Below are 115,343 nucleotides of genomic sequence, written 5' to 3'. Positions count from 1 at the left end.
GTATAATATGATGTTTCATTATGACTAACTTGAATTGTTTGAGCTTAATTACTTACAGCCTCTTGTATCCCAACCATTCTTTTTTAAGAGGAGTTAATTTCATTTCAGCATATGTCCCAGTATTCCATCGAGTTGATTTAGTTATTCTGTGATAACAATAAAAATCACCTTTTGTAATTGTAAAACTGTCAACAGATTCTTTGCCGACATCAGTAAATCCTGTTCCTTGATAAGTGTCTAATTTATTTGATAGTGCAAAGACAATGTTGGTCATTAATGGTAAGCAAAATATTGCAGTTAAAGTAAGAATAATAAGATATACTTGTTTCTTGTTATACATTGGCAATCACACACCTTTCTATTTTTAGTTATTATAAAAAATTTTTGTTGCTATTATTATATACTCTAATATTGATGAAGTCAACAATATATACCAGTAACCTGGCAACAATGCTGTAAGAATGTATAAATGTATATCTAAGTATATTAAACTAAATCAATACATTGTGTAAAAAATATTATTCTGTTAGGTTATAACAGGAATTTGGAAATAAAATACAGTTTTAATGATAAACCATTTACAATTGAATTTTCAAAATTTCAAATGTGATAAACTAACAAATAATTATAGATTGCTCTATAAAAAATAATTATTTTTATCTTTCAGTTAGGAGAAAGCTAATTTATTATGTTTCAACAACAGAAATGAGTGTTAATAGCAAACGACAAAGTAGTAGAATGGTATTTAATGTAAAGATTTTAAGAAACAAAAAATATTAAATTAGTTTTTTCAGAAAAAATTAAAACAAGAAAAAACTAATAATACAAAATTAAAAGTTAAATTTGCAACTATTAATAAAATTTTCTGTACATACGGGGAAGATGCAAGAATAGTTAAAAAGTAACCTTATCTTTAACCTATTTGAGTATTTTCTGAGAAAGCCGTTACAGAAGATGAAGCGGTGGCTACTTTTGATGTAGTTGTTTCAGATATTGAATATTAATAAAGGGACTTCCACAAACGATAAGTTTGATATGCTCTACTTTTAGTAAGCAATAAAGAGACAAAACTTTTGATTAAAAGGGAGCATATTTTTTTAGTAAAAGTATTTAAATTAATTTTTAATTTTAAAAATCGAGAAAATCGAAGAGATTTAAAGTTAATTAAAGAAATATGTATTTTTTGCTCAAAATTTAGCTAAAAATTGGCTAAAAAAAGAAAAAACGGGATTGACAAAGAGAAAATATATAAGATATGATTTACATAAAAATTCCAAGAAGAGATTTACAGAAGAAATAATTTAAGCATAGAATAGTCTTAAAAAAAAATAAAAGAATGAATATATAAAAAATCAAGTTGATTGAAAAGATAAAAAGAAGATGCTATTATGTAAGGCACAAGATATAACAGACTGTGCTCAAGAAGGCTTATCAACAATTTGTTTGCAGTGTAGGGGAAATAGATGAGCTAAGAAATGTATGAGATGCAGATAGAGTTTTAAATAGGCCTCGTGTGATATTTGAAAAATCTTTAGAATAAAAAAAATTAGAATTTTTTAAATCTAAGCCCTAACCTTTTATCAGCCGGCTGAAAAAGGTTGAGATAAATATCAAAACAAAAAAGAGGGGGTTATTCGTTAATTGAAAAAAACTTATTTGTGCAATATTTTAGTAATTATTTTTTTAGCATATTTAATTTTGAGCGTGTTTATAGGAGGCTTTTTGTTTAGTAGAATAAACAAATTGGAAGTGTTTAAAGTCAATTATAATGCAAAAATTATTAATATATTTTTTGTCGAATATTCTCATAAACTCTCTGAAGCAAGTGATATTCTGGAATATCTCATCAAAGATGAAAATATGGATTTTTCATATCTAAACGGAAGACTTGAGGCATATTTTTTAAATAATACATTGACGATGTTAATTGCAAAAGAGCCAAACATATTTGAAGATAAGGAAATAGGTAAAATAATTAACTCAAGATATGAATTAATTATCAAAATGGTTGATTTTCTAAAGAAAATTAAAACAAAAATAGTTGACCCTAAAAATAAAGAAAAAATTATTAATATTCAACCTGATATTGAAAAGACAATATTTTTATTAAATGCCTTAGACGAGGATTTGCAGTCATTTAGAAACTCAAAAACCAAAAAAGTGTATGAAGAATACGAAAAAGAACTCTTAGAATGTATAGCAAGAGTTGAGAAAAATATTTCTCAATAACTTTGATGCAGTCATAGAATTAAAGTTGAAAAATGATAATTAGGCAAAGAAGGTTTCTATCTTTCTGAATGAAGTTTTTTATAATATTTTTCAGGTTCTATGTCAAGAGATGGAGTGGGTATTCTGAATACCCACTTTTTTCAACTTTATCAGCCAAGCATAAATTGCAATAAATACATATTACAGGTGAATATTATTAAAACTTAATAATACTAGCCTTTTTCAGCAACGCTCAAAATGAGCATTTTGCAATCTATGTTATGTGCTTTCTTCATCCAAAAAATCTTCAAATTCTCTACCTTAACTCAAATCTTATCATCTTAAATTTTTATGCAACTTCGAGAAAATATCCTCTATCTCTACATTCTCAAGATTTAGAAAAATCTTTTGCTCAGAAAAACAAATTTCAAAACCCTAACCTCACATCCTCTGCTGTGTATTATCTCACATACTCAAACCTCCCCAAATCTGCTTCTGCCTTCTGTCCTTATTTTGATGACCCACAAGCCCCCGCTTTTTCTAAAGCTATCTCTGATTCAAAAGCTCTTATTCCCGCTTTGATTAACCTACTGTAATAAACTAAATAAACCTTTTATCTACGAAGGTCTTTGTAATGGTAAAAATCGCTCCCTAAGAATTAAATGGCGCTGCCCTTGTTCTCAGATTAAAGACAATAAACGCTTTTGCACTTGCCCACATCCTTGTACTACCTCTAAGTCAGGTAGAATGTTCTATACATACCCGGATGCCAACCTGCGGTATTATCCAGGTATCGATAGAAATTCTGAGCAGTTTAATCAACTTTACAAATCCAGAGTTACTATCGAGCAAACTATTTTTAATCTAAAATCTTTTCTCGGTCATGATACCATTTTTTCATATGACCATATTTCACTTTTTTCTGACTTCTTACTCTCTGCTATTTGTATGCTTTTACTCTTTATTCTCTCTTATGCCATACTAAAACATCACCAAAATATCTCTTACAAAAAACTTCAAAAACTTAAAAAACTTATTGCCTGAGATTTTTCTTAACTCTAAAAAATGCATTTTTAATCCCCTACAAATTGCCCACACTAAAAACTCTTTTTAAAGGGTTTGATATAATTTTGCCTTTTTTGGCTTTAGAATTATTTTGTAATAAATTTATAGTTACATACGTTGCTGATAATATTGTTATTGTGTGTAAATAGCACAATTTACCTATGCAGCCTCTTGACTTTTATTCCTGTATTCCTATTTTATGGTTTGTACATCTATTCATTTTGCAAACGGCTATATGTGTTTTTAGTCTTCTCTTGCTATAATTTTACCTCAATGATGATGGCTTTATATATATATATATACATTTATTGTCTTATCTGCTAATTAGTTTTATTCAAGAAGCTAAAAATTTAACAAATATTTTGCATGATATTTATTTAGATTTAAAACCTATTTGCTATTATTTAGGCGAACGGAAAGATAGTAGAGAAAAAGAAATGAAATTTAACTATATTTTAATTAGCCATAAATTGCAAATTTATTTTGTTATAAACCGAAGAAAGTTGAAGAAATTTTAAGCCATTTAAAGAAAAGTACATTCTGAGCTCAAAATTTAGTTGATAATGGGCTAAAAAAAAAAAAAACAGGATTGACAGTGTGAAAATATATAAGATAAAATTTGCTTAGAAATTCCAGAAAAAAGTTTACAGAAAAAATATTTTGAGAATAAAATACCCAAATAAGTGAATAAAGAAACTGAGATATAAAAAAACAAGTTAGATGATGAAATGATAAGAAGATACTATTGTGTAAAGTAGCATAACAGATTGTGCTCAAAAAAATATGGCAACAATTTGTTTTGAGTATGGATAAGGAAATATCAATTACATTAAATAAGAAGTGTAACAGGGACAGATAGGTTTAGAGGAACTGGCATATGATGTTTGAAAGAGTTTTAGAAAATGGAGATTGAAGTTAGGGAAATAAGCAACAGCCTTTCATCAGCCGGCTGAGAAGGGTTGTGATAAACATCAAAACAAGAGAAGGAGATGAGAAAATGATAGTTACTAAAAAAGTTAAAAGATACGTTACCTTAAGTTTGATTTTAACTTTATTTTTGAGTTTTTTTAATTGTGTTAAAGTAAATGCATATTACTCCTCTGGCGGAGCTGTAAATTATGCAGATACATGGGCGTTAAGCAGAAATCCTGATTATCCTAATTTTAGCAAAGACTGTACAAATTTTGTTTCTCAGGCATTACATGAAGGTGGACTTATCCCATTTGATAAACAACGAGGTTGGTATTGTGAAAAAGTACTTTGGTGGTGGAATTGGGGACAGGCTTGGAGTGTTGCCGATAGTCTAAGATATTGGTTGCTTAGTGCAAATAATGCTATGTATATTGGGAGATGGGATTATAGTTCTCAGTCAGACTTTAACTTTTCCCTAAAACCAGGAGATGTATTATTTTATGATTGGGATTCTGATGGAACATATGATCATTCTGCTATTGTAGTGGTTTATGCCAGAGACCCTGATTCTGGGATAAACGGTGTTTTGCAAGATCAACACACAACAGATAGGAAATGGGCAATATGGCATTTAAAGCCATATAATCTTAATCCTCTGTCTACAATCATAATTGCTGTTAGACCACAATAAGATGGGGAGGTCAAATTTTATGAAAAAAAGAAAATTATTTGTACTAGGTTTACTGGTAATTATTGCAATAGTTGCAACTATAATTGGTTATAATGCAGAAAGTATTCAGCAATTGAATAATGAGGAGGAAATAAAAGAAGTGGTGAAGAGTGCACTAAATATTTATAGTAAAAGTGTGTATCCATCAGAGTATACAAAGTCACCAGATATTAAAATTCCTTCACAGCTTATAGACAGAAAGATAAATGAAATTACCCAGGAATGTGAGAAATATTACAGTGCAAAGTCAGGAATTTTGGCAAATAAAATAAAAGTTTTTCAAACGGCTGTTTTAGGAGAAGCTTATTCACCCTCAGATATAAGGACTGTTGAATGGAAAATAAATGATATAAAATTTTTAGAAACAAGGATTGAAGGTGATACAGCAACAGTCATAGCAGATGTATATTGCGAAAACAAAATGGTTGCGTTGATTCCAATTGATAATAAAGTAAATGGAAGCATAAAGCCTGAAGAAATGACAATAGAATATCAGAAAAGGCTGTATGAAGAAACGCAACAACTTCCCAAAAAATTGGTGACATATAATCCAAAAGGTGTAATAAGATATTATTTTAACTTATCAAAAGAAAACCGAAAATGGAAAATTACTTCAGAAAACTTCAGTTACCTACCAGGTTATGAGCCTTAATTTTATTTTAACTTCCATTTTGTTGTAGAAAAAGTTTCTATTTAATGTATGTTATAAGTTTGTGTTAAAATTCAGGCTTCCTTTGGTGATAAAAAGAAAAAAGAAATGATTAAAAAGTTTCTATTAATCTGGCTCTTTGTCAAAAGAGAGGTTGATATTTAGAATGCCCACTCCAACTTTTGACAAAGAGCCTATTTGTTATAGAGCCTGTTTTTTTTAGCAGTTCAATATCTAATAAAAATTTAAGAAAATTGAAGAAATATAAAGAAATTTTAAAGAAAGCTTAGTTTTAGCTAAAAAATTAAAGAAATATAGTCTAAAAAAAAAAAAAAAACGGGATTGACAGGTGAAAACATAAATAATAAAATATATGCAGAAATTTACAAGAATAAATCTACATTAAAGGTATAGAAAGTACAAACTATCTTTAATAAAGAAATTAGAGAAATAATCACACTAAAAATAATATTGGTGGAAAAATTAGATTCAGTGTTATTATTGGCATCAACCTTTCATGGGTACCTATGAAGGGATGCAAATAAAAAAATTAGGAGGTGTATGTTAATAAGAAGTCTTAAATTCAAAAGTTTAATTTCAGTACTATGTTTATTTGCTTTTGCTTTAACGTTTGTATTTGCACTAGCAGTAAGCGGTTATTTCAACGTAATATTGCCAGCTTTTAAAGGTGATACAAAAATTAATGGAGCAAATAAAGAAACAACTGATCAGTTTGTATTAGTAAGACTTAGTAGTAAAGGAGATTCATTATTAAGTAATAACAACCAGGTAGATTTCTGGGTCACTGATTCAAATGGTAATTATCTTACAAATGTTGTAGCAGTATCTCTTCAAAATGGTACTGTTAGTATTGGTTTTATAACCAACAATTACATTAATAAAGGAACCTATATCAATTTATGGGCTCAAAATGACGTTGTAGATGTTGTGTCTGTCCAAGCAAGTGGTTGGTATGATTTACGCTAAGTTTAATAAAGCTAATTTGTAGGGTTATAGCATTTATTGTTATAACCCTACATTATCAAATGTTTGGGAGTGATTGTAATTTGATTAATGTGTTAAAATATGAATTGAAGAGGTTATTTAGTAGAAAGGAATTTTTTATTGTAATGGTAATTGCTTTTTTTTACATAAGTGTCGATTTTATTTATCATTCAGTAATGTTAATCAATTCACCTTTTTTTGAACTACCATCTGCATATCAGATGTGGTTGTTGTACAATAAAGTTCGTGGATACTGGGGGCAACTATTTGCTTATTTCTTAATTCCGTTATTTGCAACCATACCGTATTCAGATTCATATTTAGAGGATAAAAGGGCAGGAGTTATAAATTATATTATTACGCGTTGTAATAAAAGAGTATATCTTTTTGGGAAGGGAATAATTGTCTTTTTCTCTGGTTTTATTGTAGTTTTTGCGACATTGCTTTTTGATCAATTATTATGCTTTTGTCTATTGCCAGTTTATTCTCCGTCGGAAAACGTATTTAACCAACCAACATATAATGCTTATCAATTTTTAAGTACAGTACAACTTCCAAAATTGCATTCGATAAATCCTTATTTACATAATTTATTTTATATGCTTTTAAATGGCGTTTGTGCTGGTATCATTGCTTTGGTTTCATATTCTATATCCTTCTTTAGAAAAATGAACAGATATTTGGTGGTTATTTTAGCTTTTTTATTCTATCTGCTGGAAAATATTATTGGAAAATTAATTAGTTCGTCAACTACATTTTCAATAGCTGATTATTTAATTATTCTTCCATTTTCTTCTGAAATTACGAATTACCAATATTTCCTAATCTTTATGACTATGTTGTTCTTTATAAGTCTTATTATTATAAACTTTAAATGTAGTAAGGATGAAGTATAATGAAATTTAGGCGAATTTTCTATTTAAACTTAGCAAGAAAATTTATAGCTTATTTTGCAACTTTATTTGTGGAATTAGTACTTTCGATTTTTTTGTTTAAATTTTTGAATAAGAATAAAGCATGGACGATTGATTTAATTCTAAGTCAAATATTTAAAGCAAACGTAATCACGTTTTTTTATGTACCCATATATCTTCTTTTGGTCAGTTCGCAAATACATATGGATAATTGCCTGATTATTCTGAAATATACTTATGTTGAGGATTGGTGGAAGGAAAAAATAAAAATTTTACTAAAAGATACCTTAATCTATCTATTGTCTATATACACAATACCTTTGATAGTAACTGTTATGTTGAGTTCAAAGTATTTAAAAGTTTTAAGCTACAGGGAGTTTATATTCATTTTAGAGTTTCTATTTATTGTGCTTCTTTTGTTAGTTGTATATGGAACAGTATATCTTATTGTATTGGCTATTATTAAAAGAGCTATTACGGCGTATATAGTTGGTATATTAGTGCCTTTCATAGATTTTGTCTTTATATATATATTTAAAACAGTGAATTTTTCTGGTATTACTTTAGGTATGTTAATAAATTTTCTGATGAGCTATAGTTTATCGCTAAAAAAGCATCTTTTTTTATTTGGAATATACCTTAGTTATTTTTTGCTGCTTTTTATCTTCTTGAACATTATTATGACAAATACATTGAAAAAAATAGATATTTACAGAGGTGATAAGAAATCAGAAAACTGATAAATAGTATTGTCAGTTCCTTAGTTATTTCTTTGTTAATTGATTTATATTGGCTGATGTCTTTGAAATTTTATAGTAATACTTCTGTTGAGATTTTTTTGATTTTGAGTTTCAATTATTTACCTTTCCCGGGTAAAGTAACTTCATTTATATATCCTTTAATATATGCTTTGCCCAGATTATATCTTATAGCTACCTTAGGAAATGTTTTTTCTCATGATTTTAAAAGATGTGCAGTTTACATTTTTACAAGAAAAGATAGTAGGCTCTCATGGTATTTTAATAAGCTTCATTTTATATCTTTATACATTTTATCTTTTCTGGTTACATTTGTAATAACCACAACACTATTTGCCTTGGCAAATAAATTTAGGGTAGAATCTTTTTTAAAAGGTCTATTGTGTTGTGCAGTAATGGTTCTGCTAAATTTTATTTCTGTAATATTGTTTGCTATAGTTGCAAATATATTATCATTATATATGAGTTCAAGAATATCCTTTTTGTTTACTATAATAGTTTGGCTAATATTCTTTGTTCCCTTTTTTATATCTTTAAATGATTTCAATTATCTTTTAATAAAATTTAGTCCTGTTTTACAAGCTGTTTTGAGTTGGCATAGTGATAGATTTATTGTTGATATAACTGGAATTTATGGAATAGATAGCATAAATGGTTTTAGCATATGGTGGTCAATGTTTATACTTGCTATTTATTTTTCGATTGTAGTGATAATAGGAATAAAAGTAGTTAAAAATATCGAAATATTCGAGAGAGATTGACAGGAAAGAGGTGATTTTAAATATGAAAGCAATAGAAGTTAGAAATTTAACGAAGATAATCAAAGGAAAAGTTATTTTGGATAATGTTAATCTTGAGCTCGAAGAGGGAAAGATTTATGGATTTTATGGTAGAAATGGTTCAGGCAAAACTATGTTATTTAGAGCTATATGTGGATTGATAAAGCCAACATTTGGAGAAGTTATTGTTTTTGGAAAGAGAATAGGAAGAGATATTTCTTTTCCTGAAAGTGTAGGGGTAATTATAGAAAATGTTGATTTATGGGATAATTTAACAGGTTTTCAAAATCTCAAACTATTAGCTTCTATAAAAAATGTAATTACTGATGATGAGATCAAAAATGCAATAAAAAGGGTTGGGCTTGATCCAGAAGATAGAAGACCGTATAAAAAATATTCGCTTGGTATGAAACAAAGATTGAAAATTGCACAAGCTATAATGGAAAAACCTAAATTGATTGTTCTTGACGAGCCAACAAATTCTCTTGATGAAGATGGTGTTAAACTTGTAAGACAAATTTTGTTAGAGGAAAAGGGAAGAGGAGCAACAATTTTATTAGCAAGTCATATAAAGGAAGATATAAATTTGCTATGTGATTATAAATTCAGGGTAGATTCAGGGAAAGTTTACTATTCGGAGGATGAAAGCAAAGATGAATAGAAAGTGGTTTGTGGTGATATTTATTATTTTAGCCTTAGATATGGTTGTAAGTTTTTTCGTAAAAAAATCATTTATTAATATTGAGACACAAACTATCAGTGAAAATATAAAAGACCAATGCGTTTTTTTAAATGGTGGCAGTTTTAAAGGGTGCAATAATGAAAATTTTTCGTTGGAAAAGATTATTAGAGATTCTGAGGTAATTGTAAAGGGTACTGCACTGAACGATAGAATTTATGTGAAAGGTTCAATACTGACAGCTTTCAATGTTATCAAGATTTACAAAGGAGGCATAAAGAATTCAAAAATTTATATATTTGAGCCAAGTTATTTTAATTTAGGTAAATACAACAATTTCTTTGCATACTATGGCTATAATCTTATGAAACCAGGCCACAATTATATTCTTTTTTTGAAGAGATGGAAGTATACAAATTTTGTTAGATATAATCCATATTATAGAGGCAAAGAGATTTATATCTTTACTCATAATTCTGCTATTGATAAATTTGAAATTAATAAATCAAATATTGCAAAAGTGATTAACTTTGAAGATGATATTATTAGATATGGTCAAGTGAAAGATTATGAGGTTTTTGTATATAACAAAAATGAATTAACTGAATACTATCAGCTAAAAGAGAAGGTGTTGAATTGGATTTCTCAAAATTGATCGGTGCTTGGTGAAGACATATTTACCGCCTATTTCTTACAAAGCAAAGAATAAAAGGTATCAGCTTTTTTAAATATATCCTCTCTCTCAATGTATCTTTGATTTTCTCAAAATATCTCGCGATTTCTTTAAATTTCGCTATCGAAACAAATAATTTTGTTCTTGATATTGTTATTATTACTTTATTATACCATACCCAGCTTAGACTCAGCCTCTCTATTGTATTTATCTTGTTGCTCTACCATATTACGGCGGATTTCTATCCACAATAACCATGGTGTTTACCCTCTCATGTCTCTCAGGGTCTTTTCTCACTTGCCCTCAATTCCCTTGTCCCATCTACCATGGCATGGATGTCGGTTATGCTTGTATGCAACGTCTTCGCCCCTATAAAGGATGTTACTTTGACAACCCGCTCTCATTTTTCAATCTACCTATAAAAACTCATTTAATCTTTTCTCTTTATTTCTTAACCATCAATCCATTTCCTAAGATGTGAACAAAGGGAGTTAAAATAAAATTGTGTCTACTGTATAATTAGTATTGAAATAATCACCAAAGGGGGTTCACGATTATGGAGAAAAATGAAATTTATGAGACCGCTAAAAATATGGCTATCGAACAAGAGCTAAATATGTATTGCTTCCTGTGATGATCCTACTCGCCCAGCTCTAAAACAGCTAAAAGTAAAACTTGCTCGATTGCTTTATATTATCGGAAAGGTCAGTCTACCTTGCTAAAAACGAAAACGACAAAGACAATGGCTTTTATTGAAGTAAAACTTGCAACACCTGCCTTGTGTCTTGAAATTTCTGTTCAAAAAGAGTTGATGGTTCAACTACTTCCCTTCTGATGTCACAAGTATATCAATGGTTGTTCTTGAGCGTTCCCTTGTTCGGACTTTGAAAGCTTTGAATTTTCCGTATTCCCAAAATGACTCACTAAAAAATCAAAGAAAGTTCTCAAAAATAAGCTTCAGTTATTCAAACAAAGAGAACTACCAACAAGTGCTTTTGCTACTTTTCATCGATGGCTATTCAAAAGTGAAGTTAAGGATAATTCTAAGATAAAACTTGCTACTTGCAATGCCTGCCTCGGTATCGACTCAAGAAAGGTAAAAAAGACATTTTCGGTGTTCTGCTCTTTCTTCGGCAAAGAAAACGAGGCTGATTGGATGAAAGTTTTTGACGGCTGAATTACGAGTAAGATAAATTGATTTTTTATTATAAACTTAAGAAAATTGAAGAAATTTTAAGCCATTTAAAGAAAAGTACATTCTGAGCTCAAAATTTAGTTGAAAATGAGCTAAAAAAAAAAAAAACGGGATTGACAGAGTGAAAATGTATAAGATAAAATTTGCATAGAAATTCCAAGAAGAAGTTTACAGAAAAAATAATTCAAATATTAAATATCCTAAATAAGAAAATAAAGAAGGTAATACGCTAAAAATCAAATAGAATAAAGAGATAAGAAAAAAATACTATTATGTAAAGCAACATAATATAACGTATTGTGCAGCAGCGAGCTTAGCAACGATTTGTTTTCAATACGGAAAAGAAGTATTGATAGCCAGAAGAAAAGAGAAAGCAGGGATAGACAGGTTTGTAACCACGACATATTGAGTTGTAAAAAAGGAGGATAAGCTTGGATTTGAAGCAAAAGTAATATGGGTCAGAAACTAAAGAAGCAATGTTAAAATAATACCCATTTTATGTATTGTACATGTGTTAGTCGAATAGAAGAATATTTCATTAGAATTTAAAGAACAAATTTATAATAACAAGTTTATACCTATTTAATTGAGGTTGTTGAATAAAAGAAATAACCATATAGAGTAAACATAGTAACAAAAGAAAAAATCCCCCTTGTGTTATAATTTTAATTTAAGAGAAAACCACAAAAAAACACAAGGAGGAAAAGATATACATGAATATTAAATCACAATAATGAGAAATTTTCAAAGCTGCTTTTTGTAATAAAAAGGTTACTGAAGTTTTATCGAGGAAGATAAAGCAAAATAGAAGGGGACGACCGAGGAAGTTTAATCTGTTTCAGATAATAGCTTGTTTGGTTTATAAAGTTAAAAAGGGGATAAAGAGTTTCAGAGAATTAGAATATCGAATAAATCAAGACACAGAGTTTAAGCAAGTAGTAGGTATAGAAGAAAGTCCGGACTATTCATATTTTGCAAAGTTATCAAGAAAAATAGAAGAAGAATACATGCAAGATATAAAAGACATATTAATAGCTAAGATAGAACCTGATATGAGTATAGCGATAGTAGACTCTACGCCGCTTAGAAGTGCCAAAAATGATTCAGAAGCAAAAATAGGTATACATATTACAATAGGATTTTATAGGGGATACAAATTACATCTTTTGTGTACAGGTAAAGAAAAAGTAATACCACTTTTCTGGATTTTACAGAGGCAAATTAATAGACTTGCGACAAGAAGAGCTTTTGTATAGGGCATGGGGCTTTGGCTGTGAGATTGTATTAGCAGATGCGGGATACGATTGTAGTAGAATAGTTTAATATAGCAAATGAGCTTAAAGTTAAATTTGTTGCCGGGATAAACAAAAGAAACATGAAAGATATAAACAATGTTAGCAATAGTTTTAGAAGCAAGAACATAAGATTTTTAGAAACTGAAGAGGGTAAAAAGTTATACAGGCAGAGAACAAAGATTGAAAGACTATTTAGCAAATTAAAAGGTGAATATAATCTTGAGAATGTAAGGCTCAAGGTTTTAGAAATTATAAAAGGTATATTGATTGGATACTAAGCTGTTTGAGCAACTTCTTAGAAAGTTAGAAGGTAAAAAGTTTTCTTTCGCTTATGAATGGAATCAATAATTTATGTTTGTTTTATGCATTGCTGGTAATATTTTTTATTCAACAACCTAAATAGTATAGTTAAAAAGTTCATACACCCTGAGGTAAAATTTTATTCAGAAGACAAAACATTATATAACAATAAGAATGGCAATGACTAATTTTAAAAGCTCTTTGTCAAAAGAGAGGTTGATATTTAGAATGTTCACCCCAACTTTTGACAAAGAGCCTTTATCTTCTATTTTACCTGCAAATCCCCCTCAATCAAGATGGACAAAATCTGGTCAATCTCAGCAAAAGCAAGAGCAATACAAGAGTCAGCAGCTCCATAGTAAAGATAGATTTGGTTGTCTTCAACAATTGCACCACAGGTAAACACAACATTGTTGACATCGCCAATTCTCTCATATACCTCTTGCGGGGATAAGAGCCACTCAGGGGATCTTTTCTTAACCTTTGCCGGATTTTCTAAATCCAAAAGTGCAGCACCAAGTCTGTAAATTGGTCCTGATGGCATCATTTTAACACCGTGATAGATTATTAGCCAGCCTTCAGGAGTTTTTATTGGCACAGTTCCTGCTCCAACTTTAAAGCCATCCCACCAAGGACCGCCTTTTTCAACGAGCACAACCTCATGGTTTCCCCAGTGAATTAGGTCTGATGAGTATGCAATCCAGATGTGTTCAATGTCCCCTGCAACAGGTCTGTGCAACATTGCATATTTTCCGTTTATCTTTTCAGGGAACAAAACTGCATCTTTGTTATTTGGAGGGCAAATAAGACCTAATTTTTCCACTTTTTTGAAGTTTTTAGTTCGTGCGAGAGCAACAGCAGGACCGTAACGGGAGTATGCAGTGTATGTGATGTAATAATAATCATCCTCTGGTATATATGTTATTCGAGGGTCTTCACAGCCAAATTCTTCATAGATAAATACTGTTGGTTGGGGGTATATTAGGGGCGATTTTTCGATCTTCCAATTAGTCTTGCCATCCGCACTTTTTGCAACAGTTAGGTGTGATTTTCCTTGTCTGTCTTCAACTCTCAAAAGAAGTAGGTACTCATTTTTATATTTAATAGCACCTGCGTTGAAAACTGCGTTTGCTGAGTAAGGTATATCATATACTGTGATTATTGGATTTCCACTATAGCGAGTGAATATATCTTTTTTTGCAAAGACCTTCTTCATGTAAAATCCCCCCACAATTTATTCGTCTATACATTGAAATATACCACATTTTCTGTTGAATCATTACAAAAAAATTATTAAAATATTTTTTAAAAACTGTCAAGAAAAAAGAAAATCAATAATTTAGCGGGGTGATTCTTACAAATGAAATCTTATAGGAAGGAACTGTGGTTTGAAATTCCCACAAGGCGTGGGTTTGTAAATATTACAGATACTCTACAAAAATGTGTTGATGAAAGTGGAATTAAAGAGGGGCTTTTGCTTTGCAATGCTATGCATATAACTGCAAGTGTATTCATAAACGACGATGAAGAAGGCTTGCTTCGAGACTTTGAAATTTGGCTTGAAAAACTTGCACCTGAAAAGCCATACTCTCAATACTATCACAATGTTGGTGAGGACAATGCTGATGCACACCTGAAAAGAACGATCATGGGCAGGGAAGTTGTTGTTGCAATTACAAATGGCAAGCTTGATTTAGGTCCATGGGAACAAATCTTCTATGGCGAGTTTGATGGCAAGAGAAAGAAACGAGTACTTGTTAAGATTATTGGCGAGTAAGTCTTTTTTTGTACAAATAATTTTATTGACAATACCAATTTGTTTTGTTAATATAATTGAGGCAAATTTAAAAATTGAATAACAAGAGGATGATAAGGTTATCCTTATCAAGAGAGGTGGAGGGAAAAAGGCCCGATGAAACCCGGCAACCGGCAAAGAAGTTTTTTTCTTTGCAATGGTGCCAACTCCGTCAGAAAGCTTAAAAAGTTTATATGTTTTAAGCTTTCTGAGAGATGAGGATAAAACTTTTTAAAAGAAAGTTTTGCCTCTTCTTTTCAGAAGGGGCTTTAAATTTTATATAATGTTTTATTTTTACATGAGTTTCTATTTTACTTAAAAGGAGGTACAAAGAGCAGATGAGAAAGTTATTTACGTCAGAGTCTGTAACAGAGGGTCATCCAGACAAGATTTGTGACCAGATTTCAGATGCTGTTTTGGATGCCATTTTAGAAAAGGACCCGTACGCAAGAGTTGCGTGTGAGGTTGCAGTAACAACAGGTCTTGTTCTTGTGATGGGTGAGATAACAACAAAATGTTATGTGGACATACCAAAGATAGCAAGAGATACAATAAGAGAGATTGGATATACACGTGCAAAGTATGGGTTTGATGCTGACACATGTGCGGTGATAACATCAATTGATGAGCAGTCACCTGACATTGCGATGGGTGTTGACAAGGCATTAGAGGCAAAGCTTGGCGAGATGACAGACGATGATATAGAGGCAATTGGTGCAGGCGACCAAGGTATGATGTTTGGATTTGCATGTGATGAAACGCCAGTTTTGATGCCAATGCCAATCTATCTTGCTCACAAGCTTGCAAGAAGACTTGCATATGTCAGAAAAGAAGGTATTTTGCCGTATTTGCGACCTGATGGCAAAACTCAAGTTACAGTTGAATATGAAGATGACAGACCAGTAAGAGTCGATACAATTGTGGTTTCAACTCAGCACAGCCCAGAGGTTACACATGCTCAGATTGAGGCAGATGTGATTGAACATGTTATAAAACCGGTTATTCCTGAAGGAATGCTTGATAAAAATACAAAGATATTTGTAAACCCAACAGGAAGGTTTGTTATAGGAGGTCCTCAAGGCGACTCAGGCCTTACAGGAAGAAAGATTATTGTTGACACCTACGGTGGCTATGCACGCCATGGCGGCGGAGCATTTTCTGGAAAAGACCCGACAAAGGTTGACAGGTCTGCAACATATGCAGCAAGATATGTTGCAAAGAACATAGTTGCGGCAGGACTTGCTAAAAAGTGTGAGGTTCAACTTTCATATGCAATAGGTGTTGCAAGACCACTTTCAATCAGGGTTGATACATTTGGAACTGGAAAGATTGATGATGAAAAAATTGCCGAGATTGTAAAGAGAGTATTTGACCTAAGACCGGCTGCTATAATAAGAGACTTGGATTTGAGAAGACCAATTTACAAGCAAGTTGCTGCGTATGGTCACTTTGGCAGAGAGGACTTGGATTTGCCATGGGAGAGAACTGATAAAGTTGATATTATTCTCAAGGAGGCTCAAAATCTCTAAACGAATAGCTATTGTTCTAAGTTCGAATGACTTTTAATAATGTTTAATAGAGCAACTTTTTGAAAAAAATATTGGAAGATATGTGAATAAGAAAATTGAAGATGCAAGTCTTTCTCAGTATGTCTGGATAATAGTAAAGTCACTATTTTTGATTTGCTTTTTAATTCTTATAATATCTCTTTTTGTGATGTATTTTTCAATGCCGGATAAAATTGCACAGTATCTTACTATATTTTCAATGTTTGTAGGAATAGCATTGTGTGGATATGAGACTGCTGAAATTAGCCCTACCAGAAAAAAAATAGCTGCATTTGTGGTTTCGCTTTTTGTTTCGATTATTTTGGTTGTGGTATCCATTGTTTTAAAAAGAAGTGTTAACATTTCAAAGTACCAATTATATTTAATAATCTTTGGTCCAATTTTGGGCTTTGTGATGGGCGCTTTGAATGCAGGGAAGAGCAGAAAACCACGACCAAAAAGAAGGTAGAAAAACGCAGATATAAGCTATCCGTATCCCCTTTTGCAGCTGGCATAAGCAAAAGGGGATTTATTTTTGCCTTTACATCCAATTATGGTGTATAATTAACTCAAGGAAGAAATTAAACTTTTTGGGGGATAAACTTATGAGAGAAAAGATTGCATATCTTATAAGTAGTCTTTTTACAGTTCCAAATTGTTGCACTGATTGTATTTACGATTATGTGGTTTGACAACAAAATGGCAAATTATAACGGCAACTTCAATTATTACCTAAATTCAATTTTCTTTTTCACAATAATACCCATCTCAGCATATATTATTGCAAGAGTTGTTCCAAAGTTTAAAGCAGGTGGAAGGGAAAAAGAACGAAAACTTGCTTTTATCTTTGGTATATTTGGATATGTTTTGGGAAATTTGAGTTTGCTGGCCATGAAGAAACCTACAAAAGCTATGATTGGACTGTATTTGTCTTATCTTATCTCAAGTTTAATCTTAGCTTTCATTAACAAGGTATTGAGATTTAAAGCAAGTGGTCATGCTTGTGGAATAACCGGTCCGATTCTTGCCATTAACTTTATTGTTGGAATAAAGATGTGGTTTTTAGCTTTGCTCATTCCTCTTGTCATGTGGTCAAGGCTTGTGCTTAAAAGGCACGATTTTAAACAACTTATAGTTGGAGCTGCAACATCTTTCTTTGTAACTTTGATAGTGATGATATACATTTACTTAAATTGAGGAGGCATTTTTTAAGCTATGATATTCCAGAAAAAGCGATGGGTACTAAAAGAGTGTGAAGATAGTGATGACTTTGATATAATTATAAATGGCAGAAAAATAAAACCTCAAATAATCAAAGTTTTAAAAAACAGGGGGATTACTCAAAAGGAGAGTATTGAAAAATTCTTAGAACCGGCAATTAAAAACCTCCACAATCCATTTTTACTCAACGACATGAAAGAGGCTGTCAAGATTCTCAGAAGCGCCATTTTAAACAAGAAAAGAGTGCTTATTTACGGAGATTATGATTGCGATGGTGTGACAAGTACATATCTTCTTTATTCAAATTTGAGTAAATTTTTGCCAACAAGTTACTATATTCCTAATAGATTCAAAGATGGATATGGACTCAACCTTGATATCTTAAAGAGGTTAGAAAATACATTTGACATCTTAATCACAGTTGACACAGGAATAAGTGCCATAAATGAGATTGAATATCTAAAGCAAAAAGGAAAAATAATCATTGTCACAGACCACCATGAACCAAAAGACAAGCTACCAATAGCCGATGCCATTATAAATCCCAAGAGACGTGACAGTACATATCCTTTTAGAGATTTGGCTGGGGTGGGGGTTGCATTCAAGCTACTTCATGCACTAAAGCTTTCTGGAGTTGAAATTAAGCTTTCTGAGTATCTTGACATTGTGGCAATTGGCACAATTGCGGACGTCATGCCACTTGTTGATGAAAACAGGATTTTTGCCAAGTTTGGTCTAAAGCTTTTAAAGTATACAAAGAACATAGGGCTGCAAAAACTTATAGAAGTAGCTGGACTTTCATCAAAGGAAGAACTGAAACCTTTCGATGTTTCATTTATCATAGGGCCAAGACTGAATGCAGCAGGCAGAATTTCGGATGCTAATTTAGCCATGCTGCTTCTTTTAAGTGACTCTTTTACAGAAGCTGAGAAAATTGCAAGAAAATTAGACGAGGAAAACAGAAAACGTCAGGAGATAGAAGAAAAGACTATCAAAGAAGCTCAAAAGATAATTACACTGAATAAAGATATCCTAAGGAAAAAGATTTTTGTGCTAAGCTCTCAAAGCTGGCATCCTGGTGTTGTTGGGATTGCTTCATCAAAGATAACAGAAAAATATTACAGACCTTCTCTTCTGTTTACGTTTACAGATGATGGGATTTTGAAAGGGTCTGGAAGGTCAATAAAAGGTTTTAACCTGTTTGAAGCGTTAAAAAATTGCTCTGATATTCTTCTAAAATTTGGTGGGCATGAACATGCAGCTGGGCTTTCACTTGTAAGAGATAATTTTGACAAACTTGATGAGATTCTAAACAGTATTGCTCAGGACTATCATTTTATGATTTTCAAACCAGCTGTTGAAATTGACCTTGTTTTGAGCTTAAACGAGATTGATGATGAGCTAATTGACCAAGTTTATCTCTTAGAGCCATTTGGTGTAGGGAATCCTGAGCCAACCTTTCTTATAAAGAACATTGTTGTTGAAAATTTTAGGTTCATGGGTGAGGATAATAAGTATTATAAATTCTATACAGGGAATGGTATGAAGTATGACGTCGTATGTTTTTCAAACTTAGAAGATGAAGATGAGCTTGTTACAATGAAAAAGGTTGATATTGTCTGCAAACTTGAAAAAAATATGTTTAACTCTACAAGACGAAATCAGTTTAATCTGATCGATATATGCGAGAATATCAGTTTTGGTGTTATAAAAGACCTTTACAATAACTTAAAAGCTGTAAGACAAAAAGGATGTAGTTTTAAGAAATTTGAAATTGAGACATGTAATCTTTCTGAACTTATTGACAAAAAATGTATCTTTACAGCTTTTTACCCTCATATTGTTTTGGATTTTTTGAAGTTTTTAAAAGGTGAAGAGGTACAAAATGATCTTTTTGAATTTTTAGATAATCAAGGGCGGATTGTGCAGCACCAGAGTTCATTAAAAGAGGTGTATTTTGATGACATATTTGCACCGAGGATTGACAAGATAGAAAGTATGAAAGAGGATTTTGACCTGATAGTTGCACTTGACATTCCTTCATATCAGCTTGTAAAAAATCTCTATCAAGATGCAAAAGTTTTGATTTTTGACTTAGACAAGAAATTTAAGGATTTTAATCTACAAATAAATGATGAGGTGGTAAATGTTTATAAAACACTTAGAGATTGTGAGTTTATCTCATACAATTTTTCGGGTATAAATGAATCAGACCCATTTAAAAAGGTTGTAAAACTTTTATTTATCCTTGAGATGTTTGAAGAGAAAAAAATGCTTTGTGCAGAGGTTACCCATGAGGGGATAGAAGTAAAAGAGTTTTATAAAGTTTCTGAGAAGGTAAACTTGAAACAGACATCAATCTACAAATTTTTCCAGATCATTAAAAAGGATGAAGGGGGAATTTGATGAATGTAAGCATTTATGATTTTATCTGGCTTGTGATAGCTCTTGCTTTTTTAATAGCTGATACCTTTATTGGTTTTGTCTTTTTTCCTATTTATATTTCAGCTTTTATAATTTTCATTTTAGATTTATTTGTAAACAATCTATTTGTAGAAGTTGGTCTATTTATTACTCTCAGCTTAGCAATCTTTTTGGTATTTAAACCTAAGATTAAAAAATTTATGCAAAACATGCCAAGAATAGAAAACAGAAGCTTTGTAAACGTGGGTGAAGAATTTTTTGTTGAAGAGGTATCGGAAGATAGGTATTCTGGCAAAATAAAAAAGGACGGAATATTTTACAACATTTTCTGTGACAAAAAGTTAGAAAAAGGGGACAGAGTAAAGGTTAGAAAAGTGGATGGGTTGAGAATTTTTGTCGACAAGATGGAATAAAAAAACAAGAGTATTTTGAAAAATGGGAGGAGGAAGCTTGTATGCCGACAATTGGATGGGTCATTTTAATAATTGCGCTGTTTTTGATCTTCTTCTTTTCAAGTGTAAAAGTTGTTCGTACAAAATACTGCTATGTTGTAGAGAGAATTGGCCAGTTTCACAGGGTTTTAGAGCCGGGCGTTCATCTTATTATTCCTTTTATTGACAACATAAGAGCAAAAGTTAATATGCAAGAAAGAATCTTGGATGTACCACCGCAAGATGTTATAACTAAGGATAACGTAAGAATAAAGATTGACTCTGTTGTATTTTTTGAGGTATTTGACGCAAAGATGTGCACTTATAATGTACAAAATTATCAAGCAGCGATTATGTATTCAGTATTAACTAATCTCAGGGATGTCATTGGTAGTATGACTCTTGATGAAGTGTTCTCCTCCAGAGAAGTTATAAACTCAAAGTTGACAACTGTGCTTGACCAAATTACAGATAACTATGGGGTAAAGATAAAAAGAGTTGAAATAAAAGACATTATTCCACCTGCTGAAATAACACAGGCAATGGAAAAACAGATGAAGGCAGAAAGAGACAAGCGGGCAATGATACTTGAAGCAGAAGGTGTAAGAGAAAGTGAAATTGCTAAAGCAGAAGGGTACAAGCAAGCTCTTATAAAAAGGGCAGAAGGTGAAAAGCAGCAAAAGATTTTGCAGGCGGAAGGTCAGGCTCAGGCAATTGAGATGGTAGCAAGAGCACAGGCAAACGCTATTGCATATGTCAACAGAGCTATTAAGGAAAGTGGCACAGATGCAGTTGTACTTGCGATGAGGCAGATAGAGGCTGCAATTGAAATTGCCAAAAATCCGGCAAATAAGGTATACATTCCAACTGATGCATTTAAAAATCTTGGTACTTTAATTGGCGCCTCAGAGCTTTTGAAGACAAATGAAAATATTTATAATCAAGACAAGAGTGCTTAAAAAATAAAATATTCACAAAAGGGGTGAGTATACAAAAGATGAAAAATGTTTACGACATTGCATACGAGCTTGCAAATGTTCTAAAAGAGTCAAATGAGTTTAAAAGATTTAAAGCTGCAAAAGAAAAGATTGAAAAAGACGAGAAGCTCAAACAGATGGTTATGGACTTTAAAAAGAAACAACTTGAGCTTGAACAAAAGCGCTTGCAAGGACAAGAGGTTACAAGCTCTGATGTATATTCTCTGCAGCAGCTTTACCAGATAATAAGCCTAAATTCTGATATTGAAGAGTATCTTTCAGCTGAGATGATGCTTGCAAAAATTTTGGCTGATATTTCAAAGATAATAGCAGAAGCAGTAGATTTAAAAGATGAAATGTTTGGACTTTTAGAGAGCAAATAAAAAAATAAAGTGAGGGACAGAATTTAGGATGGCAGATAGAATTTACGATTATAAAAGAGAGAAAACTAAAAAAGTGGTTAAAAAAGTAGGTTTTGTTATTTCAATACTGGTAATATTAGCTATAGCTTTTTCAATTGCTTTTGATTTATTTTTAGAACTCATCCAAATAAAAGAAATTGGTGAAAACTTTGTAAGTGTATTCTGGAAGAACTTCTATGTAAAGCTTTCAGTACAGGTTGTTTCATTTATGATTTTGTTCTTTGTGTTTTTTGTAAACAATGCCATTGTGAAGAGAAATATTGAAAGAATTGTTGGAAAAATTAGTTTGCTTAAGAAGAACATTCTAAATATTATTGTCTCTGTGTTATTGGCGCTGATAGCGAGCAAGTATTTGGAAAACAATCTCTACATCAAATTTTTGACCTTCAAGCATTCAAAGCCGTTTAATATAAAAGACCCGATCTTTAACAAAGATGTAGGATACTATGTGTTTGAAAGACCATTTTTTCTTTCAATTGTAAATTTTCTATTCTATTTAGTGATATTTGTATGTATCTATACAGTGGTATTATACCTTGTTCTCTATGGTTTTGCATTTGTTAGCAGGGTAAATTCATGGGGTGTGCTTTATGACAAAAAGGTAAGAAGTCATATATTTTTCAATCTGATACTCATATTTGTGATTAAGATATTCACACTAAAATATGAAATGGAAGGTCTTTTGTACTCTTTCTTTGGTGAAGTTGTTGGTGTGGGATATACTGATTATTACATTAGGATGAACTATTTTAGGCTTTCGTATGTTGTTTTGGCAACTGTGATTCTACTCAGCATTTACTTTTTCATAAAAGGCAAGTACGCAAATATAGCTAAAGTAATGTTCTCCTATATTGGTTGGGCAGTTTTGGGTACCATAATCGCTACAGCTTTTCAGTACTTTGTAGTATCACCAAATGAACAGGTGTATGAAAGGCCTTTTTTAGAAAAAAACATTAAGTTTACACGTCTTGCTTACAATTTAGAAAACATTGAAGAAAAATATTTTCCTGTTGACACATCAGGTACTATCACAGCAGAGGATTTACAGAAAAACACAGGTACGATAGAAAATATTAGAATTACAGATTATCCCACAACTTTGGCTATTTTAAACCAAATTCAGCGTTTTAAACAGTACTATATCTTCAATGATGCTGATATTGCAAAGTATACAATAAATGGTAAGATAAAATCTGTATTCATCTCTGCAAGAGAGATAAACTATGATGGGATTCCGACGAAGACATATATCAATCAAAGATTTCAGTACACTCACGGCTATGGTGTTGTCATGAGCCTGATGACAGAAGTTACACCTGAAGGCCAGCCAAAGTTTATCATAAAAGACATTCCAATAAAGAGCTTAGACGGTGCACCAAAGGTAACACAGCCACGGATATACTATGGAGAAAAAACAGACCCGTACGTTATTGTTAACACAAAGGTTGATGAGATTGACTATCCTGAGGGTGATTCAAACAGGCTTTTTAGATATGACGGCAAAGGCGGAATAAGACTAACACCTTTAAATAGATTAATCTTTTCATATGTCTATAAAGACTTTAGGCTTCTTGTCTCAACAGCTATAAACTCAAACAGCAAGATACTTATAAACAGGAATATTGTAGAGAGAGCCAAAAAAGTTGCACCATTTTTTGACTATGACAGTGATCCATATATACTCATAGATGGAAAAGGTCGCTTGGTATGGGTTTTGGATGGTTATACAAAGACAAATTATTATCCATATTCAGAGCCGACAGAAGAAGGTTTTAATTATATTCGAAATTCTGTAAAGGTATTAATTGATGCATACAATGGGACGCTGAAATTTTACATTGTGGACAAAAACGACCCGATTGTAAATGTCTACAAGAGTATTTATCCCGACCTTTTTGAAAAGGGAGATATTCCAAGAGACATTGCTGAGCATATAAGATATCCGGAGTATATTTTCAAGGTTCAGGCAAGTGTGTTGAAAAGATATCACATGACAAACCCGAATGTATTTTACAACAAGGAAGATTTGTGGGACTTTGGAAAACACAAGACGCCTGATGGTTCAATTGACTATATCCCACCATATTACAGTGTTATGAAGCTGCCAGACAGCCAAAAAGAAGAGTTGATTCTGATGGTGCCCTTCACACCGCTAAAATACAATACAATGATTGCATGGCTTGCAGCAAAAAGTAGCCAAGAAAATTATGGAAAGCTTGTGCTATACAAATTCCCAAAAGGTTCAACTGTCTATGGTCCACTGCAGGTTGAGAACATGATTGACCAAGACCCACAGATATCAAAAGATTTGTCACTGTGGAATCAGGGTGGTTCAAGGGTTATAAGAGGGAACCTTTTAGCATTGCCAATAAACCGAAAGATTTTGTACATTGAGCCAATTTACATTGCTTCAGACAATGCTTCAGCTCTGCCAGAGGTAAAAAGAGTAGTTGCTGCTTGCAATGGGAAGGTCGTTATGGGAAGTAGCCTAAATGATGCGTTATCGCAGCTCATTGGGCAGCAGGTAGCGCCTGAAAAGAATCAGACGCAAACACCGTCTCAGAAAGAAAATATCACTCAGGTTCCACCATCGTCAGAGCTTTCAAAGATAAAGTCCTTGTTCGAAGATGCTAAAAAGGCTTTACAACAAGGAAATTGGGAAGAGTTTGGAAAGAAGTTCAGGGAGCTTGACAATATGATGAAGAATATTAAGTAAGTATTTTGGAAAAATAGACAAGGCTTTTGGCTTTACTTTATTTGCCAAAAGCCTTTTTCTTTATAAACAAGAAATAGACAGGAAAACCAAGTAGAGTAATTAGAATTGAAAATAATGAATCTATTGTATTTGAGAATACATTGTTTACCAATATATAAAGTCCGCTCAAAATAGCAATAAGCGGAGTCAAAGGATATAAAAATGTGTTATATCCTTCTTTATTTTTTCCCTCTCTTTTACGGATAACGAAAATTCCAATAAAAAACAACACATAGAATATCCAGGTTGAAAACATTGCAAGGTCTGTAAGTCTGTTAAAACTTCCTGTGAAGATGTAGAGTACAGAGACTATATATATCAAAAGTGAGGAATTAATGGGTGTTGCAAACTTGGGATGCAGTTTTGAAAAAACATTGCTCGCCACAAAGTGGTTATTTATAGCCATTGCATATGGTATTCTGATGCCAGTAAGGGCAAAGCCATTTAAAGTGCCGACAATTGATATAATTATTCCAAGCGAAATCAGAATTCCACCCACTTTACCAAGTAAGGTTTCAGATATAACATTTATGCTATTTTCCATTGAAGCAAGTTTTTCTATTCCCAGAACGTTTATATACGCTATGTTTACAAGTAAGTAGACAAGCATTACAAAAGACATTCCAAATATCAAAACAAAAACAAGGTTTTTCTTTGGATTTCTCATCTCTCCTGCCACATTTGGTACAGACAGCCATCCATCATATGCCCACAAAGTAGACAAAACAGCAAGTCCAAAGTTCTGAGAAGTTTCATTATAAGGTGCAAAATTCCCCATTTCGATGGGCTTTGATAAGCCAAATAAAATAATTAAAAAAATTGGAACTAATTTTAAAGTAGTTGTAAAAACCTGAAAACCACCACTGTATTTGTTGCCTATAATGTTTATAAATATTATAAGAGTCAAGATGCTAAAGGCTAATATATCATGAGTTATTTGATTTATCTTTACTAAACTTGCCATTTGGTCGGCAAACAGCACAGAAAGTGCAGAAAGTATTGCAGGAGTGTAAATCAAAGTATTCATCCATCCAAACAAAAATGAGACTATATCACCATAGATTTTTTCAAGATACACATAAAGCCCGCCTGTGTGAGGATATCTTGCAGAAAACTCTGCCGCAACAAGCGCTCCACAAATAGACATCATACCACCTAAAAACCACGCCAAGAAAATCATAACGAAGCTTCCCGAGTATTTAGCAACAGGTGTTGCTTTGAAAAAGACTCCTGACCCAATTACCATTCCAACCACTAATGAGAGTGCCATCCAGACGTTTAAGTTTTTCTTAAGCTGTGTATTTTGTTCCATCTTGCGCCCCCTTATATGAGTTTTGGTAAAGGTTGAGTGTAGCTGAATTTGATTTGAGCATTTAGCTAAAAATATAACACACAAAGTTAGCAAATTCAACAGTTTTGTAGATAATTAATTTGAAAGAGAATATAAAGAGAAATTTTGAGAAGTGTATTACTCTTTTGGAGGAATTCAAAATACTGTCATTTGGTACTGTGTAAAATAAATACTACTACGACAGTGGTGTTCCAGTGGGAAGCAAATGGCTTGAAAAGGTGAAAGAATATGAAGAGAAGGTTTTGAAAAATAGGGTGTAATAGGTACGAAAAAGGGGCTGCAGTGTTTCACACTTTTAAATGATTATGCAGCCCCTTCTTGATTTCCATATTATTTAAATGGATTTTCATCTTTATAGAGCATATTAGCTGGCTGGTTGAATGATATGTCATCAACACCGAGCATCTTCATTGCATCAAATAGGATTTTTCCTGCGTGTTTGAATGCAACAGCTGTATGGTGCGGGAACCTCTTTGCGATAAGTACATATCTATAGAATCTTCCCATCTCTTTTATTGCAAACACACCAATTCCACCAAAAGATCGTGGGTCAACGTCTATGACCTCACCTTCAGCAACATATGACCTCAAGATACAATCAGCCGTTGACTGAAGTCTGAATATTGTTATCTCACCTGGTTTTATTGTACCTTCGAGTGTACCACGTGTTATATCTGGTTCTTTATTAGGCTCTAAGAGTCTGTGCATAATGAGCTGATACCTCATCTCAGCATACTTCATATGACAAATAGGTGTGTTCCCACAGTGGAAGCCCATGAAAAGGTCGGTGAGCTTGTAATCTTTGAACTTTTCCTTGTTTGCTTCGTACATATCCTTTGGAACAGTGTTGTTGATATCGAGTATTGTTGCTGGAATTTGTGTTGCAAGTGTTACGATGTATTCACTGAGTGCCCCGTATATGTCAACCTCACATGCAACTGGAATACCCCTTGATGCAAGCCTTGCGTTTACGTAACATGGAACAAATCCAAACTGTGTCTGGAACGCTGGCCAGCACTTATTAGCAAATATTGCAAACTGACAGCTACCACGGTATTTTTCATACCAGTCCATTAATGTTAGCTCATATTGAGCAAGCTTTGGCAAAATTCCTGGATGTTTGTTTCCTGTGCCAAGTTCTTGTTCCATTTGTTTTACTACTTCAGGTATACGCGGGTCATCTTTGTGCTTGTTGAAAGATTCAAACAGGTCAAGCTCAGAGTTTTCCATAATTTCTATTCCAAGGTCATAAAGTGGTTTTATCGGTGCATTGCAAGCCAAAAAGTCTTGTGGACGTGGTCCAAAACTGAAGATTTTAAGGTTCTTTACTCCTATCACAACCCTTGCAACGTCAACAAAGTGCGCTATCATATCCGAAACTTCTTCAGCATCGCCAACAGGGTACTCAGGAATGTAAGGATTGAGTTTTCTCAGGCCAATATTGTAAGATGCATTTAACATACCACAGTATGCATCGCCACGGTCGTCAATGAGGTTTTCTTGTGTCTCTTCAGCTGCTGCAACGAACATTGAAGGACCGCCAAACTTTTGGGCAAGCATTGTCTCAGGACCTTCAGGACCAAAGTTGCCAAGATATACTACAAGTGCATTGACACCTGCTGATTTTAGCTCATCCAGGGCTTTTAGAACGTCATTCTCGTTCTCGACAGTTGTCTTTGCCTCGAAGATGTCAATACCTTTTTTTCTGCATGCCTCAACCACTTTTTGTCTTCTTTTTTCACTAAGAGTGATAGGAAAACAGTCCCTGCTTACTGCAACTATTCCTACCTTTACTTGGGGTATGTTTTGTAACATTTTGAAATAATCCCTCCTAACATTTCATTAAGTTTTTACGCTTTGTTATAATAATTATATAGCTTTGTGCTTGTACGTACAATAAATTATTGCCATAAAATGCCATATCATTTTAAGAAAGTTGTTCATGTACAAGTGAGGTAAAAAATCTTTTCAATCTACTTTTAAAATAAAAACTTTTATGCTACAATATCATAGTTAAAATATAACTTTTTGATGCTGACAAAAATAAAATTCAAAATAAATCTTTTTGAGGGAGGATTAGGATGGAGTTCAAGATTGAAAAAAAAGGCACTAACAAAGCTATAATCGAGGTTGAGGTTGAGCCTGAGAAGTTTGAAGAAGGTTTGCAAAAGTCTTATTTGAAAAACGCCAAGTATTTCAAAATTCCAGGATTTAGACCTGGCAAAGCACCAAGGTCGCTCATTGAAAGAGCGTATGGTGAAGAAGTGTTTTATGATGATGCAATTGACTATGTTTTAAATGAGACATATCCTAAGGTGATTGAAGAGAGCAAGCTTGAGGTTGTGTCAAGACCTGAAGTTGATATAGTTCAGGTTGGTAAAGGCAAAAGCTTTATATACAAAGCTGAGGTGTATATCAAACCTGAGTTTGAATTGGGTGAGTACAAAGGGGTTGAAATCAAGAAAATCGAATACCCTGTTGCTGAAGAAGAGGTTGAGCATGAACTTGAACATTTAAGAGAGGAAAATGCAAGATTTATCTCAGTTGACAGAGAAGTTCAAAACGGCGATATTGTTACAATCGACTTTGAGGGATTTGTTGATGGTGAGCCTATTGAAAATGGCAGGGCTCAGGACTATGAGCTTACAATTGGCTCAGGTAGGTTCATCCCAGGGTTTGAAGAACAGCTAATTGGGATGAAAAAAGGCGAAGAAAAGGAAATAGAAGTTGTGTTCCCAGAAGACTATCAGAGCCAAGAACTTGCTGGTAAAAAAGCAACATTTAAGGTTAAGGTGAAAGAGATAAAGGTAAAGGAGCTTTCTGAGCTTGATGATGAGTTTGCAAAGGATGTTAGTGAGTACGAGACATTAGAAGAGCTAAAGGCAAGTATTAGAAATAGGATAAAAGAGAAAAATGACCAGCGAGCTAAAGACGAGATGATTGATGCAATCTTAGAAAAGATTGCTGAAAATACTCAAATTGACATTCCAGAGCCTATGATTGAAAATCAGATAAATTATTATGTTGAGGATGTGGCAAGAAATCTTCAGTATTTTGGAATGACATATGAAAAATACTTAGAAGCTATTGGCAAGACAGATAAAGAATTCAGGGAACAGTTTAGAGAAAGAGCAACGAAAGCTGTTAGAAATAATCTCATATTAGAAAAGATTGCAAAAGTAGAAAATATCCAGGCAACAGATGAGGAGCTTGAAAAGGAATTAGAAAGACTTGCTAAGATGTACAATTTAGAGGTTGAAAAGTTAAAAGAAAGGCTTTCTGAGGATGATATTGAGTATATAAAAGAGGGTATAATTCTAAATAAAGCTATAGATTTTATATACGAAAATGCTAAAATTATAAGTGAAGAGGCTCAATCTGAAAATCAAACATAATAAGTTTGGAAAATTATACTTTTTCTTCTGTAAAAGGAGGGAATGTACTTATGTCCGCACTTGTCCCAATAGTCATAGAACAGACCAACCGTGGTGAAAGGGCATACGACATATACTCAAGACTTCTAAAAGACAGGATAGTAATCCTAAGCGGCGAAATCACAGACGATATTGCTTCCCTTATTGTTGCCCAGCTTCTTTTCTTAGAAGCAGAAGATCCTGATAAGGACATCTATCTGTATATAAACTCACCAGGTGGTTCTGTTACAGCTGGATTTGCAATTTATGACACAATTCAGTATATAAAACCTGATGTATCAACAATTTGTGTTGGAATGGCAGCATCAATGGGCGCATTCTTACTTGCAGCTGGGGCAAAGGGTAAGAGATTTGCTCTTCCAAACAGCGAAATAATGATACATCAGCCAATTGGTGGTGTTCGTGGTCAGGCAACAGACATCAAAATCCACGCTGAGTGGATATTGAAGATAAAACATAGAATTAACAGGATTTTGGCTGAGCGCACAGGCCAGCCAATTGAAGTTATAGAGCGTGATACAGAACGTGACTTTTTCATGACAGCCGAAGAGGCTTTAAAGTATGGCATAATTGACAAGGTGATTGAAAGACGACCATAATCATTCTTTTTTGAGGTGATTTAAAATTGGCTAAGTTCGATGAAAAGAAGACTTTAAGGTGCTCATTCTGTGGCAAATCACAGGATGAGGTAAGACGTTTGGTTGCCGGACCTGGAGTTTATATCTGTGACGAATGTGTTGAACTTTGCTCAGAGATAATCTCTGAGGAGTTTGAGGAAGAGGAATACAACGAGTTTGATGATAGACTTCCAACTCCAAAAGAAATAAAAGAGTTTTTGGACCAGTACGTAGTTGGACAGGACCACGCAAAAAAGATTTTATCTGTTGCGGTATATAACCACTACAAGCGAATTTACTACCACGACAACAAAAAAGACGATGTTGAGATTCAGAAAAGCAATATCTTAATGCTTGGTCCAACTGGGTCTGGCAAAACTTACCTTGCACAAACTCTTGCCAAAATGCTCAATGTACCTTTTGCCATAGCAGATGCAACAACACTCACTGAAGCAGGTTATGTAGGTGAGGACGTTGAAAATATTTTGCTCAGGCTTATTCAAAATGCTGATTATGACATTGAAAGAGCAGAGCGCGGTATAGTTTATATAGACGAGATTGACAAGATTGCAAGAAAATCAGACAATCCTTCAATCACCAGAGACGTTTCTGGTGAAGGTGTTCAGCAAGCACTACTGAAGATATTAGAAGGAACAATAGCATCAGTTCCACCACAGGGTGGAAGAAAGCATCCGCACCAAGAATTTATACAGATTGACACAACAAATATTCTCTTTATCTGTGGTGGTGCTTTTGAAGGTATTGAGAAGATAATTGAGAGAAGAATTGGTGAAAAGACTCTTGGGTTCAATGCTAAAATAGAAAGCAAGAAGGAAAAGAAGATAGGCGATATTTTAAGACAGATAATGCCTCAAGACCTACTAAAGTTCGGTATGATTCCCGAATTTATTGGCCGTGTTCCAATAATTGTTACATTAGACGCACTTGACAAAGAGGCTCTGATAAAGATTTTAACAGAACCAAAGAACGCACTTGTCAAGCAGTATCAAAAGCTTTTTGCTATGGATGGTGTTGAGCTTGAATTTGAAAGGGAAGCGTTAGAAGCAATAGCAGACAAGGCAATTGAGCGCAACACTGGTGCAAGAGGTCTTAGAGCTATCATGGAAGATATAATGCTTGATGTGATGTTTGAAATTCCATCAAACGACAAGATAGAAAAGGTAATAATTACAAAAGCAGCTGTTTTGAAAGAAGATAAGCCCATTGTAATAATAAACGAAAACAAAAAGGCACAGAGAAAACCGAGACTAAAACAGCGTTTACAGGAAAGAAGAGGAAATGTCTCTTAATTGAATAGTAAAACACGGTTGAAAGAGAGGCTAAATAAAAGAAGAAGGCTGGTTTGTGAATTTCCAGCCTTCTTCTTTTTGAATTTTTCAGCATTAAAAGAAGGGAAAATTCACTTTGTATAGAATTAAGTTATTATATAAACCAAAAACATTATAAAGTCTTTAAAAAATTTAATGTAAAGAGGGACTTTATAAAAGTCCGGTGAGAAAATTTGTTAAGGATAAGAGAATACCAAGAAGAGCTGGAATGTAAGATTCTGTCACCATATGCCACCCTTTCAAAGAATACAAAAGGGCGACAAAGACCAGAAGAAAAGTGTCAGGTCAGAACCGAGTTTCAACGTGACAGAGATAGAATCATTCATTCAAAATCATTTAGAAGACTTAAGCACAAAACACAAGTGTTCATATCACCAGAAGGAGACCACTACAGAACAAGGCTGACTCACGCCCTTGAGGTTGCTCAGATAGCAAGAACAATTGCAAGGGCTTTAAGGCTCAATGAGGACCTGACAGAGGCAATTGCCCTTGGCCATGATTTGGGCCACACACCTTTTGGCCATGCAGGAGAAGACATTTTAAACCAAATTACAACTTGTGGATTTTCTCACAATGTGCAGAGCCTAAGAGTTGTTGACTTTTTAGAAGGGGATGATGGGCTTAATCTTACATTTGAGGTAAGAGACGGTATTTTAAACCATGTATGGGGCAATACTCCTTCGACGTTAGAAGGAAAAGTGGTGCAATTTGCAGACAGGATAGCGTATATAAATCATGACATAGATGATGCAATAAGAGCAGGGATTTTAAAAGAAGAGGATTTACCCCAGGACTGTCTTAAGATTTTAGGATTTTCAAAGCGTGAGAGAATTAACACTTTGATTGTGGATATAATAAGAAATAGTATGGACAAACCAGAAATAACCATGAGTGAAGATGTCTTTTACGCAATGCATAAGTTAAGAGAGTTTATGTTTCAAAATGTGTATATTGGGTCTGAAGCTAAAAGAGATGAAAAGAAAGCTAAGTATATTATACAAGCTCTATACGAGTATTTTATGTCGAATCCTGATGCCTTACCTGACGATGTAAAAAGAGATATTGACAGATTTGGCAAAGAACAGGCAATCATCGACTATATAGCCGGAATGACAGACAGATATGCTATGCGAAAGTTTTATGAAATATTCTTACCTTCGCCATGGAATAAGCTTTGATTTTTGTCAAAAATGCTAAAAGGTATTTTAAAAAATTTGTCGAAATAAAATTAAATTGTCCCAAAAAACATGAAGGTGAACATAATGTGCTGGAAAGAATTGTAGAACAGATTTTAAATAAAGTGGATATTGTTGATGTTGTTTCATCTTATATCCCGTTAAAGAGAGTAGGGGTTAACTTTAGGGCACTATGCCCTTTTCACACAGAGCGGACACCATCTTTTTATGTCTCACCAGCTAAACAAATTTTTCACTGTTTTGGCTGCGGTGTTGGTGGAAATGCTATCCACTTTGTAATGCGGATGGAAAACTTAACCTTTACCGAAGCTCTTAAGGTTTTAGCAGAAAAAGCAAAAATTGATATTAATTTATCTGAATCTAAATTTGCAAAAGACAGAGCTTTAGCAAAACAGAAAGAAGAGCTAATCAATCTTCACAAAGACTGCTTTGAGTATTTCCAAGAGCAGCTTTATCTTCGCAAGAACATTGAAGCTGCGAAGTATATAATAAAAAGGAGAATTACAAAGGAAACAGCAAAGAGATTTGGACTTGGCTATTGTCCTGAAAAAAATGACTTGTACGAAAGGCTTTCTCAAAAGTATCCTAAAGAAATTATTGATTTGAGTGGAATTTTTCTTGAGCGAAATGGAAAAAATTATTGTAGATTTGCAGGAAGGCTTATTTTTCCTATATTCGATACAATGAACAGGGTAATTGCATTTGGTGGGCGAATAATTACTGACACTTCTGCTCCAAAATATATGAATTCACCTGATACTTTGATATTCTCGAAGTCAAGGATTCTGTATGGTCTTAACATTGCAAAACAGAGCAAGGAAAACGAGTTTATAGTTGTTGAAGGATACATGGATGTTATTGCTTTGCACCAAGAGGGAATTGACAATGTAGTTGGAGTTTTGGGCACAGCACTTACTCAGGACCATAGCTTCCTTTTGCGAAGATATAAAAATGAAGTTGTACTTTGTTTAGACAGTGATGAGGCAGGCAAGAGAGCGGCAATAAGAAGTGCAGATATATTGTATCAAAACGGGCTCATGGTAAGAGTTATGGAATTAGAGGGTGCAAAGGACCCGGATGAGTATATTAAGAAATTTGGAAAAGATGCTTTTTTATTAAAAAAGCAAAATAGTATGTTTGTTATAGATTATAAAATAAAAGAACTAAAAAACCAATATGATTTGAGCAAGTCAGACCAGAAATTTAGGTTTGTACGAGAATATTTTGAGAAGATTTTGACCCCGATTTCAAATGAAGTTGAAAGACAAGAGTATATAAAGAAGTTATCAGATCTTACTGGAATAGATGAAAATGTAATAGCAAGAGAGTTTTCAAAAAAAGCTCAAAAAGAAGTTAGGCGAATAGAAAATATAAATTATTTTAAACAAGTACAGAAAAAATTAGTTTTAACTGATATTGAAAGATTGAAGAAAAACGAAATCTATCTTTTATCACTTTATACCCAGTGGGCACCAAAGTCAGAAGAGATAAAAAGTCTTCTTACAGAAAATGATTTTTACACTGAAGATATTAAAATTCTTTTCAGCAGCATAAAAAATCTACTTGATGAGGGGATGGAGTTGAGCTACTCTATGCTTTTGAGTTTTATAACTGATGAGAGTATTCTGTCTGAGCTTACAAGCTTTTCATCCAAAGGTTTTGAAGATTGTGATACTGCGAAAAAAGCTATAGAAGAGCTGAAGCTGAATATCAAGACGTTAGAATTAAAACTTGAACTTGAAGAAGCACAAAGACAAAATGATGCTGTTAAAATCACCCAGATACTAAATGAACTGAAAAAACTAAAAGCGGGAAGGGAGGGAGAGAGCAGATGACAGAACAAAACCTTGGACAAAATAATGAAAGCATCCTAAATCAAAATGGTGCTGAAGAAGTAAAAAACCAAGAGCAGCCGCAGCAGCAAGAAGAAAAAGAGAAGGTTGAACAAAAAGAACAAACTGCAAAATCTTCAAAGAAGAATACCGATGAGAAAAATAAAGCAACAGATGAGAGGAAAAATCTCATAAGAGAGAAGGTTCGTGAGCTCATTTCACTTGGGCAGAGCAAGGGATTTTTGACATATTCAGAGATTCAAGAGATACTTGACAAGGTAGAGCTTGATGCAAACCAGATTGAAAATATATATGATACTCTTGAAAGTATGGGAATTGACGTCGTTGATGATAGGATTTCTGAAGAAGAACTTTTGAAAGATGATTTGGAAAACTTGCCAGAAGGTATTGCTATAGATGACCCTGTAAGAATGTATCTCAAAGAGATTGGCAAAATTCCTCTTTTGACTCCTGAAGAGGAGATTGAACTTGCAAAGAGGATTGAACAGGGGGATGAAGAGGCTAAAAAGAGGCTTGCTGAGGCAAACTTGAGGCTTGTTGTTAGCATTGCAAAAAGGTATGTGGGAAGAGGAATGCTCTTTTTGGACCTTATCCAGGAAGGTAATCTTGGTCTTTTGAAGGCTGTTGAAAAGTTTGACTACCGAAAAGGATATAAATTTTCCACATATGCAACCTGGTGGATTCGCCAGGCAATCACAAGGGCAATTGCCGACCAGGCAAGAACTATAAGAATTCCTGTTCATATGGTTGAGACAATAAATAAGTTAGTTAGGGTATCACGCCAGCTTTTGCAAGAAAAAGGAAGAGAGCCAACACCTGAAGAGATTGCAAAAGAGATGAACATGCCAGTTGAAAAGGTGCGGGAGATTTTGAAGATTGCTCAGGAGCCTGTATCGTTGGAGACGCCAATCGGTGAGGAAGAAGACAGCCACTTGGGTGACTTTATCCCTGATGATGATGCTCTTGCACCATCTGAGGCTGCTGCCCATTCGATGTTGAAAGAACAGCTGATGGAAGTTTTGGACTCACTCAACGAGCGGGAAAAAAAGGTCTTAAAGCTCAGATTTGGCCTTGAAGATGGAAGAGCACGCACTTTAGAAGAGGTTGGCAGGGAATTCAATGTGACACGTGAAAGAATTCGTCAAATTGAGGCAAAGGCTTTGAGAAAACTCAGACATCCGAGCAGGAGTAAGAAACTTAAGGATTTTTTGGAGTAGTAATAAAAAGCAGGGACTACCTTTGAGCAGATAGTCCCTGCTTTTGTTACAGAGTTCATCGATTTTACACTTTATTTATATAATACTGCATCAACAACGACAGGAAAGGCTTGAAGATTTCTATAGTGTTTATTTATATAAAATTCAATTTTTAGTGTATTTCCTCCTACAACTTCTAATGATACATTTTTAGGTTTTTCACCCTTCGCAATTGGGCTTTCATATTTCTTTTCACCATCTAAATAGATTCTGAAGACACCACTTGCCCCGACATCTGTCTCATCGTCAAGCCCAAGAGTTAGATTTAACTTTTTATAATCTCCATTGAGTTTATATTGAACAAAAGTATATCTATTACTATCATTTTCATTCCGCCAATTTTCGTTATATGCTCGCCACACAATATTTTTGCCCTTTGTTGCGCCTAATATTGTGACCTCATTTGAATTAGAAACTGGATTAAAGTGTATTGAATAATAGTCGCTTAATGGCAAATCAGTCAAAAAGATGCCTCCATTTGGTGTTAGATTGGGTCCAATAACCAATGCTTTTTTGTTGTTATCAATTTTCCAAGGTGCAATATTTTTATTGTAGAAACAGTAAAGAATAGAGTCAAGATGAACAAATCTCATTCCTTTGTAGTTTATAAATGGAACTTTGTATTTGAGTGTTACTCCATTTAGGATAATATCTCTTTGATACTCATAAACTGGGCTTGTTGCTACCTTTTTGCTAAGTTCATTTACCTTTGCTTGAAGATTAGCATTTTCTTTTTTTAGCTTGTCATATTGAGTTTTTAGAGAATTATAATCTTTCAAAAGTTTTTCGTACATGGTCTTATAATTTGTCGGAGATGACGCAACTGCAACAAAACAAAAGATAACAGCAAATATGGTTATAAATACTGAGATGTGCTTTTTCATTTCCTCAACCTCCCTAGAAAAGATTTTGTTCCTGCTATTTAATATACAAAACGAAAAACTTAATGTCAACCATATTTTGAGATAAATAAGCTCTTGCATTTATATACGAGAAAAATTATAATTAAATCAAGATTACACCTTAAAAGTATATAATTTGTCGAATAATGTCGAATTGTGTCGAGTTATATTAAAGAGTGATGATGGGAGGGAAAAAAGTTGCTTTACTGTCCCAGGTGTGGTGCTACAATTGATAATGGGCAGAAAGTATGTAGTCAGTGTGGAGAGAGCTTGGAGACAAAGACTTTGAGTAATTTGCAAAGACCTAAGAGAGAGTTCTTCTTAGAGAAATACTTTGATGACCAAACAAAAGAATTTAGAGTTCCAGGCATAAAATTTAAATTTGACAGAAAACTTTTGCCTTGGCTTTACGGAATTATAGGTTTCCTGGTGTTCTTAATATTGTTTGTAGCGATTGGAAAGTCAATATATTCTCCCCAAAGGGTTGTGAATGAATTCAAGGAAGCTGTTAAAAATAAAAACACAAAAATGCTTTCCCAAATACTTGTTCATGAAACAGGTGAACAAATTTCACAAGATGATCTAAAAGCTTTCTTAGAGTTGTGTCAGACAAAGCCTGAACACATAAACGGTGTTTTCAAAGCGTTAGATGAAGCAATTCAATCAATTTCAAATTCATCCTCAGATAAAAAGAATAGATCTCTAACTGATATTTTATCTGATCTTTTCTCAACTCAAGATTATTCAAATGATTTTCTCTTAAAACCTACAGGCAAAGGCTTGATCTTCTTCACGAAATATAAGATTGCAGCAAAAAATTACTTTTTAAAAGTGAAGTGTGATACAAAGGACGCAAAAATATACTTGAATGGTAAAAACATTGCTTCAGTTTCAGATCCATCTCAGGAAATTTCAATAGGTCCATTGATTGCTGGGATATACAAGGTTAAAGCAGAATACAAAGGTCCGTATTGTACATTAGAAAAGGTTGATGAAGAAGAAATTTACAGTACAGATTTTAGTAACTATAACCAATACACAGCTGAACTATATCTTTATCCGCGCTATGTAGAGGTAAACTCAGATTTTGAAGATGCAGAGATAGTTTTGAACGGTAAGCCAACTGGTGTTTTGGTAAAAGATGCGTCTGAATTTGGACCTGTAAGTGACGGAAGTGAGTTTAGTGCAAAAATAAAACTTCCATGGGGTGAAGTGAGAACAACTTCTGTAAAACTTGGCAGCTGGTCAAATAGCATTACAATTCCAAATACACTTTCAAACGATGATACTAATAATTCGACATTCGAAAAGGTTGCTTCTGTTATAAATGATTTTGAAAAGTCTTACAGAACTGCTATGACATCTCAGGATCCGAATAAGTTTTTGCACATTTCTGATGAGTTAAAACAAGTTTTTACAAGCAGAATTCAAGATTTAAAAGCTAACAACCAAAAGTTTACAGGCAAGGTAACAAAAACTGAGTTCAACTTTGGAACATTACAATTGTTTAGAGACGAAGAAGAAAAAATAACATTAAAAATTACTGCAAAAATTTACTACAAAGATGCAGTATATTACAAGGACGATTCTCCACCACAAGATATTCCTGAAAAAGTAACTGCACAGGTTTACACGCTTGTATGGGATGAAAATGCAAAGAACTTTATTATTGTTGGAATAGAGGCTCCATGGTTTTATAATTGGCCGGAAGATGGCAAGATTAAAGAATACAAACTAGATGAAGGGAGTGTGTGATTGAAATGACAAAGTGTCCATACTGTGGTAGAGAACTTCAGGAAGGTGAGGTTTGCACTTGCCAAACAAATCAAACGATGGTGAGTCAAACAACTGGCAATCAAGTTACAAGCGGTGAAGCATTGAACGATACTCAAAATACTGCGAAAGCTAGTGAGGATGTTAAAAGCGAAAGTATTGAGCAGACTGTAAATACCGCTGAAGAAAAGAAAAAGGAATCTACTAATACTTCAACCCTAAATGATGTAATTAACTCAGCAGTTCGATATTGTTATCTTACAATAAAGTTTGCTTGGGCATTTTTGAAAAATCCATTTGTTTTTATTTCAAAGGTTATACAGAACAATGACTATAAAGCAGGCATTTTGTTTGCTATTCTCACTTTTATATTTGTTTCTATTCAAAATCTTGTTTTAGCGGGGAGAGGTTTGCAGTTTATTGAAGATTTGATTGAAATATCAGGAATTTTGTCTTCTTATTCATCGTTTAAAACATTTTTGTATAACTTTATTGCTTTGTTTCTTTTATACCTTTTGTATTGCGGTATTGTTAAATTAGCATCTATGATATTCAAAGAAGATGTGGAATTTAAGGCTATATTGGGAGGAATAGGGGTAAGTTTAATTCCTTTTGCATGGGCAGCTATTGTAAATTTAATTTTGCAGTTTATAGCTGTTTGGTTAGTTGTTTTATTATGCATGTTAGGTTTACTTATGAATGTTGTATTGAACTTTTGGTCGGTCAAAGTTTTACTGAAAGATAAAGAAACCAGGGCACTTTATATTACAGTAGGGGCGTATATTGTATGCATTATTATAGTAGCAGTAATTATGTTTGCAATGGGCAGTGGAATAGCAAATTCAGGTGGGGAAAATGTCATTAGTGTAGGGTCAGATAATATTATTGGAACATGGTCGGATAATAAAGATACCATCATATTTTATCCCAATGGTACATTTAAAGCCCATTATTATTGGATAGGTGGCGCATGGGAGATAGATGGAAATAAATTGTATCTTACAGGTACATTGACTGGAAAAGAAGGATATTATTTCAAAATTGAGGGTAAAAAATTAATATTAGAGCCCATCCCAGGTTCTGGAATGGGAAGATATGAATTTTATAGAGTTAGATAAATTTTGATTACTTTTTATTAAAATTTAGGGGTGAGTTCCAGGTATGAAAAAGATCAATACGATTACAATTTGTATATTTATTTTTTTGTTATTGTCAATCAGTGGATGTTCGGTATTAAAAACAAAAAATGAAAGTGTTAGCAAGGTTAATACTTCGGTTAAGCAAAAAACTGATCAAGGTATTATGTATTCAAACAAAAATAAACCTACTAATAAACCCACGTGGGATGTTGTACTTGAAAGAATATATCAAAATACAGAAAAGTATAAAATAGATGTGTTTATACCTAAAATCATTGGTAATGGATTGAAACAAGAAGTTTATGAGAAAATAAATTTTGTTGTTAAAAAATATGCTGAACAACAAATCGAAGATATAAAAAAAATATCTGCTGGGACAGAAGGTGACTCAGGTTTGTATCCATATACCCTTTATATCAAATATGAATGGGACAAAAGTGTTGAACCTTATATTTCTTTTTTATTTGAGGAATACTCATATACGGGTGGAGCACATGGTTTGACTCAAATCGAAGGTTTTACCTTTGATCTAAGAACAGGTGACAGTATAAAACTTGTAAACTATTTGAATAATGATCAACGAAAATTAATAAAAAATTATATAAACTTTGCAAGAGCTCTATGTAATGATTTAGAAGATCCACCATATGAAGTGTTTAATGGTCAGGACAATCAGAAAGCCTTTGATGAAGACTTGTTTGAAGATATTGTATTCAAAAATAATGGTCTTTTAGTTTGTTTTGAACCATATAAGATTGCATCATATGCAAGAGGAGTAGTAAAATTTTGGTTCGATTTGAAGGAGCTAAGGAACAAGGAAGTAAATACAGAATTTGATTTAAGTAATTATGACACAATAAAAAAGTTGTTAAGTATGAACTTAAGCGAAATAAGAAAAGAATTTGGTTTACCAGTAGAGATCTATTCCTATGAGGGAGGATTATTATATAAAACTAAAAGTGGGCTTTTATTTAGCTTTGATTTTAATTCGGTAGAGAGATTAGAAAATATGACTAAAGCATATGTTAATAGTTTTAGTTCTGGCGACAATATAAAACTTTTTGGCATTTCCTTGAAGGGTTCTCTCTCAGATTTAGATAAAAAATTAGAGAATGTAAAAGAATTAAAAAAAGTTGGTGAAGGAATTAATGAAGAGTGGGGCAGCTATTTTGTATCATATGAACTCGGTGAAGACATAGAATTATATATCGAGTCCAAGACAAGTGATAAAAACTCAGATGTGAGTTATATGTTGGTGAAGAAAAAAAGGTTGTAATATTTATTGAACATTGCTTGATATCAGATTGTGCTTAATTGTTTGCTTAAAAACCAAAACAATTTATGAAGGGAAAGTAAATGTGAGATAAAATAAAAGTAGTGGGTATTACAAATATAAGACACTTAATTTAATGTTAGAAGTGTACAATTTTTACGTAAAGAGGACATTATAAGATACCAATGCATTAAGAAAAATTACGAATTATATTACTTTCATTTCAGCAACATGCAGTAATATTGAATTGAAACCCTGAAGTATTGAAAGAGTTTAAGTCAAGCAACTGAGAATACAGATGTTCTGATATGTGACAAAATCATTTTAAAAGATAATGGATATAGAATAAATTTTCATTCTTTTGATATTCCGATGTGATTAAAAAAAAATAAATATCCATCATCAAGAGAACTTGAGAAATTTTAGCAATTAACTCAAAGATATTAAATCTAACTGTAAACTCTACGATATAACTTACATGTGGGAAGGTGCAGTAATATTGTAATATAATTGGTACCAAGTTGTTGAATAAATAATTATACCATTAATGTTACTATATGGGTGTGTAAATAATTTTGTGTATTTAAGATAAACCGTCCTTCTTGGTAAGTAATCATTCAGAATTTAATTGACAATTTTCTATTTTTTAGTATTACCATTTTAATATTTTTTATGCATAAATTTTAAACTTCATGGAGAAAATTTAATACCGGGTTATAATATTCTCTTTTTTATTTGGTTTTTCTTGACTTTGTCAGTTAAGAGGTGTTTTTGAGCTAACAAAAAATAACAAAGTCTTAATTTATGCGGGTTTCAAGAAGAGAAAAATAAAAAATTTTAAAAAATGTAGGGACAAATTTTAGCTTAATATATACTGAATTTGCTTGACTTTTTAAATATTTTGTGGTACAATATAACAAACTATCTTCAAGGAGTTGCCATATGTTTGTCAAAATTACTAATGCTGGCGGTTATCAGTATGTTAGGTTAGTCGAAAATTACCGTGAAAATGGTAAAGTAAAGCAAAGAGTACTATTTAACTTTGGTAGACTTGATATTCTCAAAGATGACCCCGCTTTTAAAAACATTGTAAAAAAACTATCTGATATTGTCGCTGAAACAACTACTGAGAATGCAAAAGCTGTTACTATTGAATCTGAAGAAGATATTTCGGATGCAGTTGTAAAAAACTGGGGATACATTGTATACAGAAAGTTATGGCAGGAGCTTGAAATTGATAAGTTTTTAAAAGGGAAAGCAGCAAAAGAGAGAAAGATAAAATTTGATGTAGACAAAGTAAGTTTTTTAATGACCATACAGAGATTGATAGAGCCAATGAGCAAACTAAGAACTTATCATCAGAGAAGCAAATATTTTGGATTTGAAGAGGATATAGATTTGAATCAATTGTACAGGTGTTTAGATTTTCTTGACAGTGTAAAAGAAGATTTAGAGACATACCTGTATCAGAGAAATAAAGACTTATTTAAGATGGTAGTTGATGTAGTGTTTTATGATGTGACGACAATATACTTTGAGAGTTGTAGAGCGGATGAACTTAAAAATTTTGGGTTTAGCAAAGACAACAAGGTAAATGAAGTGCAAGTTGTATTAGGGCTTTTGGTGGACAAAGAAGGCAGACCGATAGGGTATGAACTTTTTCCTGGTAATACGATAGATAGCAAGACGATGGTAAAGATACTGAGGAAGCTGAAGGAAAAATTTAGTATAGATAAGATAATAATAGTAGCAGACAAAGGGCTTAACAGCAGAATAAATTTAAAGATGATAAAAGAAGCTGGGTACGACTATATAGTAGCAAGCAGATTAAAGAATGCAAGTAAAGAAATTTTAGATGAAGTTTTTAATGAAGAAGGATATAAAAGACTTGATGGCAAAAGATGTTTGAATGCTGAAGAAATTTATGGTGATGAATTCAAATATAAGGTATTGGAAAGAACAAATATTGTCAAGGATGAAGAGGGTAAAGAGTTCAAAATAGAAGAGAATTTGATAATAACGTATTCAAGCAAGAGAGCCAAGAAAGACAAAGAAGACAGAGAGAGATTGGTAAGAAAAGCCAAAGAGCTTTTAGAGAACAAAGGAAGCATAACAGCCTTAGAAAAGAAAGGTGCAAGGAAATATTTGAAGAAGAAATCAAAATCAGAAGAATATGTATTGGATGAGGAAGCGATAAAACGAGATGAGAAATTTGACGGTTATTATGCAATTCAAACGAGCAAAAAGGATATGGATGTAGAAGAGGTTTTAGGAGCATATCACGATTTATGGAAGATAGAACAGTCATTCAGAGTAATGAAAAGCTGTTTAGAAGTGCGACCGATATATCACTTTACAGAAAGCAGAATAAAAGGACATTTTGTGATATGTTTTTTGGCATTTTTACTGCAAAGGACATTGGAATATATTTTGAGGAGAAAAGGTAAAGGAATAAGTAGTGAAAGGATAATGGAAGCAATATATTCAATGAACTTTTTTGAAATAGAGATAAAAGGGAAGAAATATTTGATAAAGCAAAAAATTGAGGGAGGAGCTGGAGATATACTGAATGTAATGAAGATAAAGGGTCCAAAAAACTTCATGACATATGAGGAAGGCTTAGAATTTATTGGTATTAGCAAATGATGTAGTGACAAAATTGAGGTCCATATTTTGTCAATCCCAGTCCTCCCAAGCTTTTTGAGCTTCAAACTGACAAAGTCAAGAGAATTTAATTGACAATTTTCTATTTTTTAGTATTACCATTTTAATATTTTTTATGCATAAATTTTAAACTTCATGGAGAAAATTTAATACCGGGTTATAATATTCTCTTTTTTATTTGGTTTTTTAACTGCTTCTATAGAAGCAGTTAAAAAACGCGAACTGACGATTGCTATCTACTTTATATATTCTTTCAACCGCTCAGGATACATTATTAAAAGCTGGTTCAATATTATATCCCAGTTTCTGTGTCTTTGCGTCCACTTTCTTACAACATTTTTGGTTGCAAGATAAAGCATCTTTTCTAAAGCTATATCATTTGGAAACACTGACTTTGACTTTGTAACTTTCCTAAATTGTCTATGAACACCTTCTATAATATTTGTTGTGTAGATTATTCTCCTTATTTCTGGTGGAAACTTAAAAAACGAAGTTAGTAAATCCCAATTGCTTTCCCAGCTTCTAAATGCATAAGGATATTGTTTCCCCCATTTCTCTTTTATTTGACAAAAATTCTCAAAAGCTTCTTCTTCATTAGTTGCCTGATACAGTTTTTTAAAATCCTTTGAAAACTCTTTTATGTGCTTGTATGAAACATACTTGAACGAATTAACTTGACTGATGAATAACACACCTTTGAATATCGCTTTTTGGGAACACTGCTTCTATTGCTTCTTTTAAACCTGTTAGGCTATCTGCACAAAATAGTAGTACCTCTTCTACTCCTCTTGTTTTCAAATCATTCAGAACACCCAACCAGAATTTAGAACTTTCACTTTCTCCAATCCATAGTCCCAAAACATCCTTATATCTTTCAATGTTAATACCCAAAACAACATAGGCAGCTTTATTCACAATTTTTACCCTCGTCTTTTATCTTGTAATGAATCGCGTCCCTGAAAATAAACGAATATATCTTTTCCAATGGTCTATTTTGCCATTCTCTTATTCTGCTGAATAATTTTCTCTGTAATTTTGCTAACCATTTCAGCAGGTATTTCGATACCATAAATATCTTTTATTTGCACATGAATGTCTCGAGTTGCTATTGCTCTTGAATACATGGCTATGATTTTGTCTTCAATCTCTGAAATATCTCTTTTGTATTTAGGAATTATCTTGGGTTCAAATTCATCTTCTCTATCCCTTGGAATATCAAGCTCCATTTTACCAAACTTAGTTTTGACAGTCTTTTGACTATAACCATTTCGGGAATTTGTTGTTTTTTTATTTCTGACATTATATTTTTTGTAGCCTAAACTTTCTTCAATCTCTGCTTCTTAAAAACTTTGCAGCACATCCTTAAATAGGTCTTTAAGCTTTCATAAATGTTGCTTACACTCTGGATGTTATTTTTCCTTATGAACTCAAGTAATTGCTCTTTCGTTAAAACATTTTCCATAACAAAAAACTCCCTCTTGGATATTTTTGTTTATATTCTGATTCTTACCAAGAAGGAGGTCATTATACTTTACACAAAAATATTTAAAGTCTCTAATAGAGGGCTGGGATAAAACTGCTACCCAACCCTCTTTTTGTTTGCTATATAATTTAATATTGGTATTTAATAACATCAAATAAGGTTATTAAAAATTATTGTTTTTGGACAGATCCCTTTTTTCAATTCACCCACACCACACTTCCAACTGGCACATTATTGTAAATATATTTAGCATCATACATAGGGACTCTGATGCAGCCGTGGCTAATTCTTTTTATTATGGAGTTATCAATGATTTTACCTTCCCGGTTTGTTATAACAGAATGTATCATATAATTACCACAATACACCAACCCATACATTGCTCCCGCCCTATATCGTGTATTATAAAATTTATAAACTTTGGCTTTACTTTTGAAATAACCTCTCAATGTAGGGGTATATTCAGCCCCTGCAGAGCAATCAATTGTTCTGATAAGAACATACTCATTATTTTCTTTTTTCATCAAATAAATTGATAATCTCGCCAAGTCAACCCATATAAAATAATTTGATTTTTCATTTTTTACTCGTGAATTTATAAATTTTTCAACTTCTTCTTTTGTTAGTGGGTTAAGAAAAACTTTCCTTTGCGGTAAAATGGTCAAATATCTTGATGGTACCCATAATTTAGAATTCCTATATTTTACAAGGCAAATACCATCTACTTCGCTTAATACTTCAATTATCTGATCTTTTGGGATGAGATCTTTATACGTCAGTTTTGTTTTTGCATAGGTTATATAAGGTTTTATATAGTAAAATATATTCCCGTCCTTAGGGAGGGTTTCAGCAAGATAATATTTTGTTCCTTCAACAATTATATAAATTCCAAATTCATCAATACCAAATTGATTTGATGTAAACTTCAATTTGCTTTGAGTTTTTAATGGAAGGCTTTTTAGCATTTTTAAAAATCTAAGGTTGTCAATTCTGAAGAATTTGTTGTCTACTTTAAATTCGTCAAAAGATAAGTTTTCGTTTTTTGATATTCTATTAATTATTTCATTTACCTCTGTGCTTGAGAGTCTTTTGTTTGGATAGATATAAAAGCGTTGGTCGTAGGGATTAATTTCAGGTGTTAATAATCCCAAGTCTAATAAACGAAGAATAGATTCTTGAAAACTTACAGGGGTAGAAAATATATCGGCAACAATGTATTTAAATCTTTCGTGATTAACAGGAAAGTCTCTTTTTAATGACATAATGTAATCTTCAATGTATTTGTTCCATCGAGGATCTGATTCTACATTTACATTGTATTCTTTTCCTAAAAATGAAGTTTTGAAATTCTGAATTTTAGCTATCTTAAGGACTTTGTCTTCTAAAAAATAACAGTAAACTTGATCATTAACAGTATAAAGTTGGTTTAACACAATATTCTCAATGTCTTGATACGTATTTTGGTATATACTTTGATATACTTTATTGAAAATTGTTGGAGGAAGATTATTTGATTTATTAATAATCGGAAATACTTTTTTTATGTAATCTACTCTTGACTTTGTCAGTTTGAAGCTCAAAAAGCTTGGGAGGACTGGGATTGACAAAATATGGACCTCAATTTTGTCACTACATCATTTGCTAATACCAATAAATTCTAAGCCTTCCTCATATGTCATGAAGTTTTTTGGACCCTTTATCTTCATTACATTCAGTATATCTCCAGCTCCTCCCTCAATTTTTTGCTTTATCAAATATTTCTTCCCTTTTATCTCTATTTCAAAAAAGTTCATTGAATATATTGCTTCCATTATCCTTTCACTACTTATTCCTTTACCTTTTCTCCTCAAAATATATTCCAATGTCCTTTGCAGTAAAAATGCCAAAAAACATATCACAAAATGTCCTTTTATTCTGCTTTCTGTAAAGTGATATATCGGTCGCACTTCTAAACAGCTTTTCATTACTCTGAATGACTGTTCTATCTTCCATAAATCGTGATATGCTCCTAAAACCTCTTCTACATCCATATCCTTTTTGCTCGTTTGAATTGCATAATAACCGTCAAATTTCTCATCTCGTTTTATCGCTTCCTCATCCAATACATATTCTTCTGATTTTGATTTCTTCTTCAAATATTTCCTTGCACCTTTCTTTTCTAAGGCTGTTATGCTTCCTTTGTTCTCTAAAAGCTCTTTGGCTTTTCTTACCAATCTCTCTCTGTCTTCTTTGTCTTTCTTGGCTCTCTTGCTTGAATACGTTATTATCAAATTCTCTTCTATTTTGAACTCTTTACCCTCTTCATCCTTGACAATATTTGTTCTTTCCAATACCTTATATTTGAATTCATCACCATAAATTTCTTCAGCATTCAAACATCTTTTGCCATCAAGTCTTTTATATCCTTCTTCATTAAAAACTTCATCTAAAATTTCTTTACTTGCATTCTTTAATCTGCTTGCTACTATATAGTCGTACCCAGCTTCTTTTATCATCTTTAAATTTATTCTGCTGTTAAGCCCTTTGTCTGCTACTATTATTATCTTATCTATACTAAATTTTTCCTTCAGCTTCCTCAGTATCTTTACCATCGTCTTGCTATCTATCGTATTACCAGGAAAAAGTTCATACCCTATCGGTCTGCCTTCTTTGTCCACCAAAAGCCCTAATACAACTTGCACTTCATTTACCTTGTTGTCTTTGCTAAACCCAAAATTTTTAAGTTCATCCGCTCTACAACTCTCAAAGTATATTGTCGTCACATCATAAAACACTACATCAACTACCATCTTAAATAAGTCTTTATTTCTCTGATACAGGTATGTCTCTAAATCTTCTTTTACACTGTCAAGAAAATCTAAACACCTGTACAATTGATTCAAATCTATATCCTCTTCAAATCCAAAATATTTGCTTCTCTGATGATAAGTTCTTAGTTTGCTCATTGGCTCTATCAATCTCTGTATGGTCATTAAAAAACTTACTTTGTCTACATCAAATTTTATCTTTCTCTCTTTTGCTGCTTTCCCTTTTAAAAACTTATCAATTTCAAGCTCCTGCCATAACTTTCTGTATACAATGTATCCCCAGTTTTTTACAACTGCATCCGAAATATCTTCTTCAGATTCAATAGTAACAGCTTTTGCATTCTCAGTAGTTGTTTCAGCGACAATATCAGATAGTTTTTTTACAATGTTTTTAAAAGCGGGGTCATCTTTGAGAATATCAAGTCTACCAAAGTTAAATAGTACTCTTTGCTTTACTTTACCATTTTCACGGTAATTTTCGACTAACCTAACATACTGATAACCGCCAGCATTAGTAATTTTGACAAACATATGGCAACTCCTTGAAGATAGTTTGTTATATTGTACCACAAAATATTTAAAAAGTCAAGCAAATTCAGTATATATTAAGCTAAAATTTGTCCCTACATTTTTTAAAATTTTTTATTTTTCTCTTCTTGAAACCCGCATAAATTAAGACTTTGTTATTTTTTGTTAGCTCAAAAACACCTCTTAACTGACAAAGTCAAGAAAAAATAACAGTAAACTTGATCATTAACAGTATAAAGTTGGTTTAACACAATATTCTCAATGTCTTGATACGTATTTTGGTATATACTTTGATATACTTTATTGAAAATTGTTGGAGGAAGATTATTTGATTTATTAATAATCGGAAATACTTTTTTTATGTAATCTACTGATAATGATTTTGTATTTTCCTTGAGCACAACCTTGTACTTTTGTCGATTTTTATTTAAAAAATCTCTTACCAATTTTACATAGTCATCTTGTGATCGTGCTTTGGTGTATGGATTCCACACAAGAACATATTTTTTATGACCATCTTTATATATTTTTTCTATTACCACGAAGTTATAATACAAAAGTGCTATTTCGGTCGGAATGTTCTTTGTTACAAATCCTTTTCCTGTTTGTTTGTGATAGTCCCAACAAGATAATATGTTGGTTTGAACTGGCAATAATCTTTGTTTTAAAGACTCTAAATTTTGTATTGTATGCCACAGAATATATGAAGCTTGAGCTTTTGTGATAATAGATTTTTTGTTCAAGTTTGCAGGAAGAACTTTTAATAATTTTGCTTTGCTCCAGGGATCTTGTGAGTGGTTAATTATCTTGAGAGCTACAAAAACCTTTTGAACAAATTCTTCTGCAGTCACATATTTTACTTTTGGTACAGCACCCTGTGAAATAGTTGAGTTAAATATTGTAAATAAACAGCAGAGCATGAGAACAATTAATTTTGAGTAAGTGTTTTTGCTAAAGTTTAATAGATTTTCTTTCATCTTCGGTATTACGTACCCCTTTCTTTAAAGTCTTAGTAAATTATTCAGAAGAGTTTTTTATAATAAATAATATCTGACAATATGGAAAATTGCAATATATTACCAATATGTGAAGCTAATATAATAAGATTGGTTCCAATCTTTTAGCCATATAAACTTTCCAATTGCCTTGACTTTAAAAAGCAGATTATTTTAAAATTAATAAAGCTCCCTACTAAACTTTCAAAGGAGGCTCTTAAAACACCAAAATGCTAACCCAAAGAGATGACATCAGAAACATCGCTATAATTGCCCATGTTGACCATGGTAAAACAACCTTAGTTGACGCAATGTTAAAACAAAGTGGAATATTCCGTGAAAATCAGGTAGTTGAAGAAAGAGTTTTAGATTCAAACCAGCTTGAAAGAGAAAAAGGAATTACCATAATGGCAAAAAACACAGCCATTATGTACAAAGGAATAAAGATAAACATCATAGACACACCAGGCCATGCAGACTTTGGAAGTGAAGTTGAAAGAGCGCTTGTTATGGCAGATGGTGTGCTTCTGGTTGTAGATGCCTATGAAGGTCCAATGCCCCAGACAAAGTTTGTTTTAAGAAAAGCCCTACAGCTTAAACTCAAGCCAATTGTTGTTATAAATAAAATTGACAGGCCATTTGCAAGGCCTTATGAGGTTTTGGATAAGGTGTTAGATCTTTTTATTGAGCTTGGAGCAGATGAAGACCAGCTTGACTTTCCATATGTTTTTGCATCAGCAAAAGAAGGCATTGCAAAGTTTGATTTAGAAGATGAAAGTCACAATTTAGAACCACTGTTTGAGATGATTATAAACAATATTCCTGCACCAACAGGTGAAATTGATGCACCTTTCCAGATGATTGTAACTTCAATTGACTATGACAATTACCTTGGAAGAATTGCAATTGGCAAGGTTGTGAGAGGAAGTGTAAAACTCAATCAGCAGGTTGCAGTTTGCACAAGACAAGATGGAGTTTTGCAAAAGACAAGGGTTACAAAACTGTATCAGTTTGAAGGTTTAAAAAGGGTAGAATGTAGCGAAGCAAAGCTTGGTGATATTGTTGCAATTGCCGGAATAGATGGTATCAACATTGGTCAGACTGTGGCAGATGCAGAAAATCCAGAGGCGTTGGAGTTTATCAAGATTGATGAGCCAACAATCTCTATGATATTTTCAACAAATGATTCACCTTTTGCAGGAAAAGAAGGTGAGTATGTAACTTCAAGGCACTTACGAGAGCGCCTTTTTAAGGAACTTGAGAGAAATGTAGGATTGAAAGTTGAGGAGACCGATTCACCCGATTCATTTAAGGTGTCAGGAAGAGGAGAGCTTCATTTGGCAATATTGATCGAAACTATGCGCAGAGAGGGTTATGAGTTTCAGGTTTCAAAGCCACAGGTTATAACAAAAATTATAAATGGTGAACTTTATGAGCCGTATGAATATTTGATAATTGATGTTCCAGAAGAGTTTATGGGCACTGTCATGGAAAAATTGGGTCCGCGAAGAGCACAGCTTCAGAATATGACCATCTTAAACGATGGTTTTATGCGACTTGAGTTTATAATACCAGCACGAGGTCTTATAGGTTTTAGGTCTGAGTTTTTGACAGATACCAAAGGAAATGGTATTATGAACCATGTGTTTTATGATTATATGCCATATGCTGGTGATATTCCAGAAAGAAACAAAGGAGCACTAATAGCTTTTGAAACAGGTGAAGCTGTCACATATGGACTTTACAATGCTCAAGAAAGAGGAAGACTTTTTATTGAACCGGGCACACAAGTGTATGAAGGTATGATTGTTGGAGAAAGCTCAAGACCTGAGGATATTGTTGTAAATGTGTGCAAGAAAAAACATCTTACTAATATGCGCTCAGCAACTGCTGATGAGGCTTTGAGACTAACCCCGCCTGTAAAGCTTTCATTAGAAGAGTGTATTGAGTTTTTAGCAGAGGATGAGCTTTTGGAGGTCACTCCAAAGAGCCTAAGGCTCAGAAAAAAGATTTTGAACCATGAGATGAGAAAGAAGATGGAGGCAAGAGCTAAAAAAGAGGAAAAAGAGCCTGTATTTTAGGCTCTTTTTTATTGCCGTCTGAAGATATGATATAATATGAGCATCAGTGCTGATATGCTTTTATAATTTATAAAATGGGGTATTTGAAAAAATGAAAGTTAAGAATAAAAATGTAAGGGTTTATATTTTCATAATCAGTATAATTACAATGAGTGTCCTGCTACTTGCAATCTTATTAAAGCTTCAAAAACCCAAAACTAAAGAAGTTTACGTTGAAATTCCGCAAAACACCTCTGTAAAAAATGTTGCTATGATTCTAAAGGAGAAAGGGATAATAAAAAACCCTTATCTTTTCATGCTATATGTAAAAATTAACAATTACAAGATAGCAGCAGGAAGTTACAAGTTCTCTTCATCTATGAGCTATAAAGAGCTTTGTGAGGCTTTGCAAAAGGGTATTGTGTTCAAAAAGACAATAAGGTTTACTATTCCAGAAGGTTTTACTTGCGTCCAGATAGCAAAAAGACTGAGCAGTTTGGGAATTGTTGATGAGAAGAAGTTTTTGGATGAGATTAATAACTACAACTTTGATTTTCAGTTTAAATATCCTTCAAAAAATGTAAAATACAAGCTTGAGGGGTTTTTGTATCCTGATACATATGAAATATATATTGGTGAATCTGAAAAGGATATAATTAAAAGGATGTTAAATAGATTTTTAGAGGTTTACAATAGCATAAAACATAAAAAGACAACCCAGCTTGATGATATTCAAACAGTAATCCTTGCCTCAATTGTTGAAAAAGAGGCTAAAAAAGATTTTGAGCGTCCTATTATTGCAGGTGTGTTTTTGAACAGGTTAAGCCAAGGGATAAAGTTAGAAAGCTGTGCGACAGTTGAGTATATTCTACCATTTCACAAAGAAGTTTTGTCATATGAGGATGTTAAAATTAGATCGCCATATAATACATACCTTTACAAAGGGCTTCCACCTTCTGCGGTATGCAATCCAGGGAAGGAGAGTTTGCTTGCTGCATTGAATCCTCAAAAGACAGATTACTTATTTTTTGTTGCCAAAAAAGATGGAAGCCATATATTTTCAAGGACCTATGAAGAACATTTGAAAGCACAAAAACAACTAAAAGAAGGGAAAAAATAAGACCATGGATATATCCCAGGATATTTTAAATCAGTTTATAAGGTCAAAACTTACAAATATTGACAAGAAACTTCTAAAAATTGAAGAATATGCCAAAAAGAATAATATCCCAATTGTTTCAAGAGAGGTTTCAAGGCTTCTTACAATCCTAACAATGTTGAGAAAACCAAAAAGAGTACTAGAGATTGGGACAGCTATTGGTTATTCAACACTTTCAATGCATATTGGCTTTCCTGAAGCTAAGATAATTTCCATTGAGAAGGACTTTGACATGGTTATGCAAGCAAAAAAGAATGTAAAAGAATTTAATGCAGAAGATAAAATAACTATCATTGGTGGCGAGGCAGAAGAGGTTTTGCAGGCGATAGATGGGGAGTTTGACATGATATTTTTTGATGCTGCCAAAGCCCAGTACATTGACTATTTTAATCTTACGAAAGATAAGATGTCAAAAGAGTGTTTACTTGTTTGTGACAATGTACTTTTCAAAGGTATGGTTGTTGGAAGAAGGTATTTAGTTCGAAGAATGATTACAATTGCTAAAAGAATGAACAAGTTTATAAAGATGATTGAAGATGACCCAGAGTTTGTAATGACACTTTTGCCAATTAGCGATGGAGTTTTAATTGCTATCAAAAAGTAGTGGAGGTTTTAAAAATGAAAACAAAAAGACCTGAGCTTGTTGCACCGGCAGGAGACTTAGAAAAACTAAAAGTTGCGGTAGTGTATGGTGCTGATAGCGTCTATATAGGCGGCAAAGAATTTGGACTGAGAAAATACGCTGGAAATTTTGACTTCGATAGTATGAAGGAAGGTATAGAGTTTGCACACAGGTATGGTAAAAAGGTATATCTCACAGCAAATATATTCGCAAGAAATGAGGATATAAAAAAGGTAGATGAGTTTTTTGATAGCATAAAGGATTTAGGTTTTGATGGAATAATAGTTTCAGATTTAGGTATCTTCAAAAAAGCAAAAAGACTTGGAATTCCTATTCACATAAGCACTCAGGCAAACACTACCAATTTTGAAAGTGCACGGTTTTGGCATGAACTTGGTGCAAAGAGGATAGTGTTGGCAAGAGAGCTTTCTTTAGAAGAGATAAAAGAGATTCGCCAAAATGTACCCCAAGATCTTGAGCTTGAAGCTTTTGTCCATGGGGCTGTGTGCATTTCATACTCGGGAAGGTGTTTTCTGAGCGCATATATGACATACAGAGATGCAAACAGGGGTGAGTGTGCACATCCTTGCAGATACAAATACTATATCATGGAAGAAAAAAGGCCCGGTCAGTATTTTGAGGTATTTGAAGATGTTGATGGAACGTATATCTTCAACTCAAAAGACCTTTGCATGGTTGAGCATATTGACAAGTTAGTAGAAGCAGGAATTGATGCCTTCAAGATAGAAGGAAGGATGAAGAGCAGCTTCTATGTTGGAACTGTTGTAAGTGTGTACAGAAAGGCAATTGACAGATACTTACAAGACCCAGAACACTTTGAAGCTGACCCTCAGTGGCTTGAGGAGATAGCAAAGTGCTCGCACAGAAGCTATACAACAAACTTCTACTTTGGAAAACCAACACACAATGATTATAAATTTGACTCAAGCAAATACATTCGTGAATATGAATTTATTGGCATTGTAAAAGAGATTTTAGAAGATGGCTGGGCAGTGGTTGAACAGCGCAATAGGTTTTTTAAAGGGGATGTAGCTGAGGTGATGCTGCCAGATGGGACATATTTTGTACAGAAACTTGATAACATTTTCGACTTGGAAGGCAACCCTTTAGATGTTGTACCACACGCTCAGCAGCTTACTAAAATAAAATTTGACAGACCGGTTGTTGAATTTGCAATGCTTAGAAAAAAAGTAGAATAATAAAAATTTTTGATGGACATGCAACAAAACGGGGGAATGATCATATAATTGTATGCGACCAAAAGGCTACTGATTAGGAGTTCATGTGCAAGATGTTTTATATTGAAAACGCAAACTCGTTCCCCCATCCTCTTACTGATGAGGAAGAGGAAATGTATTTAGAAAAGATGTGGCAAGGCTGTGTTGAAGCAAGGAACATTCTAATTGAAAAGAATCTGCGCCTTGTTGCTCATATTGCTAAAAAGTATACCTTGTCTTTTCCAAATTTGACAGATGATATTATTTCTGTGGGGACTATTGGCCTTATTAAAGCTATTGAGACGTATTCTCAAGACAAGAATACAAAACTTTCAACATATGCAGCAAAGTGTATTGAAAATGAGATATTGATGTATCTTCGCCAAAACAAAAAGTTTTTATCTCAGGTTTCGCTTGAAAATCCAATTGGCAGTGACAAAGATGGGAATGAAATTCTGCTTATAGATGTTTTGCAAAGTGACCAAGATGATATAGATGATCAAGTAGATATAAAGATATAGATAAAAAATTTATTGAGGAAGCTTGACAAGATTTTAAAAGGGAGGGAAAAACGCATAATTGAGCTTCGGTACGGGCTTAAAAATGGCAGAGAAAGAACTTAGATGGAGGTTGCAAATTTATTGGGAATATCCCGTTCATATGTGTCACGGATTGAGAAAAAAGCTTTGAAAAAGTTGTATAATGAATTACAAAAGAGCTGTAATGAAAGCTATTAAAATGGTCGGGATGACAGGACTTGAACCTGCGACCTCCTGGTCCCGAACCAGGCGCTCTAGCCAAACTGAGCTACATCCCGACCTTTCGGTTTGTTCATTTTTGAATTCTTGTTTGCAAATCTCTACTTTACATTATATAATAATTTTCAAAAAAATCAATTGCAGAAGGAGTAATCAATTTGAAGTTAATCAGAAAAAGGTTTTACCCCGAAGAAGAAATAGATATCTCATCTGATGAAATAGTTTACATGAACGATGAAGTCCTTATAACAAAGTGGCTTCCTATTAAAAAAAGAGAAGATATCAAATGGGGTGCTTCTTGTGTGTATCTTAAGAAAGGGGTTAAAATTAGCAAGGTTTTTGATTATAATGATAGATTGCTATATACTTATTGTGATATTATAGATACGCATATTGAGAGTGATAAGATTGTCACAGAGGATTTGCTGGTTGATGTTATAGTTTTTCCAGATAAAAGCTATAGGATTGTTGACATTGATGAACTTGTTTCTCTGAGAAGAGAAAACAAGATTTCAGAAGAAATTGTTCTTATGGCATTGGAGAGATTAAACCTTCTACTTAACGATCTTTACAATGGCTTTAAGCTGGACAAGGTTGAAGAGTATCTTAAAAAAGGAGTGAATTTAAATAACGATGATAATAATTGGCGAAAAGATAAACTCAACAGTCAAGAATGTTGCTGATGCAATAAAAGAGGGCAATTTTGAATACATTGTAGAGCTTGCAAAAAAACAGTATTTGGCAGGAGCTCATTATATAGATGTAAATGCAGGCGCTTTTGTGGATGAAGAGACTGAAATTTTAAAAAAAATGGTTGAAAGTATTCAAAAAGAGGTAAGTGTCCCGCTTTCAATTGACAGTCCAAGACCAGAGGTCATTGGAGAGGTTATGAAAATTTATAAAGGAGAAAGAGCCATTTTTAACTCTGTAATATACGAAGAGGAGATCTTGTCAAGAGCACTCCCTATTATCAAAGAGTACAACATGAAAGTGGTTGCTCTTTTGATGGACGATGTTGGTATACCTGATGAGCCTGAAAAAAGAGTTGAGATTGCAAAAAGGCTTGTTGACAGGTTAACAAGTAATGGCATTCTTGAAGAAGACATATTCTTAGATCCAATGCTCCAGCCAGTGTCTGTTGACCAAAGATATGTTGATGTTGCGCTTGAGACAATAAAACTCATTAGAAAAGAATTTGAAAATGTAAATATCATCTGCGGTCTTTCAAATGTGTCATTTGGACTTCCAAAAAGAAGATGGTTAAATAGAGCATTTTTGCCCATTGCCATTTATTTTGGGTTAAATAGCTGTATCGCTGACCCATTAGATGATGTTTTGATGAAACTGATTTACGCTGCAGAGGCTCTTTCAGGTCAAGATGAGTTTTGTATGGAATATATTACAAAGGCAAGGGAAGGATTTTTAGATTAATATTTTTAGTCTGAAAAGGTGAAGGCATGTTAAAAATTTCTAATATACAGCAAAAAAGCTTGGCGGAAAAGTGTGGATTTAAACCAGGGGATATAGTTTTAAAAATAAATAATTGGGAGATAAATGATATAATTGACTACTTGTACTATTCTAAGGAAGAGAAACTTATAATTGAATATTTGAGAGATGGTAAACTTTATAAAATTGGGCTTATAAACAAGAAATTAAAACCACTTGGGATGGAATTTGAATACAAGCAAATTAAAAGGTGTGTGAACAAATGTATATTTTGCTTTATTGACCAGCTCCCAAAAGGTATGAGAAAGACTCTTTATATAAAAGATGATGATACTGCACTTTCAATTTTAAGTGGTAATTACATTACACTTACAAACTTGACAGAAAAGGACTTTGAAAGAATAGTTAAATTCCATTTAAGTCCTCTTAAAATCTCTGTTCATACAACAAACCCAACCTTAAGGAAATTTATACTAAAAAATCCTAAGGCTGCATTGATTTTGGACCAGCTCGAGTATTTAGCAAAGAATCATATAGAGTTTGATGTTCAAATTGTTCTTATGAAAGGAATAAATGACGGCTTTGAGCTTGACAGAACAATTTCTGATTTGTCAAAATTTTATCCTAATATTCGCTCTATAGCAGTTGTACCAGTTGGGCTTACAAAATACCGTGAGGGATTATTTCCTTTGGAGCCTTTTTCTAAAGACGATGCAAAGAAGGTCTTAAATCAAATATCAGGATGGCAAAAAAAATTTGAAAAAGAGTATGGTACAAAGCTTGTATTTGCGGCTGATGAGTTTTATATCAAGGCTCAAGAGGACATACCAGATTATGAGTTTTACGAGGATTTTAGGCAAATAGAAAATGGGGTGGGTTTGCTTGCCCTGTTTAGAAGACAATTTTTAGGAGCTTTAAAGAGACTAAAGCCAGATTATCATCTTAAAAAGCATGTAACACTTATAACAGGTATTTCAGCATATGATTTTCTGAAAGGTTTAATAAAAGTATTTAACAGAAAATTTCCAAATGTGAAAGTTGATATTGTAAAAATTGTGAACAATTTCTTTGGGCATACTATTACAGTTGCAGGACTTCTCACTGGCAAAGACATAATTGATCAGCTACAAAATGTTAATATTGGTGAATATATATTGATTCCTTCCTGTGCTCTTAACCACGAAAATAAGTTTTTAGATGATATTCATATAGATGAGTTAAAAAAGAGATTTAAATGTCCAGTTTATCCTGTAGAAAATCATGGCAGAAAACTACTCTATTATTTACTGAAAGGTGGTGAAAAGGATTGAAGCCAACTGTTGCGATTGTGGGAAGACCAAATGTAGGGAAATCTACGCTTTTCAATAGGCTAATTGGTGAGAGGCGTGCAATTGTCGATGACACGCCGGGTATTACACGCGACAGGATTATGGGCGAGACAGAGTGGAGAGGGATTACCTTTAATGTAATAGACACAGGCGGTATTGAACCTTATTCTGAAGATATTATTCTAAAACAGATGAGACGCCAAGCACAGTTTGCTATTGACATGTCTGATGTAATAATCTTTATGGTAGATGGCAAAACTGGGCTTACTGATGCAGACAGAGAAGTTGCAAATATGTTAAGAGCTTCGAAAAAACCTATTGTACTTGCAGTAAATAAAGTTGACAATATATCAGAGCAGTCTGTAATTTATGAGTTTTATAGCTTAGGACTTTCTGACCCAATTGCGATGTCAGCAGAACACGGGACAGGTGTTGGAGATGTTTTAGATGCAGTTGTTAGTCATTTTGGTAAAGTGGGAATAAATGAAATAGAAGAAGATTCAATAAAGGTTGCTATAATAGGAAAGCCAAATACAGGAAAATCATCTCTTGTAAACTATATTCTTGGAGAGGAGAGGGTTATTGTAAGCGATATTCCAGGTACAACGCGAGATGCAATAGACTCATATGTTGAGTTTGAAGGTATTCCTCTAACTTTGATTGACACAGCAGGTCTTAGGCGAAAGAGCAAAATTTATGACAATATTGAGCGCTACAGTATGCTCAGGACTCTTTCTGCAATAGAAAGAAGTGACATTTGTATTATACTTATTGATGGGACAGAGCCGGTGTCTGAACAGGATGCAAAGATAGCTGGGTATGCTTATGAGGCAGGGAAAGGATGCATTATTGCTGTAAACAAGTGGGATGCAGTTGAGAAGGATGAAAAGACGGCAGATGAATACAAAAAGCAAATAGAAGAAAAGCTCAGTTTTCTCAAATTTGCACCTGTTTTGTTTATCTCTGCAAAGACAGGTTTTAGAGTGAAGAAGCTTTTGGAAACTGTTTTGTATGTATACGGCAATTATACACGAAGAATTACAACAGGACAAATAAACGATGTTTTAGCAGAAGCAACAACAATCTACCAGCCACCAAGTGATAAGGGAAGACAGCTTAAAATTTACTACATGACACAAGTAGGAGAAAAGCCGCCAAAAATCGCTATATTTGTAAATGACAAGGATTTATTTCATTTTTCATATCAGAGATACATTGAAAACTATCTCAGAAAGATATTTGACTTCACAGGGGTGCCTATAATATTTCTAATAAGAGAGAAAGGGGAACAGTAAAAATGAAGGCACTTCAGATTTTAATTGTGCTTGCAGTAGGGTACTTGCTCGGAAGTGTGCTCCCGGCTCTTATAATTGGCAAAATGTTAAATGGAGTTGACATTAGAAAATACGGGAGCGGAAATCCAGGCACTACCAATGTTCTTCGTACAATGGGGATAGGTCCTGCAATTTTGGTATTTGCCATTGACGTTTTAAAAGGTGTTGTGGCAACGTTGTTTGCAAAGATTTTCATGCCAGATGACGTTGTTTTGGGTGTTACACTTGCCGGATTTGCAGTTATCTGTGGTCACAACTGGCCCTTATACTTTGGATTTAGAGGAGGAAAAGCAGTTGCAACATCTATTGGTGTTGCGCTTGTCGCAACACCTGTTATTACCCTTGTTGTGATACCCCTTGCGTTGATTGTACTTGTTTTAACAAGATATATGTCTTTAACAAGTATAGTAGGTAGCATCTTGTATTTCTTTGCTATTTTGATATTTGCAAGAGAGTATTGGTTTTTAGCTCTTGTTATAATGATTGTCATTATAATCCGTCACAGAGAAAACATTAAGAGACTTTTAAATGGAACCGAGAGAAAGGTTGGAGAGAGGGTAAAACTGCGATAATGAACTTTTATGACAATATTGCAAACTACTACAAGATGTTTTCTAATGTGTTTTTTGACAAGATATTGATTTTGAGGTTTTTGAAAAAAATATTTTGTGAGTTTGATATTTCAAAAAGGGCAAGAATATTGGATGTTGGATGTGGAACAGGTTCTCTTTTGCGTTCTTTAGCAAAGATGGGATTTGAGAAACTTTATGGTATTGACAAGTCAACTCAAATGATAAAAGTGGCTTGTCATGTACTCTCATCTGCTAATGTAAGACTCTACAATGAAGATTTTTTAAACTTTGAGCCGAAAAATAGGTTTGATGTTATACTTTCTACTATGGACGTTTTAAATCATGTAGATAAACAACGTGTGCTGAAATATTTAAAAAAGGTAAGAAGGTTATTGAAAAGAAACGGTATATTTATATTTGATTTAAACACTCAAGAGTATTTGGGAAAATTGGGCAAAAGAAAAAAGGCAGTAAAGAGAATAGAAGATACATTGTTTGGTTGGAAATTTAAGAAGAGAGGAAAAAAAATTATTATTGACTTTTCTGTTTTTGATACCAACAAGACAATTCACGATGAAATTATCCAGTACATCTATCCAGAAAAAGAAATTGAAAAAATGCTTGTAAAGAGTGGCTTTTTAATTGTTAAAAAGATTTATGACTACAAAAGTCCTATTAAAACTTCTTTTTGTTCAAAGGTGTGTTATGTGTGTAAGAAAAATTGAATAGCATAAAATTCTCAGAAGAGAGGCAATATTAGCTGTAAGATGACTCAAACGAAAAAGAAGGTGAGTTTTTTAAAATGCGTGGAAAAGTAAAATGATTCAACCCTGAGAAGGGGTATGGGTTTATTAGTGCAGAAAATGGGGATGATGTATTTGTTCATTTTTCAGCCATCGACATGGAAGGGTACAAAACTTTAGCAGAAGGACAGATGGTGGAGTTTGATATAGTAAAGACCGAAAGAGGAAACCAGGCGGTGAATGTGAGAAAGGTAAAATAAGCTTCTGGCAATTTTGCTGGAAGCTTTTTTGTATTTGGTGTAAAATAAAATCTATAAAAATTTTAACTTTTGCATCGGAGGTAATAAAAACTTATGGCACGGATATTAAGATCACTATCAAAGGATAAAAATGTCGCAATTTTCATTATGGACTCAACAGACATAGTCGAGGAAGCAAGAAAAATACATGATCTCCCTCCTATTCCAACAGCAGCCTTAGGTAGGCTTTTGACTGCCGCCTCAATGATGGGAGTTATGTTAAAAGGTGAGAACCACACTCTTTCAATTCAGATTTCTTGCAGTGGAGTTTTAAAGGGTTTGGTTGCAGTTTCTGATTCAAAAGGAAATGTCAAAGGCTATGTAAAAAACAAAGATGTGTTCACAGAGATAAACGAAGCAGGAAAGCTGAATGTCAAGGGAGCTATAGGAGAGGGAACACTTACAGTAATAAAGGATTTGGGTTTAAAAGAGCCTTACATTGGACAGATAGAACTTGTATCAGGCGAAATTGCAGAGGATATAACGCACTATTTTGCTTTATCTGAGCAGATTCCATCTGCTGTTGCGCTTGGTGTTTTAATAGACACTGATGAAAGTGTAAGATCAGCGGGTGGGTTTATAATTCAAGTACTGCCTGAAACACCTCAATGGTTGATTGAAAAACTTGAAGAAAGGCTTAAAAACTTTTCAAATATTTCTTCTGTGTCAGCAGAAAAAGATGTTTTGCAGATTGCTGCAGATCTTTTCGGTGACATTGAATATGAGGTTTTGGAGGAGTATTTTCCAAGATACAAGTGTGACTGTTCAAAAGAAAAGGTAGAGAGTATGATTCCACTTCTTACTGATGAGGAGATTTCGGATGATAGAATAGAAATTGTCTGCAGCTTTTGTGAAAAAAAATATCATTTTACAAAAGAAGAAGCTTTCAAGATTAAATATGGCTCAAAAGAGTGAGAAAAATTAAGCTATCTTTAGCCTGAGTGAGAAAATCTAAAAAAATAAAGTAAAATGAGAAAATTTAATTTATTTCTGCCCAAAAAGTACTATTGAAAAACCCTAAGATGTCAAGTATAATAAAACATGTCGCCGCTGATTAAAAGCAGCGGCGACAAAGAAAAAGTAAAATGGGCGGTTAGCTCAGCTGGGAGAGCACCTGCCTTACAAGCAGGGGGTCGCAGGTTCGAGCCCTGCACTGCCCACCAAAGGTTGGCCCAGTAGCTCAGTCGGTTAGAGCGCCAGCCTGTCACGCTGGAGGCCGAGGGTTCAAGTCCCTTCTGGGTCGCCAGTTTAATACATGCCTCGGTAGCTCAGTTGGTAGAGCAGAGGACTGAAAATCCTCGTGTCGGTGGTTCGATTCCGCCCCGAGGCACCAAACAAAATACTTCTTACGAGCGGGAATAGCTCAGGTGGTAGAGCGCTACCTTGCCAAGGTAGATGTCGCGGGTTCGAGTCCCGTTTCCCGCTCCAAAATTTTATAAGGAGAAAAAGTGGCGCCATAGCCAAGCGGTAAGGCAAGGGTCTGCAAAATCCTGATTCCCCGGTTCAAATCCGGGTGGCGCCTCCAGATTTGAAAATAAAAAACCTGCTCAGCAGAAATGAGCAGGTTTTTTGTTTTCCAAAGAAGGATTTTTTGACCTTTGCGTAGAATAAAAATATATTGTACGCTTTTTTAAAGGTCGTCAAACTATTGACAAAAAATTTTATTCTAAAGAGGAGGGATTATTGTGGGAGCCTACATAGCTTTAATCTATGGAGTAATTGTATTTGCAATTCTTGTAATCATTGGGCTTGTCAGATTTATTTTTTCTCAAGAAAAAGGCAATGAAAAGATGCAGGAGATTGCGGGTGCAATCAGAGAAGGTGCCATGGCATTTTTAAACAGGCAATACAAAACTATTGGTATTCTTGCGTTGATTGTAGCTGTTATAATTATCATTGCGAACTATTTTGGTAACCTTTCAAAAGGTTCATCACAGGCTGCTTCGATTGCTTTTCATATAGGTTTTGCTTTTATAACAGGTGCACTCTGCTCAGCAATATCTGGGTATTTGGGAATGTATATTGCAGTGAATTCTAACGTAAGAGCTGCAGCAGGTGCAAGGAAAGGTTTAAATAGAGCCTTGCAGATAGCTCTTCGTGGCGGTGCTGTAACAGGTCTGGCTGTGACAGCCCTCTCGCTTTTGGGTGTTGCAACACTGTTTTTACTGTACGGAGGAGCTTCTGGTAAGGAGAATCTTATAAAAGAGGCACCTTCACTGATTGTCGGATTTGGATTTGGTGCATCGTTTGTGGCTCTGTTTGCTCAGCTGGGCGGTGGAATCTACACAAAAGCAGCTGACGTTGGCGCTGATCTTGTGGGTAAAGTAGAAGCAGGAATTCCTGAAGACGATCCAAGAAACCCAGCTGTTGTTGCTGACCTTGTTGGTGACAATGTTGGAGACTGTGCAGGCCGTGGTGCTGACCTTTTTGAGTCAACAGCAGCTGAGAATATAGGTGCTATGATACTTGGTGTTGCGTTATATCCTGTGTTTGGCTGGAAAGGAATACTCTTCCCACTTGTTGCGCGTGCTATTGGTATTGTATCATCTGTAATCGGGCTTTTCTTTGTAAACACGAAAGATGAAAGCAAAGATCCAATGAAAGCTTTGAATAAGGGATATTTTGTGACAACAATTTTGAACTTGATTGTTTTGATTTTTGTAGTAAAGGCAATGTTAAGTGGAAAGCTACCAAATGGGCAGGAAGTTAACTGGTGGCTGTTGTATGGCTGTGCAGTGACAGGAATTATTCTTAGCTATATATTTGTATGGCTTACAGATTACTATACATCATACCATTACAGACCTGTTCAGGAGATAGCAAAAGCATCTACAACAGGTCCTGCAACAAATATCATAACAGGTATGTCTGTTGGTATGGAATCAACAGCCCTGCCGGTTATATTTATCTCAATTGCGATTTATATTGCATACAAGCTTGGTGAACATGCACTTCCCGGGTTTGCAACAGGCGGTCTTTACGGCACAGCTATTGCTACAATGGGTATGCTTTCAACTTGTACATATATTTTAGCAATGGATACATTTGGTCCTATTACAGACAATGCCGGTGGTATCACTGAGATGTCAGGCGCACCTGAAGAGGTAAGAAATGTTACAGACAGGCTTGATGCTTGTGGAAATACAACAAAGGCTCTTACAAAAGGTTATGCAATTGGCTCTGCTGCTCTTGCAACTTTCTTACTTTTCTCAGCTTACCTTGATGAGGTCAAAAAGATACTGGGAAGACCACTTGAGTCTTGGTTCTCTGTTGACATTGGCAAACCTGAGGTATTTATCGGTGCATTTATAGGTGCGATGGTGGTATACCTCTTTAGCTCAACTGCAATAAGAGCAGTTGGAAGAGCTGCTCAGTATGTTATCTTGGAAGTAAGAAGACAGTTTAAAGAGATACCTGGACTTATGGAAGGAAGAGCAAAGCCAGATTATGCAAAATGTGTTGACATTGTTACAAAAGGTGCTTTAAAAGAGATGGTTGTTCCTGGTCTGATAGTTGTAATTGCACCAATACTTGTTGGAATACTACTTGGCAAAGAGGCAGCAGCAGGATTTTTGATGATTGGCACAATTGCAGGTGTTATCTTGGCACTATTCCTCAACAACGGTGGTGGTGCATGGGACAATGCTAAAAAATACATTGAGCTTGGTAATTATGGTGGAAAAAGGTCTGATGCGCACAAGGCAGCAGTTGTTGGTGACACAGTTGGAGATCCTTGCAAAGACACAGCAGGTCCGTCCTTGCATGTTCTTGTAAAGCTTATATCAACTATTACATTAGTATTTGTATCCTTGTTCAGATAAGAATTTAATTAGAAAAACAAAAGGGAAGAAGGGAATGTAATCCTTCTTCCCTTTTTGTTCTTTTAGTAATGAAGGCTGGACTGAATTAAATCAGCGTAATCAGAAATTAGATTAAAGTTGTTAAACAATTTTCAAAAATGGTATAATAAAATTAGGAAATGAATAGGGGGGATCACAGATGGGCCTTTTTGGTTTAGGTGTTCCAAAACAGATAAAAGAGCTTGGGCGCGACATCTGTGAGCCGCTTGATGTTGAGTACATTGAAGGTCATCCTGATATCAAGTACCAGGGCAGGATGAAGTTGCATGTTTGTCAGAATGGTTTTTATTTGATTGACCCTTCTAAAAAGCATTTCGGAGTTGTTAAATGGACAGATTTTAAAGATGCATACCCCAGCAAAACAGGTGACAGAAGAACAGTGATTGCAACAAATAATTTCAAGATTTATTTACTTGGGATTGAAGAAAGGGTTTGCGAGGTTTTGACAAAGAGAATGGCAAGCTAAGGTGAGGTAAGTATATGCTTGAAAGGTGTTTTGTAAGGAGAGGGACTGCGCTTTGCAGTCCTTTATTTTTTGGATTAAATATGTCAAAATATTTACTCTTCTACAGAAAAATATATTGAGGTGAGAATTTTTAATTTAATCGAGATCTAAACTCAAAAAATGAAATTACTTTGACTAAAAAAAGCAAAATTGATCGTTGACGAAGTTGCAAGTAGTTGTATAAAATTTAAACAGAAAACTACAGGGAATAAGTGGTTAAAAGATTAATTGTAGCAAAAATCATAATAGAACAAGAAAAAAACACAAAAGCTATATTTAGCAAAAGTATACGGATAATGAGTGGAAAATACTGCTATGTAAGGCAGGGGAATATACTAAGATTTGAGCAATCTTACTTTTGATGTACGGTCACAATCTCTACTGTGCGCATAGGAGGTGTGATAAAAAAATTAACGAGGACCTTCTGCTTCGATTTCTGATGTGGGACTCAATGGTGCTGGCTATTCACTTAATGTATCTTACTCCCATGTCAATAAATGTTAGCAAAGATGCAGCGGAGGCCAAACAATTAATTAAAATTCAAATTTTAGGAGTGATTCAATCTTGAACAAAAAAAATGATTGGAAAGGCGCTTTAACCATTATAGGAACAATAACCTTTGTTTTTATGTTTACAGCTTTCTTTATATTCCAAGATACAAACGTAAGTCTTTTGTTTATTCTTTCAGTTTTAACTGCTACCTATATATATCAAACTATTTTTAGTCAGAAATAAAAATATGATTCAATGACAATAGTTAGGGTGGGCAAAAAGTAAATAATTGCCTACCCCTGTTTATTTTGTTTATTAGTTTGATCCTGGTACAAAAATTTTGTCCGTAAAATACAATAATTAAATCCAAAAACATACTTCTCAGTATATTGTCATAGCTGTTTCTAAAGTTTCATATTCTCTTGAATTTTACAAATGTAAATTGAAAGAACAACTGAGAAGAGACTTAGTAACTTTTTTTGGAGGGTAACTGTAATGTCTTTTCCAATTTATATTGCCACTGAATTAACAAAAAAATTTGGGAATAAAATGGTTATAGATAAACTGAGTTTTGAAATATATGAAAATGAATTCGTTTATTTAAAAGGAGCAAATGGAGCAGGAAAGACTACACTACTCAATATTATTGCAAAGTTAGATAATTTATGGAATGGTGAACTAAAATTTAAAGGCGTAAGCTTAAAAAAGATAAAATTACATAATTATCCAATCAGTTATATACCAGATAAACCAATTTTTTATGAAGGTTTAACAGTAAAAGAGCATTTGAATTTTATATCCTCAATGTATGGTTTAAAAGACGAAGAAGCAAGAGAAATTGTAAATATATATGTTAGTGTATTTAATTTAAAAGAATATTTGAATTATTTACCTTCTCAACTTTCGCGTGGTAATAAACAAAAAGTAATGCTGTGTTGTGGTTTGCTAAAGGATTTTGAGGTGTTAATAGCTGACGAGCCATTTAATTTTTTGGATTCTGATTCTGTTAAGGCTTTATTCGAAATATTATCTATAATAAAAAGTAGTGGAAAGACTATAATATTAACATCACATGAAGTTGAATATATAAAAAGTTTGATAGACAGAGTGATTGAACTTAAGAGGAGAGTAGAGTAAAGTGTTAAAGTTACTTTTAGTTGAATATAAAGATAAACTACGAATGCAAATGTTGATATTTAAACGTTCTGGAGTAATACTTGCATTTGGATTGATATTATTATTTTGGATAATGCCAAATTTGATTGATACCCATTATTTAAATAAATTAAATTATTTAGCGAATAGATGGATGATCTTTTCAGCTATTACATTATTCTTTACTTTGAAGATATATATATCTAAAAATACTAACTTCTACATTTATTTTCCTACATTTGTTCATTTTTATACGCAAAATTTTTATAGACTTGGACTTGTAATAATAATGAGACTTATCAACTACTTAATTTCAAGAAGTTTTTTATTTTACTTTTTATATAAAATCATGATATATATATTTGGTGATAATTTACATTATTTTGTAACAAAGGAAATTTTATTTCTGTTTATTGTAACAGACATTTTTTCAGAGTCAATCAAGTTTATCTGTTCGTTTACTCTTTTTTTAAAATATTCTTTCATAATAAAAACGCTATCGTTGTTGATATTTGTTTTATTAGTTTATTTTTTGAATGAAAAAGTTTTTCTTATATTATCAGCAATTGAGATAGTGTTAATACCCATAATTTTGAAAAACATTGATATACAGAAATTGCTAAATTATAGCAAGATTATATATAAATCAAACTGGGGATTTGCAAGAGGTGACTGGGGATTACTTGTAGAAGTAAGTGAAGAATATAAGAAGTTGATTGATTTTAATGAAAAGAAATCTTATGATTTTGTGCTATCATTCCCATTTAATATCTTTTTACACCAATTTTTGATTTTTAAGAGAGTCTATTTGAGGCAATTAATATTGTTATTGTTGATAACTATATTATCGATTATTATCATGCCAAAACTGCAATTAAGTGTGCAGCCATATTGCTATTTTATCATTCATAGCTTTATGTTATTTTACCTTTTACTATTCTACCTGATGGATACAAAAGAACATATATATTTCTATATGCATAGATTGAACAACTTAAAATTAACATTTTCGGCATTGTCTTTTGTGCTTATTAATATATTTTTAAATTTCTTACTACTTGCCTTTTTACAACCGTTTTGGTATTACAAAGTGATTTGGTATTTAGTATTAGATTCACTCTTGTTTTTTGTGTTGAAAATTTTTTGGCAAAATGAGAAAGTTAAGTTCTTAATGTTGTGTGGCGTAATAATTCTCCAAGGTTTGTTACTTAAATTTTAATTTTCTTTTGGAAATAAAATCTTTGCTGTAACACTTTGTTAACTTACCAATTTCAAAAGCCTCCTTAATTGCGATTAAAGGGAATAAGAGCCTTAGCACAAGGCTTTATTTTTTTGTGGATAAGTACCCCTCTTCTTTTTCTTGATAATGAGATTTTTTTACTATAAAATAAAGAAGAGTAGCAAAAAAGCTTTAAAAACAAAAGGAGATGAGATAAGGCATGATTACAAGAAACGATGTTGAATATGTTGCAAACCTTGCAAGGCTAACTTTGACAGAAGAAGAGATAGAGAAGATGACAAAAGAGCTTGGAGCTATAATCGAGTTTGCAAATAAGCTTTCTGAGCTAAATACTGAAGGGGTTGAACCAACTGCGCATGTTCTGAATCTTTACAATGTTTTTAGAAACGATGAGGTAAAACCTTCATATCCACGTGAAGAGATTTTGAAAAATGCTCCATCTCATGACGATGTTTGTATAAAAGTCCCAAAGATAGTGGAATAAATCTTTATATGTAAGGAGGCAAAACAAAAAATGCTCTACAAACTAACTGCGCACGAGGCAATTGATCTTATCAAGAAAAAAGAGGTCAAGTGTCAAGAAGTTGTTGAAAGTGTTCTTGAGAGAATTAAACAAGTTGAAGATAAAGTAAAGTCGTATATAACAATCACAGAACAAGAAGCTTTAGAAAATGCAAAGAAGATTGATGAGAAGATAGCAAAAGGCGAAGATGTAGGGATGCTTTACGGTCTTCCAATTGCCCTGAAAGATAATCTTTGCACAAATGGAATAAAAACAACCTGTGCATCTAAAATCCTTTACAACTTTGTTCCCCCTTACGATGCAACTGTTGTGAAAAAGCTAAAAGAAAACAATATGACGCTTTTAGGAAAGCTCAATATGGACGAGTTTGCAATGGGCTCATCAACAGAAAACTCTGCTTTCCACACAACAAGAAATCCGTGGGATTTGGAAAGAGTTCCGGGGGGTTCATCAGGTGGGTCTGCTGCAGCTGTTGCAGCAGATGAAGCATTTTTCACACTTGGTTCTGACACAGGTGGGTCTATCAGACAGCCAGCTTCACTTTGTGGAGTTGTTGGTATGAAACCAACATATGGAAGGGTTTCGCGATTTGGCCTTGTTGCATTTGCATCTTCTCTTGACCAGATAGGACCTTTGACAAAAGATGTTGAAGACTGTGCTTTAGCTATGAATATCATCTGCGGACATGACCCATATGATGCAACATCAGCACCAGTTGATGTTCCTGACTTTACGAAGGCTCTTGTAAATGATGTCAAAGGTCTTAAGATTGGAGTTCCAAGAGAATATATGGAAAAAGGAATTAACGATGAAGTAAAAAAAGCTGTTGAAAAAGCTCTTGAGCTTTTAAAATCTTTGGGTGCAGATTATGAAGAGTTTTCTATACCAATTGTTGAGTATGCTCTTCCAACATACTACATCATTGCATCATCTGAGGCAAGTTCAAACTTGGCAAGGTATGACGGAATCAAATATGGATATAGAACACAAAATTATGAGGACCTGATTGATTTATACAAAAAGACAAGGTCTGAAGGATTTGGACCTGAGGTAAAAAGAAGAATTATGCTTGGCACATATGCACTTTCTGCAGGGTATTATGATGCATACTACAAAAAAGGGCTTCAGGTTAGGACATTAATTAAGCAGGCATTTGACGAAGCTTTTCAAAAATATGATGTAATAATTACTCCTACAAGTCCAACAACAGCTTTTAAAATAGGTGAAAGAATTTCAAATCCTCTTGAGATGTATATGTCTGATATATGTACAGTGCCTGTAAATATTGCTGGGCTTCCTGCTATTTCTATTCCATGCGGATTTGATAGTAATGGTCTTCCAATAGGACTTCAAATAATAGGAAAGGCGTTTGATGAAGAGACTATCTTGAGAGTTGCATATACCTATGAACAAAACAGTGGACATAAAAACCTAAAACCCAAGAATTTATAAATCTCTACAAAAGTTATTAATCAAGAGGTGAAAAAAGAAGATGGAATATGAAGTTGTAATAGGTTTAGAGGTTCATGCAGAGCTTGCAACAAAGTCGAAAATATTTTGCAGCTGCACAACAGAGTTTGGCGGTGAGCCAAATACCCACTGCTGTCCTATTTGCACTGGTATGCCAGGAGTTCTTCCTGTTTTGAACAAAAAGGCAGTTGAATATGCCATAATGGCAGGGCTTGCAACAAACTGCAAGATTGCAAAATATAGCAAACAGGATAGAAAAAACTATTTTTATCCTGATCTACCAAAAGCATATCAGATTTCGCAATATGACCTTCCACTTTGCTATGATGGTTATATAGATATTGAAGTTAATGGTGAAAAGAAGAGAATAGGAATAAAGAGAATTCACATTGAAGAAGATGCTGGAAAGCTTCTTCATGACCAGTGGGAAGAAGGGAGCCTTGTTGACTTTAACAGATGTGGTGTACCTTTGATAGAAATTGTTACAGAACCTGATTTACGTTCAAGCGAAGAGACACGAATTTTCCTTGAAAAGCTAAAGGCAATTTTGCAATACACAGGGGTTTCTGACTGCAAGATGCAGGAAGGTTCGCTCAGAGTAGATGTAAATCTTTCTGTAAGACCGAAAGGCTCAAAAGAGTTTGGAACAAGAACGGAGATGAAGAACCTAAACTCATTTAGGTCTGTTGTGAGGGCAATTGAATATGAAGCAAAGAGGCAAATAGAGGTTTTGGAAAGTGGCGGTGTTGTTGTCCAAGAGACAAGAAGATGGGACGAGGCAAAAGGTATTACCCTTTCAATGAGGACAAAAGAAGAGGCACATGACTACAGGTATTTCCCAGAACCTGACCTTCCACCTATAATTGTAGACGACAGCTGGATTGAGGAGATCAGAAAGAGAATTCCTGAGCTACCTGACCAGAAAAAGGAAAGGTATATAAAAGAGTATGGACTTCCAGAATATGATGCCAGTGTTCTGACTTCATCAAAGGCTATAGCAAGCTTTTTTGAAGAGTGTATAAAATATACTCAAAACATAAAGGCTGCAAGCAACTGGATGATGGGAGAGATTATGAGAATCTTAAATGACAAAGGATTAGAGCCTGAGGAAATTGACAATATAAAAATTAAGCCAAATCAGCTTGCAAGCCTCATTAACCTTGTTGATAACAAGACAATTTCAAATACTATTGCAAAACAAGTCTTTGAAGAGATGTTTGAAACAGGCAAAGACCCAGAGGTTATTGTAAAAGAGAAAGGGCTTGTTCAGATAACAGACAGGAACGTAATTTTAGAAGCTGTAAAACAGGCGATAGCAAACAATCCAAAATCCGTACAAGACTACAAGAATGGCAAAGAGAAGGCGTTTGGATTTTTGGTAGGACAAGTTATGAAGATAACAAAAGGCAAAGCAAATCCACAGCTTGTAAATGAAATTTTAAAAGAAGAGCTTGAAAAAATCTAAACTTTAAGATAAGGAGCTTTCTTGTAAATATTCAAAAGAAAGCTCCCTCTTTTTTAAATTTTTTAAAAAGGTGAGAATGAAAGTGGAAACCAAAAAGTTTGGAATAGAGGAAGAAATCTTGGATAAGATTATCGAAATTTTTAAAAAATATAAGCAAGTTAAAAAAGCTTGTATCTTTGGTTCAAGAGCAAGAGGAGACTTCAAGAAAGCTTCTGACGTAGATATATGTATTTGGCTTGAAGATAATGGTGAAAATCCAATTTACAAAATTGAGGATGAATTGGAAGAAGTTAATACAATATTATTATTTGATATTGTCACGTTCAATAGTATTACAAAAGAAAGTCTCAAAGAAAGTATCATGAAAGAAGGAGTAGTTATATATGAAAGAGAGAATAGTAGAGAAGTTTGAAGATTTTAAGAGTGCTTTGAAAAGATTAGAAGAAGGTATAAGTATACAGCCGGACAAGGATATTATTATGGACGGGGCAATCCAGAGATTTGAATTTGTCTTTGAACTTTCGTGGAAGCTCATGAGGGAGTATTTGAAGTATACTGGTTTAGAGATTAACAATCCACGGGGCGTTATAAAGTATGCATATCAAAACGGCATTATAGAAGACGGTGACAAGTGGCTTAAAATGCTTTCAGATAGAAATATGACTTCACACTTATATAACCAAAAAATGACATATGAGATTTATCAAAACATTAAATTTGAGTACGTAGAGCTGTTTAGAAAGTTACTTTTAAAATTTGAAGATATAATATCTTCTGAGCTATAAAGATGGCAAATTTGTTGATGTATTTGCAAAAAAAGGGTAAAATAAATTTAAAAACATTATGGATTTAAAAGTAGTTTCTGAGGAGATGAGAAAAGTGCAAAAGATAGATTCAAATAACAATTTCTATATGGCATTTTACGATGATAGATTCAAGATAAACAGAGTGGTAGTAGCATTTATAGACAGGCTTGAAAAAGAGAAAAACACTTTAAATGCACTATTCCCAATGGTTTTGATTAGGGGAAATAACAAGTATAAAAATATGAAAGAGATAAACAGGTTTTTGGACAATATGTATGGGGCGTCTTTAAGCATTGACGTTGATAAAAAAGGTGATTTGCAGATAGTCACATTTGGGCTGAGCTTTTTGAACGATAGATTTGCTGGCGAGCAGCTTTTTGAAAAGTCTTTGCACTTTTTGCATGACATAATATATGGACCAATAGAATATGGTGGTGGGTTTGAAGAAGAGGTGATAGACCAGGAAAAGAATAATCTAAGACAGGAGATAGAAAGCAGGATAAACGACAAGGTGCAGTATGCAATTGACAGGTGTATGGAGATAATGTTTGAAGGGCAAAGTTATGCTCTTTATGAGAAAGGAAATGTTGAAGATTTAGCATATATCACAAAAGATAGGCTATTTTCCCAGTACAAAGAAGTTGTTGAGAAAAAGCCAATGTATGTGATGATTTATGGCGACTACAATGAAGAGTATGCTATTTCTAAAGCGTTAGAAGTATTTGGGCAGAGAGAAAGAGAAGATATTAAAAATGATTTTTCTATAAATATTCCATTTAACGGTACAAAATATGTGACAGAAAAAATGGAAGTAAACCAAGGCAAGATTTCACTCGGTATAAGGACAAACGTTGATACTACAACTTCTGATTACTACAAACTTTTGATGCTAAATGGTATTTTAGGTGCATCGCCAAAGTCAAAACTATTTGAAAATGTGCGTGAAAAGGCTTCGCTATGTTACTATGCATTTTCAAGGGTTGACAGGTTTAAATCGGTCATGGTCATAAGCTCTGGTATAGAAATAGAAAACTATGAAAAGGCTTTGAATCTTATTTTACAACAGATTGAAGATATAAAAAATGGGAATATTACAGATATTGAATATGAAAGTGCCGTCAACTATTACAAGACAGCACTAATGGCTATTTATGACAACCCAAGGGACCTTCTTGGATTTTACCTCAATCAGGCTTTGGTGGGTGAGATGTTAGAACCAAAAGATGTTTTTGAAAGGCTCAAAAATGTAAAGATTTCTGATGTAAAAGAGATTGCCAACAGGTTTGAGCTTGATACAGTATATTTTTTGAGAAACAGAGGTGCAGTGTACAATGGAGAGAATATATGATGATGTTTTGCACGAAGAGATTTATATAAACTCATATCCAAATGGGCTTAGAGCTTTTGTGATTAAAAAGAAAAACTTCAGCAAAGCCTTTGCAGGGTATGCTACAAAGTATGGGTCTGTTGACAGCAAGTTTATTCACCCGAGGACAAATGAAGTAGTTGAAGTACCAGAGGGGATTGCACACTTTTTAGAACATAAACTATTTGAAGAACGGGAAGGAAATGTGTTTGACAGGTTTGCAAAATTTGGTGCTATGGCAAATGCCTTTACTTCATTTAAGGAGACAGTTTACTACTTCATCTCAACCCAGAACTTTTATGAAAATTTTGAGATACTTTTGGACTTTGTGCAAAATCCGTATTTTACAGATCAGAATGTTGAAAAAGAAAAGGGTATAATTGCCCAAGAGATAAGAATGTATCAGGACAATCCAAATTGGAAAGTCTATTTTAATCTATTAAATGCTCTGTATGTTGAACATCCTGTAAAGATTGACATAGCAGGTACACTTGAAAGTATACAAAAAATAACAAAGGATGATCTTTACCTGTGCTACAATACGTTTTACCATCCGAGCAATATGATTGTTGTTGTATGTGGCGATGTTGACCCGCAAAAGGTTTTTGATATGATTGAAAAGATGACAAAGACAAAAGAGTATCAGAAATTAATTGAAAGAATCTATCCTGAAGAACCCGACAGAATAAATCAGAAGAGAATAGAAGAAAAGCTTGCTATTTCAACCCCTATTTTTTATATAGGCTTCAAAGATGTTATTAATGACCTTCCACCATATGAAATGATAATGAAAGATATACACACGCAAATCTTAGCTGAGATTCTCTTTGGAAAGTCTACAGATTTTTATGAACAGCTTTACAAAGAAGGACTAATCAATCAGAGTTTTGGATTTGAATACAATTGTGAGCCTGAATATTCGTTTTTCATGATAGGTGGGGAAAGCAAGGAACCAGATAGGGTTTATGAAAGGATACTTGAGCATATTGAGGATGTTAAGAAGAGAGGTATTGACAAGGAAGAATTTGAGAGGGCAAAAAAGGTTGTATTAGGAAGCCAGCTGCGAAAGTTTGACAATCTGGAAAAGCTTTCTGTTGAGTTTATATATAGCTATTTCAAAGGTGTAAATATATTCGAATATGTAAAAGAAATAAGTTCAGCATCGTTTGAAGATTGTCAAAACAGGCTAAAAAGTCTTTTTGATGAGGACAAAAGTTGTATCTCTATTGTGTTGCCAGTACAGTAAAAAATTTGATGGATGTGAAAAAGTAGATGTTTGATAATAGCATAGTATTCCCGGGCCTTCACCTCAAGTTTGATTTTAGTCCAGTTGCCTTTAAAATCTTCGGTCTTGAGATAAGATGGTATGGAATTATAATTGCAGTAGGTTTTCTTTGCGGCTTTCTTGTTTCCAATTATATTGCAAAAAAAGAGAATGTACAAACAGATGTTTTGCTTGATATTGCAATAATTTCAACACCGATTGCAATTATATTCGCAAGGGTATATTATGTAGTGTTTAATTTCAGAGAATTTAAGGAAAACATCGCCAGCATATTTGCCATACGCCAAGGTGGGCTTGCAATTTATGGTGCTGTGATAGGAGCTCTTCTTAGCAGTTATGTATACTGTAGAATAAAAAAGCTTAGTTTTTTAAAAATATGCGACATTGGCAGTTATGGTCTTATCTTAGGGCAAGCAATTGGAAGGTGGGGGAACTTTGCAAACCGTGAGGCCTATGGATATGAGACAAATCTTCCTTGGCGTATGCAAATTTACAGCTTTGAGGCAGGAAGGCGTATAGAAGTCCATCCCACCTTCTTGTACGAGTCGATTTGGGATTTTATCGTGTTCTTTACTCTGCTTTATTTGAGGAGATATAAGAAAAAAGATGGTGAGATTTTTGGATATTATTTAATATTGTACTCTGCCGGCAGGTTTTTTATAGAAGCTCTGCGAACAGATAGTCTGATGCTTGGATCAATCAGGATATCACAACTTGTCGCAGTAATTTGTATTGTCATTGGAACAGCTATTATTTTAAAATCAAGGCTACAGTATTTCGACAAAATATAGCAAAAAATCAGCACAATGTCTTTTTAGAGTATTTTTGTTGACAAAATGCGCATTTGGTATTATAATTAAAATACAATCTCTGTAAGATGGTGGGAATATGATAACTGAAAAGATAATGAAACTAAGAGAAAAACTGGATGAACTTATCAGTAGTAATGCAGATTATGATGCCATATACCATGTTAGTATTGAGTTGGACAAGCTGATATTGGACTACTATAAGGAGCAAAATGAGGTAATGTTCAAAAAGCTGAAACAAAAAGAGGGGAAAGCTTGAAAGAGCGGCTTTTTTAACATGAGCGGGGGGATTATACGCCGAGAGAAAATAAAGATAAGGGTATAAAAAAAATAGGGCAAGGTGATGCCCTATTTTTTTTTTCTTTTATTGAAGGATTTTTCGAATTGATATAGAATATTTTTATAAAGTGGTGTAAAGTGGAGTAAAGTGGTTAAATGTTAATAGGTGAATACAAGCATGTGGTGGATAGCAAAGGAAGAGTAACTTTGCCATCTAAATTTAGAGAAGAACTTGGTGATAGGTTTATACTTACAAAAGGGCTTGACAACTGCCTCTTTGGGTATTCTCTCAAAGAGTGGGCAGTATTAGAAGAAAAATTAAAGAAGCTACCGCTTACAAACAAAGAGGCAAGGGCTTTTTTAAGATTTTTCTTTGCGGGGGCGTGTGAGTGTGAAGTTGATAAACAAGGGAGAATTCTAATACCCCAAAACTTAAGGGAGTATGCTAACTTGCAAAAAGAGGTATTTATCATTGGTGTTATGACCAGAATAGAAATATGGAGTGAAGAGAACTGGAAAAGAGAAATGGCTGATGAAAGTCTTTCTGTGGAAAGGATAGCTCAAAAAATGGAAGAACTTGGAATATAAGATTGAAAGAGCACAGGTGAAAACAGAATGTATGATCATATACCAGTTTTACTTGAAGAATCGGTATCGTATTTAGTGACAAATCCAGATGGAGTTTATGTGGATGCGACATTTGGACTTGGAGGTCATTCAAAAAAGATACTTGAAAAACTGTCAGACAAAGGTCTGTTGGTAGCAATAGATAGAGATAAAGAAGCAATTGACATAGGCAAAGAAAAGTTTAAGGGATGCGATAATATAAAGATTGTTCATTCACTATTTTCAAGGTTAGATGAGGTACTTACCTCTCTTGGAATTGACAAAATTGATGGAATACTTTTTGATCTTGGTGTGTCGTCTTTGCAGCTTGACAAAGAGGATAGAGGGTTTTCATACAATAGCGATTCTTTTTTAGACATGAGGATGGATAGGACAAGCAAACTCACTGCATTTGATGTTATCAACAAGTACTCAGAAAAAGACTTAGAGAGAATAATAAGAGAATATGGGGAAGAAAGATATGCTAAAAAGATTGCAAAGGAGATTGTAAAAAGAAGACAGCAAAAGCCAATTGTGAGCACAAAGGAGTTGAATGATTTAATAAACTCAGTTGTTCCACGACCAAAAGACGGGTCAAATCCCGCGAAAAGAACATTTCAGGCAATCAGGATTGAGGTAAACGGCGAGCTCGATGAGATAAAAACGGCGCTTGAAAAGAGCCTTAGATTTTTAAAAAGTGGTGGGAGAATTTGTGTCATATCATTTCATTCTCTTGAAGACAGGATAGTAAAAGAGTTTTTTAAGTATCACTCGCTTGAGTGTGTATGCCCAAAGGATATACCAGTTTGTGTGTGTGGGAAGAAAAAGGAGTTAAATATTATCACAAAGAAGCCAATAACCCCTACCAAAGAGGAGATTGAGAAGAACAAAAGAAGCCACAGTGCAAAACTGAGGGTGGCTGAGAAGATATAAATAAGTGAGAAGGAGGCTTTATTTATTATGGCAAGAGAAGCTTCTGCCCTTTATAATGATGATTTTTTAGAAGGGCTTAGGAAAAGAGAGATTGAAGAAGAGATAATCAAAAAAAATGAGCTAAGAAAAGAGATAAGTAAACAAAGAAGACTTGAGAAGTTAAAGTTAGTGAGGCGGCTTGTGTTTGTGAGTTTATTTTGTTGTCTCTCGATAGTTTTGATGTGTGGCTATGTAAATATCACAGCTGAGAAGGCAAAACTTGCAAAACTCCAAAATGAATTGAAAATCCAAAATGACATTAACAAGGAGTTAAAACTTCAGATAGATGGCAAGTTTACACTTTCTGAAATAGAGAGAATAGCCACACAGAAGTATTCAATGACCTATCCTGACTCTTCGCAGATTATTTATGTAGCTGTTGACAACAGCAGTAGCAAAGACAAGGTTTTAGCAAGGAAAGATAAGGCAAACTATAATAATAGAATCTTTTCAATAATAAACTTTATTAAGAAACTATTTTGATTATTTTAACTTTTTCTGGAGGATGTAAAGTTTGAAAGAAGCATCAATCAAGGTGAAAAAGAGAGTTATATTTGTTATGATGATATTTTTTTTGAGTTTTGTATTGCTTGTAGGAAGACTTTCATACCTTCAGCTAATAAAAGGAGAAGAGCTCAAAAAAAAGGCATTTGCCCAGTGGACCAGAGAAAGACTTGTTGCTCCCAAAAGAGGTAGTATAGTTGACAGAAATGGTAAAATTTTGGCAATGTCAATTACAGCAGAGACAGTTGTTGCATCTTTGAGTCAGGTAAAAGACAAAGAGTATACAGCAAGAGTACTTTCAAATATTTTGGATATGGACTACGAGAAGATTTTGAAAAAACTCAATACAAAAGGAGTTTCTGACGTTTACATAGCACGAAATATAGACAAAGACAAAGCAAATAAAATAAGAAAATATGACCTGCCAGGGATTTATCTCACAGGTGGGACAAAAAGGGTATATCCAAATGGGAATTTCTTATCACAAGTGCTTGGATTTACTGGAATTGATGACCAGGGCTTGGCCGGGCTTGAACTTTACTATGACAAGTATTTGCGAGGGAAACCAGGAAGTATTGCTTCAGAGACTGATGCAAGCGGAAGGTCAGCGCCGTTTTCTGAAGAGTTTTTTAAAAAACCAGTTGATGGATATGACCTAATGCTTACAATTGACGAGACAATACAGCACTTTGCAGAAAAATACGCACAAAAAGCCTTGTATGATAACAAAGCAAAAAGTGTTACAATAATAGTTGAAAAGGTCAAAACAGGCGAGATTTTAGCAATGACATCAAAACCTGATTTTGACCCCAACAGGCCTTTTGAGATGCTTTACAAAGATAGATTTCCTGATTTTGATAAACTCCCACAGTCTGAGAAGACAAAAATTATTCAATCAATGTGGAGAAACAGAGCGCTAAACGATGTATACGAACCAGGTTCCACTTTTAAGATTGTCACTGCAGCTGCAGGTCTTGAGGAAGGAGTTGTGAATGAAAACTCTCAGTTTTACTGCAGGGGTTATGTAAAGGTTGCAAATGCTACACTTAGGTGCTGGCGATATTACAATCCACATGGAGCAGAGAATTTTGTGGAAGGTGTGCAAAATTCATGCAACCCAGTATTTATAGAAGTTGCTCAGAGGCTTGGCAAACAGAAGCTGTATAAATATATAAACCTCTTTGGGTTTGGGCAAAAGACAGGGATTGATCTTCCAGGGGAGGCAAAGGGTATTGTCCAACCAATTGACAAGGTAGGACCTGTTGAACTTGCGACAATATCGTTTGGGCAGGGTATCTCAGCAACACCTATTCAGGTAATTAGCATGATAAACGCTGTTGCAAATGATGGTGTATGGGTCCAGCCACATATTGTTAAGGCTATTTATGACAAAGACAAGAGGATAATAAAGTCATTTGACAATCCACAAAAAAGAAGGGTTTTGGACAGCAGCATTGCTAAAAGATTAAGAACCATTTTGCAATCTGTTGTAACAAATGGTACTGGTCACAATGCTTATCTTTTAGGCTATAGGGTTGCTGGCAAGACTGGTACATCGCAAAAATATGATAAAAGCGCAAAGAGGTATATAGCATCCTTTGGTGGATTTGCGCCAGCTGACAATCCAGAAGTGTCTGTGCTTGTAGTTATAGATGAGCCAGACCCGTCGCTTTATTATGGTGGTTTGATTGCAGCACCTGTTGCGCGTGACCTGTTAAATGATATTTTAAGATACCTTGAGATACAACCACAGTACACAGCTGATGAGCTAAAACAAATTGAATTTTACAAAGAGTATATTGTACCAAATGTCGTTGGTATGGATATTAAAAATGCAAAAAAGATAGTCTCAAGCAGCAAGTTCAATGTTAAGATTATAGGAAATGGCAAAAATGTAGTTGACCAGGTACCAAAGGCAGGGTTTATGCTGAAAGAGGGTTCAACCATAGTTCTTTTTACTGAAATACTGCAACAATCAGATGTTGTTGTGCCAAATGTGATAGGGCTGAGTATACAAGATGCTCAGAGAGTTTTGACAAGTAATATGCTTAATATAAAAATAAAAGGAATAAAAGGAAAAGCCATAAGACAAGACCCACAGCCAGGCATAAAAGTGCCAATTGGATCAATAGTTGAAGTTGAGTTTGCTGACAAAGAAAATGCTGAATAGAGCTTGAAGACAAGGGGGCTTTGAGGTGAAAGTAAACAAGCTAATAAAAGGTTTGAATATAATTGAGACAAATATAAAAAATTTTGATGAAGATATAAAAGATATTGCTTATAATTCAAAAAACGTAAAAGATGGCTTTGCATTTGTATGTATAAAAGGGTTTAAGACAGATGGTCATGAGTATATAGATGAGGCAATTAAAAGAGGTGCAAAGCTTATAGTTGTCGATGAATTTTTCGACACCTCAAAGTTGAAGGATAAAGTACTCTTTATAAAAACATCAAATACAAGGAAAGCTCTTTCAATTATTTCTGCTAACTTTTTTGAACATCCGTCAAAAGACTTTTTACTCATTGGTGTGACAGGGACAAACGGCAAGACGTCAACAACCTTTATGATAAAGTCAATCCTTGAACAAAGTGGTCATAAGGTTGGTCTTATTGGAACAGTTAAGAATATGATTGGCCAAAAGGAGATAGAGGCAAAGCACACAACACCTGAGTCTTATGATTTGCAAAAACTATTTTTTGAGATGAAAAAAGAAAATGTGGACAGTGTTGTGATGGAAGTATCATCGCATTCGCTTGATTTACATCGGGTTGATGACTGTGACTTTGATGTCGGAGTGTTTACCAATCTAACTCAGGACCATCTTGATTTTCATGGGACAATGGAAAACTATTTTGCTGCTAAATTGAAACTTTTTAAGATGAGTAAAAAAAGAGTTGTAAACAATGACGATGAGTGGGGGAGAAAGATTATCAGTATATACCCTGATTCAATAACCTATGCTAAGGAAAGTAGCGGGGATGTAATGGCAAAGAATATAAAACTTTTTGTAAACAAAAACCAATTTGATCTTTGCTGCAAAGGGCAAATACAGCAAATTACCCTTAACATCCCTGGCATTTTTTCAGTCTACAATGCTTTAGCGTCAGCTGCTTGTGCAGCCTCACTTGGAATAGATTTAGAAACAATCAAAAAAGGACTTGAATCTGTCAAGGCAATCCCCGGCAGGTTTGAGATAGTTGAGTCAAACGACAAATTTACAATTGTAATTGACTATGCTCACACACCAGATGGACTTTTAAATTTGATGAAAACTGTGGATGAGGTTGCAAAAGGAAGAAAGGTACTTCTTTTTGGTTGTGGAGGAGACAGGGACAGGACAAAAAGACCGATTATGGGTGAGATAGCTGGAAAAATGGCTGATTTTGTGATTGTCACATCTGACAATCCGCGTACAGAAGACCCACTGAAGATAATAGAAGATATCCTTGTTGGGTTGCAAAAGACAAATGCCGAGTATGTGGTTATTCCAGACAGATTTGAAGCAATCAAATATGCTATAAAAAATGCTAAAGAGAACGACTTTATTGTCCTTGCGGGCAAAGGGCATGAGACTTACCAAATACTAAAAGACAGGACTATCCACTTTGACGAGAGAGAGGTTGTGAAAAGTATCTTGGAGGAGCTAAAAGAATGAGCTTTTTCTTAAGCGAAATTGGAAGGCTTTTAAGTGTTCCTGTTGAGAATTTCAAAGAGGATATGTTAATAGAGAGCTTTTCGATTAACAGCAAAGATATTGGGAAAAATGCGATGTTTATTCCTTTAAAGGGCAGCAAGATTGATGCCCATGATTTTATTGACGAGGCGATTGACAATGGTGCAATTTGTTTTCTTACACAAAAGGATATCAAGCCAAAAAAAAGTTGCCCTTATCTGAAAGTAGCTGACACATTAAAAGCTATGCAGGATTTGGCTAAAGCTTATAGAGAAAAGAAAAAGGACATTACTGTAGTTGGAATTACAGGAAGTGTAGGCAAAACAACAACAAAAGAGTATATCTACAGCGTACTTAGTACTACCTATGAAACGTATAAAAATCAAGGAAATTACAATAACCATATAGGACTTCCATATTCTATACTAAATATTCCAGATAAAACAAAAATAGCAGTTTTAGAAATGGGCATGAGCAATTTTGGAGAAATATCTTTTCTTTCAAAAATTGCAAAGCCTAATATAGGAATAATTACCAATATAGGAGTTGCACATATTGAAAATCTTAAAACAAGATACAATATCTTTCTTGCAAAGTCTGAGATACAAGATGGTATGCCAGATGATGGAATACTTATTATAAACAATGATAATGACATTTTACATTTGCATAAAAGGGAACTCAAAAGAAGGGTTATAACAATTGGTATTGAAAATGATTCGGATTTTAGGGCAATGGATATTCAAAAAGTAGACAATGGATTTTTCTTCGTGGTGGATAATTATAAGTACTTTATAGAAAGTTTCAACTTTCATGATATATACAATTCACTTTTTGCAATTGCAGTTGGCAGGATTTTAGGAATTGAAAAAGAAGCGATCGAGAAGGGGATACTGAAAAAAGGTGGGCTTAAAAGAAGGTTTGAAGTAATAAAAAAAGATGGTGTTACAGTTGTTGATGACACCTACAATGCAAGTACACATTCAATGATATCTGCAATAGATAGCATATGTAATTTTAAAGGCAAAAAGATATTAGTGCTTGGCGATATGTTAGAGCTTGGTAGTTTTTCTGAACAAGAGCACAGGAAGGTTGGCAGTTACATAGTTTCAAAACCAGTTGATGTTGTCATTTGCACTGGGAAAGATGCCTTTTATATATTTGATGAAATAAGAAAAAGCGGCAAGATTAAATCCTATTTTGTATCAAAAGAAGAGTGTCTTGATATTCTTCATAAAGAACTGGAAAAAGAATCAGTTGTGCTATTCAAAGCATCAAGAGGTGTAAAGCTTGATGAACTTGTAGATAACTTTCTCAGGGGGCTTTAAAAATATGCTTGACGTTGAGACAATACTTGCAATTATAATCTCATTTTTGATTGTACTAATTGTAATGCCAGTTGCAATTCCATTTTTAAGATACTTAAAATGCGGGCAGGTGGTTCGTGACGATGGACCACAGACTCACCATAAAAAAAGTGGTACTCCTACTATGGGCGGGCTTGTAATTTTATTAAGTATTCTGATAACCTCATTAATTTTTTATAAAAAGTATCCGCAAATAGGAGCACCGCTTGCTTGTGCATCTGCCTTTGGACTAATTGGATTTATTGACGACTTTATAAAGGTTGTTTTAAAAAGGTCATTGGGTTTGCGTGCACGCGAAAAACTTGTTTTGCAGTTTTTGATTAGCATAACGTTTTTATATTTTGTGCAAAAGTATTTAGGTACTGATGTCTACATACCTATTTTGAACAGGTATGTAGATTTGGAGTGGGCATATATACCCATCATGTCAATTCTAATGGTATTTACTGTAAATGCTGTTAACCTCACAGATGGGCTTGACGGGCTTGCAAGTGGTGTTACTCTCATTGTAGGTCTGTTTTTAGCCATTATTTCAATCTTTTCAAAAAAACATGACATGGCAATCTTTAGCGGATCAGTTGTGGGAAGTTGTATGGGGTTTTTAAGATATAATGCACATCCTGCAATGGTGTTTATGGGAGACACAGGGTCGCTGATGCTTGGTGGGGCAGTTTTTGCAGTGGCTGTAATGCTAAAACAGCCCATTTTGATGATGATTATAGGTGGGCTTTATATCATAGAGGCAATTTCTGTCATCTTACAGGTGATATACTATAAGCTTACAAAAAGACGAATATTCAAAATGGCACCTTTGCATCATCACTTTGAGCTTTTGGGGTGGGATGAGGCAAAGGTTGTTGTTGTATTTTGGATATTTACAATTATATTCTGTTTAGTGGCTCTGGCAATTCTACAAATATAAAACTGGAGGTTTTAAAATTGGATTTAAACAAAAAAAATGTTTTGGTAGTTGGACTGGGCAAAAGTGGAATATCATCATCAAGGTTTTTAAAAAGACATGGTGCTTATGTTATTGGTTTTGATGAAAAAAAAGAAGATGAGATGAGACCTGAAGATATAAAGATCCTACAGCAATTTGCAGAGATGCTTTTCTTTGGATATTTGCCTGATAGCGTTTTAGAAAAAGTAGACTTAGTTGTTGTAAGTCCAGGTGTACCGCTTACAAAAAGGTATATTCTATTTGCTCACAAAAGAGGCATTGAGGTAATTGGCGAGCTTGAACTTGCATATAGATTTTGTGGAAGCAAAAACATAGTTGCGATAACAGGAACAAACGGAAAAACCACAACAACCACACTTGTAGGCAGAATTTTACAAGAAGCTTATGATGATGTGGTTGTATGTGGAAACATTGGTGTACCATTTATTGACTGCATAGAAAATGCAAGTGCTGATACAATCTTTGTCATTGAAGTTTCAAGTTTTCAGTTAGAGACAATAAAATATTTCAAACCCAAAGTTGCGTGCATTTTAAACATAACACCTGACCATTTGAATAGGCATGTAAACATGGAAAACTATATAAAGGCGAAGATGAGGATATTTGAGAATGTTGATGAAGAAGGCTTTACTGTGCTCAATATGGACAACAGTATAACAAGGGATTTAGTAGGGGATGCAAAAGGGACAGTAATAGCATTTTCAAAAAACAAATTAGAAGAAAAAAATAGTGTTTTTGTGGATGGAGATTATATCTACTATAACTTTTGTGGCAAAGCAGAAAAAGTGATGAATAAAAATGACATATTTATCCCGGGTAAGCACAATTTAGAAAATGCACTTGCAGCAATTGCCTGTGTACTGCCTTTTGCCATTGAACCGAATGTTTTAGAAAAGGTACTGAAAGAGTTCAAAGGAGTAGAGCATAGGATAGAGTTTGTTAGAGAAATAAATGGGATTAAATTTTATAACGACTCAAAGGGTACAAATACAGATGCGTCTTCGAAAGCTTTAAATGCTTTTAACTCGCCAATAATCTTGATTGCAGGTGGTTATGATAAAGGAGAAAGCTTTGAGAGGTTTGCAAAATTAATCTCCCAGAAGGTCAAAAAGGTATTTTTACTTGGTCAAACAAAAGAAAAGATTGCAAAAGACCTCAAGAAAATAGGGTACTTCAATTTTGAATTTGTAGAAGATTTAAAAGAGGCAGTTTTAAAAAGCTATAAAGACGCCAAGGAGGGTGACATAATCCTTCTTTCGCCTGCGTGTGCAAGCTGGGATATGTTTGAAAACTATGAACAGAGAGGAAGGCTTTTCAAACAATATGTGAATGAGCTTTGAAGTCTGTTTGTGGGATGTGAAAGATAAATGGAAAGGAAGATGATTGACTATCCACTTTTATACATTGCTCTTTTGTTATCGCTAATTGGAGTTGTCATGATATTTAGTGCAAGTTATTACTATGCATACTATCAATTCAATGATAGTTATTACTTTCTAAAAAAGCAATTAATAGGTCTTATTTTGGGCATAGTAGTTATGTATATAACAAGTCAGATAGATTATAGAATTCTTAAAAAGTTATCGGTAATCTTATATATAATAGGAGTAATATTCCTTATACTCGTTTTGATTCCTGGTATAGGTAAACTTGTAAACAATGCACGTAGATGGATTGATATTGGACCTGTCCAGTTTCAGCCATCAGAACTTGCAAAGTATGCTCTTGTGATACTGCTTGCAAGCTATTTTGATAATACAGCTGAAACCAAATCAAAGTTTAGGGTTTTTGTTATATCCATGATTTTGAGTGGAGTTTACTTTATGCTTATATACAAAGAACCAAATATGAGTACATCTATCTTAATACTTGCTATTGCAATGCTAATGATCTTTGCATGGGGGCTTAACATAGGCTACTTTGTGACAATTGGTTTTTTGGCTTTGCCAGTTTTGTATTATCTTACAGTCAAAGAAGAATACAGAGTTGAAAGAATCCAAGCGCTTTTTAACCCATGGGCAGACCCAACTGACAAGGGTTACCAGATAATTCAGTCACTGTATGCAATCGGCTCTGGTGGGCTTTTTGGTATGGGACTTGGTCAAAGCAGACAAAAACTTTTGTACATTCCTGAGCCTCATACTGACTTTATTTTCTCTATCTTATGTGAAGAACTCGGGTTTGTAGGAGCTTTATTTGTAATAGTGTTGTTTATACTCTTCATCTGGCGTGGTATTGTTATTGCTCTTCATGCACCTGACAGGTTTGGACTACTTCTGGCATTTGGTATCACAAGCATAATTGCTATTCAAGCTATTTTGAATATAGCAGTTGTTACAGCCTCTGTTCCTGCAACAGGTGTGCCAATGCCATTTATTACCTACGGAGGTTCTTCGATACTTTTTCATATGTTTGGAGTTGGCATACTTTTGAGCATTTCAAGGAGGATTAAGGTGTTAAAATGAACCAAGAAAAAATAACTATTGTTTTCAGCGGTGGAGGTACTGGTGGACATATATATCCAGCGCTTGCTGTTGCTGATTATCTAAGGAAAAGACATAGTGGATTGGATATAGTATTTATAGGCACGCATGAAGGATTAGAATCTAAGATAGTGCCTCAGCATGGATATCACATAGAATACATTCAGGCAAAGGGGCTAAAAAGGAGTTTGAGTTTAAAGAATGCAGATGTATTTATTAAGTTTTTAAATGGCTACAGACAAGCTCTGCACATATTAAAGAAGGTAAAGCCCGAATTAGTTTTTGTAACAGGAGGTTATGTATCTCTTCCTGTTGCACTTGCAGCAAAAAAGCTAAGGATTAAAATAGTGCTGCATGAACAAAATGCACATCCCGGGCTTGCAAATAGAATAATTTCAAGATTTTGTAATAAGATCTTGATCAGCTTTGAAGAGAGCAGAAGATTTTTCAAGAATTCAAGCAATGTAGTACTGACAGGTAACCCTATAAGACTTGAGCTTTTCTCTTACAGCAAAGAAGCTGCAAAAAGCTCGTTAGGTGTGGAAGACAAGTCAGTGGTTTTAGCAATTGGCGGTAGTAGAGGGGCTGAGAATCTCAATAAAGCAGTGATTAAGCTTGCCAAGGAATTTGAGAATGATAAGAATGTATATTTTATTCTCTCAACAGGCGATAAAAAATATTCAGAAGCTGTGGACTTTGCAGATGGTTTAGGGGTAAAATCCAACATCAGAATACTGCCATATATTTCGGACATGCCAAGATACTTGGCCGCCTCAGATGTTGTAATATCAAGAGCAGGGGCAATTGCAATCTCAGAGATAACTGCGCTGGGGAAGCCAAGTATAATTGTTCCCTCACCATATGTAGCAAACAACCACCAAGAGTACAATGCAAGATTTCTTGAAAGAGAAGGAGCATGTTTTGTTGTCCTCGAAAATGAATTAGAAAGTAACAAGCTTAAGCTTTTCCTTGAAAAACTTATTTACGACAAAGCTTTGTATGAAAGAATGAGCAATAGTAGCAAAAAGTTGGGGAAACCTGATGCTACCCAGAATATAGGAAAACTTATTGAAGAATATCTATCATTGTAACAAATATCAAGGCTTACGAATAAAATAATATGCGACACATATGGAACCTATTTAGGTGTAAACATGGAAGAAAAACTTATAATTGACGGTCCAACGTTTTTAAATGGTGAAATTGATGTTGAGGGATCAAAAAATGCTGCTCTTCCTATTTTGACAGCCTCTATCTTAGCAAAAGGACAGGTTATAATTAAAAATGTACCTGACATTGCTGATGTAAGACACACGCTTAGGATACTTGAATATCTTGGATGCAAAACAGAATTTGAAAACGATATTGCCTTTATTGATCCGGCTTCAGTTGACAAATTTACAATACCCCCACAGTATGCCAAGATGATGCGCTCAAGTATATTATTTCTTGGAGCAATTTTGAGCAAGTTTAGGAAAGTAAGACTTACAAACTATCCTGGGGGGGTGTGAGATAGGTCAAAGACCAATTGATCCTCATATATCTGCATTTTTGCAGCTTGGCATAGATGTTTTTGAGTATGACAACACAATTGAATGCAGATGTGATGTTGTAAAAAGCGGGGAAATATTTTTTGCCACTACCATCTGTTGGAGCGACCGAGAATATTATACTTGCTTCAATTTTTTGTGATGGTGAGGTTATAATAAAAAACGCTGCAAAGGAGCCAGAGATAGCAGATCTGTGCCATTTTTTAAACAAGCTTGGAGCCAGAATAAAAGGTGCCGGTACACACACAATTAAAATTGAAGGAGTAAAAGAACTAAAAAATAACATAGTTGAACATGTAGTCATTCCTGATAGAATTGTTACTGGGACATATCTCTGCGCAGTTGCAGCTTGTGGTGGAGAAGTATTATTAAAAGGTGTCTTGCCACGTCATTTAGATTCTATACTCCACATTCTAAAAGGTGCAGGGTGTAAAATAAAGGAGCAAGGCTAAAAGGGAATCAAAGAATAACAACACACTACTATCCAGGGTTTCCAACAGACCTTCAGGCACCAGTTTGCAGTGTATTTTCTGTAGCAGAGGGTATGACAATAATAAAGGAGACAATATTCGAAAACAGGTTCAAACATGTTCCAGAGCTCAATAAGATGGGCGCGAGAATACACGTGGAAAAAGATATAGCCATTATAAATGGGGTAGAAAAGCTAAGAGGATGTCAGGTCTTTGCACAGGATTTAAGAGGTGGTGCGGCGCTTTTAATTGCAGGACTTTGTGCTGAAGGCACAACAGAGCTTTTAGGGGTTGATCATATTGACAGGGGATATGAAAGGATAGAAGAGAAATATTCAGCCTTGGGTGCTAAGATTAGAAGGATACACTGAAATTGTAATTTGTATTTGATATCATAAGGTGAGTGAAAATGACAAATGGGTAGATTGGTGAGAAAGATTATTGTATTGTTGCTTTTAGTTCTGATAACACTTGTATTTGTTTTCAGATTAGATTACTTTAACGTGAAAGAATTTAGTATACATAATTTGAAAAGAGTCAAAAAAGATGATATTATAAAAATACTACAACAATATCAAAATCAGAATATACTGAGTATAAATACAAAAGAAATTAGACAAAAACTTTTAGAAAATCCAGAAATTGAAGATATCAGGATTACAAGACGTCTACCAAATGTATTAGTTTTGGAGATTTATGAAAAAGAAACAATTGGTCTTATAAAGTATTTAAATTCTTATATAGAAATTGATAAAAATGGGTATGTAATAAGAATAGAAGGGGACTTACCCAAAAAAACAATAGTATTTGAAGGACTTAAAGTAAATGAGGCGATGGTTGGCAAAAAACTTGATGTAGAGGATCATCTTCTACTTGATGAGGGTCTGCAGGTGGCAAGTAGTTTGAAAAATTTTGATGTTTTTAGGAAATTTGATGTTGACCATGTTGTTGTTTTATTGAAGAATATCAACAACGTTGAACTTAAAATGGACAAGCTGCTGGTTAAAGTAGGAGATATCTCAGAGATAGATTATAAATTGAAGCTTTTGAAAAGTGTGTATGACAAGCTTCCGAAACGTATAGAAGGGACAATAACTCTTAATTCAAATGGAATAGCCACATTTAGTCCAAACACTGAGGAGGAAAACTAATTATTATGAAATTAAAGGTAAAAAAACCAACAGGTGGACAGATTGCAACTGCGATTTTACTACTCATTTTAGGAATTTTAATTTCAATGCAGATAAAGAGTGTTAAACAGAGCAATGAACTGAAAAACCTTGAAAAAGCAAGAGCCATTGAACTTGCTGAACAGATAAACCAGCTGAGAAAGGAAAATAGCAGTTTGAGGGCTCAAATCTATGAGCTGGAGAGCAAGATTAAAGAGTACCAAGATTCTGCCGCAAGTATTAGCAAGACGACAGAGCTTTTAAAAGATGAACTTGACAAGGTAAAGATATTGGCGGGACTTACAGACGTTGAGGGACCTGGTATAATAATTACACTTGACGACAGTAAGCTTCCTGCAACACCGAATGTTGACCCAAACAGCTTTCTTTTGCATGATTCAGATATCCTGCAGGTTATAAATGAACTGAGGGCAGCAGGAGCTGAGGCAATATCAATAAATGACCAGAGAATAGTGGCTACAACAGAGATAAGATGCGCAGGTCCAACAATCAGTATAAACAATACACGCTATTCTGCCCCGTACATAATAAAGGCTATTGGTGATCCCAAAATTTTGAAAAATTCACTGATGATGCGGGGTGGTATTATAGATCTTTTAAAAGAGTTTTCTATTGAGGTTAAAATTGAAGAAGCTTCAAATATTGTAATTCCAAGGTATACAGGGACTTTGAAATTCAATTACGCAAAGATAAAGAGTGAGGGAAGTTGATGAGAAGATGGTTGTACTTATACTTGCATTGGTAATAGGTATCTTAATAGGAATGTTTATTCCAGTGAGTATTCCACAGGATTATTCCTCATATGTTGCGGTAGGACTTCTTGCAGCACTTGATTCAATTTTTGGTGCTTTGAAATCGACCTTGAAGGGTGATTTTAAAATTGACATATTTATCTCAGGTTTTGTTGGAAATACATTAATTGCTATGCTTTTTGCATATTTGGGCGACAAGCTTGGTATTCCTTTGTACCAAGCGGCAGTTGTGGCGTTTGGGGTCAGAATTTTTCAGAACTTTGGTGAGATGCGAAGAGTGCTTTTGCTAAAAAACAAGAGTTTAACTAAGGAGGAGAACAAGAATGATTAGTTTTGACACTGAAAAAATGACTGTTGCTCAGCTAAAAGTAATTGGTGTTGGTGGGGCGGGTAATAATGCAGTAAATAGGATGATTGATGTTGGAGTCTCTGGAGTTGAATTTATTGCAGTAAATACAGACAAACAAGCTCTGCAGCGTTCTAAAGCTCATTATAAGATTCAAATAGGTGAAAAGATAACAAAAGGACTTGGAGCAGGAGCCGATCCGGAAATTGGGAGAAAAGCAGCAGAGGAGAGCAAAGAAGACATTGCGCAGGTTTTAAAAGGTGCTGACATGGTATTTATAACAGCGGGTATGGGTGGTGGTACAGGAACAGGTGCGTCACCTGTGGTTGCTGAGATTGCAAAAGAGCTTGGAATATTGACTGTTGCAGTTGTCACAAAGCCGTTTAAGAGTGAAGGTGCAAAACGCAGAATCAATGCAGAAAAGGGAATTGAGGAGCTCAAGAAGATTGTAGATACCATAATAATTGTGCCTAATGATAGGCTGTTTATGCTCTCAACAAATAAGAGTCTAAAAATATCAGATGCCTTCAGAATGGCAGACGATGTTCTAAGGCAGGGTGTTCAGGGCATTTCTGATATAATATTAAATCCGGGGCTTATCAATGTTGACTTTGCAGATGTTAGAGCTATTATGATGAATAAAGGATATGCACATATGGGTATTGGGAAGGCAAAGGGCGATGATAAAGTTCTAAAGGCCTTGGAGCAGGCTATTAACAGCCCGCTTTTAGAAACATCAATAAAAGGTGCAAAGGGAGTTTTAGTAAATTATACAGGTAACCCAGAAGAGCTTCTGCTTGATGAGATTGAAAAGGCAAATGAACTTATCTCATCTGAGGCGGATGAGAATGTCAACTTTATCATGGGGATTGTGTTCAACGAAGAGATGAAGGATGAAGTACAAGTCACTGTCATTGCAACTGGCTTTGATTCCATTGAAGAAAACCAGCAGAGTCAACAGAGCAGTAAGATTTCTTCATCAAAAGTGGGTAATTTGCAGAGCCTTTTCCAGGACGATGATATATTTGAGATACCAATATTCTTGAAGAACAAAAAATAAAAAACAAGTCAAAATGAAATGAAATCCCCCTGTAATATGGCAGGGGGTTTTTTAATGTAGAAATGTAAGGGAATTTGTAAGAAAGAAAAATTTAGTTTATTTTGTATTTTGACATAAATTTTACTTGTAGAGAAGTATAATTATTACATAGAAATACCATTCTGAAAGGCACAATATTTTGAATAAAACATGATTATTTATGCTGACGTTTATGTTCTGGAAAACCTGGTTATCAACTACTTTATCTTGCTGACAACTGCATATTTTACAAAAACAAACGTTAATAGTTTCAGAATTCTTTTAGGAAGTATTATTGCCTCAATCTATTCTCTTTTACAGTTTTATCCTCTCATGCAGTTCTTATATTCAGTATTTGGCAAGATGGTTGTGTCTGTATTAATTGTGTATCTTACCTTTTGGCCAAAAGAATTTTTAGTCTTTCTAAGACAGCTCCTGAGTTTTTATCTTGTCACAATAATGTTTGGTGGTATGGTGTTTTTCCTCTATTATATAACAAAAGATACCTTTGTGGTTGGTATTCAAATAAAACTTAAAAATGTACTAATAGCTCTTGGTTGTTCTTTGATTGTGCTTAAACTCTCATATGAGCTAATAGTCAAGAGAATAATACAAAGAATCCCTTATGAGATACATAAAATTCAAGATAAATGACGCAGAATACAACTGCATAGCCTATGTTGATACAGGGAATAATCTAAGAGAGCCGTTTTCAGGAAGACCTGTGGTGATAATTGAGAAAGATTTATTGAACGAAAATTGTAAGCAAGCAGATATATCTGCTCAAAATTTAGAAAATCTTCAAAAACAGCTTGGCAACAGAATTGTTCTCATTCCTTATAACTCTATTGGACAGGAACATGGAGTTTTAGTTGGAGTAATACCTGATGAGTTTTACATCTCAGACAACAAAAGTACATGGACAAAGAAGGACGTGGCAATTGCCCTATATGACAAAAAGATATCAAGCAGGTATTCAACCTTGCTTGGTCCTGATTTAATCTGATTTTTAAGGAGGGGTAAAGAATGGAATTTAGATCAAGACTTTTGAATTATGTTTTGGGCCTTTTAAAAAAGCTTGGTTTTCAGCTTTCTGATTCACAAATAACTGAATTATTTTATGTTGGTGGATGTGAAACATTATCGCCTCCACTTACTCCAGAAGAAGAGACTGAGGTTTTGAATAAGATTCATTATGAAGGAAAGGAAGAACTTAAAAAAGTACTTATTGAGAGAAATTTGAGACTTGTTGTGTATATAGCAAGGAAATTTGAAAATACCAAGGTCAACCTTGAAGATTTGGTACCAATTGGAACAATTGGTCTGATTAAAGCAATAAATACATATAACCCTCACAAAAATATCAAGCTTGCAACGTATGCGTCAAAGTGTATTGAAAATGAGATTTTAATGTTCTTAAGGAGAAACTCTCACAGAAAACTTGAACTTTCGATAGACGAGCCATTGAATATTGATTGGAATGGGAATGAACTTTTGCTTTCTGATGTTTTGGGAACTGACACAGAAGGTGTTTATAGCAGTATTGAAAACAATATAGAAAAAGAAGCGCTCTTAAAAGCAATACAAAAACTTCCAAAGAGAGAGAAAAGAATTGTTGAGTTAAGATTCGGATTTGGAGATGAAGGTGAAAAAACACAAAAAGAGGTTGCTGACTGCTGGGGATTTTTCAAAGTTACATCTCACGTCTTGAGAAAAAGATTATTACAAGGCTTAAAAAAGAACTGGCAAAGATTATATAAGATGAAAATTACTTTCAGAATAATTGCCTCCCTCACAGTAAATAATAAACCTTAGCAAAACTTTTGAAAAAAGGGGGAGGTAGTATTTTGAACAAAGTAGAGATTTGTGGGGTTAACACTTCCACTCTCCCTGTACTAAGTCATGAGGAAAAAGTTGAACTTTTAAAGCGAATGAAAAATGGAGATAAAGAAGCGCGCAAACAATTCATAGAAGGTAACTTGAGACTTGTCTTAAGTGTTGTTCAAAAGTTTGCAAACCGTGGTGAAAATTTAGATGACATTTTTCAGGTTGGTTGCATAGGTCTTATCAAAGCTATTGACAACTTTGACATATCCCAAAATGTCAAATTTTCAACATATGCAGTGCCAATGATAATTGGGGAGATAAGAAGGTATCTTAGGGACAACAATACAATGAGAATATCAATGTCATTGAAAGACACAGCCTATAAGGCACTTAAAATAAAAGAAAAGTTTATAAGCCAAAATAATAGAGAACCATCATTAGAAGAAATAGCCAAAGAGCTTTCTATATCAAAGGAAGACCTTGTTTTTGCTCTTGACTCTATTCAAGAACCTATTTCCCTCTATGAACCAGTCTTCCAAGATAGCACTGATACAATGTATGTGGTTGACCAAGTCAGTGACCAAAAATCTTGCGAAAGTGTATGGCTTGAAGAGATATCATTGAAAGATGCCTTGAGCAGGCTCACAAAACGCGAAAAAGAGATTTTATACCTGAGATATTACAAAGACAAAACACAAATGGAAGTAGCAACTATTGTTGGTATTTCACAAGCGCAAGTGTCAAGAATAGAGAAAAGTGCAATTGGACATATTAAGAAGTATATTTAGTTTTTCTCTGTTGACAATTTATGCATTGAAAATTTATAATAATCTAAAGTTGTCATAAGCCTTTTACCTTATTCACAAAGTAAGGTAAAAGGCTTTATAAATTTTAAGGGGGCAATGGCAGGATGGCTTTGATTGATATGACTATTCCTGATTATTTTGATATGATAGCAAAAAAGTATGCAGAAAATCTTGCTGTAATTTATCATCATAAAAAAATTTATCTCACATATACTGAGCTAAAAAAAATGGTAGAAGATGCAGCAAAGGGATTTATGGCAATAGGAATTCAAAAAGGTGAACATGTTGCTGTGTGGGCAACAAACAGGTTAGAATATCTTATCTCTATTTTTGCTCTTGCAAAGATTGGAGCTGTTTTGGTTACAGTAAACACTAACTACAAAATCTACGAACTTGAATATCTGCTAAAACAATCAGATAGTTCAACTCTCATATTTATAGAAGGTTTTAAAGATTCTAATTATCTTGAGATTGTAAAAAAACTAAATCCTCAGCTTGCTACTTGTGAAAAAGGAAAACTTGAGAATCCGAATTTACCATATTTAAAAAGACTAATTTTCATTGGAGAAGAGCCTCAAAAAGGGATGTATACTTGGAATGAAGTTGTAGAACTTGGGAAGAAGGTTACAGACGAAGATCTTTACCAAAGACAAAGAAGCCTGCATCCTGATGAGGTTATAAATATGCAGTACACCTCTGGAACAACAGGGTTTCCAAAAGGGGTTATGCTCACACACAGAAATATTCTAAACAACGCTTATGCAATTGCTGAGTGCATGAAACTCACTCATAAGGACAGGCTTTGTATTCCTGTTCCATTTTTCCATTGTTTTGGACTTGTACTGGGCATCACTGCTTGTGTAACAAAAGGTGCTACAATGGTACCTCTTGACCATTTCAATCCACTTATGGTAATGGAAACAGTCCACTATGAAAGATGTACGGCTCTTCATGGTGTACCAACAATGTTCATTGCAATCCTGCAGCATCCTGATTTTGACAAGTTTGATTTTTCTTCACTCAGAACTGGTATCATGGCGGGAGCACCTTGTCCTATCAAAGTTATGAGGGAAGTTGTTGAGAAGATGAATATGAAGGAAATAACAATTGCATATGGTCAGACAGAAGCATCTCCTGTGATAACTCAAACAAGGGTAGACGACCCGCTTGAGTTTAGAGTGTCAACTGTGGGGAAGCCATTAGAAGGTGTTGAGATTAAAATAGTTGATGTAAACACAAAAAAAGAGGTGCCAAACGGGACAATTGGTGAGATTTGTGCAAGGGGCTATAATATCATGAAAGGGTATTATAAAATGCCTGAGGCAACGAGGCAGGCAATTGACCAAGATGGTTGGCTTCACACAGGGGATTTAGGGTACATAGACCAAAATGGATATTTGAGAATTACTGGAAGGCTCAAAGACATGATAATAAGAGGTGGGGAAAATATATATCCGCGTGAAATAGAAGAGTTTTTATACACACACCCTGCTGTCAAGGATGTTCAGGTGGTTGGAGTTCCAGACAAAGTCTATGGTGAGGAGATAATGGCGTTTATAATTTTAAAAGATGGGGCAAAAGTTTCTGAGGAAGAGATAAAAGAATATGTAAGGCAAAACTTATCACGTCACAAAACCCCCAAATATGTCATGTTTGTCGATAGCTTTCCTACAACTGCTAATGGCAAGGTCCAAAAGTACAAGCTTCGTGAGATGGCGATAGATATGTTAAATCTTCACGATGCAGCAAATATTGAAACAGCCTAAAAATGTTGCAAAGTGTGGGTTGAATCTAAACAAATTAATATGTTAGAATTATTAAAACCGTTTTTGGAGGGAAGAAAGGATGCAGCTTAGATACAACCTTGAAATATCGCCAAAGGGCAATCTTTCATGGGAAGGGATTGACCTTCTTGATTTGATAGGGATGTACGGAACACCTCTTTATGTTATGAATGAGAGAATGATTAGGGAAAATATAAATAGATTCAAAAACGCATTACAAAAATATTTTGGAGAAAATGGACTGATAATCTATGCCTCAAAAGCTTTTTGTACAAAAGCAATGTGCCAGATTGCAAAACAAGAAGGGATAGGACTTGATGTTGTCTCAGGCGGAGAGCTTTACACTGCTCTTTCGGTAGATTTTCCAACTGATAAAATATTTTTCCATGGAAATAACAAAACATATGATGAGCTTGAAATGGCAGTTGAAAAGGAAGTAAAAATTGTAATTGACAACTTTGATGAGCTTGAGATGCTGAGTCTTATTTGTGAGACAAAGGCAAAGCGTGCAGATGTTCTTATCAGAGTAAAGCCGGGAATTGAAGCACACACTCATGAATTTATTCGAACAGGTCAGATAGACTCTAAGTTTGGTGTTGCCCTTGAAAACGGTGAAGCATTTTCAATGGTGAAAAAGATATTAGAGAAAAAGCAGCTAAACTTACTTGGCCTTCACTGCCATATAGGTTCACAGATTTTCGAGACAGCACCATTTAAGCTTGCAGCAAGGGTTATGCTTGAGTTTATATTAAAAATAAAGAAAGAACTTGGTTATGAAATAGAGATTTTGGATTTAGGCGGCGGATTTGGTATTAAATACACTGCATTTGACCAGCCACCTCAATTAGAAAAGTTTATAGAGGCTATAGCTGAAGAGGTAGAAGAATTTTGCCAGCAAAAAGGGCTCAAAAAACCTTTTATAGTCTTAGAGCCAGGGCGTTCGATTGTTGGTGAGGCTGGAATTACTCTTTACACAATCGGTAGTATAAAAGAGATTCCCAATGTCAGAAACTATGCATCTGTTGACGGTGGCATGACAGACAATCCCCGCTATGCACTTTACCAGGCAAAATATGACGCATATGTTGTTGAAAATCCGCTTGGCGAAAAGACAAAAGTTTACACAATTGCAGGAAGATGTTGCGAGTCGGGAGATATACTCATTAAAGACATAAAACTTCCTGAGCTAAAAACAGGGCAGCACCTTGCTATCTTAGCAACAGGTGCATATAATTATTCTATGTCGAGCAATTACAACAGATTTCCACGTCCGGCGGTTGTACTTTTAAAAGACGGACAAGCTAAAGTGATTGTGAAGCGTGAGACATATGAAGATATAGTCAGAAATGATTTAGAAATATAAAAGGTTGTGGAGAGAAAGAATTATGAGTCTGCCAGATATTTCAACGATGTTACTTAGAATTCCAGGTCTTTTATTCGCAATATCTGTACACGAAGCAGCCCATGGATATGTTGCTTATTTGCAAGGAGATGATCTTCCAAAAAGGCAGGGAAGGATTACATTAAATCCGCTGCCACATATTGATATTTTTGGAATAATCGCTTTGATGTTATTTGGTTTTGGGTGGGCAAAACCTGTTTTAACAGACCCGAGAAACTACAAAAATCCAAAGGTCGGTATGGGAATTACTGCTTTGGCTGGACCTGTAGCAAATATTTTATCTGCAATTGCATTTGCTCTAATTTTAAAGTATGTTGACAGTTACAGTCTTATTTCAAACAGGTATATTTTAGTTATGCTGCAGCAGGCATATTTAATAAATGTATATCTTGCTGTGTTTAACCTCTTACCAATACCGCCACTTGATGGCTCGAAAATATTATTTCTATTTGCACCAGCAAAATATATGGAATTTTACGATAGATTTGAAATAATTGGGCAGATAATACTAATTGCATGCATATTCTTTGCACCGTATCTGCTTTCGTTTGTACTGCAACCAATTGCTTATTTTATCTTTAGTTTCATAGATATTATCGTGAAACTATTTCCTTAAAAGTTTTTTTGGAATGTAAAATTTGAAACATCAAAGGATGGGAGAAGGTTAGAATGAAAAGGGTTTTATCAGGTACAAGACCGACAGGTATTTTACATTTGGGCAACTACTTTGGTGCAATAGAAAGTTGGGTAAAACTCCAAGACCAATATGAATGTTTCTTTTTTGTTGCTGACTGGCATGCACTTACAACAGGGTATGAAGATACTTCAAATTTAAGAGAATATACAAAACAGGTAGTTATTGATTTTTTGGCATGTGGGCTTGACCCAAATAAGTGCACAATATTTGTTCAGTCGCATGTGCCAGAACACGTGGAGCTTCATCTTTTGTTTTCAATGATAACGCCACTTTCTTGGCTCTACCGGTGCCCAACTTATAAAGACCAGATGAGAGAGCTAAAAGAGCGAAATATCGCGACATATGGTTTTTTGGGGTATCCCTGTTTGCAAGCAGCAGATATCTTGATATACAAAGCTGAGCTTGTGCCGGTTGGGGAAGACCAGCTTCCACATTTGGAACTGACAAGAGAAATTGCAAGAAGGTTCAATTACTTGTATGGACAGACTTTCCCAGAACCACAACCAATTTTAAATACCGTGAAAGTTTTAATTGGCACAGATGGACGAAAGATGAGTAAAAGCTATGGCAATACAATTGCTTTGTCTGAAGATTTAGAAAGTGTGAGAAAAAAGGTAATGAACATGGTCACAGACCCTGCAAGAATCAGAAAGAACGACCCTGGTCATCCTGAGGTTTGTACTGTATTTGCTTATCACAAGATTTTTAGTCAAAATTCCATTGATGAGATAGAATCAAGTTGCAGGGAAGGGAAAATTGGCTGTGTTGAATGTAAAAAGAAGCTGTTTGAAAGTCTTTCTCAGTTTTTAGAGCCAATTCAAAGTAGAAGAAAAGAGCTTGAAAATGATATAGACTATGTTTTTGGTGTGATTGAGGAAGGTGCAAAAAAGGCACGCGCTATTGCATCCAAAACATTAAAAGAGGCAAAGGATAGGGCAGGGCTGTTATGAGCTTTGAGGTAAAGCTTCCCAATTTTGAAGGGCCGCTTGACCTATTGCTTTATCTTATAAAAAAGGAAAAGATAAACATCTACGAAATTCCAATTGCTGAGATTACTAATCAGTATCTAATGTATATAAAGCATTTAGACAGCATAAATGTGGACTCTGTATCTGAATTTTTGGTTATGGCAGCAACACTTTTGGAGATTAAATCAAAGATGCTTTTACCAAAACTGCAACAGGAGGAAGAGGACCCAAGGCAGGAACTTGTTGAAAGACTTAGAGAGTATCAAAAGTACAAAGAGGTGGCAATTTACTTAAAAGAAAATCATCCGTATAGAGAAAGTTACAAAAGAGCAGTTAGTTTTGAAACTTTTGAGAAGGATTTTGCAATAAAGCTTGAGATAAATAAACTTTTTGAGGCATATAGAAATGTTTTAACAAAAAGAGAAACAATTCCTGTTGAAAATGAGAATGACAAGAAGCTCCAAGAGATAACTAAAAAGCCAACAATTTCTATTTTAAAGGTGATAAGACAAGTCCTTGAGCATATAAAACAAAGAGGTGCTTTATATTTTAGCGCTCTTATAAAAGGAATTTCAAAAGAGGAGATAGTGTACAGATTTTTAGCTATTTTAGAGCTATGTAAATTAGGACATATTTCTGTACATCAGCAAAAGATGTTTGACGACATTAAAATTACAAAAAAGTAGCGAGGTTCAAAAAGATGGATAAAATGGCTGCAAAGTCAGTGATTGAAAGTATACTTTTGTTAAGTACATCACCGCTTGAAATAGGCAAAGTTGCAAAAATTTTAGGTATCTCTGAAGAAGAAGTAGAAAATTATGTTGAGGAGCTGAAAGAAGAGTACATTGCAGAGAAAAGAGGTTTTTTGATTGTAAAAGAAGAAAAAGGATATGTTTTGATTACAAACCCTGAGAATTCAAAGTATATAAAAGAGTATTTTGAGTTTGAACAAAAACAGTCTTCACTTTCACAGGCTGCATACGAGGTGCTATCTATAGTTGCACTAAATGGACCAATAACAAGACAGGAGATAGAAAAAATAAGAGGGGTTAACTGTGAAAATGTAATAAAAAATCTGCTGGAAAAAGGGCTTATAAAAGAAGCGGGTAGGCTTGACACAATAGGAAGACCGACTTTGTATGAGGTGACAGAACTTTTTTACAACTCCTTAGGGATAAAAAATTTAGAAGAATTAAAACAAAAGCTTGTTGAAGCTAAAGAGGATACATCAATTTGATGTATCCTCTTTTTGTTTTGTGGGAATAATTATAATAAAGTTTGTCCTCTGAGAAGGAAGAAGTTTAAAAAAACTTGAAGTGTATTTTTTTAATCTTGCTTTTAGCTGCCATGGTATATCTCTGCTTGCCTAAAGTTTTTGAGATTGAGGCAGAAGTTAAAGAGTGCGTAAAGATTAGGTTAAAGTTTAAGTTCTTAATATTTTATATCAAAACATTCTCTTACAAGTTTCCAAATAGAAGTAAATACAAAGAAGTGCCTATTGTAAAGAAAAAAGGAAACGCAGTTTTAAAAATCTATGGGAGCTTTTCAAAATATTTCTATCGATTTCCAGTCTAAAAGTAGAAAGTGTTGTTGTAAGGTTACATTGCAAAGATGTTTTTATCTTGAGCATTTTAAGTGGAATAGTATTCTCTTTGCAGGGGATATTATTATCGTATGGGCAAGATGTGAAAATTGAGTATAAAAGATTTTCTGAAGGTCAGCTTATTGAAAGCTATTTTAAGCTAAATTTAAGGCTAAAAGTTTTTCCCCTGCAAATTGTCAAAAATTCAGAAAGAATAATAGAAAATCTGAGGGGTGTTAAGTTGTGGCACATCCGATTGAGATGTTGATGCAAACTGCTATGGAGAATTTAAAACAGATGATTGATGTAAACACAATTGTGGGTGATGCTGTCCAGAGTTCTGGCGGTGCTGCAATTATTCCGGTTTCTAAAGTGTCATTTGGATTTGTTGCGGGCGGTGGAGATATAAAACAGGAAAGCAGCAAGAACAACAAGACAGATGAAAATTCTCCTCTTTTTGCAGGTGGAACTGGTGCTGGAATTTCGGTTATGCCCATCGCCTTTTTGGTTGTAACACAGGATCAAATAAGACTTTTGAATGTATCTGCAAATAGCAGTGTTGAAAGGATTATTGATATTATTCCATCTATTATTATTGAAGATATAAAGGAAATTATTCAAAGAAGATGATAGCAAAAGCTTGCTATCATCTTTTTTTATCAGAGAGAATAAAAATTAAACAGGAAAACAATGGACAAAAAGAGGTGTGTAGCAAGTGAAAAAAAGAAAAATTATAAAGACCAGTTCAGATTCACCAAGTAATTTCTAGGGTGCCAAGTTATTGGTAGTTTTGATTTTAGTGTCTTTTGTAATGCTTTCAAAATATCAATGTTTCAAGATTAACGGTTTTAGTTTTGAAGATCTCAGAAGATTATCTGTACGATGAAAAAGTTTACAATAATACAAAAGACTTCATCAGAAATTTTTTAGAAGTAAAGAGTATATTTGGGAATATTTTAAAAAATACTCAACTGACAAAAAAGAGGCAGATACTTTTTTGTATCCAGCAGATGGACAAATAGAAATTTCCCAAGATGGAGAGTATTTTATAGTTGTTGCAAAAGCAACCAACATAATTGCTCCATGCAGTGGTAAGGTTGTCTCTATAAAAAACAAAGCTGGTAGATTTGACATTGTAATTCAGGACAAGAAAAAGGTCTTGTACATATTAGAGAATTTAGATAGCACATATATACAGAAAGGTAAGACAATAAAAAAGGGTGAGATAATTGGGCAGAAAAGGCCATTTGAAATTTCGGAGAAGGATTTTATATATTTTAAAAGGGAAGGTGGTATGTAGTTTGTTCATTTTTTACAAATGACTTGTTAACTCACGATATGTTATACTAAATTTAGACAGAATTCGACAAAAGGCAAAGCTTAAAATAGAGGATGTGGCAAAGTGGAACTAAGGATTAAAATACTTATTGTAACAATCTTAATAGCATTTTACCCTCGTCAATTGTGGCTGCGTATGTTATGACAAACGTAATACCTCAGTATGAGAAAATAACTTATGACTATTTCATAAATCAACAAAAAAATCGTTAGAGAGGATAACACAAAAAGTATTTGATGACATGACAATCATAGCAAAGGACTATTCTATCTGGAATGAGATTTACCAGGCAGTTCTAAACGATGATTTCACAACAATTGAGTTTTACTGGACAAATTGGTTAAGCCAAAAACCATATGACTTTTCAATTATTGTTGGTTTTTACAAAAAGAGAGGTATTATTGCATCGTATTCAAGGTATCAACCTCTCAGGGATATAATTACTGAAAACTTGTTTGAAGTTGTACAAAAGACAATAAACAAAAAGTATGGTTATAATGATATCAATTTAATACCTGTTGAAAAAGGTTTTTTGAAATTTAATGAGAGAGTCTATGCTTTTGTTTGCTCTCCTGTTTTAGATAACAAAGATTTAAACAAGCCAGTAATTGGAGCTCTTTTTTTGGCAAGAGAGATAAAAGAGTTTGTCTCTTTAATTCAGCCTTTTGTTGTAAATAAGGCCTATTTTCAACCTAAAGGAATTTTGAGTCACACAAATAAGTTAGTCAGAAACGAACTTGTCATATACGATACAAATAATAACTTTCTTGGCAGTATAGTTGTAGACCATGACGAAAAGCCTCTTGTTATGATAAAAAGACGTTTTGAAAAACTTTTGTTAATCATTTTTATTCTGTTAACACATCTAACTTTGTTTATATCATTTGCAAGTGGAGTATATTTGACAAGGAAAATACTTAAACTTGAAGAATATGCAATAAAACTGTTTTCGACAATAAACGGTAAAGCTACAGTTCCAAAACCAGCTATAAAAAGAGAAGGAAAATTCGAAAATGTAGAGGTAATACTCACTTATTTTTCAAATGAAATAAAAAACAGAATTTCAATTTTGCAGAAGCAGGATGAGCTTTTAAGAGAACTTTTTGAAAAAGAGAAGAGGAATTTTGAAGGAGCAATTAAACTTCTTATATCTTTAATTGAAATGAAAGACCCATATACAAAAGGACATGCTGAAAGGGTGATGAAGTACAGTAAAGAGATTGGGCAAAAACTTGTCAATCAAAAAGGATATAACATAAATTTATTTGATTTAGAAATAGCTGCATACCTACACGACATTGGTAAAATTGTAGTGCCAGAAAATATTCTCAACAAAAGAGGAAAGCTCACTGATGAGGAATATTCTATTGTCAAAAGGCATTCATTAGATGGTTATAACATTCTTTCAAATATTGAATACTTTGATAGTATAAAAGAGATTGTTCTATATCACCATGAGAATATTGATGGAAGTGGCTATCCACTTGGTATAAAAGGAGATAAAATTCCTATAGAGTCCAAAATAATAGCAATAGCGGATGTATTTGATGCACTTTCAACTGACAGACCCTACAGAAAAGCCTTTTCTGAAGAGGAAGCACTTAAGATAATGAAAGAAGATGTGGGGAAAAAATTTGACCCTGAGATATTTGAGGCTTTCTTAGAGGTTTTAGAAGAGGAAAAAAAATTTAAATGTTGAGATGAAGATAGATGGACAAGTACAAACTTAAAGCATTACTTGAGTCTGATGAAGGACCTAAACTTGATTTTAAAAGTAAGCTTTCTTTAGAAACAGAAAGTGAAAAAAAGGAACTTGTAAAGGATGTAATTGCTATTGCAAATTCAAGAGGTGGCAGAGGATATATCATCTTTGGTGTTGAAGACAAAACCAAAAGAATTGTTGGAATAAACGATGACAATATTACCGAGGAGAAAATTCAGCAGACAATCTCAAGCAGATGTGACCCGCCTGTTTCAATTAAGTTTGAGATTGTGGAGTATGAAAGTAAAAAATTAGGAATTCTTACTATTTACAAAAGCAGTTTGCGCCCCCATCAAATGGTCCAAAATGGAGTGTTTTATATAAGACGTGGATCTACAACAGATGTTGCAAAACGAGAAGAGATTGCTTCTATGTTTGGAGAAAGTGGTATTGTCAACTTTGAAATGACAATTATAAGAAATGCAAATATTTCTGACTTTGATCCGGATTTGATAAACTTATTTTTTAAAAAAAGCGGAATTGCTTCTGAGTGGGACAATCCAATTTTACTCGAGAGTTTTGGAATTATTCAAAGAGACAGAGAAAACGGAAATTTTTATCCTACTATGGCTGGAATGCTTGTCTTTGGTAAGTGCCCAGAGCGTTTTATACCTTCTGCTTATTTGATTTTTGAATTTTTTGACCACAACCGAATTATTTGTGGTAACATATATAGTATAATAAATGCAGTGATAAGTGATCTCACGAGTAAATATCCTCGAAAGAATTTATGGGCACTGTTTGAGGCTGTGGCAAATGCTCTTGTACACAGAGACTATTATGATATAACAAGGGCAGCAGCTGTCAAAATTAGTGAGAAATTTATAGAAATTGTGAACCCAGGGTGTCTTTTAGAGGGTAATATGGTTTATAATATGGGAAGGGAGATTATACCCCGAAGGCGGAATCCTTGGATTTACCAAAAGATGATAGTTTTGGACGAACATAATCTATTCTTAAGAGGCGGTAAAGGTCTTAGAAGAATTAAAAAGACTTATCCTTCTGCAAAGATAATAAATATAAATTCTCAGAACACCTTTAAGATTATCTTACCGCCAATAGATAAACTGTAAAGAGGAGTATGTATCAAAGATGGTGAAAGGTAAGGTTGTGAATTTGCATCCTACATCATCAAGGTTTTTTAGGATAGGAATTAAACATTATGAAAAAGGTGAGATAGATCTTGCCATTGAAAGGCTGAAAAGAGCGCTTGAGCTTGATAGTAAGAATATTGAGATAAAATTCAACTTGGCAGGACTTTTAGCCCAGGTGGGAGACTTTGAAAATTCAAATAGGCTTTTGCAAGAACTTGCTCAAGACAATCCTGAGTTTTACGATTCACTTTTTGGACTTGGTTGTAATTTCTTTGAGATGGGCAAGCTAAAAGAAGCAAAACATTTTTTAAAAAGGTACCTTCAACTTAGCAATAACAAGGAATTTAAGGAAGCAGCAGAGGACCTCCTTGACTTTATAGAGACTCAACAGGAATTTGAAAAAGAACAAAGAGAGATGGAGAAACTTACAAAACTTTTAGAAAGAGGTAATTTTCTTTTAGAAAATGGTCGATATGAAGATGCTGTAAAATATTTTAAGATGATATTGTCCAAAGACGATACAATCTTTGCTGCAAGAAATAATTTGTCACTTGCTTATTTTTATATGGGGGAGATTGAAAAAGCAATACAGGAAGCAAAAAAGGTTTTAGAAGTTGATAAATACAATGTGTATGCAAATTGCAATTTAGCATTTTTTTACAGCACAATTGGCAAAACAAAAGAGCTTAGAAAACAGCTGAAAACAATATTGGACCTTAAGACGTACGACTATAAAGACAAGATTAAAGTGTTAGACACATTGATAAAATTAAACCAACATGCTGCAATTGCTGAGAGGGCAGCAGAGCTTTTTGAAATTACAAAAGAGCCTTATTTTAAGCATATCCAGGCTATCAGTTTGTACAATACACGGCAGTATATAAAAGCCAAAAAGATATGGCAAGAGCTGAAAAGAAGTTATAATATGCCTGAGATAAAGATTGACTACTTTCTAAAGAAAGTTGATAATGTGATAAAGACCTTTAAAAAGGACACAATAGACTATTTTGAAACAGGTAGTGAAGCTATATCACTATCCGAAGAAAAAGAGTTTAGAAAACAACTTCAAAAACACATTGACTTGTACTTTTCTCAGACATTTGAAGAAAATGCAAACAAAATAGTGGATATTATAACCAAAAATGTAAAGTTAAATGATAAGGAGAAAAATGACGTTTATAGACTTCTAAGTACTCTTCCGCTTGAGAGAAAAAGACTAAACCTTGCTGCAATTGCGGCAGTTGTCTATTACGTGTACAAAAAATACCTTTGCGGGCAAAAAGTAAATCAGAAAGATATAGCAGGACATTTTGGTATTTCTCAGACAGTTTTCTCAAGATGGTTTAAGGAATTCAAGGGACTTTTATTAGGAGAAGATGTATAAGCTGTAAACTTTATTTTGTACAGAAGGAGGAGCATACGTAAGATGGAAAAAGTAAAAGTTACTCTTCCGGATGGTAAAGTAATTGAAGTTGAAAAGTCGACTTGTGCTTTAGATTTAGTAAAATCGATTAGCATGAAACTTTACAAAGAGGCAGTGGCGTGCAAGATAAATGGAATTTTAAAAGATTTGTGGACAAAGCTGGATGAGGATTGTAGTTTTGAAGTCATTACATTTTCAAGCGATGAAGGAAAAAAAGTGTACTGGCACACAACTTCACACATCTTAGCCCAGGCAGTCAAAAGGATTTTTGGTGACAAAGTCAAGCTTGGTATTGGACCTGCTATTGACAATGGTTTTTATTATGACTTTGATGTTGACGAGTCTATTACAATGGAGCTTTTGGGAAAGATTGAGGAAGAGATGCAAAAAATAATAAAAGAAGACTTAAAGATTGAAAGATTTGAACTCACAAGAGATGAGGCAATCAAGTTTATGCAGGAGAGGGGAGAAAATTATAAAGTTGAGCTTATAAATGACATTCCAGAGGATGAAACTATATCTTTTTACAGGCAAGGTGAATTTGTTGACCTTTGCACAGGACCCCATCTTCCTTCAACAGGGAGAGTGAGGGCATTCAAACTACTTTCTGTGGCAGGTGCGTATTGGCGCGGAAATTCTAAAAATAAGATGCTTCAAAGAGTTTATGGAGTATCATACGAGAAAAAATCGCAACTTGATGAACACCTTTCAATGCTTGAAGAAGCAAAGAAAAGAGATCATAGAAAGCTTGGAAGAGAACTTGATTTATTTGACATATTTGACGAAGGACCAGGATTTCCTTTCTTTTTGCCAAAAGGGATGATTATAAGGAACATATTAGAGGATTTTTGGAGAGAGGAACATAAAAAAAGAGGTTATCAGGAAATAAAAACTCCTATAATGTTGACAAAAGACCTTTGGATTCAGTCAGGACATTGGGATCATTATAAAGAAAATATGTATTTTACCAAAATAGATGATCAGGAATTTGCAATAAAGCCTATGAACTGTCCAGGTAGTATATTGGTGTATAAGAGAAAGCAACATTCATATAGGGAACTTCCTCAGCGTTTGTGTGAACTTGGGCTTGTTCACAGGTATGAGCTATCTGGTGTATTGCATGGTCTTATGAGAGTAAGATGCTTTACACAAGACGATGCTCATATATTCATGTTACCTTCACAGATAAAAGATGAAATAAAAGGTGTAATTGAGCTTATTGACTATTTTTATAGTGTGTTTGGTTTCAAATATCATGTTGAACTTTCAACAAGGCCCGAAAATTCAATGGGAACAGATGAGCAATGGAATATGGCTGAAACTGCCCTTAAAGAAGCTTTAGAGGAAGTAGGTATAAATTACAAAATAAATGAAGGTGACGGAGCTTTTTATGGACCCAAAATTGATTTTCATCTTGAAGATAGTTTGAAAAGAACATGGCAGTGTGCAACAATTCAACTTGATTTTCAAATGCCAGAAAGGTTTGACTTATATTATATAGGTGAAGATGGTGCAAAACATAGGCCGGTAATGTTACACAGAGTTGTCTTTGGCAGTATAGAGAGGTTTATTGCAATACTTACTGAACACTTTGCTGGTGCATTTCCGGTATGGTTAGCACCAACTCAAATAAGAGTAATACCAGTATCTGATAATTTCAATGATTATGCAGCAAAAATATCCCAAACACTAAAGGAAAATGGATTCAGAGTTGAAGAAGACTACAGATCAGAAACTGTAGGATATAAAATAAGAGATGCCCAATTACAAAAAATACCATATATGGTGATTGTTGGTGAAAAAGAACAAAAAAATAATACGATAGCAGTGAGAGATAGGAGGAAAGGTGATTTAGGGGCTTTTACTATTGAGGAGTTTATTAAGTTAGTTAGAGAAAAAGTTGAAACAAAGGCGATAGAATAGAAAAAAAAATAGAGGCTGCAAGCAACGTGAAAGGAATTAATTGGGCTTTGGCAGCCTTTTTTAAAATAGATTTTTTCGTTAGAAATATTTTTGAAAGGATGCTTGAAAATGAAAATTTTTTGGGAGAATCCTTATGAAGAACTTTTAGAGTACTTAGAGAAAAATTCATACAAATCTCCGTTGATTATATGTGATAAGAATACATATAATGTTTGTGGAAATAAAATTCATAAACTAATAAAAAATACAGGGATTGAATGCAGGGTAGTATGTTTTGATAGTGAAAATTTAGTTGCTGATGAATATGCAATTGGCAGGGTATTGTTTGAGACAAGCAACAATGATATTCTTCGTTGGAGTGGGAAGTGGAACAATCTCAGATATAACACGATATACAGCCTATAAGCTAAAAATTCCTTTCATTTTGTTTCCAACAGCACCTTCGATGGATGGTTTTACATCTTCTGGTGCTGCACTTACAATTGACAATTTAAAGACAACAGTTGCAGCAAAAGCCCCTGAAGCTGTATTTATTGATAATGAAGTAATAGATAACGCTCCTTTAACTTTAAAAAAAGCAGGTTTTAGAGATTTGATGGGAAAGATTACTGCTTTTCTCGACTGGCAACTTTCGCATTTTCTAACAGGTGAAAAAATTGACCTTGATGTACTGGAAACTGTAAAAAATACCTATTTAAAGACTCTTTACGCGATTGAGACCAAAGAATTTTCCAAAAACCTTCTTGAAGGATTGATAATTTCTGGTCTGATGATGACAAAAGTTGGATCTTCAAGACCAGCTTCAGGAAGTGAGCATCATATTTCACATTTTTTAGAATATCATGGTGTTAAAACTTATCATGGCATAAAGGTTGGCTTGGCGACGCTTTATATCTTAAGATTTTATAAACATTTTTTAAGTTTGAGTAAAGATGAAATTCTCGGAATGATACATTATACTCTGGATATAGACGCATGGCAAGATTTGATGAGAAGATATTTTAAATTTGCTTATGAAAGTGTAATTAGAGCAAATCTTGAAAGAGTAAACAGACTGAATGATAAAACTTTCAGAGAAGAACTTATAAAAAAGCTTGTTGAGAAGAAGGATTCAATAGATAAAATAATTTATGAGACACTTACCATTTATAAAGATTTAATCCACGCATATAGATTCTTAGATATGCCAATGCACTATAGAGATCTTGGTATAGATGATGCACTGTTTTTTATAGCTTTTACCTGCGCACCAAACATAAGAGACAGATTTACCATTTTACATCTGTATGAGTTTTTAGGTTTGACACAAGATGTTGTAAATAGTTTTTGAAATACTTTGTTTTAAGGTTTTTGAAGAGGGAAAAAATAATAATGAGATTTCGATTTTTTGGTGATGGATTTATGTATAAAGTATTGGTGGTTGATGATTCAGCATTTATGAGACAGCTCATCAAATCAATCTTAGAGCAGACAGGAAGATTTTCTGTAATGGTTGCTCAGACACCTCTTATTGCCCTTGACAGGGTGAGAAAGTTTAAATTCGATGTGATAACTATTGACTATGAAATGCCGTACATGAACGGTGTTGAACTTATAAAGAAAATAAAAGAAATTACAGACAGCAAAATTTTAATGATAAGTGCATATACGCACCCTGGTGCTCATACCACTTTTGAAGCACTTTCAGCAGGTGCATTTGATTATATTTTAAAACCCTCTGGAGAAGATGAAATAAAAGAGTTTAAGTATGAGCTGATTAAAAAGGTAACTGCTGCATGTGAAGAGTATAAAAAGATCCGGAGCAAAGAAACCTTAGAAGAAATCAAAGGCAGAAAAATTTTGCTCGAAGAAAGCTTAATTGAAAGGGCGAAGTCTGCTAAGGTAGTTGGTATTGGGATTTCAACTGGTGGACCACCTGTTTTAGAAAAGATGTTCAAAAGCCTCAAAAGTGACTTTCCTTTGCCAATCTTGGTCGTTCAGCATATGCCACCAAACTTCACAAAAGCATTTGCAGAAAGGCTTGCATTTATAACATCAAAATGTATTAAAGAAGCAGAAGACAATGAAGAAGTAAAACCAGGATGTATATACATTGCAAAGGGCGGATATCACTTAGCTGTAGAAGAAAGACAGGGGAAACTTTATACAAGGGTACTTGACCTTGAGAAAATAAAAAGCCACAAACCTTCAGCAGATATTCTTTTTAGTTCAATTGCAGAGGCGTGTGAAAAAGATGCTATAGGTATAATTATGACTGGCATGGGCTCTGACGGAAGTGATGGTATATTGGAAATGAGAAAAAAGGGAGCAATTACTATCGCGCAGAACGAAAAGACATGTGTGGTCTTTGGGATGCCTAAGGCAGCTATTGAAATAGATGCAATTGAATTTGTTATGAGCCCTGAGGAGATTGTTGAACTGCTAAATATGATATAGTTACTGCTTTTGAGAATTCATAGTATCTATTTGCTGAAGATGACCCCAACAATTTAATGGTGGTCATCTTTAATTTTGCGCAAAAAATTTTTCAATTAATTGACACTCAAAAATGCTTATGTTATAATAACAAAATGCGTTAATATGGGTGGGAGTTCCTTTCAACATAGGCTGCTCTAAAAAGCTTAATGTCGGTAAATGCTTTCATGAATATACTTGTAAGTTTAAAGAGACAATATTAATGAGAAGGAAATTTTTTCAAGAGGTGATTTAGTTGGCACTACCTCGTCCTGTGCAATATGGAAAAGTACAGAGAATGAGCTATGGAAAAGTAAAAGAGGTTCTGGATTTACCATATCTATTGGAAATCCAGAAAAAGTCATTTCAGTGGTTTTTAGACGAAGGACTTAGAGAGGTTTTGAGAGAGATATCTCCTATCAAGGACTACTCTGAGAACTTGCTTTTAGAGTTTGTGGACTACTATTTTGATGGGCCACCAAAGTATTCTGAGCAAGAGTGTAAAGAAAGAGATGCAACATACGCAAGACCTCTTAAAGTCAAGGTAAGATTAATAAACAAAGAAACAGGTGAAATAAAAGAACAAGACATCTATATGGGCGATTTTCCAATAATGACCGAAACTGGAACATTTATAATTAATGGTGCTGAAAGAGTAATTGTGAGCCAGCTCATACGTTCGCCAGGATGTTATTTTGCATCTTCTATTGACAAACAAGGTCGAAAGATTTTCTCTGGTACTTTGATTCCAAATAGAGGCGCATGGCTTGAGTTCGAGACAGACGCAAGTGAGCTTTTATCTGTGAGACTGGACAGAACAAGAAAAGTACCTTTAACTACATTTCTTAAAGCATTGGGACTTCACAGTCAGCAGTTAATATTTAACAAATTTGGTGAAGATGAGAGATTAAAAGCTTCTCTTGAAAAAGAAGCAAACAAAGGTGAGCTTGGCAATCCAGTTGAAAATGCACTTTTAGAAATTTACAGAAGGCTCAGACCTGGTGAGCCACCAAATGTTGAAAATGCAAAGAATCTGCTAAGGAGGATGTATTTTGACTCACGAGGGTATGATTTGGCAAAAGTAGGAAGATATAAGTTAAATAAAAAATTGTCGTTGTGGAAGAGAATTTTCAACAGAAGAGCTGCTCAAGACATTGTTGATGAGAGAACAGGTGAGATACTTGTAAAAGAGGGCGAGATAATATCAAGAGAAACAGCGCTTGCTATTCAAGATGCAGGTATTAATGAGGTTTTGATATATGTAGAAGATGATAGAGTATTCAAAGTAGTTGGAAACAACACTGTCAAACTTGAGAAGTATGTGGAATTTGATGTCTCTGATTTGAACATCAAAGAACTTGTATATTTACCTGTGTTAAAGGAAATTTTGTCAACAACAAACAATGTAGATGAAATCAAACAGTTGATTAAAGAGAGAGAAAGAGAACTCGTGCCATATTGCCTTACAATAGATGATATATTTGCTGCAACAAGCTATTTCTTGGGCTTAAAATATGGCATTGGTCATACGGATGACATAGACCACCTTGGAAACAGAAGAGTAAGAGCTGTTGGTGAGCTTTTGCAGAACCAACTTAGAATTGGTTTTGCACGAATGGAAAGAGTTATTCGTGAGAGAATGAATATACAGGATATTGCTTCTGTAACACCGCAGACACTTATAAATATACGCCCTGTAACAGCAGCAATTAAAGAATTCTTTGGTTCAAGCCCGCTTTCTCAGTTCATGGACCAGGTAAATCCACTTGCGGCTTTGACAAACAAGAGAAGACTTTCTGCACTTGGTCCTGGAGGTCTTTCAAGAGACAGAGCAGGATTTGAGGTAAGAGACGTTCATCACTCTCACTATGGAAGAATGTGTCCTATTGAAACACCAGAAGGTCCAAACATTGGTCTTATAACATCTTTGGCGACATATGCAAGGGTCAATGAGTATGGATTTTTAGAAACGCCATATAGAAAAGTAGATAAAAAAGAAGCAAGAGTGACTGATGAGGTAGTATACCTTACAGCAGACGAAGAGGACATATATAAGATTGCTCAGGCAACAGAGCCTGTAGATGAGGAAGGAAGATTTATCAACCAGAGAATTACAGTAAGATTTGGTGAGGATATCATTGAGGTTGACAAGCACGAGGTAGACCTTGTTGATATATCACCAAAACAGATTGTTTCTGTATCTACATCATTGATACCATTTTTAGAGAACGACGACGCAAACCGTGCACTCATGGGTTCTAACATGCAACGTCAGGCAGTGCCGCTTTTGACAACAGAAGCTCCAATTATTGGAACAGGTATGGAATACAGAGCTGCAGTAGACTCTGGTGTTTGTGTTCTTGCTAAAAAAGATGGTATTGTTGAAAAAGTTTCAAGTGATGAGATTGTCATCCAGAACCATGACGGCACAAAGGATGTATACCATCTTTTGAAGTTTAAGAGGACAAACCAAGGAACATGTTTCAACCAGCGACCAATCGTGAAAAAAGGCCAAGAAGTGAAGGCAGGCGAGGTTATAGCGGACGGTCCATCAACAGACCACGGGGAGCTTGCGCTTGGTAAAAACGTCCTTGTTGCGTTCATGCCATGGGAAGGTTACAACTACGAAGATGCTATATTGATTTCTGAAAGACTTGTAAAAGAGGACGTCTATACATCCATTCATATAGAAGAATACGAGTGTGAAGCAAGAGACACAAAACTTGGTCCAGAAGAGATTACAAGAGACATACCAAATATTGGTGAAGATGCAATTAAAGACCTAGACGAGAGAGGAATTATCAGAATTGGCGCAGAAGTAAAAAGTGGGGATATTCTTGTAGGAAAAGTTACACCAAAAGGTGAGACAGAGCTCACTGCAGAGGAGAGACTTCTTCGTGCTATATTTGGCGAAAAAGCGAGAGAGACAAGGGATACATCTTTAAGAGTACCACATGGCGAGGGTGGAATAGTTGTTGATGTAAAAGTGTTCTCACGCGACAAAGGCGATGAACTGCCACCAGGTGTGAATCAGCTTGTAAGGGTATATGTTGCACAGAAGAGAAAGATTTCAGTTGGCGACAAGATGGCAGGAAGACATGGTAACAAAGGTGTTATTTCAAGGATTTTACCTGTTGAAGATATGCCATTTTTACCAGATGGGACTCCAGTTGACATAGTGTTAAACCCATTAGGTGTGCCATCGCGTATGAACATTGGTCAGATTTTGGAGACGCACTTGGGTTATGCAGCAAAGGTACTTGGTTGGAAGATAGCAACACCAGTATTTGACGGTGCAAAAGAAGAAGACATTGAAGAAGCTTTAAAACTTGCAGGACTTTCACCAAATGGGAAGACTATACTTTATGATGGCAGAACGGGTGAACCATTTGATAATGAAGTCACTGTAGGATACATGTATATGTTGAAGCTTGTTCACCTTGTTGACGACAAGATTCATGCACGTTCAACCGGTCCTTATTCGCTTGTTACACAGCAGCCGCTTGGTGGTAAGGCTCAGTTTGGAGGACAGCGATTTGGTGAGATGGAAGTTTGGGCACTTGAAGCATATGGTGCTGCATATACACTGCAAGAGCTATTAACTGTCAAATCTGACGATGTCACAGGAAGAGTAAAGACTTACGAGGCGATTGTAAAAGGTGAGAATATTCCAGAACCAGGTATTCCTGAGTCGTTTAAGGTTTTGGTAAAAGAACTTCAAAGCTTGTGCCTGGATGTAAAACTACTATCAGAAGATAACAAGGAGATAGATCTCAAAGAGTTTACCGATGAAGATGAACAACCACAAGGACTAAGTAGTTTTGAACAAGGATTTGAGGAGTCTGAAAACGTTGAAGAAGAAGAGGACAAAGAAAAATTCTACGAAGATTTAATGGACGCAAGTCAAGAACAAGATGAAGGTGCAGACGACGATTTTAACGAGTAAAAAAACTCAAAAAGGTGGGTGTAAGGTGGAATGGATTTGTTCAACTTTGATGCTATAAAGATTAGCCTTGCTTCTCCTGAAAAGATTAGAGAATGGTCACGAGGCGAGGTCAAAAAACCTGAGACCATCAATTATAGAACTTTGAAACCCGAAAAAGATGGTCTTTTCTGTGAGAAAATATTTGGTCCCACAAAAGACTGGGAATGTCATTG

96 protein-coding genes, 6 tRNA genes, 8 pseudogenes and 1 riboswitch (1 of these 111 running past the window's edge) are annotated in these 115,343 nt (G+C 34.2%); of the genes and pseudogenes, 99 read left to right on the top strand and 11 right to left on the bottom strand.

Annotation, left to right across the window (positions count from 1 at the left end; genetic code table 11):
• Positions 1-52: 52 nt before the first annotated feature.
• Positions 53-340: a hypothetical protein gene (locus OTJ99_RS10045; RefSeq protein WP_235374998.1), complete on the bottom strand. Its 288-nt coding sequence runs from the start codon at positions 338-340 to the stop codon at positions 53-55.
• Positions 341-1,641: 1,301 nt separating this feature from the next.
• On the opposite strand from OTJ99_RS10045, the gene OTJ99_RS10040 reads away from it, so the two are divergent.
• The 7 genes and pseudogenes from OTJ99_RS10040 to OTJ99_RS10010 all read left to right on the top strand — a co-directional run bounded on the left by OTJ99_RS10040 (position 1,642) and on the right by OTJ99_RS10010 (position 8,223).
• Entirely contained in the window at positions 1,642-2,229 is a 588-nt protein-coding gene (locus OTJ99_RS10040) for a hypothetical protein (protein ID WP_045166339.1), read from the top strand.
• Positions 2,230-2,475: 246 nt separating this feature from the next.
• Positions 2,476-3,252 (top strand): annotated as a pseudogene (locus tag OTJ99_RS10035) (ISNCY family transposase); the annotation flags it as partial.
• 1,018 nt (positions 3,253-4,270) lie between these two features.
• The gene (locus tag OTJ99_RS10030; RefSeq protein WP_045166340.1) at positions 4,271-4,876 is read left to right on the top strand and encodes an amidase domain-containing protein; all 606 of its coding nucleotides are present in this window, start codon (positions 4,271-4,273) and stop codon (positions 4,874-4,876) included.
• Between the two features lie 19 nt (positions 4,877-4,895).
• Positions 4,896-5,567 (top strand): hypothetical protein, encoded by a 672-nt coding sequence (locus OTJ99_RS10025; protein WP_045166341.1) that lies wholly within the window; start codon positions 4,896-4,898, stop codon positions 5,565-5,567.
• A 558-nt stretch (positions 5,568-6,125) separates the two neighbouring features.
• Positions 6,126-6,551 (top strand): hypothetical protein, encoded by a 426-nt coding sequence (locus OTJ99_RS10020; protein WP_045166342.1) that lies wholly within the window; start codon positions 6,126-6,128, stop codon positions 6,549-6,551.
• Positions 6,552-6,640: 89 nt separating this feature from the next.
• On the top strand, positions 6,641-7,465 hold the full coding sequence (locus OTJ99_RS10015) for a hypothetical protein (RefSeq protein ID WP_235375018.1): 825 nt from the start codon (positions 6,641-6,643) through the stop codon (positions 7,463-7,465).
• A 221-nt stretch (positions 7,466-7,686) separates the two neighbouring features.
• On the top strand, positions 7,687-8,223 hold the full coding sequence (locus OTJ99_RS10010) for a hypothetical protein (protein WP_235375000.1): 537 nt from the start codon (positions 7,687-7,689) through the stop codon (positions 8,221-8,223).
• 289 nt (positions 8,224-8,512) lie between these two features.
• On the opposite strand, the gene OTJ99_RS10005 is transcribed toward OTJ99_RS10010, so the two are convergent.
• Complete coding sequence (locus OTJ99_RS10005) at positions 8,513-8,788, bottom strand: hypothetical protein (protein WP_157841379.1); 276 nt, start codon at positions 8,786-8,788, stop codon at positions 8,513-8,515.
• Positions 8,789-8,828: 40 nt separating this feature from the next.
• On the opposite strand from OTJ99_RS10005, the gene OTJ99_RS10000 reads away from it, so the two are divergent.
• The 5 genes and pseudogenes from OTJ99_RS10000 to OTJ99_RS09980 all read left to right on the top strand — a co-directional run bounded on the left by OTJ99_RS10000 (position 8,829) and on the right by OTJ99_RS09980 (position 13,210).
• Complete coding sequence (locus tag OTJ99_RS10000; RefSeq protein WP_157678152.1) at positions 8,829-9,002, top strand: hypothetical protein; 174 nt, start codon at positions 8,829-8,831, stop codon at positions 9,000-9,002.
• A 22-nt stretch (positions 9,003-9,024) separates the two neighbouring features.
• Positions 9,025-9,681 carry an ABC transporter ATP-binding protein gene (locus tag OTJ99_RS09995; protein ID WP_045166346.1) on the top strand — a complete coding sequence of 219 codons (657 nt, stop codon included), beginning with the start codon at positions 9,025-9,027 and terminating at the stop codon, positions 9,679-9,681.
• A complete protein-coding gene (locus tag OTJ99_RS09990; protein ID WP_045166347.1) occupies positions 9,674-10,354 on the top strand; it encodes a hypothetical protein in 681 nt (226 codons plus the stop codon). Before OTJ99_RS09995 ends, OTJ99_RS09990 begins: the two co-directional genes overlap by 8 nt.
• Positions 10,355-10,928: 574 nt before the next feature.
• Positions 10,929-11,543: pseudogene (locus OTJ99_RS09985) on the top strand (IS256 family transposase); the annotation flags it as partial.
• Positions 11,544-12,284: 741 nt separating this feature from the next.
• A pseudogene (locus tag OTJ99_RS09980) lies at positions 12,285-13,210 on the top strand (transposase).
• A 217-nt stretch (positions 13,211-13,427) separates the two neighbouring features.
• Here the strand turns inward: OTJ99_RS09980 and OTJ99_RS09975 are convergent.
• Positions 13,428-14,378: a glycoside hydrolase family 130 protein gene (locus tag OTJ99_RS09975; RefSeq protein WP_045166348.1), complete on the bottom strand. Its 951-nt coding sequence runs from the start codon at positions 14,376-14,378 to the stop codon at positions 13,428-13,430.
• 144 nt (positions 14,379-14,522) lie between these two features.
• Between OTJ99_RS09975 and OTJ99_RS09970 the strand changes: the two genes are divergently transcribed.
• The 9 genes from OTJ99_RS09970 (at position 14,523) to OTJ99_RS09930 (ending at position 24,695) form a co-directional block, all read left to right on the top strand.
• Positions 14,523-14,939, top strand: coding sequence for a secondary thiamine-phosphate synthase enzyme YjbQ (locus tag OTJ99_RS09970; RefSeq protein ID WP_045166349.1), 417 nt, complete (start codon positions 14,523-14,525; stop codon positions 14,937-14,939).
• 101 nt (positions 14,940-15,040) lie between these two features.
• Positions 15,041-15,179, top strand: a riboswitch (SAM riboswitch).
• Positions 15,180-15,295: 116 nt separating this feature from the next.
• The gene (metK, locus tag OTJ99_RS09965; protein ID WP_045166350.1) at positions 15,296-16,486 is read left to right on the top strand and encodes a methionine adenosyltransferase; all 1,191 of its coding nucleotides are present in this window, start codon (positions 15,296-15,298) and stop codon (positions 16,484-16,486) included.
• Between the two features lie 82 nt (positions 16,487-16,568).
• Positions 16,569-16,973, top strand: coding sequence for a TIGR04086 family membrane protein (locus OTJ99_RS09960; protein WP_045166351.1), 405 nt, complete (start codon positions 16,569-16,571; stop codon positions 16,971-16,973).
• A 230-nt stretch (positions 16,974-17,203) separates the two neighbouring features.
• Positions 17,204-17,701, top strand: a complete 498-nt coding sequence (locus tag OTJ99_RS09955; protein ID WP_235375001.1) for a hypothetical protein — start codon at positions 17,204-17,206, stop codon at positions 17,699-17,701.
• 18 nt (positions 17,702-17,719) lie between these two features.
• A complete protein-coding gene (gene recJ, locus OTJ99_RS09950; protein WP_045166352.1) occupies positions 17,720-20,131 on the top strand; it encodes a single-stranded-DNA-specific exonuclease RecJ in 2,412 nt (803 codons plus the stop codon).
• Complete coding sequence (locus tag OTJ99_RS09945; RefSeq protein ID WP_045166353.1) at positions 20,131-20,562, top strand: NfeD family protein; 432 nt, start codon at positions 20,131-20,133, stop codon at positions 20,560-20,562. Before recJ ends, OTJ99_RS09945 begins: the two co-directional genes overlap by 1 nt.
• 41 nt (positions 20,563-20,603) lie before the next feature.
• Positions 20,604-21,539: an SPFH domain-containing protein gene (locus tag OTJ99_RS09940; protein WP_045166354.1), complete on the top strand. Its 936-nt coding sequence runs from the start codon at positions 20,604-20,606 to the stop codon at positions 21,537-21,539.
• A 38-nt stretch (positions 21,540-21,577) separates the two neighbouring features.
• Positions 21,578-21,940 (top strand): YlbF family regulator, encoded by a 363-nt coding sequence (locus tag OTJ99_RS09935; protein WP_045166355.1) that lies wholly within the window; start codon positions 21,578-21,580, stop codon positions 21,938-21,940.
• A 28-nt stretch (positions 21,941-21,968) separates the two neighbouring features.
• Positions 21,969-24,695: a UPF0182 family membrane protein gene (locus tag OTJ99_RS09930; RefSeq protein ID WP_045166356.1), complete on the top strand. Its 2,727-nt coding sequence runs from the start codon at positions 21,969-21,971 to the stop codon at positions 24,693-24,695.
• Positions 24,696-24,732: 37 nt separating this feature from the next.
• On the opposite strand, the gene OTJ99_RS09925 is transcribed toward OTJ99_RS09930, so the two are convergent.
• Both OTJ99_RS09925 and OTJ99_RS09920 read right to left on the bottom strand, forming a co-directional pair.
• The gene (locus OTJ99_RS09925; RefSeq protein ID WP_045166357.1) at positions 24,733-26,046 is read right to left on the bottom strand and encodes an APC family permease; all 1,314 of its coding nucleotides are present in this window, start codon (positions 26,044-26,046) and stop codon (positions 24,733-24,735) included.
• A 369-nt stretch (positions 26,047-26,415) separates the two neighbouring features.
• A complete protein-coding gene (locus OTJ99_RS09920) occupies positions 26,416-27,900 on the bottom strand; it encodes an L-fucose/L-arabinose isomerase family protein (protein WP_045166358.1) in 1,485 nt (494 codons plus the stop codon).
• 266 nt (positions 27,901-28,166) lie between these two features.
• Between OTJ99_RS09920 and tig the strand changes: the two genes are divergently transcribed.
• The 6 genes from tig to rpoD all read left to right on the top strand — a co-directional run bounded on the left by tig (position 28,167) and on the right by rpoD (position 35,751).
• Positions 28,167-29,480: a trigger factor gene (gene tig, locus OTJ99_RS09915; protein WP_045166359.1), complete on the top strand. Its 1,314-nt coding sequence runs from the start codon at positions 28,167-28,169 to the stop codon at positions 29,478-29,480.
• A gap of 50 nt (positions 29,481-29,530) precedes the next feature.
• A complete protein-coding gene (gene clpP, locus OTJ99_RS09910; protein ID WP_045166360.1) occupies positions 29,531-30,118 on the top strand; it encodes an ATP-dependent Clp endopeptidase proteolytic subunit ClpP in 588 nt (195 codons plus the stop codon).
• Between the two features lie 26 nt (positions 30,119-30,144).
• A complete protein-coding gene (gene clpX / locus OTJ99_RS09905; RefSeq protein WP_045166361.1) occupies positions 30,145-31,446 on the top strand; it encodes an ATP-dependent Clp protease ATP-binding subunit ClpX in 1,302 nt (433 codons plus the stop codon).
• Positions 31,447-31,658: 212 nt separating this feature from the next.
• Positions 31,659-32,663, top strand: coding sequence for a deoxyguanosinetriphosphate triphosphohydrolase (locus tag OTJ99_RS09900; protein ID WP_045166362.1), 1,005 nt, complete (start codon positions 31,659-31,661; stop codon positions 32,661-32,663).
• Entirely contained in the window at positions 32,660-34,516 is a 1,857-nt protein-coding gene (dnaG, locus tag OTJ99_RS09895; protein ID WP_045166363.1) for a DNA primase, read from the top strand. The genes OTJ99_RS09900 and dnaG overlap by 4 nt, the downstream gene beginning before the upstream one ends.
• Positions 34,513-35,751, top strand: a complete 1,239-nt coding sequence (gene rpoD / locus OTJ99_RS09890; protein WP_083943585.1) for an RNA polymerase sigma factor RpoD — start codon at positions 34,513-34,515, stop codon at positions 35,749-35,751. Before dnaG ends, rpoD begins: the two co-directional genes overlap by 4 nt.
• A 71-nt stretch (positions 35,752-35,822) precedes the next feature.
• Here the strand turns inward: rpoD and OTJ99_RS09885 are convergent, their stop codons facing one another.
• Entirely contained in the window at positions 35,823-36,674 is an 852-nt protein-coding gene (locus OTJ99_RS09885) for an NPCBM/NEW2 domain-containing protein (RefSeq protein ID WP_045166364.1), read from the bottom strand.
• 216 nt (positions 36,675-36,890) lie between these two features.
• Here OTJ99_RS09885 and OTJ99_RS09880 point away from each other — a divergent pair, with 216 nt between their 5' ends.
• The 4 genes from OTJ99_RS09880 (at position 36,891) to OTJ99_RS09865 (ending at position 43,523) form a co-directional block, all read left to right on the top strand.
• On the top strand, positions 36,891-38,447 hold the full coding sequence (locus OTJ99_RS09880; protein WP_045166365.1) for a zinc ribbon domain-containing protein: 1,557 nt from the start codon (positions 36,891-36,893) through the stop codon (positions 38,445-38,447).
• Positions 38,448-38,452: 5 nt separating this feature from the next.
• On the top strand, positions 38,453-39,583 hold the full coding sequence (locus OTJ99_RS09875; protein ID WP_045166366.1) for a Yip1 family protein: 1,131 nt from the start codon (positions 38,453-38,455) through the stop codon (positions 39,581-39,583).
• 43 nt (positions 39,584-39,626) lie between these two features.
• Positions 39,627-40,880 (top strand): DUF4163 domain-containing protein, encoded by a 1,254-nt coding sequence (locus tag OTJ99_RS09870; protein WP_045166367.1) that lies wholly within the window; start codon positions 39,627-39,629, stop codon positions 40,878-40,880.
• A 939-nt stretch (positions 40,881-41,819) separates the two neighbouring features.
• A complete protein-coding gene (locus tag OTJ99_RS09865) occupies positions 41,820-43,523 on the top strand; it encodes an IS1634 family transposase (protein WP_045165236.1) in 1,704 nt (567 codons plus the stop codon).
• A gap of 254 nt (positions 43,524-43,777) precedes the next feature.
• Here OTJ99_RS09865 and OTJ99_RS09860 read toward each other — a convergent pair.
• The 4 genes and pseudogenes from OTJ99_RS09860 to OTJ99_RS09845 all read right to left on the bottom strand — a co-directional run bounded on the left by OTJ99_RS09860 (position 43,778) and on the right by OTJ99_RS09845 (position 49,336).
• A pseudogene (locus OTJ99_RS09860) lies at positions 43,778-45,003 on the bottom strand (IS256 family transposase).
• A gap of 218 nt (positions 45,004-45,221) precedes the next feature.
• Entirely contained in the window at positions 45,222-46,604 is a 1,383-nt protein-coding gene (locus OTJ99_RS09855; RefSeq protein ID WP_269015335.1) for a L,D-transpeptidase, read from the bottom strand.
• A 54-nt stretch (positions 46,605-46,658) separates the two neighbouring features.
• A complete protein-coding gene (locus tag OTJ99_RS09850) occupies positions 46,659-48,362 on the bottom strand; it encodes an IS1634 family transposase (protein WP_045165236.1) in 1,704 nt (567 codons plus the stop codon).
• Positions 48,363-48,529: 167 nt separating this feature from the next.
• A complete protein-coding gene (locus tag OTJ99_RS09845; protein WP_235374773.1) occupies positions 48,530-49,336 on the bottom strand; it encodes a hypothetical protein in 807 nt (268 codons plus the stop codon).
• A 248-nt stretch (positions 49,337-49,584) separates the two neighbouring features.
• Between OTJ99_RS09845 and typA the strand changes: the two genes are divergently transcribed.
• The 5 genes and pseudogenes from typA to sigK all read left to right on the top strand — a co-directional run bounded on the left by typA (position 49,585) and on the right by sigK (position 55,170).
• Positions 49,585-51,435, top strand: a complete 1,851-nt coding sequence (gene typA, locus OTJ99_RS09840) for a translational GTPase TypA (protein ID WP_045165621.1) — start codon at positions 49,585-49,587, stop codon at positions 51,433-51,435.
• Positions 51,436-51,526: 91 nt separating this feature from the next.
• Positions 51,527-52,534, top strand: a complete 1,008-nt coding sequence (gene mltG / locus OTJ99_RS09835) for an endolytic transglycosylase MltG (protein ID WP_045165622.1) — start codon at positions 51,527-51,529, stop codon at positions 52,532-52,534.
• 4 nt (positions 52,535-52,538) lie between these two features.
• A complete protein-coding gene (locus OTJ99_RS09830) occupies positions 52,539-53,177 on the top strand; it encodes an O-methyltransferase (RefSeq protein ID WP_045165623.1) in 639 nt (212 codons plus the stop codon).
• A 14-nt stretch (positions 53,178-53,191) separates the two neighbouring features.
• Entirely contained in the window at positions 53,192-54,415 is a 1,224-nt protein-coding gene (locus OTJ99_RS09825) for a peptidase U32 family protein (protein ID WP_045165624.1), read from the top strand.
• A 92-nt stretch (positions 54,416-54,507) separates the two neighbouring features.
• Positions 54,508-55,170, top strand: a pseudogene (sigK, locus tag OTJ99_RS09820) (RNA polymerase sporulation sigma factor SigK).
• A gap of 2 nt (positions 55,171-55,172) precedes the next feature.
• On the opposite strand, the gene OTJ99_RS09815 reads toward sigK, so the two are convergent.
• Positions 55,173-55,250: transfer RNA gene (locus tag OTJ99_RS09815), tRNA-Pro, on the bottom strand.
• 99 nt (positions 55,251-55,349) lie between these two features.
• Here OTJ99_RS09815 and OTJ99_RS09810 point away from each other — a divergent pair.
• The 63 genes and pseudogenes from OTJ99_RS09810 to rpoC all read left to right on the top strand — a co-directional run.
• A complete protein-coding gene (locus OTJ99_RS09810) occupies positions 55,350-55,874 on the top strand; it encodes a DUF402 domain-containing protein (protein WP_045165625.1) in 525 nt (174 codons plus the stop codon).
• The gene (locus tag OTJ99_RS09805) at positions 55,825-56,622 is read left to right on the top strand and encodes a dihydropteroate synthase (RefSeq protein WP_045165626.1); all 798 of its coding nucleotides are present in this window, start codon (positions 55,825-55,827) and stop codon (positions 56,620-56,622) included. Before OTJ99_RS09810 ends, OTJ99_RS09805 begins: the two co-directional genes overlap by 50 nt.
• Before the next feature lie 26 nt (positions 56,623-56,648).
• On the top strand, positions 56,649-57,950 hold the full coding sequence (locus tag OTJ99_RS09800; protein ID WP_045165627.1) for a DUF512 domain-containing protein: 1,302 nt from the start codon (positions 56,649-56,651) through the stop codon (positions 57,948-57,950).
• On the top strand, positions 57,947-59,263 hold the full coding sequence (gene der, locus OTJ99_RS09795) for a ribosome biogenesis GTPase Der (protein WP_045165628.1): 1,317 nt from the start codon (positions 57,947-57,949) through the stop codon (positions 59,261-59,263). Before OTJ99_RS09800 ends, der begins: the two co-directional genes overlap by 4 nt.
• A gap of 2 nt (positions 59,264-59,265) precedes the next feature.
• Positions 59,266-59,874 (top strand): glycerol-3-phosphate 1-O-acyltransferase PlsY, encoded by a 609-nt coding sequence (gene plsY, locus OTJ99_RS09790; RefSeq protein WP_045165629.1) that lies wholly within the window; start codon positions 59,266-59,268, stop codon positions 59,872-59,874.
• Positions 59,874-60,599 carry a class I SAM-dependent methyltransferase gene (locus tag OTJ99_RS09785; protein WP_045165630.1) on the top strand — a complete coding sequence of 242 codons (726 nt, stop codon included), beginning with the start codon at positions 59,874-59,876 and terminating at the stop codon, positions 60,597-60,599. The genes plsY and OTJ99_RS09785 overlap by 1 nt, the downstream gene beginning before the upstream one ends.
• Positions 60,600-60,676: 77 nt before the next feature.
• Positions 60,677-60,877, top strand: a pseudogene (locus OTJ99_RS09780) (cold-shock protein).
• A gap of 93 nt (positions 60,878-60,970) precedes the next feature.
• Entirely contained in the window at positions 60,971-61,831 is an 861-nt protein-coding gene (gene hslO, locus OTJ99_RS09775; RefSeq protein WP_045165631.1) for an Hsp33 family molecular chaperone HslO, read from the top strand.
• Positions 61,832-62,003: 172 nt separating this feature from the next.
• Positions 62,004-62,079, top strand: a tRNA-Val gene (locus OTJ99_RS09770).
• 6 nt (positions 62,080-62,085) lie between these two features.
• Positions 62,086-62,162 (top strand) — tRNA-Asp (locus OTJ99_RS09765).
• Between the two features lie 11 nt (positions 62,163-62,173).
• A tRNA-Phe gene (locus tag OTJ99_RS09760) sits at positions 62,174-62,249 on the top strand.
• A gap of 19 nt (positions 62,250-62,268) precedes the next feature.
• Positions 62,269-62,344, top strand: a tRNA-Gly gene (locus OTJ99_RS09755).
• A gap of 22 nt (positions 62,345-62,366) precedes the next feature.
• Positions 62,367-62,441 (top strand) — tRNA-Cys (locus tag OTJ99_RS09750).
• A 160-nt stretch (positions 62,442-62,601) separates the two neighbouring features.
• The gene (locus tag OTJ99_RS09745; protein ID WP_045165632.1) at positions 62,602-64,737 is read left to right on the top strand and encodes a sodium-translocating pyrophosphatase; all 2,136 of its coding nucleotides are present in this window, start codon (positions 62,602-62,604) and stop codon (positions 64,735-64,737) included.
• A 178-nt stretch (positions 64,738-64,915) separates the two neighbouring features.
• Positions 64,916-65,242, top strand: coding sequence for a hypothetical protein (locus OTJ99_RS09740; RefSeq protein ID WP_015907310.1), 327 nt, complete (start codon positions 64,916-64,918; stop codon positions 65,240-65,242).
• A 1,026-nt stretch (positions 65,243-66,268) separates the two neighbouring features.
• The gene (locus OTJ99_RS09735; protein ID WP_045165634.1) at positions 66,269-66,910 is read left to right on the top strand and encodes an ATP-binding cassette domain-containing protein; all 642 of its coding nucleotides are present in this window, start codon (positions 66,269-66,271) and stop codon (positions 66,908-66,910) included.
• 1 nt (position 66,911) lies between these two features.
• Positions 66,912-68,147, top strand: a complete 1,236-nt coding sequence (locus OTJ99_RS09730; protein ID WP_045165635.1) for a hypothetical protein — start codon at positions 66,912-66,914, stop codon at positions 68,145-68,147.
• Between the two features lie 220 nt (positions 68,148-68,367).
• Entirely contained in the window at positions 68,368-68,652 is a 285-nt protein-coding gene (gene gatC, locus OTJ99_RS09725) for an Asp-tRNA(Asn)/Glu-tRNA(Gln) amidotransferase subunit GatC (protein WP_045165636.1), read from the top strand.
• Between the two features lie 30 nt (positions 68,653-68,682).
• Complete coding sequence (gatA, locus tag OTJ99_RS09720; RefSeq protein WP_045165637.1) at positions 68,683-70,143, top strand: Asp-tRNA(Asn)/Glu-tRNA(Gln) amidotransferase subunit GatA; 1,461 nt, start codon at positions 68,683-68,685, stop codon at positions 70,141-70,143.
• A gap of 40 nt (positions 70,144-70,183) precedes the next feature.
• Positions 70,184-71,626, top strand: coding sequence for an Asp-tRNA(Asn)/Glu-tRNA(Gln) amidotransferase subunit GatB (gatB, locus tag OTJ99_RS09715; RefSeq protein ID WP_045165638.1), 1,443 nt, complete (start codon positions 70,184-70,186; stop codon positions 71,624-71,626).
• 76 nt (positions 71,627-71,702) lie between these two features.
• Entirely contained in the window at positions 71,703-72,038 is a 336-nt protein-coding gene (locus OTJ99_RS09710) for a nucleotidyltransferase domain-containing protein (protein WP_045165639.1), read from the top strand.
• Entirely contained in the window at positions 72,010-72,411 is a 402-nt protein-coding gene (locus OTJ99_RS09705) for a nucleotidyltransferase substrate binding protein (protein ID WP_045165640.1), read from the top strand. The genes OTJ99_RS09710 and OTJ99_RS09705 overlap by 29 nt, the downstream gene beginning before the upstream one ends.
• An 85-nt stretch (positions 72,412-72,496) precedes the next feature.
• The gene (gene yfmF / locus OTJ99_RS09700) at positions 72,497-73,780 is read left to right on the top strand and encodes an EF-P 5-aminopentanol modification-associated protein YfmF (RefSeq protein WP_235374774.1); all 1,284 of its coding nucleotides are present in this window, start codon (positions 72,497-72,499) and stop codon (positions 73,778-73,780) included.
• Positions 73,764-75,044: an EF-P 5-aminopentanol modification-associated protein YfmH gene (gene yfmH, locus OTJ99_RS09695; protein WP_045165641.1), complete on the top strand. Its 1,281-nt coding sequence runs from the start codon at positions 73,764-73,766 to the stop codon at positions 75,042-75,044. Before yfmF ends, yfmH begins: the two co-directional genes overlap by 17 nt.
• 26 nt (positions 75,045-75,070) lie before the next feature.
• On the top strand, positions 75,071-75,874 hold the full coding sequence (lgt, locus tag OTJ99_RS09690; RefSeq protein ID WP_045165642.1) for a prolipoprotein diacylglyceryl transferase: 804 nt from the start codon (positions 75,071-75,073) through the stop codon (positions 75,872-75,874).
• A 97-nt stretch (positions 75,875-75,971) separates the two neighbouring features.
• Entirely contained in the window at positions 75,972-76,151 is a 180-nt protein-coding gene (locus OTJ99_RS09685) for a Spo0E family sporulation regulatory protein-aspartic acid phosphatase (protein ID WP_045165643.1), read from the top strand.
• A 176-nt stretch (positions 76,152-76,327) separates the two neighbouring features.
• Positions 76,328-76,759 (top strand): division/cell wall cluster transcriptional repressor MraZ, encoded by a 432-nt coding sequence (mraZ, locus tag OTJ99_RS09680; protein ID WP_045165644.1) that lies wholly within the window; start codon positions 76,328-76,330, stop codon positions 76,757-76,759.
• A gap of 27 nt (positions 76,760-76,786) precedes the next feature.
• Positions 76,787-77,710: a 16S rRNA (cytosine(1402)-N(4))-methyltransferase RsmH gene (rsmH, locus tag OTJ99_RS09675; protein ID WP_045165645.1), complete on the top strand. Its 924-nt coding sequence runs from the start codon at positions 76,787-76,789 to the stop codon at positions 77,708-77,710.
• A 27-nt stretch (positions 77,711-77,737) separates the two neighbouring features.
• Positions 77,738-78,232, top strand: a complete 495-nt coding sequence (locus OTJ99_RS09670) for a septation ring formation regulator EzrA (protein ID WP_045165646.1) — start codon at positions 77,738-77,740, stop codon at positions 78,230-78,232.
• A 52-nt stretch (positions 78,233-78,284) separates the two neighbouring features.
• Positions 78,285-80,423: a stage V sporulation protein D gene (locus OTJ99_RS09665; RefSeq protein WP_269015334.1), complete on the top strand. Its 2,139-nt coding sequence runs from the start codon at positions 78,285-78,287 to the stop codon at positions 80,421-80,423.
• Between the two features lie 25 nt (positions 80,424-80,448).
• Positions 80,449-81,909, top strand: coding sequence for a UDP-N-acetylmuramoyl-L-alanyl-D-glutamate--2,6-diaminopimelate ligase (locus OTJ99_RS09660; RefSeq protein ID WP_045165648.1), 1,461 nt, complete (start codon positions 80,449-80,451; stop codon positions 81,907-81,909).
• Positions 81,906-83,255, top strand: a complete 1,350-nt coding sequence (locus OTJ99_RS09655; RefSeq protein WP_045165649.1) for a UDP-N-acetylmuramoyl-tripeptide--D-alanyl-D-alanine ligase — start codon at positions 81,906-81,908, stop codon at positions 83,253-83,255. Before OTJ99_RS09660 ends, OTJ99_RS09655 begins: the two co-directional genes overlap by 4 nt.
• A gap of 4 nt (positions 83,256-83,259) precedes the next feature.
• Positions 83,260-84,216 carry a phospho-N-acetylmuramoyl-pentapeptide-transferase gene (gene mraY / locus OTJ99_RS09650; RefSeq protein WP_045165650.1) on the top strand — a complete coding sequence of 319 codons (957 nt, stop codon included), beginning with the start codon at positions 83,260-83,262 and terminating at the stop codon, positions 84,214-84,216.
• A gap of 17 nt (positions 84,217-84,233) precedes the next feature.
• Positions 84,234-85,595, top strand: a complete 1,362-nt coding sequence (gene murD / locus OTJ99_RS09645; protein ID WP_045165878.1) for a UDP-N-acetylmuramoyl-L-alanine--D-glutamate ligase — start codon at positions 84,234-84,236, stop codon at positions 85,593-85,595.
• Positions 85,596-85,634: 39 nt separating this feature from the next.
• Positions 85,635-86,720 carry a putative lipid II flippase FtsW gene (gene ftsW, locus OTJ99_RS09640; protein WP_052671505.1) on the top strand — a complete coding sequence of 362 codons (1,086 nt, stop codon included), beginning with the start codon at positions 85,635-85,637 and terminating at the stop codon, positions 86,718-86,720.
• Positions 86,717-87,829 carry an undecaprenyldiphospho-muramoylpentapeptide beta-N-acetylglucosaminyltransferase gene (gene murG / locus OTJ99_RS09635; protein ID WP_045165652.1) on the top strand — a complete coding sequence of 371 codons (1,113 nt, stop codon included), beginning with the start codon at positions 86,717-86,719 and terminating at the stop codon, positions 87,827-87,829. The genes ftsW and murG overlap by 4 nt, the downstream gene beginning before the upstream one ends.
• A 63-nt stretch (positions 87,830-87,892) precedes the next feature.
• A pseudogene (gene murA / locus OTJ99_RS13155) lies at positions 87,893-89,129 on the top strand (UDP-N-acetylglucosamine 1-carboxyvinyltransferase).
• Between the two features lie 45 nt (positions 89,130-89,174).
• The gene (locus tag OTJ99_RS09615; protein ID WP_045165653.1) at positions 89,175-89,909 is read left to right on the top strand and encodes a cell division protein FtsQ/DivIB; all 735 of its coding nucleotides are present in this window, start codon (positions 89,175-89,177) and stop codon (positions 89,907-89,909) included.
• Positions 89,910-89,914: 5 nt separating this feature from the next.
• Positions 89,915-90,658 (top strand): DUF881 domain-containing protein, encoded by a 744-nt coding sequence (locus OTJ99_RS09610; RefSeq protein WP_045165654.1) that lies wholly within the window; start codon positions 89,915-89,917, stop codon positions 90,656-90,658.
• 7 nt (positions 90,659-90,665) lie between these two features.
• The gene (locus OTJ99_RS09605; protein WP_045165655.1) at positions 90,666-91,031 is read left to right on the top strand and encodes a small basic family protein; all 366 of its coding nucleotides are present in this window, start codon (positions 90,666-90,668) and stop codon (positions 91,029-91,031) included.
• Complete coding sequence (ftsZ, locus tag OTJ99_RS09600) at positions 91,024-92,106, top strand: cell division protein FtsZ (RefSeq protein ID WP_045165656.1); 1,083 nt, start codon at positions 91,024-91,026, stop codon at positions 92,104-92,106. The genes OTJ99_RS09605 and ftsZ overlap by 8 nt, the downstream gene beginning before the upstream one ends.
• 189 nt (positions 92,107-92,295) lie before the next feature.
• On the top strand, positions 92,296-92,778 hold the full coding sequence (locus OTJ99_RS09595) for a sigma-E processing peptidase SpoIIGA (RefSeq protein WP_268748499.1): 483 nt from the start codon (positions 92,296-92,298) through the stop codon (positions 92,776-92,778).
• Positions 92,750-93,130, top strand: coding sequence for a sigma-E processing peptidase SpoIIGA (locus tag OTJ99_RS09590; RefSeq protein ID WP_268748500.1), 381 nt, complete (start codon positions 92,750-92,752; stop codon positions 93,128-93,130). Before OTJ99_RS09595 ends, OTJ99_RS09590 begins: the two co-directional genes overlap by 29 nt.
• 20 nt (positions 93,131-93,150) lie before the next feature.
• Positions 93,151-93,939: an RNA polymerase sporulation sigma factor SigE gene (sigE, locus tag OTJ99_RS09585; protein ID WP_235374778.1), complete on the top strand. Its 789-nt coding sequence runs from the start codon at positions 93,151-93,153 to the stop codon at positions 93,937-93,939.
• 32 nt (positions 93,940-93,971) lie between these two features.
• Entirely contained in the window at positions 93,972-94,739 is a 768-nt protein-coding gene (gene sigG / locus OTJ99_RS09580; RefSeq protein ID WP_083943544.1) for an RNA polymerase sporulation sigma factor SigG, read from the top strand.
• A 122-nt stretch (positions 94,740-94,861) separates the two neighbouring features.
• Positions 94,862-96,523, top strand: a complete 1,662-nt coding sequence (locus tag OTJ99_RS09575; protein WP_045165657.1) for an AMP-binding protein — start codon at positions 94,862-94,864, stop codon at positions 96,521-96,523.
• A 79-nt stretch (positions 96,524-96,602) separates the two neighbouring features.
• Positions 96,603-97,904 (top strand): diaminopimelate decarboxylase, encoded by a 1,302-nt coding sequence (lysA, locus tag OTJ99_RS09570; protein ID WP_045165658.1) that lies wholly within the window; start codon positions 96,603-96,605, stop codon positions 97,902-97,904.
• A 22-nt stretch (positions 97,905-97,926) separates the two neighbouring features.
• A complete protein-coding gene (locus tag OTJ99_RS09565; RefSeq protein ID WP_200889479.1) occupies positions 97,927-98,559 on the top strand; it encodes a site-2 protease family protein in 633 nt (210 codons plus the stop codon).
• A 53-nt stretch (positions 98,560-98,612) separates the two neighbouring features.
• Complete coding sequence (trpS, locus tag OTJ99_RS09560; RefSeq protein WP_045165659.1) at positions 98,613-99,590, top strand: tryptophan--tRNA ligase; 978 nt, start codon at positions 98,613-98,615, stop codon at positions 99,588-99,590.
• Positions 99,587-100,294, top strand: coding sequence for a segregation and condensation protein A (locus OTJ99_RS09555; protein ID WP_045165660.1), 708 nt, complete (start codon positions 99,587-99,589; stop codon positions 100,292-100,294). Before trpS ends, OTJ99_RS09555 begins: the two co-directional genes overlap by 4 nt.
• A gap of 14 nt (positions 100,295-100,308) precedes the next feature.
• Complete coding sequence (gene scpB / locus OTJ99_RS09550) at positions 100,309-100,845, top strand: SMC-Scp complex subunit ScpB (RefSeq protein ID WP_045165661.1); 537 nt, start codon at positions 100,309-100,311, stop codon at positions 100,843-100,845.
• A gap of 74 nt (positions 100,846-100,919) precedes the next feature.
• The gene (locus OTJ99_RS09545) at positions 100,920-101,183 is read left to right on the top strand and encodes a hypothetical protein (protein WP_045165662.1); all 264 of its coding nucleotides are present in this window, start codon (positions 100,920-100,922) and stop codon (positions 101,181-101,183) included.
• Positions 101,184-101,433: 250 nt separating this feature from the next.
• Positions 101,434-101,820, top strand: coding sequence for a GerW family sporulation protein (gene ytfJ / locus OTJ99_RS09540; protein ID WP_052671496.1), 387 nt, complete (start codon positions 101,434-101,436; stop codon positions 101,818-101,820).
• Between the two features lie 367 nt (positions 101,821-102,187).
• Positions 102,188-102,490, top strand: coding sequence for a M23 family metallopeptidase (locus OTJ99_RS09535; protein ID WP_052671497.1), 303 nt, complete (start codon positions 102,188-102,190; stop codon positions 102,488-102,490).
• A gap of 102 nt (positions 102,491-102,592) precedes the next feature.
• A pseudogene (locus tag OTJ99_RS09530) lies at positions 102,593-104,259 on the top strand (HD domain-containing phosphohydrolase).
• Positions 104,240-105,364 carry an RNA-binding domain-containing protein gene (locus OTJ99_RS09525; protein ID WP_045165664.1) on the top strand — a complete coding sequence of 375 codons (1,125 nt, stop codon included), beginning with the start codon at positions 104,240-104,242 and terminating at the stop codon, positions 105,362-105,364. Before OTJ99_RS09530 ends, OTJ99_RS09525 begins: the two are co-directional and overlap by 20 nt.
• A gap of 19 nt (positions 105,365-105,383) precedes the next feature.
• Entirely contained in the window at positions 105,384-106,769 is a 1,386-nt protein-coding gene (locus OTJ99_RS09520; protein ID WP_045165665.1) for a tetratricopeptide repeat protein, read from the top strand.
• Between the two features lie 42 nt (positions 106,770-106,811).
• Positions 106,812-108,731: a threonine--tRNA ligase gene (thrS, locus tag OTJ99_RS09515; protein ID WP_045165666.1), complete on the top strand. Its 1,920-nt coding sequence runs from the start codon at positions 106,812-106,814 to the stop codon at positions 108,729-108,731.
• Positions 108,732-108,839: 108 nt separating this feature from the next.
• Positions 108,840-109,136 carry a dehydroquinate synthase/iron-containing alcohol dehydrogenase family protein gene (locus OTJ99_RS09510; RefSeq protein WP_235374782.1) on the top strand — a complete coding sequence of 99 codons (297 nt, stop codon included), beginning with the start codon at positions 108,840-108,842 and terminating at the stop codon, positions 109,134-109,136.
• Positions 109,057-110,061, top strand: coding sequence for an iron-containing alcohol dehydrogenase (locus OTJ99_RS09505; RefSeq protein WP_235374784.1), 1,005 nt, complete (start codon positions 109,057-109,059; stop codon positions 110,059-110,061). The genes OTJ99_RS09510 and OTJ99_RS09505 overlap by 80 nt, the downstream gene beginning before the upstream one ends.
• A 71-nt stretch (positions 110,062-110,132) precedes the next feature.
• On the top strand, positions 110,133-111,167 hold the full coding sequence (locus OTJ99_RS09500) for a protein-glutamate methylesterase/protein-glutamine glutaminase (RefSeq protein WP_108720942.1): 1,035 nt from the start codon (positions 110,133-110,135) through the stop codon (positions 111,165-111,167).
• Between the two features lie 316 nt (positions 111,168-111,483).
• The gene (gene rpoB, locus OTJ99_RS09495; protein WP_045165884.1) at positions 111,484-115,131 is read left to right on the top strand and encodes a DNA-directed RNA polymerase subunit beta; all 3,648 of its coding nucleotides are present in this window, start codon (positions 111,484-111,486) and stop codon (positions 115,129-115,131) included.
• 30 nt (positions 115,132-115,161) lie between these two features.
• Positions 115,162-115,343, top strand: partial view of a DNA-directed RNA polymerase subunit beta' gene (rpoC, locus tag OTJ99_RS09490; protein WP_045165667.1) — the 5' end (the start) only. It continues 3,310 nt past the right edge of the window; only the first 182 of its 3,492 coding nucleotides appear in the window; its start codon is at positions 115,162-115,164; the stop codon falls past the right edge of the window.

This window comes from Caldicellulosiruptor naganoensis (genome assembly GCF_026914285.1).
Taxonomy (GTDB): Bacteria; Bacillota; Thermoanaerobacteria; order Caldicellulosiruptorales; family Caldicellulosiruptoraceae; genus Caldicellulosiruptor; species Caldicellulosiruptor naganoensis.
This window is presented reverse-complemented; position numbering and strand designations above follow the sequence as displayed.

Bases quoted from the DNA above. Each gene is read 5' to 3' on its own strand.
- OTJ99_RS09565 (WP_200889479.1), top strand. From the start codon at position 97,927: ATGAGTCTGCCAGATATTTCAACGATGTTACTTAGAATTCCAGGTCTT.
- OTJ99_RS09865 (WP_045165236.1), top strand. From the start codon at position 41,820: ATGTTTGTCAAAATTACTAATGCTGGCGGTTATCAGTATGTTAGGTTA.
- rpoD (WP_083943585.1), top strand. From the start codon at position 34,513: ATGACAGAACAAAACCTTGGACAAAATAATGAAAGCATCCTAAATCAA.
- mraY (WP_045165650.1), top strand. From the start codon at position 83,260: ATGCTTGACGTTGAGACAATACTTGCAATTATAATCTCATTTTTGATT.
- OTJ99_RS09785 (WP_045165630.1), top strand. From the start codon at position 59,874: ATGAACTTTTATGACAATATTGCAAACTACTACAAGATGTTTTCTAAT.
- OTJ99_RS09825 (WP_045165624.1), top strand. From the start codon at position 53,192: ATGAAAACAAAAAGACCTGAGCTTGTTGCACCGGCAGGAGACTTAGAA.
- OTJ99_RS09610 (WP_045165654.1), top strand. From the start codon at position 89,915: ATGAAATTAAAGGTAAAAAAACCAACAGGTGGACAGATTGCAACTGCG.
- OTJ99_RS09500 (WP_108720942.1), top strand. From the start codon at position 110,133: ATGTATAAAGTATTGGTGGTTGATGATTCAGCATTTATGAGACAGCTC.
- gatA (WP_045165637.1), top strand. From the start codon at position 68,683: ATGCTCTACAAACTAACTGCGCACGAGGCAATTGATCTTATCAAGAAA.
- OTJ99_RS09955 (WP_235375001.1), top strand. From the start codon at position 17,204: ATGGCAAATTATAACGGCAACTTCAATTATTACCTAAATTCAATTTTC.
- OTJ99_RS09590 (WP_268748500.1), top strand. From the start codon at position 92,750: ATGAGATACATAAAATTCAAGATAAATGACGCAGAATACAACTGCATA.
- OTJ99_RS09935 (WP_045166355.1), top strand. From the start codon at position 21,578: ATGAAAAATGTTTACGACATTGCATACGAGCTTGCAAATGTTCTAAAA.
- OTJ99_RS09685 (WP_045165643.1), top strand. From the start codon at position 75,972: ATGATAACTGAAAAGATAATGAAACTAAGAGAAAAACTGGATGAACTT.
- gatB (WP_045165638.1), top strand. From the start codon at position 70,184: ATGGAATATGAAGTTGTAATAGGTTTAGAGGTTCATGCAGAGCTTGCA.
- OTJ99_RS10020 (WP_045166342.1), top strand. From the start codon at position 6,126: ATGTTAATAAGAAGTCTTAAATTCAAAAGTTTAATTTCAGTACTATGT.
- OTJ99_RS09735 (WP_045165634.1), top strand. From the start codon at position 66,269: ATGTCTTTTCCAATTTATATTGCCACTGAATTAACAAAAAAATTTGGG.
- ftsW (WP_052671505.1), top strand. From the start codon at position 85,635: ATGATTGACTATCCACTTTTATACATTGCTCTTTTGTTATCGCTAATT.
- mraZ (WP_045165644.1), top strand. From the start codon at position 76,328: ATGTTAATAGGTGAATACAAGCATGTGGTGGATAGCAAAGGAAGAGTA.
- ftsZ (WP_045165656.1), top strand. From the start codon at position 91,024: ATGATTAGTTTTGACACTGAAAAAATGACTGTTGCTCAGCTAAAAGTA.
- OTJ99_RS09920 (WP_045166358.1), bottom strand. From the start codon at position 27,900: ATGTTACAAAACATACCCCAAGTAAAGGTAGGAATAGTTGCAGTAAGC.
- OTJ99_RS09925 (WP_045166357.1), bottom strand. From the start codon at position 26,046: ATGGAACAAAATACACAGCTTAAGAAAAACTTAAACGTCTGGATGGCA.
- typA (WP_045165621.1), top strand. From the start codon at position 49,585: ATGCTAACCCAAAGAGATGACATCAGAAACATCGCTATAATTGCCCAT.
- plsY (WP_045165629.1), top strand. From the start codon at position 59,266: ATGAAGGCACTTCAGATTTTAATTGTGCTTGCAGTAGGGTACTTGCTC.
- sigE (WP_235374778.1), top strand. From the start codon at position 93,151: ATGGAATTTAGATCAAGACTTTTGAATTATGTTTTGGGCCTTTTAAAA.
- OTJ99_RS09990 (WP_045166347.1), top strand. From the start codon at position 9,674: ATGAATAGAAAGTGGTTTGTGGTGATATTTATTATTTTAGCCTTAGAT.
- OTJ99_RS09875 (WP_045166366.1), top strand. From the start codon at position 38,453: ATGACAAAGTGTCCATACTGTGGTAGAGAACTTCAGGAAGGTGAGGTT.
- yfmH (WP_045165641.1), top strand. From the start codon at position 73,764: ATGGAGAGAATATATGATGATGTTTTGCACGAAGAGATTTATATAAAC.
- gatC (WP_045165636.1), top strand. From the start codon at position 68,368: ATGATTACAAGAAACGATGTTGAATATGTTGCAAACCTTGCAAGGCTA.
- OTJ99_RS09995 (WP_045166346.1), top strand. From the start codon at position 9,025: ATGAAAGCAATAGAAGTTAGAAATTTAACGAAGATAATCAAAGGAAAA.
- trpS (WP_045165659.1), top strand. From the start codon at position 98,613: ATGAAAAGGGTTTTATCAGGTACAAGACCGACAGGTATTTTACATTTG.
- OTJ99_RS10010 (WP_235375000.1), top strand. From the start codon at position 7,687: ATGGATAATTGCCTGATTATTCTGAAATATACTTATGTTGAGGATTGG.
- recJ (WP_045166352.1), top strand. From the start codon at position 17,720: ATGATATTCCAGAAAAAGCGATGGGTACTAAAAGAGTGTGAAGATAGT.
- tig (WP_045166359.1), top strand. From the start codon at position 28,167: ATGGAGTTCAAGATTGAAAAAAAAGGCACTAACAAAGCTATAATCGAG.
- clpP (WP_045166360.1), top strand. From the start codon at position 29,531: ATGTCCGCACTTGTCCCAATAGTCATAGAACAGACCAACCGTGGTGAA.
- OTJ99_RS09945 (WP_045166353.1), top strand. From the start codon at position 20,131: ATGAATGTAAGCATTTATGATTTTATCTGGCTTGTGATAGCTCTTGCT.
- OTJ99_RS09705 (WP_045165640.1), top strand. From the start codon at position 72,010: ATGAAAGAGAGAATAGTAGAGAAGTTTGAAGATTTTAAGAGTGCTTTG.
- OTJ99_RS09520 (WP_045165665.1), top strand. From the start codon at position 105,384: ATGGTGAAAGGTAAGGTTGTGAATTTGCATCCTACATCATCAAGGTTT.
- OTJ99_RS10030 (WP_045166340.1), top strand. From the start codon at position 4,271: ATGATAGTTACTAAAAAAGTTAAAAGATACGTTACCTTAAGTTTGATT.
- OTJ99_RS09510 (WP_235374782.1), top strand. From the start codon at position 108,840: ATGAAAATTTTTTGGGAGAATCCTTATGAAGAACTTTTAGAGTACTTA.
- OTJ99_RS09710 (WP_045165639.1), top strand. From the start codon at position 71,703: ATGAAAGTGGAAACCAAAAAGTTTGGAATAGAGGAAGAAATCTTGGAT.
- OTJ99_RS10045 (WP_235374998.1), bottom strand. From the start codon at position 340: ATGTATAACAAGAAACAAGTATATCTTATTATTCTTACTTTAACTGCA.
- OTJ99_RS09740 (WP_015907310.1), top strand. From the start codon at position 64,916: ATGGGCCTTTTTGGTTTAGGTGTTCCAAAACAGATAAAAGAGCTTGGG.
- OTJ99_RS09940 (WP_045166354.1), top strand. From the start codon at position 20,604: ATGCCGACAATTGGATGGGTCATTTTAATAATTGCGCTGTTTTTGATC.
- yfmF (WP_235374774.1), top strand. From the start codon at position 72,497: ATGAGAAAAGTGCAAAAGATAGATTCAAATAACAATTTCTATATGGCA.
- OTJ99_RS09870 (WP_045166367.1), top strand. From the start codon at position 39,627: ATGAAAAAGATCAATACGATTACAATTTGTATATTTATTTTTTTGTTA.
- OTJ99_RS09970 (WP_045166349.1), top strand. From the start codon at position 14,523: ATGAAATCTTATAGGAAGGAACTGTGGTTTGAAATTCCCACAAGGCGT.
- rsmH (WP_045165645.1), top strand. From the start codon at position 76,787: ATGTATGATCATATACCAGTTTTACTTGAAGAATCGGTATCGTATTTA.
- OTJ99_RS09885 (WP_045166364.1), bottom strand. From the start codon at position 36,674: ATGAAAAAGCACATCTCAGTATTTATAACCATATTTGCTGTTATCTTT.
- mltG (WP_045165622.1), top strand. From the start codon at position 51,527: ATGAAAGTTAAGAATAAAAATGTAAGGGTTTATATTTTCATAATCAGT.
- OTJ99_RS09830 (WP_045165623.1), top strand. From the start codon at position 52,539: ATGGATATATCCCAGGATATTTTAAATCAGTTTATAAGGTCAAAACTT.
- OTJ99_RS09525 (WP_045165664.1), top strand. From the start codon at position 104,240: ATGGACAAGTACAAACTTAAAGCATTACTTGAGTCTGATGAAGGACCT.
- scpB (WP_045165661.1), top strand. From the start codon at position 100,309: ATGGATAAAATGGCTGCAAAGTCAGTGATTGAAAGTATACTTTTGTTA.
- OTJ99_RS09605 (WP_045165655.1), top strand. From the start codon at position 90,666: ATGGTTGTACTTATACTTGCATTGGTAATAGGTATCTTAATAGGAATG.
- OTJ99_RS09805 (WP_045165626.1), top strand. From the start codon at position 55,825: ATGATAATAATTGGCGAAAAGATAAACTCAACAGTCAAGAATGTTGCT.
- rpoB (WP_045165884.1), top strand. From the start codon at position 111,484: ATGAGCTATGGAAAAGTAAAAGAGGTTCTGGATTTACCATATCTATTG.
- OTJ99_RS09670 (WP_045165646.1), top strand. From the start codon at position 77,738: ATGGCAAGAGAAGCTTCTGCCCTTTATAATGATGATTTTTTAGAAGGG.
- OTJ99_RS09975 (WP_045166348.1), bottom strand. From the start codon at position 14,378: ATGAAGAAGGTCTTTGCAAAAAAAGATATATTCACTCGCTATAGTGGA.
- murG (WP_045165652.1), top strand. From the start codon at position 86,717: ATGAACCAAGAAAAAATAACTATTGTTTTCAGCGGTGGAGGTACTGGT.
- OTJ99_RS09850 (WP_045165236.1), bottom strand. From the start codon at position 48,362: ATGTTTGTCAAAATTACTAATGCTGGCGGTTATCAGTATGTTAGGTTA.
- OTJ99_RS09555 (WP_045165660.1), top strand. From the start codon at position 99,587: ATGAGCTTTGAGGTAAAGCTTCCCAATTTTGAAGGGCCGCTTGACCTA.
- OTJ99_RS10025 (WP_045166341.1), top strand. From the start codon at position 4,896: ATGAAAAAAAGAAAATTATTTGTACTAGGTTTACTGGTAATTATTGCA.
- OTJ99_RS09595 (WP_268748499.1), top strand. From the start codon at position 92,296: ATGATTATTTATGCTGACGTTTATGTTCTGGAAAACCTGGTTATCAAC.
- OTJ99_RS09800 (WP_045165627.1), top strand. From the start codon at position 56,649: ATGTTAAAAATTTCTAATATACAGCAAAAAAGCTTGGCGGAAAAGTGT.
- OTJ99_RS09615 (WP_045165653.1), top strand. From the start codon at position 89,175: ATGGGTAGATTGGTGAGAAAGATTATTGTATTGTTGCTTTTAGTTCTG.
- metK (WP_045166350.1), top strand. From the start codon at position 15,296: ATGAGAAAGTTATTTACGTCAGAGTCTGTAACAGAGGGTCATCCAGAC.
- thrS (WP_045165666.1), top strand. From the start codon at position 106,812: ATGGAAAAAGTAAAAGTTACTCTTCCGGATGGTAAAGTAATTGAAGTT.
- OTJ99_RS09930 (WP_045166356.1), top strand. From the start codon at position 21,969: ATGGCAGATAGAATTTACGATTATAAAAGAGAGAAAACTAAAAAAGTG.
- lysA (WP_045165658.1), top strand. From the start codon at position 96,603: ATGCAGCTTAGATACAACCTTGAAATATCGCCAAAGGGCAATCTTTCA.
- OTJ99_RS09575 (WP_045165657.1), top strand. From the start codon at position 94,862: ATGGCTTTGATTGATATGACTATTCCTGATTATTTTGATATGATAGCA.
- hslO (WP_045165631.1), top strand. From the start codon at position 60,971: ATGGCACGGATATTAAGATCACTATCAAAGGATAAAAATGTCGCAATT.
- lgt (WP_045165642.1), top strand. From the start codon at position 75,071: ATGTTTGATAATAGCATAGTATTCCCGGGCCTTCACCTCAAGTTTGAT.
- OTJ99_RS09655 (WP_045165649.1), top strand. From the start codon at position 81,906: ATGAGCTTTTTCTTAAGCGAAATTGGAAGGCTTTTAAGTGTTCCTGTT.
- OTJ99_RS09845 (WP_235374773.1), bottom strand. From the start codon at position 49,336: ATGAAAGAAAATCTATTAAACTTTAGCAAAAACACTTACTCAAAATTA.